Source organism: Kribbella sp. NPDC051587 (assembly GCF_044453945.1).
Lineage (GTDB): Bacteria > Actinomycetota > Actinomycetes > Propionibacteriales > Kribbellaceae > Kribbella.
Map to the genome: position 1 here is coordinate 57,672 of NZ_JBITDE010000015.1, position 115,343 is coordinate 173,014.

At 68.2% G+C, this 115,343-nt stretch carries 94 protein-coding genes and 1 tRNA gene (2 of these 95 cut by a window edge); 60 read left to right on the forward strand and 35 right to left on the reverse strand.

Going from position 1 to position 115,343, the window contains the following annotated elements; genetic code table 11:
• Nucleotides 1-162 carry the 5' portion of a TetR/AcrR family transcriptional regulator gene (locus ACIA49_RS36065; RefSeq protein ID WP_396382744.1) on the reverse strand. 351 nt of this gene lie to the left of the window's left edge, so only the first 162 of its 513 coding nucleotides appear in the window; the start codon lies at nucleotides 160-162; the stop codon falls past the left edge of the window.
• An 81-nt stretch (nucleotides 163-243) separates the two neighbouring features.
• Between ACIA49_RS36065 and ACIA49_RS36070 the strand changes: the two genes are divergently transcribed.
• From ACIA49_RS36070 to ACIA49_RS36085, 4 genes are all read left to right on the forward strand, one after another.
• A complete protein-coding gene (locus ACIA49_RS36070) occupies nucleotides 244-639 on the forward strand; it encodes a nuclear transport factor 2 family protein (RefSeq protein WP_396382745.1) in 396 nt (131 codons plus the stop codon).
• A 34-nt stretch (nucleotides 640-673) separates the two neighbouring features.
• A complete protein-coding gene (locus tag ACIA49_RS36075) occupies nucleotides 674-1,144 on the forward strand; it encodes a GyrI-like domain-containing protein (protein WP_396382746.1) in 471 nt (156 codons plus the stop codon).
• On the forward strand, nucleotides 1,144-2,199 hold the full coding sequence (locus ACIA49_RS36080) for a DUF5937 family protein (protein ID WP_396382748.1): 1,056 nt from the start codon (nucleotides 1,144-1,146) through the stop codon (nucleotides 2,197-2,199). The genes ACIA49_RS36075 and ACIA49_RS36080 overlap by 1 nt, the downstream gene beginning before the upstream one ends.
• A 317-nt stretch (nucleotides 2,200-2,516) precedes the next feature.
• A complete protein-coding gene (locus tag ACIA49_RS36085) occupies nucleotides 2,517-3,065 on the forward strand; it encodes a GrpB family protein (protein ID WP_396382750.1) in 549 nt (182 codons plus the stop codon).
• Here the strand turns inward: ACIA49_RS36085 and ACIA49_RS36090 are convergent.
• The 11 genes from ACIA49_RS36090 to ACIA49_RS36140 all read right to left on the reverse strand — a co-directional run bounded on the left by ACIA49_RS36090 (nucleotide 3,062) and on the right by ACIA49_RS36140 (nucleotide 11,377).
• Nucleotides 3,062-3,418: a VOC family protein gene (locus ACIA49_RS36090; RefSeq protein WP_396382751.1), complete on the reverse strand. Its 357-nt coding sequence runs from the start codon at nucleotides 3,416-3,418 to the stop codon at nucleotides 3,062-3,064. The two genes, ACIA49_RS36085 and ACIA49_RS36090, sit on opposite strands and share 4 nt — an antisense overlap.
• Before the next feature lie 2 nt (nucleotides 3,419-3,420).
• Nucleotides 3,421-3,858 carry an SRPBCC family protein gene (locus ACIA49_RS36095; protein WP_396382753.1) on the reverse strand — a complete coding sequence of 146 codons (438 nt, stop codon included), beginning with the start codon at nucleotides 3,856-3,858 and terminating at the stop codon, nucleotides 3,421-3,423.
• A 2-nt stretch (nucleotides 3,859-3,860) separates the two neighbouring features.
• Nucleotides 3,861-4,181 (reverse strand): ArsR/SmtB family transcription factor, encoded by a 321-nt coding sequence (locus ACIA49_RS36100; protein WP_396382754.1) that lies wholly within the window; start codon nucleotides 4,179-4,181, stop codon nucleotides 3,861-3,863.
• An 84-nt stretch (nucleotides 4,182-4,265) separates the two neighbouring features.
• Nucleotides 4,266-4,538: a hypothetical protein gene (locus tag ACIA49_RS36105; protein ID WP_396382756.1), complete on the reverse strand. Its 273-nt coding sequence runs from the start codon at nucleotides 4,536-4,538 to the stop codon at nucleotides 4,266-4,268.
• A gap of 42 nt (nucleotides 4,539-4,580) precedes the next feature.
• Nucleotides 4,581-5,165 (reverse strand): helix-turn-helix domain-containing protein, encoded by a 585-nt coding sequence (locus ACIA49_RS36110; protein WP_396382757.1) that lies wholly within the window; start codon nucleotides 5,163-5,165, stop codon nucleotides 4,581-4,583.
• 40 nt (nucleotides 5,166-5,205) lie between these two features.
• On the reverse strand, nucleotides 5,206-6,258 hold the full coding sequence (locus tag ACIA49_RS36115) for an FAD-dependent oxidoreductase (protein WP_396382759.1): 1,053 nt from the start codon (nucleotides 6,256-6,258) through the stop codon (nucleotides 5,206-5,208).
• A gap of 58 nt (nucleotides 6,259-6,316) precedes the next feature.
• Complete coding sequence (locus tag ACIA49_RS36120; protein ID WP_396382760.1) at nucleotides 6,317-6,910, reverse strand: hypothetical protein; 594 nt, start codon at nucleotides 6,908-6,910, stop codon at nucleotides 6,317-6,319.
• A gap of 77 nt (nucleotides 6,911-6,987) precedes the next feature.
• Nucleotides 6,988-8,484 carry a precorrin-2 C(20)-methyltransferase gene (locus tag ACIA49_RS36125; protein WP_396382761.1) on the reverse strand — a complete coding sequence of 499 codons (1,497 nt, stop codon included), beginning with the start codon at nucleotides 8,482-8,484 and terminating at the stop codon, nucleotides 6,988-6,990.
• Complete coding sequence (locus tag ACIA49_RS36130; protein WP_396382763.1) at nucleotides 8,481-9,107, reverse strand: precorrin-8X methylmutase; 627 nt, start codon at nucleotides 9,105-9,107, stop codon at nucleotides 8,481-8,483. Before ACIA49_RS36130 ends, ACIA49_RS36125 begins: the two co-directional genes overlap by 4 nt.
• Complete coding sequence (locus ACIA49_RS36135; protein WP_396382765.1) at nucleotides 9,104-10,183, reverse strand: precorrin-3B synthase; 1,080 nt, start codon at nucleotides 10,181-10,183, stop codon at nucleotides 9,104-9,106. The genes ACIA49_RS36130 and ACIA49_RS36135 overlap by 4 nt, the downstream gene beginning before the upstream one ends.
• A 42-nt stretch (nucleotides 10,184-10,225) precedes the next feature.
• Nucleotides 10,226-11,377, reverse strand: coding sequence for an MFS transporter (locus ACIA49_RS36140; protein ID WP_396382767.1), 1,152 nt, complete (start codon nucleotides 11,375-11,377; stop codon nucleotides 10,226-10,228).
• A gap of 119 nt (nucleotides 11,378-11,496) precedes the next feature.
• On the opposite strand from ACIA49_RS36140, the gene ACIA49_RS36145 reads away from it, so the two are divergent.
• The 3 genes from ACIA49_RS36145 to ACIA49_RS36155 all read left to right on the forward strand — a co-directional run bounded on the left by ACIA49_RS36145 (nucleotide 11,497) and on the right by ACIA49_RS36155 (nucleotide 14,412).
• Nucleotides 11,497-11,973 (forward strand): MarR family winged helix-turn-helix transcriptional regulator, encoded by a 477-nt coding sequence (locus ACIA49_RS36145; protein ID WP_396382769.1) that lies wholly within the window; start codon nucleotides 11,497-11,499, stop codon nucleotides 11,971-11,973.
• 9 nt (nucleotides 11,974-11,982) lie between these two features.
• A complete protein-coding gene (cobF, locus tag ACIA49_RS36150; protein ID WP_396382771.1) occupies nucleotides 11,983-12,735 on the forward strand; it encodes a precorrin-6A synthase (deacetylating) in 753 nt (250 codons plus the stop codon).
• Between the two features lie 69 nt (nucleotides 12,736-12,804).
• A complete protein-coding gene (locus ACIA49_RS36155; protein ID WP_396382773.1) occupies nucleotides 12,805-14,412 on the forward strand; it encodes a carboxylesterase/lipase family protein in 1,608 nt (535 codons plus the stop codon).
• On the opposite strand, the gene ACIA49_RS36160 is transcribed toward ACIA49_RS36155, so the two are convergent.
• Both ACIA49_RS36160 and ACIA49_RS36165 read right to left on the reverse strand, forming a co-directional pair.
• On the reverse strand, nucleotides 14,405-15,019 hold the full coding sequence (locus tag ACIA49_RS36160) for a TMEM175 family protein (protein WP_396382774.1): 615 nt from the start codon (nucleotides 15,017-15,019) through the stop codon (nucleotides 14,405-14,407). The genes ACIA49_RS36155 and ACIA49_RS36160 overlap by 8 nt on opposite strands.
• Nucleotides 15,020-15,076: 57 nt before the next feature.
• Nucleotides 15,077-15,613: a hypothetical protein gene (locus tag ACIA49_RS36165; protein ID WP_396382775.1), complete on the reverse strand. Its 537-nt coding sequence runs from the start codon at nucleotides 15,611-15,613 to the stop codon at nucleotides 15,077-15,079.
• Nucleotides 15,614-15,689: 76 nt separating this feature from the next.
• On the opposite strand from ACIA49_RS36165, the gene ACIA49_RS36170 reads away from it, so the two are divergent.
• Nucleotides 15,690-17,243 carry a serine hydrolase domain-containing protein gene (locus tag ACIA49_RS36170; RefSeq protein WP_396382776.1) on the forward strand — a complete coding sequence of 518 codons (1,554 nt, stop codon included), beginning with the start codon at nucleotides 15,690-15,692 and terminating at the stop codon, nucleotides 17,241-17,243.
• Here the strand turns inward: ACIA49_RS36170 and ACIA49_RS36175 are convergent.
• Genes ACIA49_RS36175 through ACIA49_RS36185 form a run of 3 tightly spaced genes read right to left on the reverse strand, consistent with a single transcriptional unit; the run spans nucleotide 17,206 to nucleotide 19,349 of the window.
• Nucleotides 17,206-17,796, reverse strand: a complete 591-nt coding sequence (locus ACIA49_RS36175) for a maleylpyruvate isomerase family mycothiol-dependent enzyme (RefSeq protein WP_396382778.1) — start codon at nucleotides 17,794-17,796, stop codon at nucleotides 17,206-17,208. The genes ACIA49_RS36170 and ACIA49_RS36175 overlap by 38 nt on opposite strands.
• Before the next feature lie 18 nt (nucleotides 17,797-17,814).
• Nucleotides 17,815-19,002: an RNA polymerase sigma factor gene (locus ACIA49_RS36180; RefSeq protein WP_396382780.1), complete on the reverse strand. Its 1,188-nt coding sequence runs from the start codon at nucleotides 19,000-19,002 to the stop codon at nucleotides 17,815-17,817.
• A complete protein-coding gene (locus ACIA49_RS36185; RefSeq protein WP_396382782.1) occupies nucleotides 18,999-19,349 on the reverse strand; it encodes a YciI family protein in 351 nt (116 codons plus the stop codon). Before ACIA49_RS36185 ends, ACIA49_RS36180 begins: the two co-directional genes overlap by 4 nt.
• Nucleotides 19,350-19,415: 66 nt before the next feature.
• Between ACIA49_RS36185 and zwf the strand changes: the two genes are divergently transcribed.
• The gene (gene zwf / locus ACIA49_RS36190; RefSeq protein ID WP_396382783.1) at nucleotides 19,416-20,912 is read left to right on the forward strand and encodes a glucose-6-phosphate dehydrogenase; all 1,497 of its coding nucleotides are present in this window, start codon (nucleotides 19,416-19,418) and stop codon (nucleotides 20,910-20,912) included.
• Here the strand turns inward: zwf and ACIA49_RS36195 are convergent.
• Entirely contained in the window at nucleotides 20,909-21,652 is a 744-nt protein-coding gene (locus ACIA49_RS36195) for an MBL fold metallo-hydrolase (RefSeq protein ID WP_396382785.1), read from the reverse strand. The two genes, zwf and ACIA49_RS36195, sit on opposite strands and share 4 nt — an antisense overlap.
• A 50-nt stretch (nucleotides 21,653-21,702) precedes the next feature.
• Here ACIA49_RS36195 and ligA point away from each other — a divergent pair, with 50 nt between their 5' ends.
• Nucleotides 21,703-23,694 (forward strand): NAD-dependent DNA ligase LigA, encoded by a 1,992-nt coding sequence (gene ligA, locus ACIA49_RS36200; protein ID WP_396382787.1) that lies wholly within the window; start codon nucleotides 21,703-21,705, stop codon nucleotides 23,692-23,694.
• A gap of 98 nt (nucleotides 23,695-23,792) precedes the next feature.
• The gene (locus ACIA49_RS36205; RefSeq protein WP_396382789.1) at nucleotides 23,793-24,653 is read left to right on the forward strand and encodes an SDR family NAD(P)-dependent oxidoreductase; all 861 of its coding nucleotides are present in this window, start codon (nucleotides 23,793-23,795) and stop codon (nucleotides 24,651-24,653) included.
• Nucleotides 24,654-24,921: 268 nt separating this feature from the next.
• Here ACIA49_RS36205 and ACIA49_RS36210 read toward each other — a convergent pair.
• Nucleotides 24,922-24,993, reverse strand: a tRNA-Arg gene (locus ACIA49_RS36210).
• Between the two features lie 78 nt (nucleotides 24,994-25,071).
• On the opposite strand from ACIA49_RS36210, the gene ACIA49_RS36215 reads away from it, so the two are divergent.
• The 12 genes from ACIA49_RS36215 to prmC all read left to right on the forward strand — a co-directional run bounded on the left by ACIA49_RS36215 (nucleotide 25,072) and on the right by prmC (nucleotide 38,209).
• Nucleotides 25,072-25,905 carry a hypothetical protein gene (locus ACIA49_RS36215; RefSeq protein WP_396382791.1) on the forward strand — a complete coding sequence of 278 codons (834 nt, stop codon included), beginning with the start codon at nucleotides 25,072-25,074 and terminating at the stop codon, nucleotides 25,903-25,905.
• 427 nt (nucleotides 25,906-26,332) lie between these two features.
• Nucleotides 26,333-26,521, forward strand: coding sequence for a PspC domain-containing protein (locus tag ACIA49_RS36220; RefSeq protein WP_396382793.1), 189 nt, complete (start codon nucleotides 26,333-26,335; stop codon nucleotides 26,519-26,521).
• 11 nt (nucleotides 26,522-26,532) lie between these two features.
• Nucleotides 26,533-27,045: a hypothetical protein gene (locus ACIA49_RS36225; RefSeq protein ID WP_396382794.1), complete on the forward strand. Its 513-nt coding sequence runs from the start codon at nucleotides 26,533-26,535 to the stop codon at nucleotides 27,043-27,045.
• A 95-nt stretch (nucleotides 27,046-27,140) separates the two neighbouring features.
• Entirely contained in the window at nucleotides 27,141-28,799 is a 1,659-nt protein-coding gene (gene argS, locus ACIA49_RS36230; RefSeq protein WP_396382795.1) for an arginine--tRNA ligase, read from the forward strand.
• On the forward strand, nucleotides 28,796-30,202 hold the full coding sequence (lysA, locus tag ACIA49_RS36235; protein WP_396382796.1) for a diaminopimelate decarboxylase: 1,407 nt from the start codon (nucleotides 28,796-28,798) through the stop codon (nucleotides 30,200-30,202). The genes argS and lysA overlap by 4 nt, the downstream gene beginning before the upstream one ends.
• Nucleotides 30,199-31,491, forward strand: a complete 1,293-nt coding sequence (locus ACIA49_RS36240; RefSeq protein ID WP_396382797.1) for a homoserine dehydrogenase — start codon at nucleotides 30,199-30,201, stop codon at nucleotides 31,489-31,491. The genes lysA and ACIA49_RS36240 overlap by 4 nt, the downstream gene beginning before the upstream one ends.
• A 4-nt stretch (nucleotides 31,492-31,495) precedes the next feature.
• On the forward strand, nucleotides 31,496-32,560 hold the full coding sequence (thrC, locus tag ACIA49_RS36245; protein WP_396382798.1) for a threonine synthase: 1,065 nt from the start codon (nucleotides 31,496-31,498) through the stop codon (nucleotides 32,558-32,560).
• A 1-nt stretch (nucleotide 32,561) separates the two neighbouring features.
• A complete protein-coding gene (gene thrB, locus ACIA49_RS36250; RefSeq protein ID WP_396382799.1) occupies nucleotides 32,562-33,458 on the forward strand; it encodes a homoserine kinase in 897 nt (298 codons plus the stop codon).
• A 324-nt stretch (nucleotides 33,459-33,782) separates the two neighbouring features.
• Nucleotides 33,783-35,843 (forward strand): transcription termination factor Rho, encoded by a 2,061-nt coding sequence (rho, locus tag ACIA49_RS36255; protein WP_396382800.1) that lies wholly within the window; start codon nucleotides 33,783-33,785, stop codon nucleotides 35,841-35,843.
• 111 nt (nucleotides 35,844-35,954) lie between these two features.
• Nucleotides 35,955-36,161 (forward strand): 50S ribosomal protein L31, encoded by a 207-nt coding sequence (gene rpmE / locus ACIA49_RS36260; RefSeq protein ID WP_391547781.1) that lies wholly within the window; start codon nucleotides 35,955-35,957, stop codon nucleotides 36,159-36,161.
• 153 nt (nucleotides 36,162-36,314) lie between these two features.
• On the forward strand, nucleotides 36,315-37,391 hold the full coding sequence (gene prfA / locus ACIA49_RS36265; RefSeq protein ID WP_396382801.1) for a peptide chain release factor 1: 1,077 nt from the start codon (nucleotides 36,315-36,317) through the stop codon (nucleotides 37,389-37,391).
• Nucleotides 37,388-38,209: a peptide chain release factor N(5)-glutamine methyltransferase gene (prmC, locus tag ACIA49_RS36270; RefSeq protein WP_396382802.1), complete on the forward strand. Its 822-nt coding sequence runs from the start codon at nucleotides 37,388-37,390 to the stop codon at nucleotides 38,207-38,209. The genes prfA and prmC overlap by 4 nt, the downstream gene beginning before the upstream one ends.
• An 11-nt stretch (nucleotides 38,210-38,220) precedes the next feature.
• Here prmC and ACIA49_RS36275 read toward each other — a convergent pair whose 3' ends face one another.
• Both ACIA49_RS36275 and ACIA49_RS36280 read right to left on the reverse strand, forming a co-directional pair.
• On the reverse strand, nucleotides 38,221-38,358 hold the full coding sequence (locus ACIA49_RS36275) for a hypothetical protein (RefSeq protein WP_396382803.1): 138 nt from the start codon (nucleotides 38,356-38,358) through the stop codon (nucleotides 38,221-38,223).
• A gap of 76 nt (nucleotides 38,359-38,434) precedes the next feature.
• Complete coding sequence (locus tag ACIA49_RS36280) at nucleotides 38,435-39,196, reverse strand: endonuclease/exonuclease/phosphatase family protein (protein WP_396382804.1); 762 nt, start codon at nucleotides 39,194-39,196, stop codon at nucleotides 38,435-38,437.
• Between the two features lie 124 nt (nucleotides 39,197-39,320).
• Between ACIA49_RS36280 and ACIA49_RS36285 the strand changes: the two genes are divergently transcribed.
• Nucleotides 39,321-41,147, forward strand: a complete 1,827-nt coding sequence (locus ACIA49_RS36285; RefSeq protein ID WP_396382805.1) for an RICIN domain-containing protein — start codon at nucleotides 39,321-39,323, stop codon at nucleotides 41,145-41,147.
• On the opposite strand, the gene ACIA49_RS36290 is transcribed toward ACIA49_RS36285, so the two are convergent.
• Nucleotides 41,144-42,163 carry an adenosine deaminase gene (locus ACIA49_RS36290; protein WP_396382806.1) on the reverse strand — a complete coding sequence of 340 codons (1,020 nt, stop codon included), beginning with the start codon at nucleotides 42,161-42,163 and terminating at the stop codon, nucleotides 41,144-41,146. The two genes, ACIA49_RS36285 and ACIA49_RS36290, sit on opposite strands and share 4 nt — an antisense overlap.
• A gap of 119 nt (nucleotides 42,164-42,282) precedes the next feature.
• On the opposite strand from ACIA49_RS36290, the gene ACIA49_RS36295 reads away from it, so the two are divergent.
• The 16 genes from ACIA49_RS36295 (at nucleotide 42,283) to ACIA49_RS36370 (ending at nucleotide 55,661) form a co-directional block, all read left to right on the forward strand.
• The gene (locus ACIA49_RS36295) at nucleotides 42,283-43,485 is read left to right on the forward strand and encodes an L-threonylcarbamoyladenylate synthase (protein WP_396382807.1); all 1,203 of its coding nucleotides are present in this window, start codon (nucleotides 42,283-42,285) and stop codon (nucleotides 43,483-43,485) included.
• On the forward strand, nucleotides 43,485-44,606 hold the full coding sequence (locus tag ACIA49_RS36300; RefSeq protein WP_396382808.1) for a glycosyltransferase family 4 protein: 1,122 nt from the start codon (nucleotides 43,485-43,487) through the stop codon (nucleotides 44,604-44,606). The genes ACIA49_RS36295 and ACIA49_RS36300 overlap by 1 nt, the downstream gene beginning before the upstream one ends.
• A 108-nt stretch (nucleotides 44,607-44,714) precedes the next feature.
• Nucleotides 44,715-45,089 carry a hypothetical protein gene (locus tag ACIA49_RS36305; RefSeq protein ID WP_396382809.1) on the forward strand — a complete coding sequence of 125 codons (375 nt, stop codon included), beginning with the start codon at nucleotides 44,715-44,717 and terminating at the stop codon, nucleotides 45,087-45,089.
• Between the two features lie 160 nt (nucleotides 45,090-45,249).
• Nucleotides 45,250-45,639, forward strand: coding sequence for a hypothetical protein (locus ACIA49_RS36310; protein ID WP_396382810.1), 390 nt, complete (start codon nucleotides 45,250-45,252; stop codon nucleotides 45,637-45,639).
• Between the two features lie 143 nt (nucleotides 45,640-45,782).
• Complete coding sequence (locus ACIA49_RS36315) at nucleotides 45,783-46,985, forward strand: hypothetical protein (protein WP_396382811.1); 1,203 nt, start codon at nucleotides 45,783-45,785, stop codon at nucleotides 46,983-46,985.
• Nucleotides 46,986-47,185: 200 nt separating this feature from the next.
• On the forward strand, nucleotides 47,186-47,650 hold the full coding sequence (locus tag ACIA49_RS36320; RefSeq protein ID WP_396382812.1) for a hypothetical protein: 465 nt from the start codon (nucleotides 47,186-47,188) through the stop codon (nucleotides 47,648-47,650).
• A 90-nt stretch (nucleotides 47,651-47,740) separates the two neighbouring features.
• Entirely contained in the window at nucleotides 47,741-47,956 is a 216-nt protein-coding gene (locus tag ACIA49_RS36325) for a hypothetical protein (RefSeq protein WP_396382813.1), read from the forward strand.
• A 118-nt stretch (nucleotides 47,957-48,074) separates the two neighbouring features.
• A complete protein-coding gene (atpB, locus tag ACIA49_RS36330; RefSeq protein ID WP_396382814.1) occupies nucleotides 48,075-48,857 on the forward strand; it encodes a F0F1 ATP synthase subunit A in 783 nt (260 codons plus the stop codon).
• 85 nt (nucleotides 48,858-48,942) lie between these two features.
• Nucleotides 48,943-49,179 carry an ATP synthase F0 subunit C gene (atpE, locus tag ACIA49_RS36335; RefSeq protein WP_355468159.1) on the forward strand — a complete coding sequence of 79 codons (237 nt, stop codon included), beginning with the start codon at nucleotides 48,943-48,945 and terminating at the stop codon, nucleotides 49,177-49,179.
• Between the two features lie 29 nt (nucleotides 49,180-49,208).
• Complete coding sequence (locus tag ACIA49_RS36340; RefSeq protein WP_396382815.1) at nucleotides 49,209-49,784, forward strand: F0F1 ATP synthase subunit B; 576 nt, start codon at nucleotides 49,209-49,211, stop codon at nucleotides 49,782-49,784.
• Nucleotides 49,784-50,581 carry a F0F1 ATP synthase subunit delta gene (locus tag ACIA49_RS36345; RefSeq protein ID WP_396382816.1) on the forward strand — a complete coding sequence of 266 codons (798 nt, stop codon included), beginning with the start codon at nucleotides 49,784-49,786 and terminating at the stop codon, nucleotides 50,579-50,581. Before ACIA49_RS36340 ends, ACIA49_RS36345 begins: the two co-directional genes overlap by 1 nt.
• Nucleotides 50,582-50,676: 95 nt before the next feature.
• Entirely contained in the window at nucleotides 50,677-52,314 is a 1,638-nt protein-coding gene (gene atpA, locus ACIA49_RS36350) for a F0F1 ATP synthase subunit alpha (RefSeq protein WP_396382817.1), read from the forward strand.
• Nucleotides 52,315-52,320: 6 nt separating this feature from the next.
• On the forward strand, nucleotides 52,321-53,232 hold the full coding sequence (locus tag ACIA49_RS36355) for a F0F1 ATP synthase subunit gamma (RefSeq protein WP_391547798.1): 912 nt from the start codon (nucleotides 52,321-52,323) through the stop codon (nucleotides 53,230-53,232).
• A 5-nt stretch (nucleotides 53,233-53,237) separates the two neighbouring features.
• Entirely contained in the window at nucleotides 53,238-54,692 is a 1,455-nt protein-coding gene (gene atpD / locus ACIA49_RS36360; protein WP_396382818.1) for a F0F1 ATP synthase subunit beta, read from the forward strand.
• Nucleotides 54,693-54,696: 4 nt separating this feature from the next.
• Nucleotides 54,697-55,101 (forward strand): F0F1 ATP synthase subunit epsilon, encoded by a 405-nt coding sequence (locus tag ACIA49_RS36365; protein ID WP_396382819.1) that lies wholly within the window; start codon nucleotides 54,697-54,699, stop codon nucleotides 55,099-55,101.
• Between the two features lie 128 nt (nucleotides 55,102-55,229).
• Nucleotides 55,230-55,661, forward strand: coding sequence for a DUF2550 domain-containing protein (locus ACIA49_RS36370; RefSeq protein ID WP_396382820.1), 432 nt, complete (start codon nucleotides 55,230-55,232; stop codon nucleotides 55,659-55,661).
• A 3-nt stretch (nucleotides 55,662-55,664) separates the two neighbouring features.
• Here ACIA49_RS36370 and ACIA49_RS36375 read toward each other — a convergent pair whose 3' ends face one another.
• The 6 genes from ACIA49_RS36375 to ACIA49_RS36400 form a co-directional block, all read right to left on the reverse strand.
• Nucleotides 55,665-56,012: a TraR/DksA family transcriptional regulator gene (locus tag ACIA49_RS36375; protein ID WP_396382821.1), complete on the reverse strand. Its 348-nt coding sequence runs from the start codon at nucleotides 56,010-56,012 to the stop codon at nucleotides 55,665-55,667.
• A 35-nt stretch (nucleotides 56,013-56,047) separates the two neighbouring features.
• The gene (locus ACIA49_RS36380) at nucleotides 56,048-57,064 is read right to left on the reverse strand and encodes a hypothetical protein (RefSeq protein ID WP_396382822.1); all 1,017 of its coding nucleotides are present in this window, start codon (nucleotides 57,062-57,064) and stop codon (nucleotides 56,048-56,050) included.
• Nucleotides 57,061-57,765, reverse strand: a complete 705-nt coding sequence (locus ACIA49_RS36385; RefSeq protein WP_396382823.1) for a response regulator transcription factor — start codon at nucleotides 57,763-57,765, stop codon at nucleotides 57,061-57,063. Before ACIA49_RS36385 ends, ACIA49_RS36380 begins: the two co-directional genes overlap by 4 nt.
• A gap of 163 nt (nucleotides 57,766-57,928) precedes the next feature.
• Entirely contained in the window at nucleotides 57,929-58,528 is a 600-nt protein-coding gene (locus tag ACIA49_RS36390) for a response regulator transcription factor (RefSeq protein WP_396382824.1), read from the reverse strand.
• A gap of 24 nt (nucleotides 58,529-58,552) precedes the next feature.
• Complete coding sequence (locus ACIA49_RS36395) at nucleotides 58,553-62,041, reverse strand: BTAD domain-containing putative transcriptional regulator (RefSeq protein WP_396382825.1); 3,489 nt, start codon at nucleotides 62,039-62,041, stop codon at nucleotides 58,553-58,555.
• A complete protein-coding gene (locus ACIA49_RS36400; RefSeq protein WP_396382826.1) occupies nucleotides 62,025-65,060 on the reverse strand; it encodes a BTAD domain-containing putative transcriptional regulator in 3,036 nt (1,011 codons plus the stop codon). Before ACIA49_RS36400 ends, ACIA49_RS36395 begins: the two co-directional genes overlap by 17 nt.
• A gap of 163 nt (nucleotides 65,061-65,223) precedes the next feature.
• Between ACIA49_RS36400 and ACIA49_RS36405 the strand changes: the two genes are divergently transcribed.
• The 17 genes from ACIA49_RS36405 to ACIA49_RS36485 all read left to right on the forward strand — a co-directional run bounded on the left by ACIA49_RS36405 (nucleotide 65,224) and on the right by ACIA49_RS36485 (nucleotide 102,617).
• A complete protein-coding gene (locus ACIA49_RS36405) occupies nucleotides 65,224-65,625 on the forward strand; it encodes a YbaB/EbfC family nucleoid-associated protein (RefSeq protein ID WP_396382827.1) in 402 nt (133 codons plus the stop codon).
• Nucleotides 65,625-66,062 carry a hypothetical protein gene (locus tag ACIA49_RS36410; protein WP_396382828.1) on the forward strand — a complete coding sequence of 146 codons (438 nt, stop codon included), beginning with the start codon at nucleotides 65,625-65,627 and terminating at the stop codon, nucleotides 66,060-66,062. The genes ACIA49_RS36405 and ACIA49_RS36410 overlap by 1 nt, the downstream gene beginning before the upstream one ends.
• Before the next feature lie 3 nt (nucleotides 66,063-66,065).
• Complete coding sequence (locus ACIA49_RS36415) at nucleotides 66,066-79,901, forward strand: hypothetical protein (protein ID WP_396382829.1); 13,836 nt, start codon at nucleotides 66,066-66,068, stop codon at nucleotides 79,899-79,901.
• Nucleotides 79,901-80,446, forward strand: coding sequence for a type VII secretion system-associated protein (locus tag ACIA49_RS36420; RefSeq protein WP_396382830.1), 546 nt, complete (start codon nucleotides 79,901-79,903; stop codon nucleotides 80,444-80,446). The genes ACIA49_RS36415 and ACIA49_RS36420 overlap by 1 nt, the downstream gene beginning before the upstream one ends.
• A 113-nt stretch (nucleotides 80,447-80,559) precedes the next feature.
• Complete coding sequence (locus ACIA49_RS36425) at nucleotides 80,560-80,883, forward strand: WXG100 family type VII secretion target (RefSeq protein WP_396382831.1); 324 nt, start codon at nucleotides 80,560-80,562, stop codon at nucleotides 80,881-80,883.
• 3 nt (nucleotides 80,884-80,886) lie between these two features.
• Nucleotides 80,887-81,189, forward strand: coding sequence for a WXG100 family type VII secretion target (locus ACIA49_RS36430; protein ID WP_396382832.1), 303 nt, complete (start codon nucleotides 80,887-80,889; stop codon nucleotides 81,187-81,189).
• Between the two features lie 14 nt (nucleotides 81,190-81,203).
• A complete protein-coding gene (locus ACIA49_RS36435) occupies nucleotides 81,204-81,800 on the forward strand; it encodes a hypothetical protein (RefSeq protein WP_396382833.1) in 597 nt (198 codons plus the stop codon).
• 45 nt (nucleotides 81,801-81,845) lie between these two features.
• Nucleotides 81,846-84,203: a hypothetical protein gene (locus ACIA49_RS36440; RefSeq protein WP_396382834.1), complete on the forward strand. Its 2,358-nt coding sequence runs from the start codon at nucleotides 81,846-81,848 to the stop codon at nucleotides 84,201-84,203.
• Nucleotides 84,200-88,177 (forward strand): type VII secretion protein EccCa, encoded by a 3,978-nt coding sequence (eccCa, locus tag ACIA49_RS36445; protein ID WP_396382835.1) that lies wholly within the window; start codon nucleotides 84,200-84,202, stop codon nucleotides 88,175-88,177. Before ACIA49_RS36440 ends, eccCa begins: the two co-directional genes overlap by 4 nt.
• Nucleotides 88,174-89,559, forward strand: coding sequence for a type VII secretion integral membrane protein EccD (gene eccD, locus ACIA49_RS36450; protein WP_396382836.1), 1,386 nt, complete (start codon nucleotides 88,174-88,176; stop codon nucleotides 89,557-89,559). The genes eccCa and eccD overlap by 4 nt, the downstream gene beginning before the upstream one ends.
• Before the next feature lie 3 nt (nucleotides 89,560-89,562).
• Nucleotides 89,563-90,915: a type VII secretion protein EccB gene (eccB, locus tag ACIA49_RS36455; protein WP_396382837.1), complete on the forward strand. Its 1,353-nt coding sequence runs from the start codon at nucleotides 89,563-89,565 to the stop codon at nucleotides 90,913-90,915.
• Nucleotides 90,915-93,692, forward strand: coding sequence for a hypothetical protein (locus tag ACIA49_RS36460; RefSeq protein ID WP_396382838.1), 2,778 nt, complete (start codon nucleotides 90,915-90,917; stop codon nucleotides 93,690-93,692). The genes eccB and ACIA49_RS36460 overlap by 1 nt, the downstream gene beginning before the upstream one ends.
• Nucleotides 93,692-96,844 carry a right-handed parallel beta-helix repeat-containing protein gene (locus ACIA49_RS36465; protein WP_396382839.1) on the forward strand — a complete coding sequence of 1,051 codons (3,153 nt, stop codon included), beginning with the start codon at nucleotides 93,692-93,694 and terminating at the stop codon, nucleotides 96,842-96,844. Before ACIA49_RS36460 ends, ACIA49_RS36465 begins: the two co-directional genes overlap by 1 nt.
• Before the next feature lie 157 nt (nucleotides 96,845-97,001).
• A complete protein-coding gene (locus ACIA49_RS36470; RefSeq protein WP_396382840.1) occupies nucleotides 97,002-97,952 on the forward strand; it encodes a methyltransferase domain-containing protein in 951 nt (316 codons plus the stop codon).
• Between the two features lie 56 nt (nucleotides 97,953-98,008).
• Nucleotides 98,009-98,923 (forward strand): hypothetical protein, encoded by a 915-nt coding sequence (locus ACIA49_RS36475; RefSeq protein ID WP_396382841.1) that lies wholly within the window; start codon nucleotides 98,009-98,011, stop codon nucleotides 98,921-98,923.
• A 25-nt stretch (nucleotides 98,924-98,948) separates the two neighbouring features.
• Complete coding sequence (locus ACIA49_RS36480) at nucleotides 98,949-101,447, forward strand: DEAD/DEAH box helicase (RefSeq protein WP_396382842.1); 2,499 nt, start codon at nucleotides 98,949-98,951, stop codon at nucleotides 101,445-101,447.
• A 573-nt stretch (nucleotides 101,448-102,020) separates the two neighbouring features.
• Entirely contained in the window at nucleotides 102,021-102,617 is a 597-nt protein-coding gene (locus tag ACIA49_RS36485; RefSeq protein WP_396382843.1) for an NADAR family protein, read from the forward strand.
• On the opposite strand, the gene fabV is transcribed toward ACIA49_RS36485, so the two are convergent.
• A complete protein-coding gene (fabV, locus tag ACIA49_RS36490; RefSeq protein WP_396382844.1) occupies nucleotides 102,572-103,747 on the reverse strand; it encodes an enoyl-[acyl-carrier-protein] reductase FabV in 1,176 nt (391 codons plus the stop codon). The genes ACIA49_RS36485 and fabV overlap by 46 nt on opposite strands.
• Before the next feature lie 70 nt (nucleotides 103,748-103,817).
• Complete coding sequence (gene murA, locus ACIA49_RS36495; RefSeq protein WP_396382845.1) at nucleotides 103,818-105,104, reverse strand: UDP-N-acetylglucosamine 1-carboxyvinyltransferase; 1,287 nt, start codon at nucleotides 105,102-105,104, stop codon at nucleotides 103,818-103,820.
• 50 nt (nucleotides 105,105-105,154) lie between these two features.
• Here murA and ACIA49_RS36500 point away from each other — a divergent pair, with 50 nt between their 5' ends.
• Complete coding sequence (locus tag ACIA49_RS36500) at nucleotides 105,155-105,739, forward strand: cob(I)yrinic acid a,c-diamide adenosyltransferase (RefSeq protein WP_396382846.1); 585 nt, start codon at nucleotides 105,155-105,157, stop codon at nucleotides 105,737-105,739.
• Here ACIA49_RS36500 and sppA read toward each other — a convergent pair.
• The 5 genes from sppA to ACIA49_RS36525 form a co-directional block, all read right to left on the reverse strand.
• Nucleotides 105,736-107,388: a signal peptide peptidase SppA gene (gene sppA / locus ACIA49_RS36505; protein WP_396382847.1), complete on the reverse strand. Its 1,653-nt coding sequence runs from the start codon at nucleotides 107,386-107,388 to the stop codon at nucleotides 105,736-105,738. The two genes, ACIA49_RS36500 and sppA, sit on opposite strands and share 4 nt — an antisense overlap.
• A gap of 98 nt (nucleotides 107,389-107,486) precedes the next feature.
• Complete coding sequence (locus ACIA49_RS36510; protein WP_396382848.1) at nucleotides 107,487-110,894, reverse strand: S8 family peptidase; 3,408 nt, start codon at nucleotides 110,892-110,894, stop codon at nucleotides 107,487-107,489.
• Between the two features lie 94 nt (nucleotides 110,895-110,988).
• On the reverse strand, nucleotides 110,989-112,095 hold the full coding sequence (locus ACIA49_RS36515) for a CU044_5270 family protein (RefSeq protein WP_396382849.1): 1,107 nt from the start codon (nucleotides 112,093-112,095) through the stop codon (nucleotides 110,989-110,991).
• Entirely contained in the window at nucleotides 112,095-112,721 is a 627-nt protein-coding gene (locus tag ACIA49_RS36520) for an RNA polymerase sigma factor (RefSeq protein WP_396382850.1), read from the reverse strand. Before ACIA49_RS36520 ends, ACIA49_RS36515 begins: the two co-directional genes overlap by 1 nt.
• A gap of 160 nt (nucleotides 112,722-112,881) precedes the next feature.
• On the reverse strand, nucleotides 112,882-113,205 hold the full coding sequence (locus ACIA49_RS36525) for a hypothetical protein (protein WP_396382851.1): 324 nt from the start codon (nucleotides 113,203-113,205) through the stop codon (nucleotides 112,882-112,884).
• Between the two features lie 138 nt (nucleotides 113,206-113,343).
• Between ACIA49_RS36525 and ACIA49_RS36530 the strand changes: the two genes are divergently transcribed.
• A complete protein-coding gene (locus tag ACIA49_RS36530; protein WP_391547817.1) occupies nucleotides 113,344-113,658 on the forward strand; it encodes an STAS domain-containing protein in 315 nt (104 codons plus the stop codon).
• A 92-nt stretch (nucleotides 113,659-113,750) separates the two neighbouring features.
• Nucleotides 113,751-115,343: the 5' portion of a protein meaA gene (locus tag ACIA49_RS36535; protein WP_396382852.1), read on the forward strand. Its footprint extends 393 nt past the window's final position; only the first 1,593 of its 1,986 coding nucleotides appear in the window; it begins with the start codon at nucleotides 113,751-113,753; the stop codon falls past the right edge of the window.

Below are 115,343 nucleotides of genomic sequence, written 5' to 3' on the forward strand. Positions count from 1 at the left end.
GTCGTCCTTGGTCGGGAAGTGCCGGAACACAGTCCCGACCGCCACTCCGGCCTGCTGGGCCACCTGCTCGGTGGTCGCCTTCGGGCCGTGTTCGGCGAACGCCTCGGAGGCCGAGCTCAGGATCGCGGCGCGGTTCCGTGCCGCGTCGGCGCGCAATCCCATTCCGGTCCTCCCTTGAAAGCTGAGTAGGCACTCACTATAGTCCGAGACAACCTGAGTATCCACTCATCTTTGGAGGTTGTGATGGTTGACCTGCGGACGATCATCGAGAGTCTCGGCCAGAGCTGGACCGGTGATCCGGCGGCCATGGACGACCTGCTGGCCGACGACGTGGTGATCGAGTCGCCGTTCGCGGCCGGTGGGGCGGCGCGGTGGGAGGGGCGTGACGAGTGGCTGGCGTTCGCCGTGCCGGCGCGGGCCGGGTTCCCGGTGCGGTTTGACCGATTCACTCCGTTGGCCGTGCACGAGACGGTGGACCCGGAGGTCGCCGTACTGGAGTACGAGCTGGCTGGCGTGCATCCGGGTACCGGCGAGCGAGGCGCTGCCCGGTTTGTCGGCGTACTGCGGGTGCGGGACGGGCAGATCGCCGGCTGGCGTGAGTACCAGAACACTTATGCCATCGTGCAGGCGTTAGGTTGAGGCTGATTGCATAGCCGAGTGGGAGGACTGTGGGATGCCGGAGATCGTGGAACTGGCGGAGCGGCCGTATGTGGCGCTGCGGGGGACCGTGCAGATGGACGGGATCAGTGCGTTCGCGGACCGGCTGCGTCAGGTGATCGGCTGGCTCGCGGCGCGAGAGATCGCACCGAACGGTGCGGCGTTCTTCAAGTACGACGTAGTGGACATGGAAGCCGGTCTGGTGATGGAGATCGGGTTCCCGGTGGACGATCTGCACGCTGGAGAGGGTGAGATCGTCACTGGGGTGCTTCCGGCTGGTCGGTACGCCACTGCGATGTACCACGGTCACCCGGACGGACTGGTGAAGGCCACGGGTGAGCTGCTCGACTGGGGCTCCGCAGAGGGCGTGGAGTGGGACGCTGACGGTGACAAGTGGGCCGCTCGGCTGGAGGTCTACCTGTCTGACCCGCGTGAGGTGCCGGACATGGCGGACTGGGATACCGAGCTGCAGTTCAAGCTCAAGTAGTGCCCACAGTCCTCGCTGGCGTCAGTCGACTCGCTCCGGAGCGCGTGCGGCATGTCGCCTCGCCGTTGATCGAGCTCGGCTGCGCACTCCACGTGCTGGCCGAACCTCGGCATCACAACCGCCTGGAGTGGGCGTCCGACGTACCGCTGCCTGCTGAGTTGCGTTCGGAGTTGTCGCAGTGGACGTGGACTGTGCGTGCAGTGCGGGCACGCTTCTTCGCGACGACTACGTCCACTGGGGTGCCGTCGTGGGCAGATGAGATCGCTGCCCTGCGTGCGCGTTCGCCCGAGTCGCTGGCTGCTGAGCTCGTACGACCGTTGCGGGGTCGGCCGTTGAGTAGTCGCGAGGTCGATCTCGACGCCGTACGGCACTGGTCGCGCAGTCGCGGTCGTGAGGTCGCTGCGCTGGTGGAAGCCTTGCTGGACTCACCAGCTGAGCCGGTACGGCGTTTCCTCGACCTGCTGGATGCTTGTTGGTCCACCTGGTTCCACGAGGTGTGGGAGTCGTCGCGCGATGCGTTAGCCGCCCGTGGACGCCAGGACCGCGACTACGCGGTGCGCGACGGCGTACTGGCGATGCTGCAGTCGTTGGACAGCTCGGTCGCCATCCGCGACGACGACAGCGCCGTGGTGCAGAAGGTCCAGAACAAGCGCATCGACCTGTCGGACCGCTCCCTGCTGCTCGTCCCCAGCAACTACATCGCCCCACACCTCTTCCTCGGTGAGATCCCCGGCGAACCTCTCACTGTCATCTACCCCGCCACCGGCCGCGGCCCAGCGGTCCCCACCGCCCAGCAGGTCCGAGCGCGGCTGGAGGCCCTCGCCGCCCCCGACCGCCTCCAGGTCTGCCGAGCCGTAGCCAGCGAACCCCGTACCGCCGGCGAGATCGCCGCCCTCTGGAACCTCCACCCCACCCAGGTAACCCGCCACCTCAAAGCCCTCACCCGCGCCAACCTGGTCACCGCCGAACGCCAAGGCCGCTTCGTCACCTACCACCTCAACGAAGCCACCCTCCACTCCCTAGGCCCCCACCTCCTCACCCTCATCCTCAGATAACCCCCGCGGCCGACTACGCGAGCTCCTTCGTCGCCCGCTACCCCTCCACGCTCGCGCCGCTCACTAGACCTGCTCGCTACCGCTCGCCCTGACCACGGGCGGCGTGCGGCGAGCGTGGTCGACTCGGTCAGTGCGGTGTACGGAGAGGTCGAACCGGCCGACAGGGGCAGGAGGAGTGGTCATAGGCGTGGAGCCTCAGGTAGTCCGTACCGAAGGACGGGTAGTCGTGCCACTCCGCGTCCTCTACCGGCGCATCCCACCGTGCGCCAGCCCCTGCGGCCGACCACTACCCGTTCTTCCGTACGCTCGTGATCGTCATGGGTGAACATGCGATCCACATCGAGCCGTACGACGCAGACTGGCTGCGGCAGTTCGCCGCGCTGGGGGAGAGGCTTCGGGGTGCGTTGGGGGACGTGGCGCTGCGGATCGACCACATCGGGTCCACGGCGGTTCCGGGGTTGGCGGCCAAGCCGGTGATCGACGTACAGGTGTCTGTGGAGGCGCTGGAGCCGGTGACGCCGTACCGGGAGCCCTTGCAGGGCTTGGGATTCGTCTACCGGGCGGACAACGTGGAGCGCACGAAGCGGTACTTCCGGGAGGCGCCTGGCGCGCATCGTACTCACATCCATGTGCGGAAGGAGGGGAGCTTCTCGCAGCAGTTTCCGTTGTTGTTGCGGGACTTCCTCCGCACACACCCTGAGGCGGTGCTGGAGTACGCGGCGTTGAAGCGGGAGCTCGCTGACAGGTTCCGTGACGACCGGGCGGCGTACGGCGCGGCGAAGGTGCCGTGGTTCTGGGAGGCGATCCAGCGGGCTGATGCGTGGGCGCAGCAGACGGGGTGGGAGCCAGAGCCCAGTGATGCTTAGTACTTCACTCGGAAGTTGCCGACCAGGGTGATCTGGTTGTTGTCGGGGTCGGTGAGGGGGCAGAGCCGGACGCCTTTGTTGGCGTCGATGATCTCTCCGGGGTCGATGCCCAGTTCGCGGATCTCGCGGACGCCCTCGGCGAGGTCTGAGACGGCGAGGTTGAGGAGGCTGTGGCCAGCGCGGGTGGGGTCCTCGGTGACCTGGACCCAGCCGTTGTCGGTGATCTGCCACTCGATGAGGGTGGTCATGGGGTTGTTGTCGGGTTCGCGGCCGAACAGCTTGGTGTACCAGGGCCGGCTGGCTTCGAGAGAGCTCACTGCGACGACTGCCAGGACATGCTCAACGTGCGCCATGTTCAGTGCTCCTTGAACTCGGTAGCGAGGGTGTCGAGCTGTTGGGCGGTGCCCTGCTCGCGCCACTCGGGTTGCTCTTGGCCGGGGAGGTAGATGCCGTGTTCGGTGAGTACCAGCACGGTTTCGGCGCCGTCCGGCTGGAACTCGACGCTGGTGACAGATGTGGTCGACAGCTGTGAGCCGGCACGCAGCGTGGACGTGGTGATGATGCGTTCGTTCAGCACGATCTCGGCGTACCGGGCCTCGTAGGTCAGCGAACGGCCCTCGCCGTCGAACCCCTTGACCACCTCGAGTCCGCCGACGGTGAAGTCCTGCGCGTGCTCCGCGCCCTGTGCCATCCAGCGCCCGCGCGCCGCTGGGGTCGCCCAGGCCTCGAAGACGCGCTCGACCGGTGCCGGGTACCGGCGTTCGAGGGTGAACGTCGAATGCGTGACTGTCATGATCATTTCCCTTCCAGATAGTCGCCGAGCTGATCGAGCTGCCGTTCGCGTTCCGTGCGTTGACCGGACAGCCACCGCTCCGCCGTACGCAGAGCAGTCGATCCGATCCGGCAACTGCGGACGCGGCCGACTTTCTCGGTGACGATGACGCCCGCGTCCTCCAACACCTTCAGGTGCTGCATCACCGCCGGCAGTGACATCGCGAGCGGCGCGGCCAGCTCCTTCACCGGCGCCGGTCCGCGGACCAGCCGTTCCACGATCGCCCGCCGAGACGGGTCGGCGAGTGCATGGAACACCCGATCGAGCTCGCCATGGTTAATCATGTCCTTAACTATTGGCGCAGACCTCGCGAAAGTCAAGTAGTCGGTTAACTGTTTGGGCTGAGCTCGCGACCGTACGACGAGGGCTCAGGCTTGGTCGGCGATCTGCTGCACGTAGTCGACGAGGAACGGATCGTGCTCCTCGAACGGGTAGGCGGTATAGAACGCGTTCACTGCTGCCTGTGCATCGGTGAAGTGGCACCGCGGCCAGAGGGCGATCATGTCGTCATGATCCGGTGCGCGAGCGGCTAGAAGCTTCATGAGGAACACCATGTCCGGCGGCGGAGCGAGAACGGTCAGGTGACTGGTCCGGTAGCGGACTTCGCAGTCGTCCATGTGCAGTCCGGCGGGAGCGAACATGGCGGCCGAGTCATTGAGTCGGTGGCGGCAGTGCGGATGGACTCACGCGGCGTCTCGCCACAGGTCGTGGGCCGCCAGCCAGATATTGCGGGCCGCCAGCTGTGGAGGTGTCTGTGTGCGAGCCCGCTTGACCCGTGCAGGGGTGCCTGGCGTATCCCATGGGGTGGCGGAGGCTGGAACGGCTCGAGTCCAACGGGGCCTGTCGATGCCTGCGTCGTCGGCCAGCTTCTCGGCGATGCCCGCGAGCAGCGAGTCGAACATGGCGTCGCCGGTACGGTGCGGCGGTGACTCGATGGCCGGCCCTGTCAGCTCTTGGTGCTGGGTGAGTTGGTCGATGAAACCTCGCAGGCGCGTCCAGTTGATCTTGCGTGCCGCCGCGTCAGGGACGTGGGCGTCGGCCAGTTCTTCGATCCGTGGCTGCCGCGAACGGGTGGTGTCCTGGAGGGCGACGGTCAAGGTCAGCCCGGCGGCTGCGATCAAACGTCCGAGCATCGTGATGGTCGGGTCCGTCGAGCCGGCTTCGATGCGGGAGACGGTGGAGGTCGGAACGCCTGCTCTGATCGCAAGCGCGCTGCGCGACAGGCCCGCCTCCTCGCGCGCGCGGCGAAGAAGCTCACTGGCATTCACTTTTGTAGCATATATGCAACCCCAGAGTCCGGCAACCGCCTTACCGCGTCTGGGGTTTCAGGAGGTTGCGGAGGGAGCGGGCGGCGGTGAAGCCGGCTCGGTTGGCGCCGATGGTGCTGGCGGAGGGGCCGTAGCCGACCAGGTGGATGTGGGGGTCCAGGGCGGTTCGGGTGCCTTCCATGCGGATGCCGCCGGAGGGCTCGCGCAGGTGTAAGGGGGAGAGGTGGGCCAGGTCGGCGCGGAAGCCGGTGGCCCAGAGGATCGTGTCGATGTGTTGGTGGCGGCCGTCGGGCCAGGTGGGGCCGTCGGGGGTGAGGTTGTCGAACATGGGGAGGCGGGTGTAGACGCCGCGATCCCAGGCGGGCTGTTCTTGGGGGCGGAGGTGCAGTCCGGTGACGCTGACGACGCTGCGGGGTGGGAGGCCGGCGCGGACACGCTCCTCGACCTTGGCGACGACCTGTCGACCCAGTTCGGGGCCGAACTCCTCGCCGGTGTGCCACTCCGGTGGCCGGCGCGTCACCCAGGTGGTGGTGGCGACTTCGGAGATCTCGGCGAGCAGCTGTACGGCGGATGCGCCGCCGCCGACCACCAGCACCTGCTGGCCGGCCAGCTCGGCGGCGCCGCGGTAGTCGGCAGTGTGCAGCTGCCGTCCCTGGAAGGTCTCGATCCCTGGGTACCAAGGGATGAACGGCCGGTTCCACGTGCCAGTGGCGTTCACCAGAGCTGCAGTCCGGTACGTCGACTGGTCGGTCCGCACCTCGAACCCGCCCTCGATCCGCTGCACACTCTCCACCGCCACCGGCCGCACCACCGGCAGCCCGAACCGCTTCTCGTACGACGCGAAGTACGACGGCACGAACTCGTTCGCCCGCTCCGGCCCCACGCTGTCCGGCACTGGCGCACCTGGCAGGTTCGCGATCCCGTGGACGTCGTGCATGGTCAACGAGTCCCACCGGTGCTGCCACGCACCCCCTGGCTCCGGATTGCTGTCCAATACGACGACCTCGTCGTACGGCGTGAATCCCAGCCGCACGAGGTGGTACGCAGCCGACAGCCCTGCCTGGCCGGCGCCGATCACCACTACCTGAAGCACACCACCCACAACGCTGACGCGGCAGCGCATCTTCCCGCCGCCGGGTCAGCGCGACGGTTTACTCCGCCTCGATCAGGCGGTCGATCTTCTCGTGGTAGCGCTGGCCGGCCTTGCCGCCAATGATCGCGGCGAGCAGGGTGACGACGATGACGGCCACGGCCGCGATCACGCCACCTGTGGCGAGGGTTCCGTTGGAGAGGGCCACGTCCGGACGCTGTACGTCGGTCAGCCAGTCGTACTGGCTGTTGAGCAGTGCTCCGGCGCCGGCGGCGAGGACGGCGACCAGCACTGCCACCATCCAGACCCCGAACCCGTTGCGGGCCCCGTCGAAGCGGGCCAGCCGGCCGGCGACGTACCCGCCGCTGTAGAAGGCCACTGCGATCACCACGATCGCCATGACGGCGGCGGTGAGTCCGGCGGCGGCAGGGGAGGCCTCGGCGTCACCGCGGTTGTAGTCCAGGATCTCGGCGGTCAGCATGGCCACTGCGGAGACCGCGGCGGACAGCAGGACCGACATGGCGATCGCGATCAGCCAGCCGAAGAAGGCTGCACCGAACTTGAATCCCCGATAGACCAGTAGGGCCGCGTCAGCGGCCGGTGGGCGATCCGGTGCGACCAGGGGCCGGTCCGGGACGGTCGTCACGTTGCTCATCGTCCGTTCTCCTCACAGGTGAGCTTCTCGCCACCCGTACCCGTACGTGAGCGCCCTAACACTGTCCAGCCACAGATTTAACCTGGATAGCGGCGTGGCGTGAAGACGAGCGGTCCGGCCGGCCGATCGACAGTGCGCGTCTGTGACGAGCCGATGAGGAGCAGGCACCGCATGTCGACAGTCTCCGGGTCCAATGAGCCCAGAGTGGTGACAGTGACTGTCTCCTGACTTCCACCCACGTCACGCCCCACCACTACAGGTGTGTCGGCGGAACGGTGTTCCAGCAGCAGGTCTCGCGTGGCGGCGACCTGCCAGGTGCGGGACTTCGAAGCCGGGTTGTAGATCGCAATCGCGAGATCTGCAGCCGCAGCAGCAGACAACCGCTGTGCGATGACCTCCCACGGCTTGAGCCGGTCAGACAACGACAGCACACAAAAGTCGTGGCCCAACGGCGCACCGACCCGGCTGGCCACGGCCTGCGCCGCAGTCATCCCAGGCAACACCTGTACGGCGATGTCCGCGTACTCCGGTTCCGACGCGACCTCAGTGACCGCACTGGCCATCGCGAACACACCCGGGTCGCCGGACGACACCACAACGACCGCAGATCCCTTTCGGGCAAGGTCCAACGCGAACGCGGCCCGCTCCGACTCCACCCGGTTGTCCGACCCATGCTTGCGTTGCCGCGCGCGGTCCGGCAGCCGGTCGACGTACGGGCTGTAGCCGATCAGGTCGTCCGCTCCGGCGATCGCCGCCCGCACCTCAGGCGTCATCCACTCCGGCCCGGCAGGCCCCAGGCCGACGACCGTCACCGAACCCTCGCGTGCAGTCCGTACGGCCGGCGCACTGAAGCTGTTGTTGATCGGACTGGGCAGCAGGGCCAGCGAAAAATACGGCACCTCGTCCGGATCGACCTCGGACAGGGGAGCGATCCGCTGCGCGTCAGTGGTGGCACGCTCGACGTACCAGGCCTCGTCAGCACGCCCAGCCAGCTCGAAAGCCTCACGTACGTTGCCAAAAGTCCGGCCCAGCTTCATCACCGCAGCAGCGTCCGTGTTCCGCAACCGCTCTGCCAGCACGTCCGGCGGCAGCGTCCCCGGCAGCACCGTGAGCACCTCATCGCGCTCACACAACGGCCGACCCAGTACGGCGGCCGCCGCGCTCACCGACGTCACGCCCGGAACCACCTCACACTGGTACCGGTCAGCCAGCCGCTTGTGCATGTGCATGTAGGACCCGTAGAACAACGGATCCCCTTCAGCCAGTACGACGACATTCCGGCCCGCGTCGAGATGAGCCGCGAGCCGATCGGCGCACTCGGCGTAGAACTCGTCCATGGCGCCCTGATAGCCACCGGGGTGGTCAGTGGTCTCAGTGGTGAGCGGATAGACCAGGTGCTCCTCGAGCTGCCCGTCCCGCAGGTACGGCGCGGCGACCGAGCGCGCGATGCTTCGTCCGTGCCGTGCACTGTGGAACGCGATCACGTCCGCAGCACCGATCAGACGCGCAGCCTTCACCGTGACCAGCTCCGGATCACCCGGCCCGAGTCCTACGCCCCACAGCTGTCCGGTCACTCTTCCTCGCTCGCAATCGCATTCACAGCGGCGGCGGTGATCGCACTGCCACCACGACGCCCCCGCACCACCAGATACTCCAGACCAAGCGTGTTCGCTGCCAGTGCCTCCTTGGACTCGGCAGCTCCGATGAACCCGACCGGAATCCCCAGTACGGCGGCCGGCCGCGGCCCGCCCGCTGCGATCACCTCAAGCAATCGGAACAACGTGGTTGGTGCGTTGCCCACCGCGACGACCGCACCGGCCAAGTGATCGGCCCAGAGGTCCACTGCGGCAGCACTCCGTGTCGTCTGCAGCTGCGCAGCCAGCTCAGGAACACCGGGCGAGCTCAGCGTGCAGATCACCTCGTTGTCAGCCGGCAGCCGCCGCCGCGTGATCCCAGCAGCGACCATCTGGGCGTCACAGAGGATCGGTGCGCCGTTCTGCAGGGCGGTACGCGCGTTCTTGACCACGTTCGGCGACCAGGCCAGGTCAGCGACCAGATCGGTCATGCCGCAGGCGTGGATCATCCGGACGGCGACCTGGGCGACGTCTGCAGGCAGGTGGTCGAGCGCCGCCTCGGACCGGATCGTCGCGAACGACCGCCGGTAGATCTCCGCGCCGTCGCGCACGTACTCGCTCACCACTGCTCCCTCTCTGGAAAATTGGGCACTGCACCATCGACCAGATACCCGTTGCCGACGGCAAGTATGTCGACAAAACCACCTGCCGGTTTCCCGCACCGGCGTTCACACCCGGACCAGTGCACCCGGCGCCCGTCGCGCGTCAGCCCCGGCATGATCCGCCAGGCGTCGCTGCGGACATCGGCCAGCGCCTTCGCACAGCCGGGGCGTCCCGCACACGCTGTCACACCACTCCACACCGAGTCAGGCGTTGTGATCAACCCGACTGCTTCCAGCGGCTCAGTAGCCACCGCAGGAAGCACCACGGATCGCCACGGCGTCACGCGCACCCACTCTGCGACCTCAACGAGCACCGCGGCCTGCTCCTGCGTCAGAGTGCCCAGCGGAACAGTGGCAACGAGGGCTGTTCCATGCTGTCCAGCCTCAATTGGCGCACCGGTCACCGGCAGCTCAGAAGAAGCCTGCAAGCCGAGCTGCTCGAAGATGCGCGTCGCTCCGTCCGCTACCTCGGCGACGCGCCACTCCGCACCCTCCCGCAGCTCCAGGAAGGCTGAGGCCACGGCCAGCATCAGCTCGACCACCTCATCCCAGCCGACGCGCACGCCGTGCGTACCAACGCTCAGCAGCGCCTCACGGGAGTCGATCGCCTGGACCAAGACATCTGCCCCGGAGTCGGCCAGATCGCCGCGCCCGTCGTCCAGTGCGAACAGGAACCGTCCAGGTAACTCAGCCAACGCCGGATCGGCGCACAGGCCCCGGTCCACCGCGGCCGCGAGCGGCAGCACGTCGTACCGGCCGTCGAGACCGGACAGTGGAGAGACGAGGATGTTGCGGACGCGCTCGTGCGTCAGCGAGGGGAGGAGGCCGGCGCCGTACAGGCGGTTCGATAGCTCTTGCGGCCCGTCTGGTCGCAGAGCGCGGATCTGAAGATTGCCGCGGGAGGTGAGCTCCAGGCGACCGTCGCCGAGGTCCAGCGACGCGGAACGCAGGACGTCGAGCTGGGTGACGCTCAGCAACCCACCGGGCACGCGGATCCGGGCCAGGCCGCCGTCAGCTGCCTGGTGCACTGCCAGCACACCTGGGCACCTGTCCGCTGAAGTCCTCACCACACCGCGATGCTACGTGGCGGACGCCTGTGTCCTGGACCACGTCACGACTCCCACGGTCAGAGCCACGCAGACGCCGCCCGCGACCATCGTGGCGGAGACCGACCAGGTGTCCACGATCAGGCCGCCCAGCAGCGCCCCAAGGGACAGCACTGCCTGGAACGATGAGGTGAACAACACAGTCGCCGCCTCCCGCGCCTGCGGAGCCGCAGCGGCGAACATGCTCATCGTGCAGACCGGTACGCCGCCGTACCCGAGTCCCCAGACGATCAGCAGTGTCGCGGCTCCCGGCGTTGTGTGGCCCAAGAGCGGTAGCAGCAGCATCGCAACAGCCATCAGCCCAGCACACGTGGCGAAGGTCAGCCGTAGGTTGCGGGCGGCCGCCGTACCGGCGATGAGGTTTCCGGCCAGCCCGGCACCGCCGTACACGAGCAGAAGCAGGCTGATCCGGTCTGAGTGCAGGAACGGCGTCACGTAGGTGTACGCGGCGAAATGGCCGGTCACGACCAGGCAGGTGGCTAGGAGCGCTCGCTTGCTGCGTCGGAGAGCGCCACGCACAACGGACAGTCGGGTGACCTGCAGGGGTGGCAGCGGCGGGACGGTTACGGCGAGGGCGACCATCACCAGAAGCGACAGGCCGCCGAGGGCAGCGAACGAGGCACGCCACCCGAGCAGCTCGCCTAGGAAGGTCCCACCCGGTACGCCGAGCACTGTGCCGAGTGGAACCGCCGAAAAGATCACCGCGGTCGCGCGGGCTGTCCACCGCTCGGGAACGAGCCGTCTGGCCAGTCCGGCGCCGATGGACCAGAAACCGCCGATGGTCAGGCCGACGAGGAGGCGGGCGAGCAGTTCGAGCCCGTACGACGGTGCGGCGGCCGCCAGGAACCCTGCGACGGCGAGCAGCCCCATCAGCGAGCACAGCATCAGCCGGCGATCCAGACGCGCCGTCGCCACTGTGATGACCGGTGCGGCGACAGCGGCGACCAGGCCGGGCGTCGTCATCAGCAAGCCGGTCCGGCCAGCAGTCAGGCCGAAGTCGGCGCCGATCGGCGTGAGCAGACCGACCGGCAGGATCTCGGTGGTGACGATGGTGAAGATGCCCAAGGTCACCGCGGCCACTCCAAGCCGATGCGTGGTCTGCGTTCGCGTCATCGCTAGTGTCATGATCTCAACTCAACCCGTCGAGCAGGAGACGGGCTGGCGGCTTTGCGACGCGCAGATGGACGTCGTATTTCCGCTACCAACAAGGACTGTCGGGCCACCTCGACGCCTAGACTCGAAGCATGGCCAGCACCCGAACCGTTCCCGACCTCACCAGCTATCTGAAGCGCGCCGGTCATGTGCTGGAGACGCAGCTGCACGCGGCGCTGGGCGAGATCGGGCTGACGACCCGCATGCAGTGCGTATTGAGCCACGCGCTGGAGGGGGAGCGGACGCAGATCCAGCTCGCCGAGCTGGCCTACCTGGACAAGACCACGATGGTGGTCACGGTCGACGCCCTCGAGCAGGCCGGGTACGCCGAGCGCAAGGCGTCGGCCACCGACCGCCGGACCAGGATCATCGCGGTCACCGAGGCCGGCGCGAAGATCGCGCATGAGAGCCAGGCGATCGTGGACCGCGTCCACCGCGAGACCCTGGCCGCGCTGACCGCCGAAGAGCGGGCGCCGTTCGTGGCGGCGCTCGAAACCCTGCTGAACGATCGCCTCGCGACCCCGGTCGACGCACAGCCCGTCCGCCGTGCAAGGGAGCGGACGAACTAGTCTGCCCGCATGCAGATCGTGGTCATCGGTATCGGGGCGGGCGATCCGGAGCAGCTCACCCTGCAGGCAGTGGCGGCGCTGAACCGGGTCGACGTGTTCTTCGTGCTGGACAAGGGTGATGTGAAGCAGGAGCTGGTCGATCTGCGCACGGAGATCCTGCAGCGGCATGCGACCGGCAAGGAGTACCAGGTCGTCGTCGGCCGGGATCCCGAGCGGGACCGGTCCAGTACGGCGTACGTCGAGGCTGTCGACGACTGGCGACGCCGCCGGGCCGATGTCTGCGCCGAGCTGATCGCAGCGAACCTCGGTGCGGACCAGGTGGGCGCCTTCCTGGTCTGGGGCGACCCGTCGCTCTACGACAGCACGCTGGCGATCCTTGACGACATCCTGGACCGCGGTGAGCTCTCCTTCGACATCGAGGTGATCCCCGGCATCAGCAGCGTCTCCACACTGGCCGCCCGGCACCGCGTTCCGCTCAACCAGGTGGGACGTCCGGTGCAGATCACCACTGGTCGGCGGCTGGCCAAGGAGTGGCCGGAGGGTGTGGACGACGTCGTGGTCATGCTTGACGCCCACACTGCCTTCACCGCACACCTCGATCAGGACGCCACCATCTACTGGGGTGCTTACCTCGGTACGCCGGACGAGCTGCTGATCGCGGGTCCCGTCCGGGAGGTGGCCGCGGAGATCGAGAAGGTGCGTGCCGAGGCGCGGGAGCGCAAGGGCTGGATCATGGACACCTACCTGTTGCGCCGCCCCTAGACCAAAGGTGGTGGTGCTCTGAACCTCCGGCGGAAGCGGTAGGCGACCGGTCCGGCGGAGGGTGTCGGTATGACGAAGAAACTCTTGGCATTGCTGACCGCGGCGCTCGTGCCGGTGGCAGGTGCAGCCGTCCTCAGTGCTGCCGCACCAAGCGAAGCTGCCACCGATAACGCGGCATCGAGGACAGGCGTTCAGCCCGACGTCGTCCGCACCGACTCTGGACGGGTGCAGAGCAAGACAGTTGGACAGGCGCGTGTCTTCGACGGGATCCCGTACGCCGCGCCCCCGGTCGGCGCGCTGCGCTGGAAAGCACCACAGCCGGTGCAGCCGTGGACCGGTGTCCGTGAATCGAAGCTAGGCAATCCGTGTCCGCAGCAAGCCAACTCTGAGGTCCCAAAGGGCTCTACTGCTGAGGACTGCCTCTATCTGAACGTCACCACGCCCACAGCTCCGGCCAGGAAGCCACGAGCAGTCATGGTGTGGATTCCGGGCGGCGGCTTCTTCGAGGGCGCCGGCAACAGCTATGAGGCCTCAAAGCTCGCCGCGCGTGGTGACGTGGTCGTTGTGACGGTCAACTACCGGCTGGGCATCTATGGATTCTTCGGCTACCCGGGTCTGCCTGGCTCCGGCACGTTCGGGCTGCAGGACCAGCAGGCCGCCCTGCGTTGGGTACAGCGCAACGCGCGTGCCTTCGGTGGTGACCCGCGCAACGTGACTGTCGCAGGGGAGTCCGCCGGTGGCATGAGCGTGTGTGCGCAGCTCACCTCGCCGACCTCGACCGGCCTGTTCAGCAAGGCGATCATGCAGAGCGGCTCGTGCAACTTCAACTGGGGTGACAACAGCCAATACCCCGGCCAGGCGGCGGACTCGCCCTGGCATCCAATCCGCGATGTCCAGGCGAACGGCAAGGAGTGGGGCGCCGAGAAGCTCCCTGACCTGCACTGCAAGCCCGGCCAGTCCGCCGTCGACTGCCTGCGGACGATCGATTCCGACGTACTGATCGACGACATGTTCCAGTTCACCCAGCTCGGGTACGGCGGGAGCGCCGTACTGCCGTTGAGTCCAGCCAAGGCGTTGCAGGCCGGGCTGTTCCACCGAGTGCCGATCATCTCCGGCAACAACCACGACGAGGCCGCTGCGTGGTTGTCGGCCTTCGGGGAGATCAAGGACTACCCGAAGCTCGTGACCGCCATGGTCGGAGCGAAGAAGGCTCCCAAGGTCCTGCGCGAGTACCCACTGAGCAGCTACGAATCGCCGGCTGCTGCGTGGTCCGCAGTCACCACCGACCGGATCTGGTCGTGCACACAGGTCAGCAGCGGTCAGCAGGCCGCTCGCAAGGTGCCCGTCTACGCCTATGAGTTCGCTGACAAGCACTCACCGCTCGCTGCGCCCGGACTGGGTGCCGCACACGCCGCCGAGCTGGTGTACCTCTTCCGCCCGGGTGGGATCGACTTCCCACTGACAGCCACCCAGCAGACGCTGTCGAACCAGATGATCGACTACTGGACGGCGTTCGTCCGCACTGGCAACCCGAACGGACCTGGCCGCCCGGCCTGGTCCCCGACCGGCCAGCACGAGGTCAAGGGACTCTCACTGGCTCCGACGGACCAAACCGGCATCCACCCGGTCAACCTGAGCACCGAACACCACTGCGCCTTCTGGGCCGGCCTCAGCTAGAGCGCTTGCGCACCAGGTCGATTCCGCGCATCAGGAACGGCGAGAGCAGCAGAAGCAGCAGCGCGTAGAAGCGGACACCCGGAACGAACGCCGCCAGAACGAAGGCGAGCAGGGTCAGCCCGGTCAGCACGAAGGAGTTGGTGAGCTCCCGACTGGTGACCGGGTCGTTCGGGTTCTCGATCTCGGGGTGTCCCTTGATCATCCAGGTGAGCGCGGTCTGGCTGGTGCTGAGGGCAAGGATCGTCCCGCTGTAGAAGCCGGCGGTGAACTGTGAGCTCTCGAAGCTACCGACGATCTCGGTCGGGAACGGCAGGATCACGATGAACAGGAGCCAGAGCATGTTGAGCCGCATCATGCCGGATGTGTAGGCACGGACGTGCTCGAAGACCTGGTGGTGGCCCAGCCAGAAGTTCCCGATCACCGCGAAGCTCAGCAGGAACGAGTAGATCTCCGGCTTGTGGTCGGTGATGACCTGCAGGGCGGTGTGGTCCTCGGCCTTGTATTCGGCGACCACCTCGACCAGCGGAAGGATCAGCAGGGTCAGCGCGATCGCCACAACGGCGTCGGTGAACAGGATCAACCGATCCGGATTCCTCGTCTTACTCACGCGGCACAGAGTACTGATGCCTTCCCCGCCCCACCGGGCCCGGTCGACCAGTCCCGGTCAGGTGTCCGGCAGCGAGACCGTCGACAACGTGATGCGGTCCTTGCCGGGGGCGGCGCGCAGGTAGGGCTCCACCAGGGCCTGCAACCCCCGGCGGAGGGTGTCCAGGTCGTCGCTGTCGACGTACAGCGACACCTGGTTGTAGCCGAACTGGTCGCGCCGGCTGTCGAGGTGCCCGTGCTCCACGATCCGGTCGTAGTCGGCGGTCAGCTGGGTGAGCATCAGCAGCAGGGCGCGCCGGTGCTGGTCCGGCGTCATCGCGCGGGCCTCGTCCTCCTCGATGTGCGCGACATCCGTGGACTGGTCGACGGTCAGGGTGCGCTCGACGGCGCCCCGGATCCGGCGCTCCCGGACCACCGTCAGCACCCCGCCGTCGATCAGCGCCGCGACGTGCCGGTAGAGCGTCGTCGCCGCGACGTCGGGCAGGTCGTGCCTGAGGTCGGTGGTGGTGACCTCCCGGCCCAGCACCCGCTGGATGATCCGCCACCGGATCGGGTGCAGCAGCAGGTCGGCGAGCGGCGTTGAGGGTTCGGTCATGGTCTACCCCTATTGATTCCAAGTGTGGAAATAATATCGTTAGTGGTTCCAATTGCCTTCGACCGAGGAGACTGCCGTGTCGCAAAGCTCAGGAATCTCGCGGCGTACCGTCCTGGCTACCGCAGCCGCCGCTGTACCCATCAGCGCACTGGCAACCACAACCGCCACCGCCACGCCTACCGCTACCAAGCCGACCCGTACGACGCCCGCCGCGGTCGGCCGGCTGTTCGACAAGATCGAGGCCGGGATGGCCAAGTACGCGATCCCTGGCGTCGGCCTGGGCGTTTGGTACCGCGGTCACGAGTATGTCCGCGGTTTCGGCGTGACGAACGTCGACAGCCCGTCGCCGGTCACCGGCGACACCGTCTTCCGCATCGGCTCCACCACGAAGACCTTCACCGCGACCGTCATCATGCAGCTGGTCGAGCGTGGCCTCGTGCACCTGGACGCACCGGTGCGGCGCTACCTGCCCAACTTCGCCACCGCTGACCCGACGGTCGGACCGCGTGTCACTGTCCGGCAGCTGCTGAACCACTCCGCCGGCTGGCGGGGCGACACGTTCGTCGACACTGGCGACGGCGACGACGCACTGGCCCGGTACGTCGCTGCGCTGTCCACGGCGCCGCAGTTGACCCCACTGGGCAAGGTCTTCTCGTACAACAACGCAGCGATCGGTGTGGCCGGGCGAATCGTCGAGGCGGTCACCGGGAAGCCGTACGAGACCGCTGCGCGGCAGATGCTGATCGACCCGCTCGGTCTGGCGCACAGCCGGTACTTCCGTAGCGAACTGGGCGGATTCAGCGTTGCCGCACCGCACAACATCGTCAACGGGAAGGCGGTCTACGAGCCGGCGTTCGAGGCGATGCCGCGCAGTCTGCACTCGTTCGGCGGTCTCATCTCCAGCGCACACGACCAGTTGCGCTATGCGCGCTTCCAGCTCGGCCACCACGGGTTCCCGCGGCTGCTGGGCGACCGGACGCGTGTAGCGATGCAGTCCAACCCAGGACCGGGCGGCACGCTGTTCGTCGAGCTGGACGGCGTCGGCGTCGGCTGGATGCTGCGGCCGACCGCTGAGGGCGTGAAGGTGGTTCAGCACGGTGGCGACTGGTCCGGTCAGCACTCCGGCTTCCTGATGGTGCCGAAGCGCGACTTCGCCCTCACTGTGCTCACGAACTCGGAGAGCGGTCCCGCGTTGACCGCGGAGCTGTTCGCCGACGACTGGGCGCTGGCCGAGCTGGCCGGCGTACACAACCTGCCCGCCGTACTGCGTCCGCTCACGCCGAAGCAGTTGGCGCCGTACGAGGGCACGTACACAGCTACCCAGGTCGGCCTTGACGGGGTGGAGAGCTCGTTCGGCATCGACCTGACGGCCGACAAGGGCCAGCTGCTCGGATCCGCCGACGGGCAGCCTGCACTCCGTTTCGGCTTCTACCGTCATGACTACGTGCTGTCGCTCGGCCTGGACGGCACGCCCGACTACACCCGCGCCAACTTCGTCCCCGGTCCGGACGGCAAGCCCGCCTTCCTCCGGTACGGCGGCCGCCTGTTCCGCAAGCAGACGGCAGCCACCCGCAGCGCCGGAGGTCGTCAGCTCAAGAGCCTCGCCGAACTGACGACTCCCGCCCGCTGACCAACAGCAGCAGGTCCTGAGCGGTGCCGGTGACCACCTCACCGGCACCGTAGGACCAGTCCAGGTCCGTAGCGCGCAGCTCGGTCTCAGACAGGTCCACCCCGAAGTACTTGAGGTGCTTGGGACCCAGCCCACCCAGAACTACACGCAGCCGATCCAGCGGCACGCGGCGATCGATGCCCAGCGCAACGGTCATGTCGAGCCCGTGGATCACGTCATGGGACAAGGCGCCTTCGTAGCCACCGCCCGGCGGCTGCCAGGGGTGGTGGATGTTCTCCTGCAGACAGCTGAGCAGCTCGGCATTGCTCAAGGCTGCAGTGTCGGCACGCGCCGCACGTTCCGAGAACCGGTTGAAACGGCCACCTGCCTTCGCAATCCCCAGCAGCACGCGGGGAGTGGAGTACCGGTACGCCATGGTGATGTGAGCAACCACTTCACGCACTCGCCAGCCCGCGCACAGACTCGGCTTGTCCCAGTCGTCTGCGTTCAATCCACTCAGCATCTCGGCCAGATCGGTGCGCTCCGCGGCCACGAGGTCTCGAATCTCCGTCATACCCCACCGACGAACACCTCAGCTCCGGACAGACACCTCGGCCAATCGTTTCTGCAGGTACTTCCGGTCGGCGTCCGTCGTGGCCAACTCGATTGCCTCCGTGTAGGCGGCGACAGCCTCGGTACGGCGGTTGAGCCGGCGGAGGAAGTCCGCCCGAGCCGCCGGGAGCAGGTGGTAACCGGCCAACGAGCCAGCTGCCAGTTGGTCAACCAGTGCAAGGCCGACGCCCGGTCCGTCCGCCATGCCCAGCGCGACGGCGCGGTTGAGCGCGACGACCGGCGTCTGGGGGAGCTGCCCGTAAAGCGCGGCGATCTGTGGCCAGTCCGTGTCGGCTGCGGTCCGGGCGATCGCATGACACGCGGCGATAGCGGCCTGCACCTGGTAGGGGCCAGGCATGCGCCGTTGGAGAGTACGGTCGAGCAGCTCCTCCGCCTCGGTGATCAGCTCGCAGTTCCAGCGCGTCCGGTCCTGCTCGTCCAGAGTGATGAGGACACCGTCGGGGGAGAGGCGTGTCTCGCGGCGAGAGTCGTGGAAGAGCATCAGGGCAAGCAGTCCGGCGGCCTCTGGCTCTTCTGGCATCAGCTCGACGAGCAGTCTGGCCAGCCGGATGCCCTCCTGGCTCAGAGTGCTGCGGCTGACATCGGAGTACCCCTCGTTGAAGAGCAGATAGAGCACCGCGAGTACGGCGGGAGTCCGCTCCGGCAGCAGATGCGCCGGTGGGACGCGGTACGGGATTCCGGCGTACTGGATCTTCTGCTTGGCCCGGGTGAGCCGCTTCGACATGGTGGTCTCGCCGACCAGGAACGCCCGCGCGATCTCCGCCGTACTGAGTCCGGCGAGCGTCCGCAACGTCAACGCGACCCGCGCCTCCATCGCCAGCGCCGGGTGGCAGCAGGTGAACATCAACCGCAGCCGATCGTCCGGTACGTCGTACGCGGGAGGAGGCTCATGAGTCATCGCAGCGACCTCCTGAAGCTTGGCGGCACCCACCGCCTCGCGGCGGAGCCAGTCGATCGCGCGGTTGCGCGCAGTGGTCGTCAGCCAGGCACCTGGCTTGTTCGGTACGCCGTCGCGCGGCCAGCGCTCGAGAGCCGCAGCGCACGCTTCCTGCGCGCACTCCTCGGCCAGCTCCCAGTCACCGGTCATCCGGATCAGCGTGGCGACCACCTGGCCCCACTCCGCCCGGAAGACGTCGGCGTACGTCACAGCACCGGGCGGATCTCGATCGTTCCGTAGCTCGCGGCCGGGTGCTTGGCGGCGATCTCGATCGCCTCGTCCAGGTCCGCGCAGTCGATCAGCACGAAGCCACCGATCTGCTCCTTGGTCTCCGCGAACGGGCCGTCGGTGAGCAGCAGCTCCTTGTCGCGGACCCGCACCGTGGTGGCCTCGGACGGCGGCCGCAGCCCGGCACCTCCGGTGACGACGCCCCGGGCCTCCATCTCCTCCGACCAGCCACCACAGCCCTCGTTGGCATGCGCCTCGGCCTCCGCGCCGCCGGCGATCATCAGCAGGTACTTCACAGCCGTCCTCCAACTCGTCGCTGTGTCGTTCATTTGGGCAACCGAACAGTTCACCGACGAACGCCCGGATCGGAAACAGACACGACCTACACTGCGACTATGCCTGACCGTACTCAGACCATCGCGTACCCGGCGCCCGGATCGCGGCCGTCTCGACGGGACGAGGAGCCGCTGGCACCTCATGTCATCGTGCTGTTCGGTGCCACCGGTGACCTGGCCAAGCGCAAGCTGCTGCCGGGTCTGGCGTATCTGCAGCAGTCCCGGTTCGCGCCGGACGTCCGGATCATCGGGTCGGCCACCGAGGACCTGACCGTGGACGAGTTCCGCGAGCGCGCCCGGCAGGCGGTGGAGACGTACGGGACCCACAAGATGAGTGACGAGGAGTGGGCGCAGTTCGCCGGCCGCCTCGACTACGTGCCGGTTTCAGCCGGTCCGGGACCGCTGGCCGACGCCGTACGGGCTGCTGAGGAGCTGCTAGGTGCGGACACCCGCCGCCTGCACTACCTGTCGGTGCCGCCGAAGGCCGCCCAGGCTGTGATCGCCATGCTCCGCGACGCCGGACTGGTCGACCGGGCCCGGGTGGTGATGGAGAAGCCGTTCGGCGACGACCTGGCCAGCGCCATCAAGCTGAACGACTTCGTCCACGAGACCTTCGACGAGTCGCAGGTGTTCCGGATCGACCACTTCCTGGGCAAGGAGGCGGCGCTGAACATTCTCGCCTTCCGGTTCGCCAACGGCCTGTTCGAGCCGATCTGGAACCGCAACCACATCGACCACGTGCAGATCGACATCCCCGAGGAGCTCGGGCTCGACCAGCGGGCCACCTTCTACGAGCCGACCGGCGCGTTCAAGGACATGGTCGTCACGCACCTGATGCAGGTGATGTCGTTCGTCGCGATGGAGCCGCCGACCGCCCTGGAGCCGCGGGCGATCTCGGAGGAGAAGAACAAGGTCTTCCGGTCGATGCTGCCGATCCAGGCGACCGACGTGGTCCGCGGTCAGTACTCCGGGTACCGCAACGAGGAGGGGGTCGCGCCGGACTCCGACACCGAGACGTTCATCGCGCTGAAGGTCGAGGTCGACAACTGGCGCTGGGCCGGGGTGCCGTTCTTCCTGCGCACCGGCAAGCGGATGGCGCAGGGACAGCGGATCATCTCGATCGCCTTCAAGGAGGCGCCGAAGACGATGTTCCCGACCGGCTTCGGAACCGAGGGCCCGGACCACCTGACCTTCGACCTGGCCGACTCGTCCCGGGTCTCGCTGTCGTTCTACGGCAAGCGGCCCGGGCCGGGGATGCGGCTGGAGAAGCTGTCGATGCAGTTCTCCACGCAGGAGACCAAGAGCGCCGGCGACGTACTGGAGGCCTACGAGCGGCTGATCCTGGACGCCATGCGCGGCGACCACACGCTGTTCACCACCGCCGAAGGCATCGAGTCACTGTGGGAGCGGTCGGCACACCTGCTGGACGACCCGCCGCCGGTCAAGACCTACCAGCCCGGCACGTGGGGCCCGAACGCCATTCACCAGCTGATCGCGCCCCGCGCCTGGCGGCTGCCGTTCGAGCGCGAGTGGCGCGAGAACAAGCCCAAACCCTAAGCGTGTACGGCGGCCACTGCCTCGCGGATCGGACCGCGGTGCAGTCCGCCGTGACCGGGCAGCACCACGTCGGCGTCCAGGTCCACGAGCGGCTTCAGCGCGGTCAGTAGATCTGTCGGGTCGCCGTGCTGGAACAGCGGCGGGATCAGCTGTGGGCCGACGGCCGACACGATCTTGTGCCCGGTGACCAGCGCGTCTCCGGTGATCACTGCGCCCGCCGACGGCACGTAGTACGCCGAATGGCCCGCAGTGTGACCGTGAGTCGGCACAGGGACTGGCTGGCCGGGCAGGTCGAGTGCGCCGTCCGACGGGAAGGCCTGCACGTGCGGAGCCGCCACGTCCTGCAGGGCGCGGTTGCGGATGATCCCCACGGCCCACGGCAGCACCCGCGGCCGCCACAGATTGGCAACGAGCTTGGCCGGAGTGAGCTGGTCGAGGTAGTCCCGATGCGCATGGCCCACTTCAGCGGCATCGGCGTACGTCGGAGTGCCGTACCGGCTGTGGAACGGGTTCACCGCGCCCACGTGGTCGGCGTGCGCGTGGGTCAGCAGGATGGCCCGCACGTCCTCGGGCTGCCGGCCGATGGCTCTGATCGAGGCCTCCACCGCGTCGATGTCTCCCGGATACCCGCCGTCGATCAGCGTCAGGTCGGTCCCGTCACGCAGTAGCACCCAGTTGACCAGAGAGCCCTGCACAAAGAAGACGTCGTCCGCTGCTTCCACCAAACCGCTGTATTTCACGGAAGAGATGGTACGGGGATTGTCCCCGGCGCCAGGTAACGTCCGGTGCCGTGAACGTCGATGAACGCATTCAGGAGCTCGCGGCCCGGATCGTGGAGCTGCGCGACAGCTACTACCAGGGCTCGCCGGTGGTCGCCGACGCGGAGTACGACGCGGTCGAGGACGAGCTGCGCACCCTGATCGCCGCGAACCCGGAGCTGACGCCGGACCCGAACCCGCTGGACCAGGTGGGCGCTCCGGCCGTGCTGCACGCCCCGATCCGGCACTCGCGCCCGATGCTGTCGCTGGAGAAGGCGACCAAGCCCGAGCAGGTCGAGGCGTTCTTCAGCCGGTTCCCGGGACAACCGGTAGTGGTGATGCCCAAGCTCGACGGGCTCTCGCTGGCGCTGGTCTACGAGGACGGCAGGTTCGCCCGGGCGATCACCCGCGGCGACGGGACCACCGGTGACGACGTGACACCGCTGGTGCGCGCGCTGGCGGACGGCGTACCGCATCAGCTCGATGCGCCCGGCCGCGTCGAGGTGCGGGGTGAAGCGGTGATGCTGCGGTCGACGTTCGCGGCGTACAACGAGGCGCACCCGGACAAGCCGCTGATCAACCCGCGCAACGCTGCGGCCGGCACCCTCCGGGCGAAGGACCCCGCCACCGTGTCCGAGCGACGGCTGCAGTTTCTCGCGTTCGACTTGCAGACCGACCCGGACAGTACCGAGGCCGATCTCGAGCGTGGGCTCAAGACACTCGGCTTCACCGCCGCCGACATGAAGCACTGCACGGACGCCGCGTCGGCGCAGGAGGTGATCACCGGGATCGAGCAGCACCGCAACGCATTGGATTACGACCTGGACGGCGCCGTACTGCGGCTTGCCGATCGCGACGCGTATGCCGCGGCCGGGACGCGCTCGAGCTCGCCGCGCGGTGCGCTCGCGTTCAAGTTCGCGGCCGAGGAGAAGACCACGATCCTGCTCGAGGTCCGCTGGGACGTCGGCAAGACCGGCAAGATCGCGCCGGTCGCCTGGCTCGAGCCGGTCTTCGTCGGCGGTACGACGGTCACCCGCGCCACGCTGGCCAACCAGGAGGTGATCAAGGCCCGCGGGATCAAGATCGGCGACACTGTCCTGGTCCGGCGAGCCGGGGACGTGATCCCGTTCGTGGCCGGCGTGCTCGACGAATCCCGCCGTACCGGGGCTGAGATCGACATCGTCCCGCCGACCAGCTGCCCGTCCTGTGACGAGCCGTTGACCGAGCAGGGCAACAGCCGCGAACTCTTCTGCACCAACGTCGCCTGCCCTGCGCAGACCGTCCGCCGCCTGATCCACTGGGCGTCCCGCGCGGCCGCCGACATCGACGCGATCGGCGGTGTCTGGATCGAGCGCCTGGCCGAAGCCGGCGACCTGGAGAACCCCTCGGACTTCTACGGCCTGACGAAGGAACGGCTGCTCGAGTTCGACCGCGTCGGCGAGGTCTCCGCCACCCGCATGGTCGACTCCATCGAAGCCAGCAAGCAGGTCGGCCTCCGCCGCGCCATGATCGGCCTGGCCATCCCGATGGCCTCCGAAGGTACCGCGGCGCGCCTGTGCCGAGCCGGATTCCCTTCCCTCGAAGCGGTCATCGAGGCCGGCGAAGAAGGCCTGGTCGCCGTCGACGACATCGGCCCCAAGGTCGCCGCATCCTTGATCGAGCACCTCAACCGCCTGCAGCCCGAACTCGAACGCCTCCGCGCCGCCGGCGTCTCCCTCGACGTCCGGGAAGAAGACCTCCCACCCGTAGTCGCCGCCGGCGCACCCCTGGCAGGCAAGACAGTCGTCGTCACCGGCTCCATCTCCGACCCCCGCACCGGCGAAAAAGTCGCCCGCCCCGCCTTCCAACGCCTCTGCGAACGAGCAGGCGCCACCATCGCCTCCTCCGTCTCCGCCAGCACCGACTACCTCATCACCGGCGCCGACGTAGGCGCCGCCAAGATCACCAAAGCCGAAAAACTGGAGGTAGAGGTCGTCGACCAGTCTGAGATCTGGAAGCAACTCCTCGACGCCGGTGTGGCCTAAGCCTTAGAGCTCGACGCCCCTCCTCTAGACACCTCTCAACCGGCTGTGAGGTCGTTCACAAGTCGTCACAGCCGAGCGGTGCGCGGGGTCTCGTGGGCATGAGCGAAAAGAGCGAGAACAACAGCAAGGTTTGGTTCGTCACCGGCTCGTCGCGTGGCCTCGGCCGCACCTTCGTCGAGGCCGCTCTGTCCCGGGGCGACAGGGTGGCCGCAACGGCCCGGAGCACCGAGAGCTTCGACGACCTGATCGCCGTGTACGGCGACGCGGTGCTTCCGCTCGCGATGGATGTGACCGACAAGGAAGCAGTCTTCGCGAGCGTGCAGCAGGCCCACGCGCACTTCGGCCGTCTCGACGTCATCGTGAACAACGCCGGCTACGCCCAGATCGGCGCGATCGAGGAGCTGTCCGAGCAGGACCTTCGCGACCAACTGGAGACCAATGTCTTCGGCGCGGTGTGGGTGATCCAGGCCGCGCTGCCGCACCTGCGTGGGCAAGGCTCGGGGCACATCATCCAGCTCTCCTCGGCGGCCGGGCTGATCGCCTCACCACTCGGCGGCGCCTACCACGCGTCCAAATGGGCCCTCGAAGGCCTGAACGAAGCCCTCGCGGGTGAGGTCGCCGAGTTCGGCGTCAAAGTGACGATCATCGAGCCAGGCGGCTTCGCCACCAGGAAGGGCAAGAACCCGGATCCCCTCAACAACGGCCACCTGGCTGCGACCAACCCGGTGTACGACGGTCTGCGCCACCGCCTCGGTGCGCTCGCCGGAAAGCAGCCCGCCGGTGACCCCGAGGCCGCGGCCCAGGCCCTGCTCAAGATCGTCGACTCCGACGCCCCGCCCCTGCGCATCCTGTTCGGTCAAGGCTTCTACCCCATGATCCAGCAGGCCTACACCGACCGCCTCAAAACCTGGGCCGACTGGCAAACCCTCTCCGCCCAAGCCCAAGGAACCCACCCATAACCCCCAGCCACCCCAGCGGCCACCCAACCGCCAACCTCAGCCACCGCACCAGCCACCCGACCGCCGACCTCAGCCACCGCCAGGGGGCAAGGGGCAAAGCCCCAAACCACAGCCGGCCCCAGCCAGGCACCTGATCCCCAGCCACCGCAGCGGGGGGTCCGGGGGGCGCAGCCCCCTCCGGGGCGGGGTCTGGGGGCTCCGCCCCCAGAAAGCACAAAAGCGATTCATAGTCAGCGCCCTCCGCTGACATGAATCGCCCAGAATCGCGCGCCCCCGGCAGGATTCGAACCTGCGCACCCGCCTCCGGAGGGCGGTGCTCTATCCCCTGAGCTACGGGGGCTCAGGAACGAGGTGAACATTAGCAGCATGTTCATGCCATCTCCGAATTGGGGCTCGCGGTGTGGGGTAGAACTCGGCCATGCGCAAACTGGGGATCGCTCTCGTGGTCATGATGGTTGCCGTGATGTGGCCGGCACAGGCTCATGCTGTTGATGGCTGGCGGCTGGTGGGGTCGGACAACGCCCGTCCGTTGGATGAAGGTCAGGGACTCGCCACGGTGACGCGTGGCGGTACGACGCAGTACCGGTACACCGGGAGTGCGACGATCCCGCTCGATCTGTTGGTGGGCGGGTGGAACCACGTCGGTGACCCGGGTTCGGCACAGGGCTGGTACGTCGAGCCGTACCAGCGGGACGACCGGGGCGGGAAGCTGTTCCGGGTGCAGTCGCCGACGGGTGTGTGGTCGAACTACAAGCACGCACTGGAGTCCTGGGAGGCGACGAACAACAGTTGGTCGGCGGTCTCGCCGGACACGCGATGGATGGTGAACGGTGAGTGGGGCACGATGGACCGCCTGCTCGTCTTCCCGATGCCGGGGGTCGGTGCCACCAACCCGGCCCAGAACCTCCCGCTGGCGTCCCGGATCAACCTCGATCACCAGGTGCGCGACGTACAGGGCTGTGACTTCGTGACGGCCACGCGACTGCTCTGCTCGTCCGACGACCCGGCCGGAACCCTCTTCGGTACGACGAAGCCGCTGCTGCAGGTGGACCTGGACGCACCGGTCGGCTCCGCCGACGTGACCGGCCACGTGACGTCGCTGGGCCAGCTGCCGCTGAAGAGCGGGTGCACCGGGAACTTCGAGGTCGAGGGCATCGACTACTTCGAGCAGGACGGCACGCTACGCGTCATCGTGCTGTCCCCGAGCATCTGCATCACCACCGACAGCAAGACCTACCGCTTCCAGCGGTAGATCTTGTCGGGCACAGTCGGCGAAGGTGAGAAGCGAGCCGTCGACTGTGCCCAGCTTGCCGTCAGCACGCAGGCGGACCGCCATCACCCAGTAACTGCGCGCGGCCGTGTGATTCACGCTCGGCGCGTACCGCTCGAGTGCCTGGCAAACGAGTTAGTGGGTGATGCAGGTCCACCCCGCCGCCGACCCAGAGCGCTCCGTCGCTGTGCTGGACGCCGGTCGTCGGGCGACGTTGAGCACGGTTCAACCGTTTCGGCGGTCGCGATGTGGTTGGTGGGTGCACAAGGTCGCGGGGTGGGTGCTTCGCCGGGGCGGCAGTACGGGGTGACCCTGACGGGACCCTGGAAGAGCGGTGCGGCGGGATCGGACCGGGTACTGGCGGCGTCATAGTGGTTGTAAGCCCCACCACGAAAGGACGTCGGTACTCATGGCTAGCTCTCTGGTACGCCCGTCGAACGGTCGCTGGATCGGCGGTGTTTGCGCCGGACTGGCCCGCAGGTTCGGCATGTCGGCCAACACGATGCGGTTGATCTTCGTGGTCAGCTGTCTGCTGCCCGGTCCGCAGTTCCTGATCTACATCGCCCTCTGGATCATGGTGCCGGCGGAGAAGTACTAACCTGGCTCTCCATGAGAGCAGGTGTGAAGACAGCCGCTCTGCTCTTGCTGAGCATCGCTGCGGCCGGTTGCGGGGTCAGCCCCGCCAAACCGGCCGCAGCCGAACTCCGCACCACCGCCCCACCCTGGGAGGCCCCGCGTGACGCGGTCTCCTACATCGACAAGGCCGGCTTCGAGCGCCTCCCCCTCGACTTCTCCGGCCCGGCGCCGTACACCCTGCGCCTGAAGATCACCCTCGACGGTCAGCCGGTCCAGATCCCCGCCGGCATCGGCGTCGACCGCGTCCGCGCCGAACAGGCCGCCGTCCACACCCACACCACCGACGGCCTCATCTACGTCGAGGCCAAAACCACCTCCGAGCACCCCACCCTCGCCCAGTTCTTCACCCTCTGGGGCCTCAAGTACGACGAAAAATGCCTCGCCGACGCCTGCCGTCACCTCAAAATCACCGTCGATGGGCAACCGGCGCCGTGGGACGTCCCGTTCAGCGGTGGCGCCAAGATCACGGTGAGTGTCGATCGCTGACCGGGGCGGTGGGGTGGGGAAGGGATCAGCACAGCTCGTACCGGGCTGTGGATGGTGGTTCCGGGGAATGGACGGTTCGCCATTAGGCTGGGGCGGTGACTCCGGAACAGCTCGCTGAGAAGATCCTGCAGGCCCTGACCGCGCTCGCTGCCGACGGCGCTATCGCCGTCGAGGGCGGGCTGCCGCGCGAGCTGAAGGTCGAGCGACCCAAGAACCCCGAGCACGGGGACTACGCGACGAACGTGGCGATGCAGCTGGGCAAGCGGGCGGGGATGAACCCGCGGGCGTTCGCCGAGCTGCTGGCGGCCAAGTTGACCGACGACGAGGCGATCACCGAGGTGTCGATCGCGGGTCCGGGCTTCCTCAACGTCCGGGTGGCGGCCGATGCCCAGGGCAAGATCGCGCAGTCGATCGTGGACGCGGGCCCGGCGTACGGGTCGAGCAACACGTTGCAGGGGTTGGCGGTGAACCTGGAGTTCATCTCGGCCAACCCGACCGGTCCGCTGCACCTGGGGCACACCCGGTGGGCGGCGGTCGGTGACGCGCTGGCGCGGGTGCTGATCGCCGCCGGGGCGAAGGTGACGCGCGAGTTCTACGTGAACGATCGCGGCAACCAGATGGACAAGTTCGGCGCGAGCCTGATGGCCGCGGCCAACGGGCAGCCGATCCCGGAGGACGGTTACCACGGTGAGTACATCGGGGAGCTGGCCCAGCGGATCGTCGCCGAGGTGCCCGGGATCACCGAGCTGCCGGAGGCCGAGCAGTCGGTCGCGTTCCGCGAGGCGGGGTACGAGCGGCAGCTGAAGGAGCAGCAGGATCAGCTGGAGCACTTCCGGACCAAGTTCGACGTGTGGATGTCGGAGCGCAGCCTGCACGAGCAGGACGGTGTCGGCCACGCGATCGAGAAGCTGCGTGAGCAGGGTCACCTCTATGAGGCCGACGACGCGCTCTGGATGCGGACGACGGACTTCACCGACGACAAGGACCGGGTGCTGATCCGGACCAACGGTGAGCCGACGTACTTCGCGTCCGACGCGGCGTACTACGTGAACAAGCGCGAGCGCGGCTTCGAGGTCTGCATCTACCTGCTCGGCGCCGACCACCACGGCTACGTGAACCGGCTGAAGGCGATCGCCGCCTGCGCCGGTGACGACCCCGAGCACAACATCGAGATCCTGATCGGCCAGCTGGTGAAGATCCTCAAGGGTGGCGAGGAGATGCGGCTGTCCAAGCGGGCCGGCACCATCGTCACGCTGGCCGAGTTGGTCGAGGAGGGCGGCGTCGACCCGCTGCGCTACACGCTCTGCCGTTACCCGGTCGACTCGCCGCTGACGCTGGACATCGAGGAGATGACCAAGCAGGTCAGCGAGAACCCGGTCTACTACGTGCAGTACGCGCACGCCCGGCTGGCCTCGATCCTGCGCAACGCCGACGAGCTCGGCATCAAGCTGGACGAGTTCGAGCCCGGCCTGCTCAGCCACGAGCGCGAGGGCGACCTGCTCCGTGCGCTGGCCGAGTTCCCGCGGATCGTGGCGACGTCGGCCGAGCTGCGCGAGCCGCACCGGGTCGCGCGCTACCTCGAGGACACCGCCTCGGCGTTCCACAAGTTCTACGACAGCTGCCGGGTCCTGCCCCGCGGCGACGAGGAGGTGGAGCCGGTGCACAAGGCTCGCCTGACCCTGGTGTCCGCGACCCGGACCGTGCTCGCCAACGGGCTCGACCTGCTCGGCGTCTCCGCCCCGGAGCGGATGTGAGGGCCCACGAGGCGGGCGCCCTGCACGCCCAGGCCGGCCACCGCGCGCCGCCCTGGCTGAGCGCCCCGCGCGACGTCAACGATCTGGTTCCGCAGCTGTGGTCCTCCACCGCGAAGAAGACCGCCGAGGGATCCCTGGTCGTCGGCGGCGTCGATGTCCGCGACCTGGTTGCCGAGCACGGCAGCCCGGCGTACGTGCTGGACGAGGACGACTTCCGCAGCCGCGCCCGCGCGTTCAAGAACGCGTTCAAGGACTTCGACGTGTACTACGCCGGCAAGGCCTTCCTCAGTACGACGATTGTCCGCTGGGTGATGGAGGAGGGGCTCAACCTCGACGTCTGCAGCGGCGGTGAACTCGCCGTGGCGCTCCGCGCCGGTGCGGACCCGAAGCGGCTGGGATTCCACGGCAACAACAAGTCCGAGGCCGAGCTCACTCGTGCGCTGGATGCCGGGGTCGGCCGGATCATCGCCGACTCCCTCTACGAGATCGACCGGCTGATCGAGCTGGCCCGTGAGCGCAACGTCGTCGCGCCGGTGATGGTCCGGGTCACCGCCGGCGTCGAGGCGCACACCCATGAGTACATCGCGACTGCGCACGAAGACCAGAAGTTCGGCTTCTCGATCACCTCCGGCGCCGCCTTCGAAGCCGTTGCCCGGGTCAACGAAGCGCCCGAGCTGGAGCTGCTCGGCCTGCACTCGCACATCGGCTCGCAGATCTTCGACTCGTCCGGGTTCGAGGTCGCCGCGAAGCGCGTGATCGCCTTGCACGCAAGGGTTTCCGAGGAGCTCGGCGTGGACATGCCGGAGCTCGACCTCGGTGGTGGTTTCGGCATCGCCTACACCACCCAGGACGACCCGTCCGACCCCGCGCAGCTGGCCACCGAGATGGGCAAGATCGTCGAGCACGAGTGCCGCGCGTTCTCCGTCGACGTCCCGAAGGTCTCGATCGAGCCCGGCCGCGCGATCGTCGGCCCGGCGATGTGCACGGTCTACTCGGTCGGCACGGTCAAGGAGGTCGAGCTCGACAACAACGCGGCCCGCACCTACGTGTCGGTCGACGGCGGGATGAGCGACAACATCCGCGCCGCCCTGTACGACGCCGACTACTCCTGCACGCTCGCCAACCGGTACTCCGACACCACGCCGACCCTGGCCCGCGTCGTCGGCAAGCACTGCGAGTCCGGCGACATCGTGGTCAAGGACGAGTTCCTGCCGTCCGACGTCGGCCCCGGCGACCTGATCGCCGTACCGGGGACCGGTGCCTACTGCAGGTCGATGGCCAGCAACTACAACCACGTACCGCGCCCTCCGGTGATCGCGGTCAAGGACGGTCGGACGCGCATCGTCGTACGGCGGGAGACCGAGGACGACCTGCTGCTTCTGGACATGGGGATCGAAGGATGAGCGACAAAGCGCTGAAGGTGGGCCTGCTCGGTTGTGGTGTGGTCGGTACCGAGGTGGTGCGGATCCTGACCGAGCAGGCGGATCACTTGGCGGCCCGCGTCGGCGCCCGGCTGGAGATCGCCGGCATCGCGGTACGGCGGGCCGGGCGCGAGCGCGACATCGCGGTCGACCCGTCCCTGATCACGACCGACGCGCAGGCGCTGGTCTCCCGTGGTGACCTGGATCTCGTGATCGAGGTGATCGGCGGCCTCGAGCCTGCCCGCACCCTGATCCTGACGGCGCTGGAGAACGGTGCCTCGGTCGTCACGGCGAACAAGGCGCTGCTGGCCGAGGACGGCCCGACGCTGTTCGCCGCCGCGGAGAAGTACGAGCGCGACCTGTACTTCGAGGCCGCCGTGGCCGGGGCGATCCCGATCCTGCGGCCGCTGCGCGAGTCGCTGGCCGGTGACGACGTGACCCGGGTGATGGGCATCGTCAACGGCACCACGAACTTCATCCTGGACAAGATGGACTCCACCGGCGCCGGGTTCGACGAGGCGCTCGAGGAGGCCCAGGCCCTCGGGTACGCCGAGGCCGACCCGACCGCCGACATCGAGGGCTTCGACGCGGCCGCGAAGGCGGCGCTGCTGGCGAGTTTGGCCTTCCACACCAGGGTTTCGATCGCCGACGTGCATCGCGAGGGCATCACCGAGGTGACCGCGACCGACATCGCCTCGGCCCGGGAGATGGGCTGCGTGGTGAAGTCGCTGGCGATCTGCGAGCTGGACGAGGCGACCGACTCGGTCAGCGCCCGGGTGTACCCGGCGATGATCCCGCTCACCCATCCGTTGGCCAGTGTTCGCGATGCGTACAACGCCGTTTTCGTGGAATCCAAAGCGGCCGGCCAGCTGATGTTCTATGGTCGTGGTGCCGGCGGTGCCCCGACGGCCAGCGCTGTCCTCGGGGATCTTGTCTCCGCCGCGCGCAACCGGCTCAAGGGCGTGCCGGGGGTCGGCGAGTCGTCGTACACCCAGCGGGCCGTCCGTCCGGTGGGTGACGCGGTGACCCGCTACCACGTGTCCCTGGACGTGGCCGACAAGGCCGGTGTCCTCGCGGCAGTGGCCCAGGCCTTCGCGGAGCACGACGTGTCGATCCAGACCGTTCGCCAAGAGGGCCGGGGCAGTGACGCCGAGCTGGTCGTCGTCACGCACCGCGCGACCGACGCCGCGTTGTCCGCGACCGTGGAGGCCCTGCGCGACATGGACATCGTTCGTGAAGTCAGCAGTGTCATGCGAGTTGAAGGCGAGTAAAACAATGGCCCACCAGTGGCGAGGCGTGATCGAGGAATACCGCGACCGGCTTCCGGTCTCGACGGACACTCCCGTGGTCACGCTCGGCGAGGGCGGTACGCCGCTGGTGGCCGCGCAGTGGCTGAGCGAGCAGACCGGGTGTGAGATCTGGCTGAAGGTCGAGGGGAACAACCCGACCGGCTCGTTCAAGGACCGCGGGATGACGGTGGCGATCTCGCTGGCCGCGCAGGCCGGTGACAAGGCGGTCGTCTGCGCGTCGACCGGCAACACCTCGGCCTCGGCCGCGGCGTACGCCGTCCGTGCGGGGATGCTGCCGCTCGTGCTGATCCCGGCCGGCCGGATCGCCAAGGGCAAGCTGGCCCAGGCCGTCGTGCACGGCGCGAAGCTGGTCTCGATCGACGGCAGCTTCGACGACTGCCTGCGGATCGTTCGCGAGCTCGGCAAGCACTACCCGGTCGCCTTGGTGAACTCGGTGAACCCGGTCCGCCTCGAGGGCCAGAAGACCGCGGCGTTCGAGGTCTGCGACGCGCTCGGCGACGCCCCAGACCTGCATCTGCTGCCGGTGGGCAACGCGGGCAACATCGCGGCCTACTGGAAGGGTTACCAGGAGTACGCGAAGGACAAGCTGGCCACGAAGAAGCCGCAGATGTGGGGTTTCCAGGCCGAGGGCGCGGCGCCGATCGTGCGCGGCGCGATCGTAGAGAAGCCGGACACCGTGGCAACAGCGATCCGGGTCGGCAACCCGGCGTCCTGGACGCTGGCCGAGGCTGCCCGCGACGAGTCCGGTGGTCGGATCGAGATGCTCACCGACGACCAGATCCTCAAGGCCCAGGGTGAGTTGGCGGCCAACGAGGGTGTCTTCGTCGAGCCTGCCTCTGCGGCCGGGGTGGCTGGTCTGCTGCACGCGAAGGCGCAGGGCTGGCTGCCCGGCGGCTCCACCGTCGTGATCACGGTCACCGGCCACGGCCTCAAGGACATCGACACCGCCCTGGACCACGCTCGCGTTAACGAGAGCCCGGTCACACCCGCGGACACCGACGCGGTCGCACGCGTGGCCGGTCTGGTCTGAGATGGGCGAGAACGGTCGGCCGTGTGACCAGGTTCGGGTTCGGGTCCCGGCGACGAGCGCGAACCTCGGCCCCGGCTTCGACGCCTTCGGCCTCGCCCTGAGCCTGTACGACGAGTTGGTCGTCACCCCGGGCGGTTCCGGGGTGACCGTCCAGGTGACCGGGTGCGGCGCGGACGACGTACCGCTCGACGAGTCCCACCTGGTCGTCCGGTCGATCCGGGCCGGGCTCGAAGCACTCGGCGTACCGGTGCCCGGGTTCACGCTGCGATGCGAGAACCGGATTCCGCACGGCCGCGGGCTGGGGTCGTCGTCCGCGGCGATCGTCGGCGGGCTGGCCGCGGCGTTCGGGCTGGCCGGTGAGCCGGTGGATCGGGAGCGGCTGCTCCGCTTGGCCAACGAGATCGAGGGCCATCCGGACAACGTGGCTGCCGCCGTGTACGGCGGATTCACCGTTGCCTGGCTCGATGGTGAGGACGGACGGGCAGTTCGGCTGGACCCTGCGGACAGTCTTGGCGCGGTCGTCTACGTCCCGGCGAACCGCGTGCTGACGAAAGAAGCGCGCGGGTTGCTGCCGGGCGTCGTACCGCATGGTGATGCCGCGGCGAATGCCGGGAAGGCTGCCCTGCTGGTCGTCGCGTTGACGCAGCGGCCCGAGTTGCTGCTGACCGCGACCGAGGACCGGCTGCATCAGGAGTTCCGGGAACCGGCGATGCCGGAGAGCCTGGCGCTGGTGCACAAGCTGCGGGGGAGTGGGCTCGCGGCGACCGTCAGCGGGGCCGGTCCGACGGTCATCGTCCTCGGCGGTACGGCGTGCCCACCGCCTCCGGACGGCTGGGAACGGCACGACCTGCGGATCGATCCAGTCGGCGTACAGGTCTGGTCGATGGAGGCCGGGTGAGGCTAGGAATAGCCGGGAACTGACACGCGTTGTATCCCCTGAGTCAGCCGGACGACCCCTCGGGGTGCTAGTCTCGACTCACCCGATCCCCTCCAGGTGATCGGTGAACTCTCGTCACGATCCGGGCTGTGCTCCCGGCACGCTGTGTTGTGTGGCGACCCCCCTGTGAACGTGATCTTGCGCCGCCTGCGCCGGGGATGTCCGGGGGGACTCAGATCAGAGCGAGAGTCTCTTGAACCCCACGTGCCACTTCGTTCGGCCGTGGGCGCTGAAACGGTCGATGGTGCTGTCGCACCTCGACGATCCGTGTGGGAAGGACCTCACGTGACAGAAACTGTTGAAGCCGCCAGCTCCGACGCCGGTACGACGCGTCGGCGCAAGGCTGGTGGCGGCCTCGAAGGCATGCTGCTCCCCGAGCTCAAGCAGCTCGCCGGGACGCTCGGCATCAAGGGCACCGGCGCACTGCGCAAGGGCCAGCTGATCGAGGCGATCAAGGCCGCCCAGCCGGGCGGCTCCGCGGGTGGTTCCACCGGCGGATCCCGGGCGAAGGCTACCCAGCCGACCCTGGACGAGGCGTCCGAGGCGCCTGCGGCGAAGGCCCCGGTGAAGCGTGAGGGCGGCAGCCGTCGCTCCCGTGCCGCCGCTGCGGCCACCGCCGAAGAGACTCCGGCGGTCGAGGCGCCGAAGACGGCAGCCCGCCAGCCGGTGCAGGAGGCGGCTCCGGTCGTCGACAGCGCTCCGGCCGAGGCCCCCGCCGTACCGGCTGCCGCGCCGAACGGCGCCGAGCAGTCCACCGAGCGTGAGCAGAACCGCGACGGCCGCGACCGCAACCGCGACGGCCGCAACCGCGAGAACCGCGACGGCAACCGGGACAACCAGGGCCGCGAGAACCAGGCCCGGGAGAACCAGAACCGGGACGGCAACCGCGAGAACGGCCGCGAGCGGACCAACGACCGCGACCGCAACAACCAGAACCGCGACGGCAACCGGGACAACCAGTCCCGCGAGCAGAACCGTGAGTCCGGCCGCGACAACCGGCAGCAGGACCAGGCCGGCGAGGAGGGCGACGGCCGTCGCCGCCGTCGCCGCGGCCGCGACCGGGACCGCAACCGCGACGGCCAGCCGGTCACGTCCGGGCGCGACTCGGGCCGTGACACCGGGCGCGACTCGACCCGCAACCGTGGTCGTGGCGAGCGGTTCGACCCGGAGCCGACGATCAGCGAGGACGACGTGCTCGTCCCGGCCGCCGGCATCCTCGACGTGCTGGACAACTACGCCTTCGTCCGGACCAGCGGCTACCTGCCCGGCCCGAACGACGTGTACGTCGCGCTGTCGATGGTCAAGCGCTACGGCCTGCGCAAGGGTGACGCGATCACCGGTGCGGTGAAGCAGCCGCAGGAGGGTGAGCGCAAGGAGAAGTTCAACCCGCTGGTCCGGATCGACACCGTGAACGGGTCGGACCCGGAGGTCGCCAAGCAGCGGCAGGACTTCAACAAGCTCACCCCGCTGTACGCGACCGAGCGGCTCCGCCTGGAGACCGAGCCGGGCGTGCTCACGACCCGGATCGTCGACATCGTCAGCCCGATCGGCAAGGGCCAGCGCGGCCTGATCGTCTCGCCGCCCAAGGCCGGTAAGACGATGGTGCTGCAGGCGCTGGCGAACGCGATCACCACGAACAACCCTGAGGTTCACCTCATGGTCGTGCTCGTCGACGAGCGGCCCGAAGAGGTCACCGACATGCAGCGCACGGTCAAGGGTGAGGTCATCGCCTCCACCTTCGACCGCCCGGCCGACGACCACACCACGGTCGCCGAGCTCGCCATCGAGCGCGCCAAGCGGCTGGTCGAGCTCGGCCACGACGTGGTCGTGCTGCTCGACTCGATCACCCGGCTCGGCCGCGCGTACAACATCGCGGCCCCGGCCAGCGGCCGGATCCTGTCCGGTGGCGTCGACTCCTCGGCGCTCTACCCGCCGAAGCGGTTCTTCGGCGCGGCGCGCAACATCGAGGACGGCGGCTCGCTGACCATCCTCGCCACCGCGCTGATCGAGACCGGCTCGAAGATGGACGAGGTGATCTTCGAGGAGTTCAAGGGCACCGGCAACATGGAGCTCCGGCTGCGCCGCGAGTTCGCCGACCGGCGGATCTTCCCGGCCATCGACGTCGTCGCCTCCGGCACCCGCCGCGAGGAGCTGCTGATGTCGAAGGAGGAGACCCAGGTCGTCTGGAAGCTCCGCCGGGTGCTGTCCGCGCTCGACGGCCAGGCCGCCCTGGAGCTGCTGATCGGCAAGCTCAAGGAGAGCAAGTCGAACATCGAGTTCCTGATGCAGGTCAACAAGACCACCCCGTCCACGGGGAGCACGCACAGCACCACCAACGGCGACTGATTTTTGCCCCGATTACCGGTTTGCCGCCTCCGGGTGGCAAACTGGTTCGTCGGTTCCGGTTCACGTTCACGCCGTGGACGACCCGGAGCACCTGATTCCTAGGAGACTGTCTTGAAGAGCGACATCCACCCGACGTACGTGGACACCACGGTGACCTGCACCTGTGGCGCATCGTTCACCACGCGCTCCACCGCCGAGAGCGGTTCGATCCGCGCCGACGTGTGCTCGCAGTGCCACCCGTTCTACACCGGCAAGCAGAAGATCCTCGACACCGGTGGTCGGGTCGCGCGCTTCGAGAAGCGCTACGCCAAGAAGTAGTTACGAAACCTCTGGGCGAGGTGTGCCTGCGGAAAACGCAGGCCACCTCGCTTTCGCGTGTTGTGCGGCTTCGCCGCGAGCGGGGGCTTCGCCACCCGCACCCCCTTTGCGCGGGGCTAGTGTTGTTTCGTTGTGAGAGGAGGAGTGCGGCCCATGTTCGAAGCGGTTCAGTCGCTCAAGGCGGAGTACGCCGAGCTGGAACGGCAGATGTCCGACCCGGAGCTGCACTCCGACCAGGCCAACGCCCGGCGGGTCGGGAAGCGGTACGCCGGCCTGGCCCCCGTCGTACGGACGTATGACGAGTGGTTGCAGACCGCGGACGACATCGAGGCGGCCAAGGAGCTCGCGGCCGAGGACCCGGCGTTCGCCGAGGAGGCCGTGAAGCTGTCGGCCCGGCGGCACGAGCTGGCCGAGAAGCTGCAGATGCTGCTGGTGCCGCGCGATCCGAGCGACGACAAGGACGCGATCCTCGAGATCAAGGCCGGTGAGGGCGGCGACGAGTCGGCGCTGTTCGCCGGGGACCTGCTGAAGATGTACCTGAAGTACGCCGAGACGCAGAACTGGAAGACCGAGATCATCGACGCGGCCGACTCCGACCTGGGCGGGTACAAGTCGATCACGGTCGCCGTGAAGGCGAAGGGCACGCCGGAGCCGGGCGAAGCGCCGTACGCGAAGCTGAAGTTCGAAGGCGGCGTGCACCGCGTGCAGCGGGTGCCGGTGACCGAGTCGCAGGGCCGGATCCACACGTCCGCGGCCGGTGTCCTGGTGCTGCCCGAGGCCGAGGACGTCGACGTCGAGATCGACCAGAACGACCTGCGGATCGATGTGTTCCGCTCGTCCGGTCCTGGTGGGCAGAGCGTGAACACGACCGACTCCGCCGTCCGGATCACGCACTTGCCGACCGGCATCGTGGTATCGATGCAGAACGAGAAGTCCCAGCTGCAGAACCGCGAGCAGGCGATGCGCGTACTGCGCTCCCGGCTGCTGGCCGCGGCGCAGGAGGCTGCCGACCAGGAGGCGTCCGACGCCCGCCGGCTGCAGATCCGGACCGTCGACCGGTCGGAGCGCGTCCGCACCTACAACTTCCCGGAGAACCGGTTCTCCGACCACCGGGTGGGCTACAAGGCGCACAACCTCGACCAGGTGCTGGGCGGCGACCTGGCACCGGTCATCCAGGCGCTGACCGACGCAGACCTGACCGCACGCCTCGAGGCCGTCGACTCCAAGTGAAGGCTCTGATCGCCGAGGCCGCGGACCAGCTCCGCGCGGCCGGGGTCGCGTCGCCCGAATACGACGCGGCCGAGCTGCTCGCCTTCGTCACCGGCTCCACTCGCCTGCATCTCCGAGAGCCTTCTGAGGCCGAGCGTCGTACGTACGCCGAGCTGGTGGCTCGGCGGGCCGCTCGCGAACCGCTCCAGCACCTCACCGGTACGGCGGCCTTCCGCTACCGCGAGCTGGTCGTGGGGCCTGGCGTCTTCGTCCCGCGGCCCGAGACCGAGGTGATGGTCGGCTGGATCCTGGACCGGATCGCCGACGTGAAGTCCCCGCTGGTGGTCGACCTCTGCTCAGGCTCTGGCGCGATCGCCGGTGCCGTGGCGACCGAGCGCCCGGACGCCGTCGTACATGCCGTAGAGCTGTCTGCGGAGGCCTGCATGTGGGCACGCCGCAACCTGGCCGGTACCGGCGCCACGCTCCACGAGGGCGACATCGACGGCTGCCTGCCTGAGCTGGACGGTCTGGTGGACGCGGTTATCAGCAATCCGCCGTACATCCCGCTGACGGCCTGGGAGTCGGTCACCGCGGAGGTCCGCGACCACGACCCGGCGCTGGCGCTCTGGTCGGGTGACGACGGTCTGGACGAGATCAAGGTGGTCGGCGTGACGGCGGCCCGGCTCCTGAAGCCCGGCGGCTGGTTCGCGTGTGAGCACGCCGACGTCCAGGGCGAATCCGCTCCTGCCGTCTTCGCCGCGACCGGAAACTTCACCGAGGTCCGCGACCAGCTGGACCTGGCCGGCCGCAACAGATTCGCGACCGGCCGCAGGGTCTAGAGGGGCGTTGGCTAGATCAGGGCGTTCGATCCGAACGCCGCTGCTGCGAGTACCAGCAGGACCCCCGCGAGCACCAGCTCGGCGCGAGATCCCTTCACCATCCAGAAAGCCCGGAACCGGTCGACGGCGTCGTACAAACCACTGGTCATCACACACTGCTTTCGCACTGGGGCGGTGGGCGACTGTCTTGCACCCGCAGAGGCATGTAACCCCTCGTTGTTCGCGCTAAACCTCCTCGATCCAGCACGACACCGGAAAGTGATCCGCGCCACGCAGGGCGGAGACCTCGACGGTGGTGACCGGTACGTCGGAACCGGCGAAGATGCGGTCGATCGACCGCCCGTCGGGCGTGGTCGCCGGCGGCGGATCCGGGAACGTGTCGACCAGCCCGAGCGGAGCGAGCAGCTCACCCGGGTTCCGCATGTTGAGATCACCGCCGAGCACGAGACGCCGTACGCCGCGCTTGTCGAGCTCCTGCTTGAGGTACGCCGCCGTCGCGCGCCCGAACTCCAGCCCGGCGCCCTCGGTGTAGCTGTACGGCGTGCCTGCCTCGTCCCGCGCCATGTGGACCGGGCAGAGCTGGCCGCCGACGAGGTCGAGCCCACCGGTGCGGACGGCGAGGAACCCCTTCGGATGCGGTTCCAGCAGCTCGCCGGTCTTCCAGTGCAGGAAGGGGAACGGTGGGTTCGGGAGGTCGATCCGGCCGAGGTCGGTCAGCGGGTACGCCGACGCGATGCCGACGCCCAGCCGTCGTACGCCGGGGATGTGGGCGGGGGAGAAGGCGTGCTTGAGGCGGTAGGGGAGTTCGGGGGTGAGGCGGTCCAGTTGGTCGCCGTCGGGGTCCAGTTCGGTGATGACGACCACATCGGGGCGTTGGGCGGCCAGCGTCCGCGCGAAGTCGGCGGTGCGGTCGGCGTCGACGTACCGGCCGGTGGCGTCCACGAAGCGGCCGCCGGCGACGTTGGCGAGGCTCAGCCTTGTGATCACGGTCGAAAGTCTCGCTCTCGGCGGGGTCTTGGCGCAGGATGGCGCGGGATCGTGTTCGGTTCGTCGCCCACTGCCGGTAGCCCGCCGGCAGTCGGACCGGGCGTGAGTGAGGAGCGAATCACCGATGTCCGTCCTGTCCAAACTGGGGGTTGTGGCCGCGACGGTCGCGTTGGCGATCAGTACGCCGCTGTTGGCTCCGGCGCAGGCTGCGCCACCTGGTCCGAAACCGAAGACCGAGGCTGAGCTGTGTGCGGGGATGCAGCGGCTGGTGCTGTCCGGCACCGACCAGTGCACGCGCGGGCCTGAGGTGCTGCCTAACGCCGATCTGAGCGAGAAGGCGCAGCCGCTGCCCAAGGCGGTTGCTGACGCCACTATGGCTGCCAACGCGATCGTCTGTGACGGTAACGGCGTTGCTGGCAAGCGAGTGCAGGTCCTGTACGCACGGGAGTCGCAGCAGGCGAGCCGGTTGCAGCTGTTCCTGCCGTCGTTCCGTGCGTGGTCTCACGAGATCGACGCGGCCTACAACGACAGTGCGTTCCAGACTGGCGCCAGCCGGCACGTGCGGTTCGTCACCGACGCGGTGTCGGGCGGCTGCCAGATCAACGTCAAGGAAGCCGTCGTACCGACCGGTGGCCTCGAGACCTGGGACTCGATGGTCACCGCCCTGCAGAACCTGGGCTACAAGGACAGCACCCGCAAGTACCTGGTGTACGCCGACGCCCAGAAGGTGTGCGGCGTCGGGACCCTGTACGGCGACGACCGGCCGGGCCTGGACAACGCGAACAACAACAACACCGGCTACGCCCGCGTGGACGCGTCAGCGAACTGCTGGGGCTTCAACGCGGCTGCCCACGAGCTCGGCCACAACCTGGGCGCCGTACAGTCGTCTGCCCCGCACTACAACGGGCACTGCAACGACGAGTACGACCTGATGTGTTACGGCTCGGATACCCGCGTGGTGTGTGCCGACAAGGACAACGACCGGCTGCTGGACTGCAACAAGGACGACTACTTCAACACCAACCCGCCGGCCGGCAGCTACCTTGCCACGCACTGGAACCTCGCCAACAGCGACTGGCTGATCAAGAGCGCCACTCCGGACCCGCGACCCGGCCCACGCCACGGACAGGCCTACGAGTTCGTCAGCCCGTCCACTGGCGAGGCGATCGACATCGTGAACGGTTCCGTGGACAACCTGGCCTACCTGAGCCACCGGCCGCGCAGCGGAGCGACCAGCCAGCAGTGGCGGTTCCTCTACGAGACCGGCTGGCAGCTGCAGAACGTCAACAGCGGCAAGTGTGCAGACAGTGCCTTCAGCGGTACGACGCCGGGCACGAAGGTGCTGCAGTACTCGTGCAACGGCCAGGACGGCATGCGCTGGACGCTGTACCCACTCGGTGGTGACGTCTACAGCATCATCAACACACTGAGCGGTCTGGCCATGACAGACGCGGGTCCGCACCCGGCCGCGCTTGAGCAGCAGCCGTTCACCGGTGCGGCCTCGCAGCAGTTCCAGCTCAGGCCGGTGAACCTGCCCAACGGCACGTACCACGTCCGCAGTGAGCTCGGTAAGGACCTGGACGTCATCAACTGCACCGGTACCGACATCCGGATGTGGGACCGCGTGGCCGGCAGCCCCTGCCAGCGCTGGCAGGTCACAGCAGTCAACGGCAACATCTACAAGATCATCGACAGCAACACCGGCAACGCGGTCGAGGTCAGTGGCTGTGTGACCACGGATGCCAAGCCTGTGCAGCTCGCACCCAGCTCCGCCAACACCTGTCAGCAGTGGCGACTCAGCGCGCTCTCCAACGGTGCCTGGCAGGTCCTGGGCGTCGGCAGCGGCAAGTCACTCGACGTTGCGGGCTGCAGCCCGGCAGCAGGCGCCGACGTGATCATCTGGCCGTTCCACGGCGGCGCCTGCCAGCGCTGGTACTTCGACCCGGCCTAACCGTTCGAAGCGACGTACGCGTCGATCTCCGCCGTCAGAGTGTCCTTCACCGAGTCCTCGGCGAAGGACACCTGTACGGCGGTCTTGGCGAGCTCGCCGACCCCTGCGCTGTCCAAGCCGAGCAGGTCCGCCGCGACGGCGTACTCGTTGGTGAGGGTGGTGCCGAACATCGGCGGGTCGTCGGAGTTGATCGTGACGACCAGTCCGGCCTCGACCATCGCCTTGATCGGGTGCACGTCGTACGACGCGACCGCCTGCGTGGCGAGGTTGGAGGTCGGGCTCACCTCGAGCGGGATCCGGTGCTCACCCAGGTAGTCGACCAGGGCCGGGTCCTGGGTGGCCGACGTACCGTGGCCGATCCGCTCGGCCCGCAGTACCCGCAGGGCGTCCCAGATCGTCTCCGGGCCGGTCGTCTCACCCGCGTGCGGCAGGCTGTGCAGCCCGGCGGCGATGGCCTGGTCGAAGTACGGCTTGAACTGCGGCCGCGGTACGCCGATCTCCGGGCCACCGAGGCCGAAGCCGATCAACCCGTCCGGCCGGACCTTGGTCGCGATCCGCAGCGTCTCCTCGGCCGCCGGCAGCCCCGACTCACCGGGGATGTCGAAGATCCAGCGCAGGGTGACGCCGAGCTCCTTCTCCGCCGCGGTCCGGGCGTCCTCGATCGCCTCGCAGAACGCCTCGGCGGCCATCCCGCGCTTCACCGACGAGTACGGCGTGACGGTGAGCTCGGAGTACCGGATGTTCTGGCCGGCCATCTCACGGGCGATCTCGTAGGTCAGCAGCCGGACGTCTTCCGGCGTCGTGATCAGGTCCACGACGGACAGGTAGATCTCGATGAAGTGCGCGAAGTCGGTGAAGCGGAAGTAGCCGACCAGCGCGGCCGCATCGGCCGGGACCGGCGATCCGGGATGCCGGGCGGCGAGCTCGGCGACGATCCGCGGCGAGGCGGAACCGACGTGGTGGACATGCAGTTCGGCCTTCGGCAGCCCTTCGAGGAACTCACGCGTCACAGTCATGCCGGGGATCCTAGGGAGTTTGGGCCGGGCTCGCTGGAAACTTGACATTTTGCTGTCAGGTTTGCCTGCGATGTGGGCCGGTTTAGGCGGACAGGTGCGTGAGTGGCACGATTCGGTGCGTGAGTGAGCGCTTCGATTTCACGGGTGACGAACTGGCCCCGGCGTACCGCGCGGCCGTGGATGCCATCGAGGCCGGCGACCTGGTCGTCCTGCCGACCGACACCGTCTACGGCCTGGCCGCGGACGCCTTCAAATCCGACGCCGTCCAGCGCCTGCTGGACGCCAAGGGCCGCGGCCGCGACATGCCGCCGCCGGTGCTGATCTCGGTGGTCGAGTCGCTGGACGCGCTCGCCACCGACGTCCCCGACGCGGGCCGCAAGCTGTGCGAGAAGTTCTGGCCCGGCCCGCTGACCGTGATCTGCCACGCGCAGGGCTCGCTGATGTGGGACCTGGGCGAGACCCAGGGCACCGTCGCGCTCCGCGTCCCGGACCACGAGAACACCCGCGAACTGCTGTCGCGCACCGGCCCGCTGGCGGTCAGCTCCGCCAACAAGAGCGGCCAGCCCGCGGCCCTCGACGTCTACGACGCCGAGGAGCAGCTGGCCGACTCGGTCGCCGTCTACCTCGACGGCGGCGAAGTCAGCGGCGGCCAGCCCTCCACCATCGTCGACATCACCACCGACGTCCCGCGCGTAGTCCGCCTAGGAGCCCTCTCCCTGGCCCAACTCCGCGAAGTAGTCCCCGAAATCACCGCCGAAGACACCCCCGCCGACAAGGCGCCCGTCGACGCCACGGGGGAGGGAGCGCCCACCGACCTCGCAGACAACCCGGCCGACCCCACGCCGACGGACTCTGCCCTCCCCACCGACACCCCGACCGCATCCGCCACCTCCGACGACACGCCGGTGGAGCCAGCGGACGGGAAGCCGACCGGAGCGGTTGCTGGTGAGGCGGCGGACGAGGCTCCGGCGGTCGAAGCATCCGCCGTACCGGCCGTGGACGAGAAGCCGGTGGACGAGGCGCCCGTCGTACCGGCTGTGGACGAGACGCCGGTGGGGGAGGGGACGCCTGCCGAGCCTGTCGCCAATGAGGGACCGGTGGAGCCAGCGGACGGGAAGCCGACCGGAGCGGTTGCTGGTGCGAAGCCGGTTGACGAGACTCCGGCGGTCGACACATCCGCCGTACCGGCCGTGGACGAGAGGCTCACGGACGAGGCGCTCGGCGTACCGGCTGGGGACGAGAAGCCAACCGAAACGGTGGCCGGGGCGTCCAAGCAGGACGAGAAGAAGCCTGCCGATCCTGATGTGAGGCCTGCGGACTAGTGCGCGAGTACCTGCTGGTCCTGTTCGTGGCGATGGCCACGACCTTCCTGCTGACCGGCGTGGCCCGGAAGATCGCGCTGCGGTACGGCGCGGTGGCCAAGGTCCGGGCCCGTGACGTCCACAAGGTCCCGATCCCGTACTTCGGCGGTGTCTCCATCCTCGGCGGCCTGATCGCCGCCTTCGCGGTCGCCTCCAGCCTCCCGTTCCTCGGCGACAGCCTGCAGGTCGCGCACGACGGCCGCGCGATCCTGATCGGCGGTGCGGTCATCTGCGCCGTCGGCGTGATCGACGACCTCTACGAACTCGACGCGATCACCAAACTCGCCGGCGAGGTCCTCGCCGTCGGCGTGATGGTTGTCCAGGGCATCCAGTTGTACTGGCTCCCGCTCCCGGGCGGCGTCGTCTCCCCGTCGGCCGCCCTGCTCGCCGTCCTGACCGCGGGCATCCTGCTCGTCTCCTGCAACGCGGTGAACTTCGTCGACGGCCTCGACGGCCTGGCCGCGGGCGTCACCGCGATCGGCGCGCTCGCGTTCTTCACCTACTCCTACCTGCTGAACGTCGAGCAGGACCTCGACCGCGCCACCACCTCGACCCTGATCACAGTCGCCCTGGCCGGCGCCTGCCTCGGCTTCCTGCCGCACAACTTCTTCCCCGCAAGGGTTTTCATGGGTGACTCCGGCGCCCTCCTGATCGGTTTGATGCTGGCGGCATCGACCATCAGCCTCACCGGCCAGATGGACCCGTACGCCGTCCCCTACGAGGTCGGCGGCTCCAGCCTCCTCCCCGCACTCCTCCCACTGGTCCTCCCGATAGCGGTCCTCGCCATCCCCGCCCTCGACCTCACGATGGCCTACGTCCGCCGTACCAAAGCCGGCCGCTCACCCTTCGCCGCCGACAAGCTCCACCTCCACCACCGCCTCATGCAACGCGGCCACTCCCACCGCCGAGCCGTCCTCCTCATGTACCTCTGGACCACCCTCATCGCCTTCGGCGTAGTAGTCCTCGGCCTGGTCCTCACCTGGTGGACCGCCCTCATCGTCCTCACCATCGCCGTCATCGCCGTACTCCTCACCACCGGCCTCCCCCGCCGCCGCGCCGCCAAGCCCCTCGCCAAGGTCTGATCACTGCCAGTTGTGGCAATCGCACGCGTTGTACGGGTTTGTACCTGTCTGGTTCATGCGTTCGCTTGACAGGGTCGTGCCGTTCCCTCCAACGGAAAGGTGAGACTCATGAAGCGAGTACTGGTACGGGCGGTCGCGGCGGCGGCGCTTGGTGCGGCGGCGGTCGGGGGTGTGTCGGCGGCAGCCTTCGGTACGGCGGATTCGGCGCAGGCGTGTGGATTCTCGGTGACTCCGCCGGACTCCAACTCACTTGAGGTGTGGGTGAGCGGTTCCCGGCGCGGGTGCACCGACACGGTGCGAATGACCCTCGAACTCAGAAAGAGCGGTGTCCTCGATCGTCCGGTGGCAACGGCGACCAGGACCGGCGTCAATTTCGATCTGACCGCCCGCGGCCGCTGTGCACAGGCCGGCCCTGGCGAATACTACGGCGTACTGAAGACCGGCGCCCGGACAATTCAGGGCCCAAAGCAGCTCGAATGCTGACCTAGCAGCAATTCAATACTGCATCAGTTGCCTGTTCCTGCAATTCTCGGTGCCATTGCACATTGTGGCAATCGTGCGCTTTGTATGAGTTTGTACCTGTCCGGTTCGTGCGCTTTCTTGAAACGATCATTTCGTTCCCATCCAACGAAAGGTGAGTTTCATGAACCGAGTACTGGTACGGGCCATCGCGGCGACAGCCATCGGCGCGGCGGCGGTCGGAGGCGTATCGGTGGCGGCCTCTGCGGCCACGGATTCCGTGCAGGCCTGCGCGAAGTACGTCGCACCCCCGGACTCCCAGGTCAACGGCTATGTCTGGGTCAGTGGTAGCCGGCGTGGATGTACCGACACCCGCAGGCTGAGTGTCGAGCTGTACCGGAGCTACTGGGGTGTCGACCCGCTCATCAAGAACAGCAGTGCCACCGGCGTCAACTTCGAGGTAACGGCGAAGAGCACGTGCTCCGAGGCCGGTGGGCATGGCGAGTTCTACGGCAAGGCCGCCACCTCCGGTGGCGGCGGAACGACGCAGGGAGCCAAGAACAACGAGTGCTGATGCACGCGCTGTTCTGAATGACACCGTACGGCGTCCGGGAGTTGTCCCCTGTCCAATTCCCGGGCGTGGTACGGCCTATTCTCCTGCAATTCCGTCCGGCGGTTCGGCGCGTTGCATGGTGCCGCCAATGACGAAGGATCGATATGTCCCGATTTCGCTTGTCCCGGCTGAGTGTTCCGTTGCTGGTGCTGGCTGTCGCGCTGCCCACCGCGGTGCTCACCGGCCGCAGGATGCTCGATTGGCGCTACGCGACCTGGGCCGAGACGACTCGGCTGATGGCTGCGACGCTGACCGTCGTGCTGCCCGTGGTAACGCTTGCAGTGCTTGTCTACGTCGCGCGCCGAAAGGTGGCGGGGGATTCGCCGGCGCGAGTCGTGCGAACCGCGATGGCAGCCGCGCTGGGCGGATGGCTGCTAGGCCTCGTCCCGCTGCTGAGCTGGTCGCTCCGTACGGCGGGGGACTCGCCTTCCGTGCTTCTCGCGATCGGGCCGGCCGTGTGGGTCGTCGCGATCGCCACGGTGATTGCCGTTGCGGTCCTGTCGTTCCGGCCGGCTGTGGTCCTGGCGATGGCCGGGCTCGGCTGGGTTGTCGTCATCGGCGCGGTGCGGATGGTCGGCGACGATTCCCGCTGGCTCCGGATCCCGCCGTTCGCCGGAATGTCCGAACAACCGTCCGGCCAAGCCGGCTGGAATCCCTGGCTCGCTGTTGTGCGACTGCTGGTCGCCGTGGCGATCGGAGCGGCCGCGCTGGTGTGGCTGCGCGCAGACCGCTCTCGCCGTACGTCGGTTGCCTGGGCACTCGCCGGTGTGGTGGTTGCGGCGCTCGCCGTCCCGGTGCAGGCGGTCGTGGTGGCGACCCCACGGGTTGTTTGTCAGGACGGACGTGTCCAGGTCTGCTTGCTGACTGAGCACGGTCCTGATCTTCCGCAGGTTCACGCTCAGGTCGAGCGGGTAGCCGCTGCGGCCGGAGCTGAGCTCTTTCCCTTCACGCTGGCGAGTGAGGTGGTGGCGAACGGACCGACCTCGATCCAGTTGGCGGTCGGCACCAGCAGCAAAGGCTCGAACACGATGGATGTGGCGGGTCAGTTGGCTGCTTCGATTGCTCGGATCGACCGGTGTGCGCCGGTTGAGGACGGGCCGGCCGATCCGGCGTACCGGCTGGTGGCCTTCTGGTTCGTGGAGCAGGCGGGGGTGCCGGCGGGCGATTTCGTGGTGGATCCGGGGCTCAGTGGCCGGTTGGCGAGCTGGCGGAAGCATCCGGTGGAGACCACGGCGGCGTTGCGGGCACTGAGCGGGCGGCTGGACAGTTGTGGACTGACGATGGAGGCCCTGAAGGACGTTGTCTGAGTCCAGGTGGGGACCAGACCACTGGGGTATGTGGGCTACCGATAAGGTGTGGTTGTACAGCGGCAGGGGACTCGTTTTGCTGACCGTGCAGACTTTGTGCTAGTTTTCACAAGCACCAGCAAAGAACTTTGACACCCCTGACCCCGCCCACCCGACGATCTGGCCGCGAGACCAGGTCGCCCGCAGGACGGAACCACCAGATGGCTTCCTCGGCCCACCCCCCGAAAGTCGCCGGCCAAGTCACTCGGCACCCGGCGCTGGCAATGCTGCGCGGCGCATTGGTCGCGGCGCTCGTTGTCGGTCTCAACGCGGCCGCCGTGTCGGCCGTCGCTGCCGGCCTCAAGGGTCTGTGGGGCGCGCTGCTCGGGTTGCTGATGGTCATCGTCTTCTCCGGTCTCGGGCTGTTCGCGCTGCACCTCTCCCGGCACACCTCACCGCAGATGCAGCTGGCGATGGCGATGGCGTCGTACACCGGCCGGATCGCGATCTTCGGCGGTCTGCTGGCCCTGGCGATCAGCTCGGACAGCCTTGCCAAGCACGTGAATCTGACCGTGCTCGGCATCGTCGCGATGGTGGTCGTGCTGGGCTGGATGGCCGGCGAGATGTGGGCCTGGTCGCGGCTGCGGGTGCCGATCTACGACCTCGACAACGAGGTGAACCCATGACCACTGCCAGTAACGATGTCTGCGTTGTGACAGAGGTCGCGGGTGCCGATGTGACCCGGCGTGTCGCGGGCTGGTACCTTTCGGGTGCCAATGAGCGAGCACAAGGATCCGAAGCCATCACCCCGCAATTCGGGCGACGGCTGGCGGGTCCTGTCCTACTTGATCGGCGGTGTCCTGGTCTACGGGGGCATCGGCTTCGGGCTGGATCGCTTGTTCGGCACCCAGTTCTTGGTTCTGGTGGGCATCGTGCTCGGTGCCGGGCTCACCATCCTGCTGTTGAACTACCGGTTCGGGTCGCGGTCCTGATCCCTTCGGGGAACGGTCCGATCCGCACCGGGTCTGACGTTGTTGACCGCCATGCCCTGAGCCGCCCTGCCCTTTGCTACAAGGCGTCCGACTTGAGCACGACGCGAGAGGAGACCCGGTGATCACCGGCGTTCCGACCGAGTTCACCCCGCCCGGTCCACAGAGCTTCGACACCCCACCGATCATCGAAGGCGTGGACTGGTTCACCAAGCCCGTCCTGGTGGCCGCGCTGACCGTTGTCGTCATCATCTGGTTCTTCTGGGGTGCGTCCCGCAAGGCTGCGGTGGTGCCGAGCAAGCTGCAGTTCGCCGGCGAGCTGGGCTACAACTTCGTCCGCAACTCGATCGCGCGCGACGCGATCGGCAGCCAGGACTACATGAAGTTCGTGCCGTACCTGTGCGGCCTGTTCTTCTTCATCCTGCTGAACAACGTTGCCGCCAGCATCCCGCTGTTCCAGTTCCCGACCTTCAGCCACATCGGCTGGGCGTACGTGGCCGCGATCATGAGCTGGGTCATCTACAACGCGGTCGGCATCAAGAAGAAGGGCCTCTGGGGCTACTTCAAGCACCAGACGATGCCCGTCGGCGTCCCCGGCTGGCTGATGCCGCTGATGATCCCGATCGAGTTCATCTCGAACATCCTGGTCCGGCCGGTCTCGCTGAGCCTGCGGTTGTTCGCCAACATGTTCGCCGGTCACATCCTGCTGCTCGTGTTCGTCCTCGGCGGCGAGTACATGGTGTTCGAGTCCGGCAGCATCGCCCTCGGCGGCGTCGGCATCATCACCTTCCTGATGGGCCTCGCGATCGCCGGGCTGGAGCTGTTCGTCCAGTGCATCCAGGCCTACATCTTCGTGGTCCTGACCGCGCAGTACATCGGCACCGCACTCGCCGACGAGCACTGATCCGCAGTACCCGCACCACCCACAGACCCGTAGTAAACGGAAACCCGGATAGCCCCTATCCGTACTGAAAGGAAACACCGGAACCATGGTTTCTCGACTGGCCCTTGAGATGGGCGGAAACATCGCGGTCCTCGGTTACGGCCTTGCGGCGATCGGCCCGGGCGTCGGCGTCGGCCTGATCTTCGCGGCCGTCATCAACGGCACCGCGCGTCAGCCGGAGGCTCAGAACAAGCTGCAGTCGATCGCGTGGATCGGCTTCGGCGTCACCGAGGTCCTCGCGATCATCGGTATCGCCCTGGCGTTCGTGTTCCAGAAGGCCTGACCCACACCCCTGACTGACAGGATCACGACATGTTGACGTTGGTGCTACCGCTGGCTGAAGCAGCGGGCGAGGAAACCCCTAGCCCGTTGATGCCGCACACCGCCGAGATCATCTTCGGTTTCGTCTTCCTGATCCTGCTGGCCATCGCCTTCGCCAAGGTCGTCGTTCCGAAGTTCGAGAAGGCGTACGCCGATCGGACCGCGGCGATCGAAGGCGGGATGAACGAGGCCAAGCAGGCCCAGGCCGAGGCGAAGGCGGCTTTGGAGAAGTACAACGCGCAGCTGGCCGAGGCCCGCTCGGAGGCTGCGAAGATCCGTGAGGACGCGCGTGAGCAGGGTGCGCAGATCATCGCGGAGATGCGCGAGCAGGCGAACGTCGAGGCCGAGCGGATCGTGACGCACGCGCGGACCCAGATCGACGCCGAGCGGACGCAGGCGGTCGCTTCGTTGCGCACCGAGGTCGGGACGATGGCGACCACGCTGGCCGGCCGCATCGTCGGGGAGTCGCTGGAGGACGAGGCCCGGCAGCGCCGGACCGTCGAGCGCTTCCTGTCCGAGCTCGAGGCATCGGAGTCGGCGCGCGCGGCCGTCGGAACGGACGGCTGATGCGCGGGGCATCGAACCAGTCGCTCGCCAAGGCCCAGGAGGCCCTGGCGAGTGGTGCGGTCGCGGAGGGGCTGGGCGCCGAGTTGTTCTCGGTGGCACGGCTGCTGGACGGCACCGGTGCACTGCGCCGCGCGCTGACCGACCCCGCCCGTTCGCAGGACCAGCGGGTGTCGCTCGTCCAGCAGTTGTTCGGCGGCAAGATCTCCGCCCAGGCGCAGGAGATCCTGACCATCGCCGTGGCCGGTCGCTGGGTCAGCGGCCGGGACCTCGGCAACGCGCTGGACGAGCTGAGCGTCGAGGCCGAGGTGGCCTACGCCGACAGCAACCGCAAGCTGGACGACGTCGAGGACGAGCTGTTCCGGCTGGAGCGGATCGTCGTGGCCGAGCGGGGCCTGAGCGACAAGCTCAGCGACCGCAACATCCCGGTCGCCGCCCGGCAGGAGCTGCTGGCCGGACTGCTGCGGGGCAAGGCCGACCCGGTCACGGTACGGCTCGCCGAGCGGGCCGTCGACGGCCGTGGACGCAGCTTCGCCGCGTCCCTGCGGTCCTACCAGGTCGCGGCCGCGGCCCGGCGCAGCGCCAGCATCGCAACGGTCCGGGTCGCCACCGACCTGTCCGAGGCGGAGCGCACGCGCCTGGCGCAGGCGCTCGGACGCCAGTACGGCCGGGACATCCAGCTGAACGTGATCGTCGACCCGAAGGTGATCGGCGGCGTGCGGGTGGACATCGGTGACGAAGTGATCGACGCAACCATCGCGGCCAGGCTCGACGAGGCGCAACGGCGCATCGCGGGCTGATCGCCCCCCTTAACGACACAACAGCGGCGCTAAGGGCGGCAAACCTCTTAGAGCCACAACAGGCCAGCAAGGGTCAAGGAAGCAGGAAACACGAAATGGCTGAGCTCACGATCAGGCCGGAGGAGATCCGGGACGCCCTGGATCGGTTCGTCACCGACTACCAGCCGGCCGAAGCGGCCCGCGAAGAGGTCGGCACTGTTATCGACGCCGGTGACGGCATCGCGCACGTCGAGGGCCTGCCCTCGGCGATGACCAACGAGCTGCTCGAGTTCGAGGACGGCACCAAGGGCATCGCGCTGAACCTCGATGTCCGCGACATCGGTGTCGCCGTACTCGGTGAGTTCGGCGGTATCGAGGAGGGCCAGCAGGTCCGTCGTACCGGTCAGGTCCTGTCCGTGCCGGTCGGCGACGGCTACCTCGGTCGTGTCGTCGACCCGCTGGGCGCCCCGATCGACGGCCTCGGCGAGATCGACGGCATCGACGGCACCCGGGCCCTGGAGCTCCAGGCCGCCGGCGTGATGGACCGCCAGGAGGTCCGCGAGCCGCTGCAGACCGGCATCAAGGCGATCGACGGCATGATCCCCGTCGGCCGTGGCCAGCGCCAGCTGATCATCGGCGACCGCAAGACCGGTAAGACGGCGATCGCGGTCGACACGATCATCAACCAGAAGGCCAACTGGGAGTCCGGCGACCCGAAGAAGCAGGTTCGCTGCATCTACGTCGCCATCGGCCAGAAGGGCTCGACGATCGCCTCCGTGCGCGGCGCGCTCGAAGAGGCCGGCGCGATGGAGTACACCACCATCGTCGCCTCCCCGGCGTCCGACCCGGCCGGCTACAAGTACGTCGCTCCCTACACCGGCTCGGCCATCGGCCAGCACTGGATGTACCAGGGCAAGCACGTCCTGATCGTGTTCGACGACCTGAGCAAGCAGGCCGAGGCCTACCGCTCGATGTCGCTGCTGCTGCGCCGCCCGCCGGGCCGTGAGGCCTACCCGGGTGACGTCTTCTACCTGCACAGCCGGCTGCTCGAGCGCTGTGCGAAGCTGAGCGACGAGCTCGGCGCGGGGTCGATGACGGGCCTGCCGGTCATCGAGACCAAGGCCAACGACGTCTCGGCCTTCATCCCGACCAACGTCATCTCGATCACCGACGGCCAGATCTTCCTGCAGTCGGACCTGTTCAACGCCAACATCCGCCCGGCCATCGACGTCGGTATCTCGGTGTCTCGAGTCGGCGGCGCCGCGCAGGTCAAGGCGATGAAGAAGGTTTCCGGAACGCTGAAGCTGGACCTCGCACAGTTCCGCGCGATGGAGGCGTTCGCGATGTTCGCCTCCGACCTCGACGCCACCTCGCGCCGTCAGCTGGACCGTGGCCAGCGGCTGGTCGAGCTGCTCCGGCAGCCGCAGTACTCTCCGTACGCGGTCGAGGACCAGGTCGTCTCGATCTGGGCCGGTACCACGGGCAAGTTCGACGACGTACCGGTCGCCGACGTGCTCCGCTTCGAGCGCGAGTTCCTCGAGTACCTGCGGCGCGACAGCAAGGTGCTCGACGGCATCCGTGAGTCGAACCTCTTCGAGGACGACGCCCAGCAGGCCGTCACCGACGCGCTGGCCGCGTTCAAGCCGACCTTCCAGACCTCCGACGGGCAGCTGCTCGTGGGTCGCGAGGAGACCGAGGCGATGGCCGAAGAGGACGTCGAGCAGGAGCAGATCGTCCGGCAGAAGCGGGGCTGATCGTCCATGCCGGCAACCCAACGCGAGCTGAAGGATCGTCGTGACTCGGTCACGACGATCAAGAAGCTCACCCGTGCGATGGAGCTCATCGCGGCGTCCCGGATCGTCAAGGCGCAGCAACGCGCCCAGGCGGCCGGTCCGTACGCGCGTGAGCTCACCCGTGCCGTGTCGGCGGTGGCCACGTTCTCGAACGTCGACCACCCGCTGACCACGGAGAAGCCGAACCCGAAGCGTGCCGCGGTGCTGTTGATCACCTCGGACCGCGGCCAGGCCGGCGCCTACTCGTCCTCGGTCATCCGCGAGGGCGAGCGGCTGAACCAGATGCTCCGCGAGGACGACAAAGAGATCGTGCCGTACCTCAGCGGCCGCAAGGGGATCGCGTACTTCACCTTCCGGCAGCGCGAGGTCGCGCAGTCGTGGAGCGGCGATTCCGACGCGCCGTCGTTCGCCCGCGCCCGGGAGATCGCCGACGCCCTGATCGAGTCCTTCCTGACCCCGACCGAGGAGGGCGGCGTGGACGAGATCCACATCGTCTTCACCCGGTTCGTGTCGATGCTGACGCAGAAGCCGGACGTCATCCGGTTGCTGCCGCTGGAGGTCGTCGAGGGCGAAGAGGCTCCGGCCGCGGACGACGTACTGCCGCTGTACGAGTTCGAGCCGTCCGCCGAGGACGTGCTCGACGGGTTGCTGCCCAAGTACGTCGCCAGCCGGATCCACTACTGCATGCTGCAGGCGGCGGCCTCCGAGCTGGCCAGCCGGCAGCGCGCGATGAAGTCGGCCACCGACAACGCGCAGGATCTGATCGAACGACTGACCCGCGAGTACAACCAGGTGCGGCAGTCGGCCATTACCCAGGAAATCAGCGAGATCGTCGGTGGCGCCAACGCGCTGGCTGACGCCAACGCCGGGAGCGAGTGAGAGAGATGACAGCGACGGTTACCGAGAAAGACAACAACGGCACGGCCGGTGCCGTGGGCCGGGTTGCCCGGGTCATCGGCCCGGTCGTCGACATCGAGTTCCCCGCGGACGCGATGCCGGAGATGTACAACGCCCTCGAGGTGGACATCACGCTGGCCGAGGTCACCACGACGATCACCCTCGAGGTTGCGCTGCACGTCGGCGACAACATCGTCCGGGCGATCTCGATGAAGCCCACCGACGGTCTGGTCCGGGGCGCCGAGGTGCGCGACACCGGTGCCGCGATCTCCGTCCCGGTCGGCGACGTCACCAAGGGCCGGGTGTGGTCCGTGACCGGCAAGTGCCTGAACCAGGACGAGTCCGAGTTCGAGATCACCGAGCGCTGGCCGATCCACCGCAAGGCGCCGGCCTTCGACCAGCTCGAGTCGAAGACCGAGATGCTCGAGACCGGTATCAAGGTGCTCGACCTGCTCACCCCGTACGTCCAGGGCGGCAAGATCGGCCTGTTCGGCGGTGCGGGTGTCGGCAAGACCGTCATGATCCAGGAGATGATCTACCGGATCGCCCACAACTTCGGTGGTACGTCGGTCTTCGCGGGTGTCGGTGAGCGGACCCGTGAGGGCAACGACCTGATCCACGAGATGGAAGACGCGGGCGTGTTCAAGGACACCGCGCTCGTCTTCGGCCAGATGGACGAGCCGCCGGGCACGCGTCTTCGCGTCGCGCTGTCGGCCCTCACGATGGCGGAGTACTTCCGCGACGTGAAGGAGCAGGACGTGCTGCTCTTCATCGACAACATCTTCCGCTTCACGCAGGCCGGTTCCGAGGTCTCCACGCTGCTCGGCCGGATGCCGTCGGCCGTTGGTTACCAGCCGAACCTGGCCGACGAGATGGGCGTTCTGCAGGAGCGGATCACCTCGACGCGTGGTCACTCGATCACCTCGATGCAGGCGATCTACGTGCCCGCCGACGACTACACCGACCCGGCGCCGGCCACCACGTTCGCGCACCTGGACGCGACCACCGAGCTGTCGCGAGTGATCGCGTCGCGTGGTCTGTACCCGGCCGTCGACCCGCTGACCTCCACGTCGCGGATCCTCGACCCGCAGTACATCGGCCAGGAGCACTACGACGTGGCCGTCCGGGTGAAGCAGATCCTGCAGAAGAACAAGGAACTGCAGGACATCATCGCCATCCTCGGTGTCGACGAGCTCTCCGAAGAGGACAAGATCACCGTCGCGCGGGCGCGCCGGATCGAGCAGTTCCTCTCGCAGAACACCTACATGGCGGAGAAGTTCACCAACACGCCGGGTTCGACGGTGCCGCTGAAGGACACCATCGAGTCGTTCAAGAAGATCGCGGACGGCGAGTGCGACCACATCGCCGAGCAGGCCTTCTTCAACGTCGGTTCGCTCGACGACGTCGAGCGGCGTTGGGCCGAGCTCCAGAAGGAGCTCTGACCTGATGGCCGACGACACCGGCAAGCACCTCGAGGTTGCGCTGGTCGCAGCCGAGCGGGTGGTCTGGGAGGGGCAGGCGACGATCGTCATCGCCCGCACCACCGACGGCGACGTCGGCATCCTCCCGGGGCACGCCCCGTTGCTGGGTCTGCTGCAGGGTGGCACCGTCCAGGTGCGGACCGTCGACGGGGAGTTCCTCGTCGCGGCCGCCCCGGACGGCTTCATCTCGGTGGCGAACGACCGGGTCTCGATCCTGGCCGAGAACGCCGAGCTGGGTCACGACATCGACCTGGAGGACGCTCGTCGCGAGCTCGAGCAGGCGCTCGCGACCGGTACCGCCAGCGAGGCCGACGCCGACGAGGTCCGGGCCGCGGAGGCCCGGGTCCGGGCTGCCGAAACAGCATCCTGAAGTTCCGCGGGTGGGGTGGGGCCGATCACGGCTCCACCCCACCTGTCATAATCGAAGAACGTCACTGACAGTACGGGTTCTCCGGCGGTGCCGGGACGCACGGGCACCGGAAATGGGGTCGGCAGGGTATGGGAACAGTCCTCGATGTCGTCGGGGTCTGTTTGGCTGCCGCCGTACTGTTCGTCATCGCTTTCGCGTGCCGCCGTCGCTGGTTGACCAGGGAGGGCGGCACGTTCGATTGCAGCCTGCAGTTGGCCGAGAAGGACCACGGCCGCGGCTGGGCCCTCGGCCTGGCCCGGTACGTCGGTGACGACCTGCAGTGGTTCCGCGTCTTCAGCCTCGCCTGGTGGCCCAAGCTCACCGTCAACCGCCGCCAGCTCGAAGGCATCAAGACCCGCCGCCCGATGGGCAACGAGCCCCTCGTCACGTACGCCGGTCACGTCATCGTCGACGCCGAGCTCCGTGACCGCACCGTCCACTTCGCGATGACCGAAGAAGCCCTCACCGGCGTCCTCGCCTGGATGGAATCGGCACCCCCCAGCACCCAGACCTACCTCTGACCCCTAGCTGGCGCACCTGATGCAGGTGCGCGCCGCCGGGCGTGCGAGCAGCCGCTCCGGGGAGATCGACGCGCCGCAGCGTTCGCACCGCCCGTAGGTACCGGCATCCAGCCGCTCTAGAGCCGCCTCCACATCAACCAGGTGCGCAGCGGCGGAGGCGAGCAGTGAGCTGGTCTGAGAGCGCTCGAAGGCGATGGTGGCACCCTCAGGATCATGCTCGTCGTCAGTGGCCGTGAGGCGACTGGCCTCGACGATCGTGCTGACGTTGTGCGTCAGCGACCCGATCAGCTCGCGGGTACGCTCGCGGTCCGCCACGAGGAGCCCGCGGACTTCGGTCAGGTCAGCTGTCACCCGTCCAGCCTCTCACCCAGCTCAACACCCGCGATCTAGAAGGCGCAGGTGTACAGGCTGGTGCCTGTGCTGGGCAGGAGGCGGGGGAGGGGGTAGAGGCCTACGGCGGCGAAGGTGAGGCCGGCGTCGTGGGCGATGGCGCGGGCTTCGGTGAGGATGCGTTCTTCTGCGGGGTCTTCGACCATGAGGGCCAGGCGGTGCGGGTGGCCGTGCAGGTCGGGGCTCCCGGCGCGCAGCGACTCCACTGAGTAGGCCAGGTGCACCAACTCGGGGTAGGTGCTGACTGTGCGCACCGAGGCGGTGGCTGCCCACGCGGCGTCTTCACGGGCCAGGATCTTCAGCGCATCGGTCGGGGTGCGACCAGGAGTGCGTCCGTGGGCGGTGTCGGCCAGGCCGGTCAGGGCGCGGATGAACTGGGCGTTCAGCCCGACAGACCGGCTGCGTTCGTAGAGGAGACGCCGTACCATCGCTGCTCGCTCGTGGACGACGGTCTGCCACTGGGCCCACTCGTGGTTGTCGAGCCGTGGCCGGCCGCGGTCGTCGAGCTGGGACAGCAGGTAGTGCAGCGGCGGCAGGTCCCAGTGGAGCACGGGTTGCCTGAGTTTCGACGTACGGCGGAACGCTCCGGCCAGCCCCGCGGTCGCGGCGCTGATGGTGGTCTCGTACGTCGACAACCGGGTGACGGCCGGTCCCTGCACGGAGAGCTTGGGGGAGCCACCGAGGGAGAGCCCCGAGAACAGTGCGATCTCAGTGAAGCTCTGGTCGCGGATCCACGGCAGCCCACTGCTGTGAACCCAGTGCTGTGTTCCCGTGCCGTCGTCGACACAGAGGTACCAGCCACTGTCGTCCGACACCGCGGCCGGTTCGAGCACGAACCCACGGACGTCTAGGGCGTCGAACAGCGTCGTGAGCTGGGCGCGGGCCAGGCGCACCGACCTGGTGTCCGGAGCCCGGTGCAGGGTGTAGCGCGGTGTCAGCGGCACGGTGGGCTCGGTCGAGACGCCGGCCAGGTCCTGCCAGCTGATCGGTTGGGACATGATCGCCGTGCTCATCCGGCCTCCTCGGTGACCTGGAAGCCGTTGTCGACGTCCGAGATCACTCCGGTGCGCCAAGCGAAGGCGACCGCGTGTGCGCGGTTGTTGAGCCGATGCCGCCGCATCAGCTGCTGGAGCACGTTCTTCACCGTGCGCTCGGAGTACTCGAGCTTGGCCGCGATCTCCTCCGTGCTGTCGCCCTCGGCCAGCAGCCGCAGGATGTCACGCTCTCGAGCGGACAGCCCGGACATCGTCAGCCCGTTGGGCTCCAGCACATCGCGCTGTACCCGCTCGAACTGCGCCAGCAGGTTCCCCTGGAGCCGCCTGGGCAGGTAGGCCTCACCCCGTCCGACCCCGAGCACCGTCTGCACCAGCTTCTCGCCACTGGTCCGGTTCCGCTGCAGTACGGCGGCGACGCCGTACTGCAGGACCGAGAGTCCGTCGAGCCGGAACTGGTCGCCGACGACGACACAGCGCGGTGGCAGTTCGAGGCGGGAGGCGGCCCGGGCCTTGCTCACGAAGGCGAGTGCGCGGTCGGTGATCGACTCCCCGATCACCACCAGTACGGCAGCCCGCTCGGGGCCGTCCTCGGTGAGAACGGTCAGCCGGTTGTCGGCGCGCAGCAGATCGTCGGCTCCGCGGGCGGAGACCGGATCGGAGGCGTGCACCGCGACCGTCGTCGTCATCGACGACCGCCGCCGGTCCAAAAACGAGTCCATGATTAGTGCCTCCTCAAGAAACGTTCGGCACCTTTATCGGCGCCCCAGACGCCCGCTGGCGGCGTTGTCGTCGTCGCGAGATGCTCCGCATCGCTCTCCTCCTCCGCCTTGCCAGCGAACGACTGGACCACCGCTAAAGGCACCAACGCTCCTTGAGGAGGCACTAGATGACTCCCGTCCGCAGGGCGTAGGAGACGGCGTGCGCGCGGTTGCGCAGCCGGATGCGGGTCGTGAAGGCGTAGATGATGTTCTTGATCGTGCGCTCGGAGTACCCGAGCTCGTGGCCGATCTGCTGCGTGTCCAGGCCGTCGGCCATCAGCCGGAGGACGTCGACCTCACGGATCGACAGTCCGGACGCGCTGTCGCCGTGGCGGTCGCGCACCTCACGCTGCAGCCGCTGGATCTGATCCACCGGATCGCTCTTGGCGCTCGCCGCCGCGATGACGGCGCGGAGCAGCTCGTCCTCGTCGGCCGCCTCCCGGGACACGATCGCGGCGACCCGGCACGTCAGCGCCGGCAGCAGTTGTGCCTCGTCGATCTCGCCGACGATCAGCACGATCGGCGCCCGAACAGTGTCCGCCGCCGCGCGCAGCAACTGCAGTGCCTCACCGGCCAGCCGCTCGACCGCGACGATCACGACATCGACCGGTACGCCGTCGGCGGTGTTCACCACGGCGATCTGCGGCAGCGGCCGCAGCACCACCTTGACGCCGGTCAGCGTGAAGGGGTCGGTCGCGTAGACGGAGACCCGGATCGGCTGCATACCTGCATCATTCGCGGGTCCGCTTCATGAACTCTCTAGGCGATCCGCGACCTGTTCGCGCGAGGTCGTCCCGAGCTTGCCGAGCAGCCGGGCGACGTGGGCCTGCACGGTCCGGTGCGGCATCCCGAGCTGCTCGGCGATCGCGAGGTTGGAGTGGCCGGCCGCCACCCGGCGCGCGATGTCGGCCTCCAGCGCGGAGAGCGTCCGCCGCGGTGTCAACGGGTCGCGGTAGACGCCGTACCCGGCCAGCCGGCGCATGGCGCGTTCGAGATCCCAGTTCGCCGACAGGTCGACGTACCGGCTGGTGCACTCGGCGAATGCTTGCCGGGCTGCCTCGCGATCACCGTTGTGTGCAAGCAGTACGGCGGCATCCTCCAGTGCGGTGGCGTGTTCGACGACCCGACCACACTGGCGGTAGTGCTCGGCGGCAGCGAGGACAGGGACCGGGTCCTGGCCTGCGAGTCCCTGGCACCACTGGTACGCCGCGGCGGCCCGTGCTGCCGGCTGCTCCCGCGCCGCCTCCGCCGCGCAGAGCACCAGAGCACGCCGTACGTCGTCGGCCGCGCCCACGTCGAGAGCGAGCCTGACGACCATCGGCAGCCACTGGTGCCGCAGCATCAGAGGTGCGTAGGCCGGGTCGAGCAACGGCTGCAGTACGGAGAGCGCTCGCGCACCTGCACCCCTCTGCTCGTGCATCTGCGCTCGCGCGACCAGCAGGAAGTCGACGTTCTCCCGCTCCTCATCGGTGGCCGGTACCTGGTCGCCGATCGCGTCGAGGATGCCTGCGACGCGCAGCCGGTCGCCACGCCGCCCGGTGATGTACGCCGCGACGCCGTGCAGGAGGAGCATCGCCGCCGGGGCCTCGCGCCGGCCGGGCAGGGTGATCGCCGTGGTCTTCTCGAAGAGGGCATCGAGCTCGGCGAGAGCCTCGGTCCACCGGCCGGTCCAGTAGTAGTGCACAGCGGCGGGAAGCTGGAGCTCGTTGCCGATCGAACGGGCGGTTGCGAGCTTCCGGGCGCTGCTCAAGGTGTCGTCGGCCGCGGCCATCCGGTCCAGGTTCTGCAGGGTGAACAGGCGGTTGTCCAGCAGGTCCAGCCGTAGCTCGACGAGGTGGTCGGCGTCGCCGACGACGGCGATCGCCGCGTCGATCTCGCGCAGTGCCGTTGCGTGATCGCGCCGGATACAGGCGATCCGCCACAGCGTCTGCCGGGCGTGTGCGGTCAGGTAGCGCCCACCACCCGCGGCCAGCGCCTGCTGCGCAATCGCCTCGGCAGCGTCGAGATCGTCGAGGCGCCCACTGGTGAAGTTCGCCAGTACGTAGCGGTGCCGTTGCCGCCACTCCTCCGGTACGTCGGGATCGTCCACACTGCTCGCGAGGACCTGTGCGGCGCCTTCGGCGTCACCGGCGCGATACCGCAGTACGGCGAGGAGCTGCTGCAACTCAGCGATGTTGGACGGGTCCTTGGCGAGGTCCAGCGCAGCCTGCACCTCGGCGACCGGCTTCTGGTCCAAGCGGAAGAGTACCCGCGCCAGAGTCACCGCCAGCGTCTCGTTGCCGGGCCGCACCGCCAGCGCCTTCGACAGCAGGTCCGCGGCGAGTACAGGTGCGCGATTGGCGACCTCAGTGCTGTTGTCGATCAGCCACTGCACCGCCCACTCATCAGGTGTCCCAGCAGCCGCTAGCTGCTCGGCCACTCGTGCTGCTGAGGCCCCCACTGCTGCCAGTCCCTCAGCCACGCGCCGGTGTCGTCCGGCGCGTTCTGCTACCGGGACGTCATCGAGGAAGACCTTCACCAGCAGGGGATACAGGAAGCTCAGGTGGGTCTTGTTGTCGATGAGCGCGGTGGAGGCGACGGCCTCCTCGAAGACCTCGACCAGCTCCGACGGCTGGCGTCCGAGGACCGCGGCGGCCTCGGTGACCGTGAACTCGGGACCGAGCAAGGCCATCCATTGCAGCAACTCGCGCGTCGCGGGCGAGAGGAAGTCGCCGATCCGGCGCGCGGTCAGTTCCAGTACGTCGGCCTCCGTAGCCCCCACATGACCGTCCACCAGATCCGGCGTACCGGTGCTGGTGTCCAGAGTGTCGGTCCGGATTGCCAGCCGGACGAACTCGATGATGCCGTGCGGATCTCCGTTCGTGGCCGCCACAGCCTCCCGTAGCCGGGGACCCGGCTCGGCCCCGAGCATTCGCCGTACCAGCTCGACCCGGTCCTCGATGCCGAGCGGTGGCAGCTCTGCCACCAGACCGCCCGCGGCGGCGATCGTCCGACGCAATCGCGCGAGTTCTGCAGTGCGCGGTACCGGCCGGGCGGCTGCGATCAGCAGCAACGGGTTGTGCTGGGACGCTATGACCAGCCGCTGCCACATCAGCACGCTGGCCTCGTCTGCCACCTGCAGATTGTCCGCCACCAGTACCAGCGGCCCTTGTGAGCAGAGCTCCTCCACCCGCGCAACCAGCTGCTCAGTCGTGGCGGCGTGGCCTCCCAGACAGTCGACGATCAGCTGCAACGGCTCGGCCCCCGCTGCCGCCTCTGCCCAGCCGATCGGACAGTCCACGTCGGCGAGTGCCTGGAAGAGCAGTTCGGACTTGCCGATCGCCAGCGCCTCGATCCAGGCCGCTCCTCCCTTGCCTGCTTGGAGATTGCCGAGCAGCTCGCGTAACTGTCCCAGTTCGCGGTCCCTACCGACGTACAGGACCTGCTCCTTCTGCTCCAGCCGGCGGGCGACCCAGGTGGGGAGGACCCGCAGAGGTGCTGAGCGGCTGAGCTCGGGGTCCTGCGCGAGGATGCGCGCGTGCAACTGCTGGAGCTCGGGGCCTGGCTCGGTGCCCAGCTCCTCGATCAGCTGAGTCCGCGCGTCCCGGAAGACCTTCAGAGCGGCCGCATGCTGACCAGCTCGGGCCAGCGCGAGCATCTGCAGCTCGCGGAACCGTTCACGCAACGGATACTGCTGAGCCAGTGCGCCAAGCTCAGCAGCAAGCCACGCATCGGCACCGAGTTCGAGGAGCGCCTCAGCTCGCAACTCGTGAGCTGCCAGCCGCAGCTCACTCAGCCTGATGCGCTCCTGCTCGGCATAGGGCCCCGGTACGCCGGACAGCGCGTCGCCGTTCCACAGCTGCAGTGCCTCTCCCAGTACGGCGACCCGCTGCGTGCAGTCGGTCTCGCTCCGGGCCTGGTTGACCAGCTGCACGAATCGGAGGGCGTCGACGCGCTCGGGCCTGATCCCCAGGCTGTAGCCGTTCGGCCTCCTGGCCAACAGCTCACGCTCCGGGCCGAGTGCTTGCCGCAGTCCGGAGACGTACGTATGCAGGTTGCCCGTTGCGCTCGCTGGTGGCTGCGATCCCCAGACGGCAGCCACCAGCTCGTCCTGCGTCACCAGACCGCCGGCATTCAAGGCCAGCAAGGCGAACACTGCACGTTGACGGGTCGGCCCGAGCTTCAGACCGCTGCCGCCTCGTGCTGCGGACACCGGCCCCAGCAGACTGACACTCAGCTCGTCACCGCTGGTCGGCATGGCCGCACTCCGATCCAGCACTGGTCAGCGCCTGCATCCGCGTCCGGAGCCGCCAGATGTCGCTGACCGCACCGATCGTGCGATACCGCCGTACGGCGTCGTCGAGCGCCCGGTCTGCTTCCTCAGCTCGGCCCTGCTTGGACAGGAGGCACGCGTGGTCCGCAGCGGCGTGGCTGGCCAGCAACGTGAGCCCTTCAGCATTGCGCAACTGAACGGCGGCCGCGTGTACCCGGTCTGCATCTGCCTCGATCAGGCCGAGGCAGTACTCGCGCACTGCCTCCTGATCAGGTGACAGGTGCTCAGAAGGCAGTGAAACAAGGAGGTTTCGGACCCGCTCGACCTGAGCAGTACTGCCACCCCACAAGGCGAGAGCGATCACACGCGGCAGCCACCGTGACCACAGAGTCAGTCCGCTCACGGCGGGCCACAGCAGGTCGGTCGCCTGCTCCAGCTGCCCTGACCACTCCGCCCGCATCGACTGCGTCATCAGCAGCACCTGGTGTGAGTCGCCGTACCGGGCGTAGGTGTCGGCCGCGAGCTGCTCGTGCTCGGCAGCGGCGTCCCAGTCACCACGGTGCGCATCTATGAGAGCGACGCTGCCATGGCTGAACCCAGCACTGTCCGGCGACAGGTACGACGGCCGTGAGACGTCGCTGGTGAGCAGCACCTCCGCCTCGGCCACTGTGCCCCGCCAGTTCCCGGCCCAGTAGTGCTGGCCGGACAGCAGCCGGTGCAGGTCACCAGGCATCGCCCGGTACGGCGCCATCCGCCAGACCGCGTCCGCGTCGAGGAGGTCCGGCGTACCGATCTCGGCAGCTGTCTCGTCGTCGAGGAACTGGAAGCCGGCAATGACTGGGGCTCCGGACCGCGGTCGGACGTCGCCCCAAGCGAGTGCCTGGGTGAGGTGCCACGCCCGCGGTTCGTCGGCCAGTCGCTCGAGCAGCCGTTGGTGCCGGCTCAGCCACAGCTCGCGGACCTGCTCGTCGTTCAGTGCCTCGGTGACTTGTTCCAAGGCTTCCTCGATGCGGCCGAGCCGGTGGTTCACGTACGCGAGCACCCAACGCATCTCGGCGGACAGATCAGGCTCACTCGTCCGCGCCAGTACGGCGGACGCTTCGGGCCGCGGGTCCCAGCCCTGCCAGAACAGCAGCCTGGCCAGCATGGCGGTCAGCTGAGTGTCGGGGCGCGCCGAGCCGGAGCGCAGCAGGTCGATCGCGATCCCCGGCCGCTCGGCCGCCACCGTGCCGATGTGTACCTGAACCCAGTCCTGGGCCCAGGGCGCCACGGCCGGCAGCGCCGCGGCCAGCTGCTCTGCAACCCGTACGGCGTCCGCCCCGGAGCGGGCCAGCTTCTCGGCGTACTCGTGGTGCAGTGCGACGCGCATCGCCTGTGGAGCGTGTTCGTACAACGCGGTCCGCACTACCGGCTGTTGGAAGCAGACAGTCTCTCCGCTGGCTGTGAGCACACCGAACTGCTGCGCCTCTTCGATCAGCTGGTCCGCGTTCGGTCCGTCGAGTTCCGCCTTGCTAAAGGTCGTTCCGAGCAGCGCGGCACGTTGCAACAGGGCGCGAGTGGGTTCGGACAGGGATGACAGCTGATCGTTGAGCCAGGCTGTCAGCTCGCGGGACGGACACCGCTCCTTTCCCGGCCCGGCAAGGTCGGTGGCGATCGCGCGAAGGTAGCCCGGGTGCCCGGCACCCGCCCCGACCGCTTGACGGTGCTGGATCGACAGGGGCTCGCCCAGTTGCCGCGCAGCCAGCAGGACTGCGTCGTCCGCAGTGAGCGGTCCGAGTCCGATGACAAGGCCACTGTGGACTTTGCCCTGCATGGGTCGGCAGGCGGCGATGAGCAGGAGCGGGAGTTGGTCGGTCAGCTCACCGAGTCGGTGCCAGACCCGGACCGGCAACTCGTCCGCCCACTGAAAGTTGTCAGCGACAACGATCAGCGGACCCTGCGCGCAGAGCCGGGTCACACTGGCTACTGCCTGCTCTGGGGTGAGGGTCTCGGACACGGTCGCGTTGAGGAGCCGCGTCGGGGTCTCCCGGTCCACCTCGTCGGCTGCTGCCCAGAGCAGCTTGGCAGTGTTGTCGTGCAGCGCCTCAGCGAGCAGCGACGTCTTGCCGATCCCTGGCGCACCCTCGATCCACACCATGCCACCACGTCCGGCGAGTACGCCGTCCACCGCCGTACGCAACAGCTTCAGCTCGGCCTCCCTGCCGACGAACAGCTCCGGACGACGGATCGGTGTGGGGAGGCTGCGGAGCAGCTGCTCGTGCAGTCTGCGCAGCTCCGGACCAGGGTCGATGCCGGAGAGCTCCCCGAGGGTCGCTGCCGTCGTCTCGTAGACCGCCAGTGCCTCGGCGGTCCGGCCGCTGTCGTGCAGGGCACGCATCAACAGCGCGGGTAGCTTCTCACGCAACGGATGCTCGCGGCAGAGCACGGTCAGCTCGCCGACCAGTTCGTCGTACCGGCTGAGTTCTAAGAGGAGCTCCGCCCGGTCCTCCACGGCAGTGAGCCGGAGCTCGGTCAAGCGGACCCGCTGGGTCTGTGCGTAAGGTCCGGGCACACCTGCGAGCGGCTCACCTCTGTACAGCGCGAGTGCTGCATCGAGCTCTGCCAAAGCTCCCGGTACGTCGCCCGCCGCTCGGCGCTGCGCCGCGGACGACCGCCGTACGTCGAACTCGTGGACGTCGACGTGATCGCGGCCGAGCCGCAGTGTGTAGCCCGGCCCGGTCGACGCGAGCACTCCAGCACCGGAGCGCGGCGCCAGCTCGGGATCGATGATGCGGCGAAGGCCGGAAACGTAGGTGTAGATGCTGCCGTTCGCACTCGCCGGCGGCGCCTCGCCCCAGACAGCGTCGATCAGCTCGTGGCGGGACACCGGGTGCCCGGCGGACAGCGCCAGTACGGCGAGCACCGCGCGCCGGTGTGCCGAACCAAGCTCCAGCTCGTCCTCGCCGCGCCAGGCCCGGACGGGTCCGAGGACCCGGATCCGCAGGTCGGTCTCCACGTCAGCCATCCTGTCCCATCGGTGGATCTGATGTCGTCCTGCCCAAGATGCTTCGGTCCGGCGCTTTGGTTGAGAGCGAGTTGGTGAAATCGGGCAGCCGCGATGTCTGCTCGGGCAGGCTTGGGACCGATCCCGGGTCCGGCCCGGTGGTCCGGTGGCAGCATCGCTGACCATGGCGGCTCAGCAATCGGACGAGATCGGGTTCCTCGAGGAGCAGTACCGCGCGCAGTTCGCCGCGCTGCACGAGACCCAGCGCAGGCTGCGTGAGATCTCCTGTACGGCGAGCGCGCCGCGGCAGACCGTGGTCGTGACGGCCGGACACGGCGGTGTCGTCCAGGAGATCAAGTTCCCGAACGGCGCGTACAAGCGGATGACGCCGATCGAGCTGGCGAGCGCCGTACTGAAGACCATCGCCGACGCGCAGCAACAGGCGACCCGGGCCGCCGCCGACGTGATGGCGCCCTCGCTGCCGCCCGGCGTCGATGCCCAGAAGCTGTTCGCGGGCGAGGTCGACATCACCACGCTGATGTCGCGGGAACCCCCGAGCGCGGCGAGTCGTGAGGACGGTGCCTGATGCCCAAGAAACCCGGTGGTGGCAACGAGAACGGCGGCGGGAACGGCGCCACCGGTGGCAGCGGAGGTTCGTCCGGTGGCGGCTCGGGCGCGTCCGGAGGCAGCCACGACGAGGTCTCGGTCTACAGCACCGGCCTGCGCCTCTCCAGCCGGTCGTTCGACAACCTCAGCCACTCCTTCAAGAGCGCTGCCGCGCACGGCATGGACCTGACGAAGTACCGGCCGCTCGTCGACGGTTCGACCGACGAGAGCTGGACGAACTTCGAACCCGGCTACGTCAACGGCGGGACGACGTACGCCAACGCGATCACGCTGATGTCCACCGCCGTCGGCCAGCTCGCCGAAAGCCTGGTCCAGTTCGCCGCCTTCTGTGAGCAGGTCGAGCAGAACAACCTCTCGATCGGTCAGCACGCCTTCGAGGTCAAGGAACAGTCCTGACCGGTGGACATCACGTTCGACCCTGACTTCGACTGGCTCTGGGTCCTGATCGCAGGCCAGAAGGCGCCCCGGGTCGACGTCGCGGCGACACGTCAGCTGGCCCAGAGCTGGACCGAGAGCGGCGGCCGGCTCGCCGGGCTGGGCAACGAACTCCAGGCGCTCGCCGGCGCCGTCGAGCGCTCCGTCGGCGGCAAGGTCGGCCGCGTCTTCCGCGAACGCGTGAACGCGCTCGCCCAGACCCTGCCGGACCTGCACGCGCTGGCAGGGCAGCAGTCGCAGTCGCTGATGAAGCTCGCGCTCGATGTGGAGCAAGGCCTCTACTCGATGATCATCGAGATCGCGTTCTTCGCGGATTCGATCGTCTGGGCGCTGTCGAACCCGTTCACCGCGCCGCTGGTCCCCGGCTTCATCACCGCCGCCCGGCTCTCGATCGCGCGGATCCTGGCGAAGCTGCACTGGGCCATCCGGCTGCTGGTCGAAGCCCTCGAGGAAGGCATCGAGGAGGTCATCCAGGGCGCGATGGCGCAGATCCTGCAGATCATCGAAGGCAACCGCACCTGGGAGACCTGGGACACCCGGAGCACCATCATCGAGTTCGTCGCCGGTGCCGCGGCCGGCGGCCTGATGAGCGGGATGCACCAAGCAGGCAAGAAGTTCGTCCCCAAGTTCGAGAACACGATCGTCTTCCACGGCCTCACCGAAGGCACCGCCGAAACCATCGTCGGCGCCGGCGCGGCCGGCATCCTCGGCGGTTCCTTCGACGACCTCTGGACCGGTGGCGTCGGCGGTTTCTTCCAAGGCGCCGCCGAGAAGAAGGCCCACAACCTGGGCCACCAACTGGACAAACACCTCAACCCCCAACCCCCCAACCCCCTCAACAAACCCACCCCCAACACCCCCCGAGGCAACCCACCTACCAACCTCCCACCCGGCGGCGACCCGAGTGGTGGCCCGAACGGTACGACGGGCGGCGGCTCAGGCGGTGGCCCAAACGGTGCACCCGGCGGCAACCCAGGTGGTGCGCCTGGCGGCGGCCCGAACGGTGCGCCGGGCGGTAACCCAGGTGGCGGTCCAGGTGGTGCGCCAGGTGGTAACCCACGCGGTGGTCCAAACGGTTCGCCGGGTGGCAATCCGGGTGGTGCGCCAGGCGGCAACCCGCGCGGTGGTCCAAACGGTTCGCCGGGCGGTAACCCCGGTGGTGCGCCGGGTGGTAACCCGGGCGGTAACCCCAGCGGCGGTCCCAACGGTTCGAACCCTCCGCAGAATCCCCAGCCACGCCCCGACCCCCATCCCGAGCCCGAGCCTGGGCCGGAGCCTGGACTCGAGCCTGGGCCTGGATCCGAGCCGGAGCCTGGACTCGAGCCGGAGCCGGAGCCGGAGCCTGGACCCGAGCTCGAACCCGAACCCGAGCCTGGATCCGAACCCGAGCCTGGACTCGAGCCGGAGCCTGAACCCGAACCCGAACCCGAACCCGAGCCGGAGCCGGAGCCGGAGCCTGGACCCGAGCCCGAACCCGAATCTGGGCCCGAGCCGGAGCCGGGACTCGAGCCTGGACTCGAGCCTGGACTCGAGCCTGGACTCGAGCCTGGACTCGAGCCTGGACCCGAGCCTGGACTCGAGCCTGAACTCGAGCCGGAGCCGGAGCCCGAGCCTGGACCCGAGCCCGAGCCCGAACCCGAATCTGGGCCCGAGCCGGAGCCGGGACTCCAGCCGGGGCTGGGGGTCGAGCCGGGGCCGGGGGGCGAGGCGGGTTTGCAGGTGTTGCCTGGGGGCCAGTTGCACGGTGGACCGGAGCGGCTGGGCGGCCTTGCGCAGTCCGGTGCGTTCGGCAACCAGGGGCAGTTGCTGGGCGGGCCGCGGGGCGACTTCACCGGGGACTTGTTGACCAGCGGTCCATCTCCGCAAGGCTCCGTCCCCAGGGGCCTCGCCCCGGACGGGTCAGCCGTGCAGAGACTGCAGGGCGGTCCCGCCACGCAGCCCCCGTCCCCGCCGGGTCTGTTGACCACGCGGGGTCCCTCCACGACACCAGGACCGTCCATCAAACCGGGCCCGTCTACTGGGTACGGCGGTTCCACGATGCGTGGGGCGGGGGTACGGCGTACTGAGTCCGGCCCGGCGGACCAGGGGATGTCGACGGATGAGCCCGTCGTACCGCCGGCGTTTTCCGTTAGGCCTGCACGACAAAAGCAGATGCAGGTGGGTCCGGCGGCTCGGCCGAGTCCTGATCCCGACGAAGACGTGTACGGCGAGCCGCACGGGTATGAGCGGCGTGAGCTGGAGAGGGTTGAGCCGCAGCAGCGTGGGCTCAATCGGGTGGTGCCGGGGCGTGATGAGATCCGGTCGGCCTTCGAGGTACGGCGGGCGGTCACGGTCGATGACCGAGGTGAGCGGGTGGAGACCGCTGAGCTGACGGTGTACGTCGACCTCGACCCCGACGGCCACTTCACGCAGGAGGAGCGCGCCGAGGAGCTCACCAAGGCCCAGCGGGCGGTCGACACGTACCTCAACCGCCCGAACCTGCGCACGGGTGGCGGCGTCCTGCTGCGGTTCCGGATCCTCCCAGCGAGCCCGGACACCAGGACCCATCACAAGGTCAACCTGCACGACGGTCCGGACCAGGAGATCAACCAGACCAACTGGCGGCGCGGCCAGTTCCCCGTGCAGACAGCGCACGAGGTTGGCCATATGTTCGGCCTGACCGAGGAGTACGCCGGTCAGCTTGAGGTCGACGGCACGTTGATGGGCCGCCACACGGAGATCGGGCCGGACGGCGAGCTGCGCCCGATGGCCGTGATCCGTACCCCACCACGCGTCGGCCAAGTCGCAGGTCTGTTCATCGACGGACCTCCTACGGACAGCCGGGTGACCGGCCCCCTCAAACCCGGTACGCGGCCGCCCCGCGCCCCGGGTCCTTCGCTGCGGAATGTCAGCGAGGACACCGACCTTCCCGTCGTACGGCGCCCGCCCGTGCCGCGTGGACAGGTCGAGCCGGCGACCCTGGTTGTGCAGACGACGCTCGACCAGAACTCGGACAACGACGCGCAACTGTGGGCTATCGCGGACGTGATCGCCCGCGAGCTGCAGAACCCGCCGGGAGAGGTCGAGGTCCGGATCCGGATCGCGCCGGAACTGAACGAGCATGCCCCGGCGATGCTGGCCAGGATCGAGGGGGCGTTCGACGACGGGCTGCGCCGGCTGGGCCTGGACCCGGGCGTCGTACGGCCGAATGTCCAGGCGTCGGACACGCTCGCGGACCCGACGCCTGATCAGACACAGATCCTGTCGATCGAGGTGTTCCGCTCGGCTCCGCATCCGCTGGACGAGGACCCGGACGCACCGGTGGCCCACGCGCCCACGCCGGAGCCGGACGCTGCGCCCGAGGTGTCACCGCAACCGGATCCGGTCCCGTCGCTGCAGGTCGCGCCGGTGGAGCTGCCGCGGACCGATGTGGCCGTGGCGCCGACGCGGTTCGAACCACATGGGTGGGACTGGCCGGTCGGTGTGAAGCAGGTGAATTTCAGCAGAGGTGACCAGCCACAGCTGGTACCCGACAGCCAGGCCGAGCTGGCAGAGTTCGCCGACTTGTTCGCGCGGAACGTCGCACTCCTGCTGGGGCACAACCAGGAGCTGCCGGACCTGCGGCTGGAGGCTACGCGCGGCTGGGGAGCACCGCCCGTCACCCTGATGATGGACCAGGTCGTGGAACACCTGGAGCGCGCACTCGAGGAGCACGGCGTCGATCTGCAGGGGCGGCGACTGCCCGTCACTCGTGTCGAGTACGACAACCACAGCAGGGTCCTGTCACCAGCGGTGACGCTCAGCATGCACAGTACGACGTACTCGAGCCTCCCCGCCTTGCAGGCGGCCCGCCGGCTGGAGCTGCCCTTCGTGGCGAGGCGGCCCTTCCTGCCGGTCGCGTTGGAACCACGACTCGAGGCCATCGCGACAGGGCTGGTGCAGCGGGTTCTGCACGATCCGACTGCCCCCGTGCAGTTGCAGCTCGACGTCCGCAGCAACGCCGGTCTGAGCCCAGGCCGGATCCAGCAGGTGCAGACTCTCATCGAGGGCGCCGTCCGCAGGGCGCTCCCCGCGGATTCGAACCTCACTGTCGACGACATCATCACCAACCACGTCGTACTGCGGGTATCCGAGGTTTTTGAAGCGCCGCAGGTGCTGCTGATCGAGCTCACCGGCCCGCAGCACCCCCTGGACGAGGCACACCACCCGGGGTCGCGATCCGTCTCCTGGGAGTCCGGCCAACCAGGGGCCGCACCGACCCTGGACCCACCCCCGCGATCGACCTTCTGGTTCCACACCCTCAACCAGGACGAGAACCTGGGCATCGGCGACGACCGCGACACCCTGGTCGCCCTCGGCCGCCACCTGGGCCGCACCCTCGCAAGCCTCGACCCGAACACCACCCTGTCCCCGCTCAAGATCAAGATCATCACCCCGAAGGTCTTCACCCCAGCCGTCAAAGCGCGAACCCAGAACTACCTGCGCAGCATCCTCTCCGAAGGACTGCGCCTGGAGGGCATCAACCCCAACCGCGTCCCCATCACCTGGAACGTCTGGGGCCGCACCCCATTCACCCCCCTCGACGGCGTAGCCCTCATCACCCTCCCCACCCCACCACCCGCCACCGGCCCGTTAACCCGACCCCCTGTCGACCACCAACCTCCGCCGGCGTCCAACCCGCCTCGCCCCAGTGCGACGACCATCAACCCCCTAGCCCACCCGCCCCACTCCAGTACGACGACCATCGACCCCCTCGCGCGTCCCGCCGTCGGCCAGCCGCCGGTGTCCAACCCACCTCACCCCGGTACGACGACCGTCGACCCGCTTGCCCGTCCCACGGCCGACCAGCCGCCGGTGTCCAACCCACCTCACCCCGGTACGACGTCCATCGACCCCCTCGCCCGTCCCACCACCCGACCCGTCGCCGGCCCGCGCCCGGACCCCTACTCGCCCGAGGCGGAGTCCGACGACGACCCCATGCTCTGGGGAAGCCCGGTCGACGGCCCTCACGACCCGGCCCCCTCCACCCCAGCCCCACATCCCCACTCCACCCCCGACCCCAACCTCGCCCCCGAACCCGGCTCCCACCTCGACCCGGACGCCAGCTCCCACCTCGACCCGGACCCCAGCTCCCACCTCGACCCGGACCCCAGCTCCCACCTCGACCCGGACCCCAGATCCGACTCCGAGGACGAGTCCATGCGTTCGGGAAGCCCGATCGCCGGTCCCCAAGGGATGGACCCCTTCGCTCCCGACCCCAACGTCGCCCCCGGTTCAGAGTCCGACTCCGATTCCGACGTGGACCTCGGGCCTCAACGCAGCGGGGTCGAGTTGTCCGAGCTCATGGATCTGGACGCGATCGAGTGGCTCGACCACCTAGAGGTCGATCCGTTCGCCGACGGCGAGCCCGGTGACGTGGAGACGGGGCTGGGCGAGGAGACGGGGCCGCGCCAGGGGAGGCAGGAGCCGGAGTCGGAAGGGGAGGACGACGTACCGGGGGAGCTCGAGTGGCTGTACGACGACCCGTTGGCGGGGATCGACTTCGACGCGCCGTTGGGCGGGCCGTCGTTCCTTCCGTCGCCGGCGGGTGGGGTGTTCGATCCGTCGCGGCCGGCGTTGGATTCGGCGGGACAAGCCGGGATCGACCGGGTGGCTCGGGAAGTGGCTGGGCTGGTGGGGCAGGGGCAGACGGACGTGGAGGTCGTGGTGCGGCTGCACGGGCCGGCGAACGACGGGCACCAGGTGATGGGGCGCACGATTCTGGTCGGGCTGCGGGTGGCGATCGATCGTGAGCTGGAGTTGGCCGGGTCGTCGTTGCGGTCCGGGGATCTGAACGTGCAGGTGACGCCGGACATCCGCGAGGATGCCGCGCCGGCCGACCACGGCAGGTGGGAGTTGCGCTACCGGATGCCACAAGCGGTGACCATGGACGCCGACGTCGTACCGCTGACGGAGCTGGTCGGGCCGGATGTTTCGGAGACGCAGCACGTCATTCTGAAAGATGCCGACGGCAACGTTCGTGGCGTCTTCTTCCCCGGCGCCGACCACGAGGTCCCGATCGTGCAGCGAGCGTTCCAGCAGCGGACGTTCGAGCCCGGTGACTTCGCGGTCCTGGTACACGGCAACGACCAGGGCCTCAACGTACGACGGGCAGCGGACGGCAAGGTGGTCCGCCTGTCGGAGACCGCCGTGCTGCAGATGCTCTCGACCGCGAACCTTCCGGGCTGGCAGCAGAAGCTGAACCTGCTCTGGCTGAGCTGCTGGGTGGCCGATCCCAACTTGGGAGATCGCCTCGGCCGGATCGCGAATCTCCTGCAGGCACAGGGTTTCCAAGGTCCCGTCACGGGCCCGACCACCCAAGTAGACGTCGTCGAGGACGGAACTCTCAGACTCCCGAAGGACGGCCAGTTCGTCACCATCGGACCGGACGGACACCGCACCACCCACGGCGGTGAGGGCCAGAGCGGGATCGACCTGCAATGGGTCACGCTCCAGCCCGGCGATATCGAGATGACCGACCGGCCCGTCACGTTCCCCAAGACACATCGCGCCGGCGGCGGTACGGCGTTTGTCTCGGACACTGCGATCAACCAGGGCTGGCCGGAGCAGCTGTACCGTCAGCTCGCGCTGCAGTCGTGGGACGATCCCACGCCGTACTTCGTCCTGATGGAGACCAGCGCCGTCGACGTCCCCACGATGGCCGCGGCGATCCGGTCGAGTGCTGAGTTCCAGGCATTGGATCGGCAGACAACGATTCACGTTGTCGCCATGGATGCCCAGGGCAACGGCGTACAGACGGTGAAGGAGCTCGCCGCCGCGCTGCGGGGGCCGGACGACCCCTATCGACGCGTCACTGTGCTGACCACCGACCAGGACCTGGCGACCACTGCGCTCACACCGCATGACGAGGATTTCACCCTCGTCGCCGAGTCCCGGACGCAGGACATCGTCGCTCCACGGCTCGATCGTTCCGATGGAACCGTGCACGGATTCGACCTGTCGGGCAACGAATGGGCCGACGACCCCGATGTCATCGCGCGGACCGAGCACTCGGACCGGATCGTTGAGGTGCGCGAGGAGATGGGTCGCCGTGGCTCGCCGCACCCGTCGCCCGCGTCCACACGGCTCGACCCGGGCCGGACACGTCCGCTCCGGCTGTATCTGGAGACCTCGGACCCGGGCCGCTTCCTGGTCCGGACCGTCGAGCTCGCCCCGCCGATCGAGCTGACCCCGCCCCAGCTGGCCGCCCATCTTGCCGGAAACCCGCAGTTCCGGGAGGCGGCCGGAGGCGCGGTCCGTCCGCCGCTCGTGGTGATGACCAAATCCGACCAGGCGGCCGACGCGCTGGCGCTGAATCGCGAGCTACGCAACGAGTTGGCAAGGATCACTGGTGGCGAGTGGGAGATGCACAGCTCGGCCGGTGAGTTCCTGCAGCATCACAACGGCATGGTGGTCGCGGCGGAGACCAACCTCGACGAGCACCTGTCGCTGCCTGCCAATGCGGTGCAGACGTTCATGTCCGGATCCGTCATCGGCTTCCCCACTGCCGCCGAGTTCGGCTGGACACAGAACGACCTACAGCAGTTCGCAAACAACATCGCAGGTACCGGTGGACCTCTGTTCGTCATCCTGCCGGGCCGCGGTGGCAGCGGTGGACTGGTCACCCAGCACAACGGCATCGCCTCCGAGATCGACGGCGACTGGCTGGGCGAGCAGCTCAGCACGCACCCCGCGATCCAGCAGGACCGGCCGATCGTGATCGTCAGCCCGCACTCAGGTGACCGCAACCGGTTCGGCGGCTTCGGGTTCGACGTCGCGACCTCGCTGCACAACAACGGCCTGTACCCCAAGGTGTTGGCACTCCAAGGCGACACGGACCTCAGCACCATCGACGACCCCACCCGGTACGTCGATGTGTCCGGGCTGCGCGCCGGTGACCTCGAGACGGCCGTGATTCGCGGCGGTGAGGGTGAGCCACGGGTCCTGCTGATGCGATCGCCCGGTGACGATCAGGCGCTCGCGACACTCACCGAGTGGGCTGAGAACACCACCGATGAACAGATCAGCACGGTCGAGCTCGATGACGGTACGGCGGTGGCCACGCCCTGGAGCGATGACGACGAGCCGCCGGTGATCGTCGTACTGCGGCGTGAGCAAGGGGGATACCTCGTGCAGACCAACGCCGGGCCGCGAGTGGTGTCGGCGCAGGAGGCGATCGACGTACTGCGTGATGATTCAGACCTGCGCGACCTGCTCGGCAACCGTCCCGAGGACGGGTCGCCGGCGGTGGTCTGGGTGTCGATCAACGGGCCGCACCTCGACCCCGAAGTGCTTGCAACGGGTCTCGCCTCGGGCGGCTACCACCGCAACTCGTCGTGGACGACCGGACCGCTGCGCTTCGAGCCCGACGGCCGGCTGGTCTCCGGATCGCAGCAGTTCGGTCACCGGCCGGCCGGTGACCCTGATCCGAACGGGTTCCTGGCTTATCCGAAGGTGGACAGCAAGCAGGAGGTTCGCGGGCAGATCTTCCCGTCGAAGCCGTTCGACCTGGTGGACGACGCCGCGGTGATGGCGCTGGCGGAGGATGTCGACAGCCGGTTCCACCTTTCGCTGGATCCGCTGCCGAACGTGGAGTCCGTGGACCTCGAGGAGATGACCGGACAGGTTGTTCTGAGCGAGGCCGGTGCGCTTCCGGTCTGGGCGGTCGGCGCCCACGCCGGTCCGGAGGGAATCGGTGTTGCGCTGGCCACCGGTCATCCGCACGAGCGGGGCGACCTCATCCGCATCACCGGGCCGAGCAGCAACGCGGCGATCGTCAACAGCCCGCACCTGCGCCAGACCCACCCGAACGGAGTCGCCGGGGTCGCACTGGCACTCGAGATGTGCAACATGAACGTCGAGTCGAACGGACCCGGTACGGCGACCCAGGGGTACTCGATCGTCCAAGCCAGCCAGGGTAATCCGGCCCGTTGGCAGTTCGCGAAGACGCTCGCGGCGACGACCCGGCTCGTGCTCACTCCGCAGGCCGGCATGGTCTACATGCTCGCCGACCGCGGGAAGTTCGTGCCTGCGGTCGCACCCGGTACGACGTCGGCCGAGCCAATCCCGCTGAAGGACCTGACGGCCGACCAGGACACCAAACTCACGCTGACCTTCGGCCCGGCCGGCTCGAACCTCGCTGTCGAGCAGCGGTCAGAGCTCGCCGAGCACGTCCGCGGCTTCATCCGGGCTGTCGCTTGGCGTCAGCATCGCCTGCCGCGCGAGGAGTGGGCGGCCGGCCTGCCGAAGTTGACGATCACCGGTGGTGGGACGAGCCAGGCGCCACGCGAACCGCGGGGTGGCCCACTGCGTGCGGTCGCGCGGACGACGACTGTCGAGCAGCGGGTGCGCGCGATGATGGTGCGGGAGGCCAAGATCCTGGCCGAGCGCGACCTGCCGGTCGACCTCACCGTTGTCCCGCCGGTCGTTCAGGTGCCGGACCAGCACACGCACTACGGCCTGGGCCCGCACGAGGTGAGCGTCGCGGTGACGATGTCGTCCCGCCCGGACGATGCGAAGGCCGTTGCCGACGTCAACCTTCCCGCGATCCGGCAGCTGTTCCGCAAGGGTCCCGGACCGGCAGTCGGCGCCGCCTTCAGTGGTCCCGCGGATTTGCAGATCCGCAGCACCACGCCGCCGCCTCCGGTTGCCCTCCAGCATCCGGAGGGCGACTACTTCCTCACCGCTGACGGTGTTGTCGACGCACGCGGTACGGCGGTTCTGGACGCGCATGTCGAGGTGTCGGAGGGCCGAATCGACGTGGCCGAGGGTCGGCGCGGCTTCGGCTTCGGACCCGACGGCGAACTGCTCGACCGCCGGTACGAGCTCGACGGACAGTGGGTCGTTCTCCCGGTGGGCGGCAATGGTCACGTCATCGGCGACCCGTCGTACGACGTACAGGCCGCGCCCGACGGCGGATTCCGGGTCACCGGGCCGGACGGCCGGACCCAGCGGTTCGACGACGACGGCTTCTTGGTTGCTGAGGGCATCCAATTGACCGGCACCGGGGGGCTGGTCAGTCATGGGTTCGCCGAGACCGATGGTCAAGGCGGACTCACGCTGGTCGACGTGCACGGGACGCCGATGCCGAACCGGCGGACGACGGTGTCGCCGGACGGTGAGATCCGGATCGTCGAGGGCCGTCGCGAGGTCGACTGGTTCGGGCCTGACGGATCGCACCGCGCGACCGGCGTCAGGGTCGCGGATCCCGACCACCAAGGTGCGGTCTACCGGCGCAACAACACGCTGGTCGACGACACGGGCCAACAGCTCCCTGGGACGGTCACACCGGTCGACGGCGGCTTCCAAGTCACCGAGGCGAACGGGGTCGGGCGCCGGTTCAACGACGCGGGCCAGTACGTCGAACGGTGGATCCCACTCGGGGGTCCCCAGAGTCAGACCTTCCTGGTCGACGGCGTCGGCGACCCCAGACTGGAGCCGACACAGCCGGACGCCACGATCGAGTGGCTGCCCGACGGCGGCGTCCGCATCGTTGCCAACAACAACTTCCACCGGTACGCCGACGACGGCCGACTGCAGTCCACCGGCCACGGCATGCCGTGGGCCGACGAGCCGGGCTACCTGGAGATCCCCGCCCCGGACGCCGACGAGGACATCCGCGCAACCGGTCCCCAACGAGTCGGCAACGACTTCGAAACTCCAGTCGAAGGCCGCACCGTAACCATCGAGCCGCGCGACGACAACCACCCGCCGGCCGCCGGGCAGACGGTGACGACCGAGCCCGGGGGTGAGATTCGGGTGACGCGGCCTGGTGGATACGACGTGTTCGGGGTCGACGGGAGTGTGCATCGGGAGGTCAGCCGGCTTGCCGGTCAGGGCGGTCAGTTTGTCCGTACGCCGGAGGGGGTGGTCTGGAACGGGACCGTGCCGCACCGGATCACCACTACCGACGACGGCGGCGTACGGGTCGAGTTCGGCCATCCGCGTGCCGGTGAGTACCACGTGTACGCACGCACCGGGAAGCTGGTGGAGCAAGGGCTTCCGATCGCCATGGACGGGCAGCCGACCGAGTTCCGGTTCGTGGTGAATCACGCTGCTAACACCTGGCAGCGGGTCAGCACGGCCGACGGCACTCCGGCGACTGGTCTGTTCGACCGCGGCACGGTGGACCCGGCCGGGACGGCGAACGGGCGGATCGTGCTGAAGAGCAAGCCCGGCACCACGAGCGTCGACGTCTTCGAGCGGCGACTCCTGCCTGGCGGTGAGACGCTCGACACCGTTCGCCGGACCGGTGACGGGTTCGACCGATTCAACCGGCGGACGACCTGGACGACGTACGACGCAGCAACCGGAGACGTCACCAACCGGGGCCAACGGCACTTCAGCAGTAGCGGAGTGTCGTGGCACGACATCGACCATGCCGGGCAGACGGTTCGCGCCTACGAGCAAGGACTGAGCGGTCAGGTCCTGGCGCTCAAGAACGTGGGCACCTGGACCTGGTACCGGTACGACGCTTCCGGCGGGCAGGTCGCCTCCGGTCGTCGTCAGCCGGAGTCCTTCGGCAACGGCTGGGTCGACCGTGTCGAAACCGGCCCGGGCATCACCGAGGTGGCTCAGCAGAAGTGGGGGAGCTGGCATGGTCCCGGTCGTGCTCGGAAGTACCAGGAGTTCGTGCTCACGCCAGGAACGCCGTACCCAGGCCGCCCGGGCACGTACGACATCCGGGCGCCACAGCTCAACTCGCCCGGCAAGGAGGAGATGCTGCCCGGTGGCGCGAGGCTGATCACGAGCCGGGCCGGCGAGCAACGGCCCCCGGTCGTCTGGCGGAACCTCGCGGGCGGCCATCCGCCGCCGCGGGGCAGTCTCGGATCCATTGCCTCCGACAACCGTTGGCAGGTCTGGCGCTGGCAGACCACTGGTCCGAACGCGGACAGTGGCAGCCGGTTCATGGGCGCCGATCTGATCACCAAGGTCGATGTCGATGCCGACGGCAACTTCGTGCGGATGACGATGAAGCTGCACAACGGCACTGAGCTCAAGGTCGGCGACTACGTCGTGGCCCCGGTCCGTCCGCATCCCAACCCCGACGCGCTGCCGTGGAAGGCCGGACCGGAGAGCGGCTGGCGGGTCCCCATCGGCGACAGCAACTGGCAAGACGTCGTCTGGGCCGGCGGCCGGTGGCAGGTCGTCCGCGAGAGCCGGCCGGACGGCGTACGGGAGTTCCTCAGGCCCACCGACCCCAACGTCTGGGTCGACCGCAACTTCCACGGTGAGCTGACCGGCAGGTCGGACCGCACCCCGACCCCGAACCGGTACGTCGTCGCCTCCGGCAAATCCGACTCACCGAACTGGACGTGGCACGAGACCGGACCGGGTGGCGCCGGCGGCAAGCGCGTGCACTTCCGCGGCTTCCGCGACGAACAGCAAGGTTTCAACGGCGAACGCCTGAGCTGGGACAACTCGTTCCGCGACTTCGATGCCGACGGCAACTTGGTCCTCGAGCGCCGCTACCTCGACGGCGGCCGGTACGTCGAGGCCCGGCCGCGGCTGGGTGGTTGGCACAGCTTGGAGTTCGACCAGTCGGGGCAACGCGTCGAAGGCGCCGAACCGCTCGATCGACTCTGGTCCACCGGCAACGGGAACTGGGGCCCCTGGCGCCCAGGCGCGGTCTACAGCCGCGACCAGGTGCCGGCAACCGATGAGCGGGGTCCGCAGGTTCTCCGGGAGACCCCGGAGCATGTCGGCGGCGGCCAGCTGCGGATCCGCCAGTACCTCCAGATCGACGGGGTCACGGACTTCAACCAGTGGCAGGAGTTCGACCAGGGGATCGTCGTCAGGCAGCGGGTGCGAAACGGGGACAACTACCTGGAGACCGACGGCTGGCGTGGTCAGTTCAACCTGTTCGACGCCGACCAGCTGGTGATCGCCCAGCGCGGTCAGGACGGGCTGGTCTTCGAGCGTCACGACGGGCAGCTGGAGCTGACTGGCAGCGAGTTCGAGTACCGGGGTCCGCTCACGCAGCTCCGCGGTTGGGCGCGGCCGATCCGCGCCGAGCAGCGAGCGCCGTGGTCCTCGGAGACGATCGCCGGTCCGAGCGGTGCGCGGGAGGCGCAGTACGTGCCGGGCTGGCGGGTCGCGACGGAGAAGGCACTGCTGGAGTTCGGTCAGGACTTCGCCCTCGAGCTGACCGCCTACCTGACGGCGTACGGAATCACGGCGGGTGCCCAGCAGCGCGCCTTCACCGGCGAGGACGCGGCGAAGGCGGCGCTCAATGCCGCGATCGGATCGTCGGTCAAGGTCGCCGCGGGCGTGGTCCTCGAATCCAAACTCGGCGGCGCCCTGCGCGACCTGAAGTACGGCTTGGCCAGCCTCGATCGGGCCAGGCCCCGGACGGCGGTCCCGCAGGACCGGAACTGGGTGAACGACTGGGCCGGCGCCGAGTTCCCGACGCGCTGGCGGTCGGGGGTCTTCGACTTCGCCTTCGGGGTCACCGTCGGCACCCTCGGTGGGTTCGCGAACGGCACCGTGAACGCGGCGGTCTTCGGCATCACCGATGCCGTCGGCAACAAGATTCACCTGACCGGCCTGGCGGCGCTCGGTGAGGGCGGTCTGGGGGCCCTGTCGGCACTGACCTCGGGCGTCGGCAGCGCCCTGGCCCGCAACCTGACGGTGGGGCTGGCCGGCGGCCGGCTGATCCACCGGCAGGGATTCGGCGAGTTCTTCGAGCAGATCCCGTTCCGGATCTTCGAGAAGACGATCAGCGGCCTCTACCTGCTGCCGAAGTTCCGCACCAACCTCCACCCGACGACCGAAGGACGATGATGACAGCGACACCCATCGAGGACTGGTTCCTGCTGGTCGACCCGTCGTGGACGCCGGCCACCGCGGACGCCGTACCGCCGGTCGAAGTGGTGGTCGGCCTGTGGCCGCTCGAGGAGGAGGGCCGGCTCGGCCAGTTCCGGACCAACCCCGACTACCTCCCGCTCGGCCCCGACTCACCGTCGGACCCGCTGGACGCCGTACTGCGGCTTGTCCTGGCCGAGCGTGTGGGCGCCGAGCACATCCAGCTGATGCTGCGCGACACGTTCTTCGACATCGCGACGTACGACGATGCCCGGCCGCTGCTCACGCTGTCGCCGGACGGGGTGCGGTGCGTGGTCGTGGCCACCGGCGAGGTGCACCGGCAACGCGTCAACGCACCCGCGTGGCGGCGGATCGACCTGGACGATCTCGTGGTCCTGCTGGCCGACGAGGTGGATGTGCTGTTCAACCCGTCGGCACCAGCGTCGATCCGGCTGAGCGGTGACTTCATCCGCGAGACCCTGTTGCTGGACGACGACCAGGCGACGGAGCTGCTACGGGGGTAAGTCAGGGCATCCGGCGTGGGTGGATGGGCAGAGAGCGTGCAGATCTCTGGCTGGCGGCCGCCCCCGGATGCTGGGATGTGTCCCGGAACCCAATCAGGTAAGGGAGATGTCCCATGGCAGTGTCCACAACCACCCCGGGCATGGCGCAGGCCGCCGGCCACCTGGCGACCACCCAGGGCGTGGCGACGAACGGCCTGAACAATGTCAACGGTGAGCTGGCCGAGCTGAAGGCCACCTGGACCGGCGACGCGTCGGCCGCCTTCGACAACTCGATGAAGGCGTGGCAGGACGACTGCCAGATGATCATCAACAAGCTGCGGGAGATGCAGGAGGTCCTGCACGGCAACCGCAAGATCATCACCCAGGGCGAGCAGCAGAACACCCAGACCGCGGGACAGATCCCGACCGGCCCCGGCATCTTCGTCCCGAAGGGATAACCCATGGCCACCTATTCGTTCAACCCGACCAAGGCCGACCGCACCCGCGACGTGATGGGCATCGTCACCAAGCAGCTGATGGACGAGCTCGAGACGATGAACACCAACGTGCTCAAGGTGATGCAGGACTGGACCGGCGACGCCCGGATGCAGTACGACATCGCCAAGCAGCAGTGGGACCAGGCGGCGCAGCGGATGCCGGCCAGCCTGAACGCGGCCGAGGTCGCCCTCCGGGACATCACCAACGGCTACCTGCAGATCGAGCACAGCGGCGTCAACGCCTGGGGCGGGTACAGCGTCAAGTGAGGGGCTGAGGACCGATGGACGGGAACGGCAACGGCGAGGTCAGCCAGGACGACAAGGACAAGGTCGCGAAGGCCGGCAAGGACGAGGAGGAGCACAACTCCCACACCATCGACCACCCGCCTCCCTGGACGGGAGGCGAGCCGCTGCCCGAGGGCAACTGGAACGGTCCGCCGGGTGAGTACTTCACCGGCCGGATCAAGCTGCCGCCGGTCCCCAAGCACGACGGGAAGTCCGGTGTCCCGGTCCAGGTCAGCACCGAGGCCCTGAAGCTGTACGCCGGGAACCTGCGGGAGCTGATCAAGCCGCTGAAGGAGCTGCTGACCGATCTGGGGACGGTCGAGCTGAGGCCGGGCTCGTTCTTCGACGCGAACGCCCTCACTGTCCGGGTGGTCGGCGACACCGCGAAACCCGGGCTGGTGGGGACGACGGTGAAGTTCATCAACGACGCCATCTCGGCCGTCACCGTGGTCGCTGACCAGCTGGAGAGCCTCGCCGGCGCCTACACGACCGCCGAGGAGCTGAACGCGGCCACCGGCAAGGACGTCACGGACTACATCGAGAACGCGAAGACGTTCATCACCAAGGCCCTCGGGACCGGCACCCCCGGCTGATCCCGCACTGTCCCATCCGCTCCGCTCACCCGAAGGTTTCGCAGCATGGCCGACGCGCCCACAGACCCCGGACCCGGCACCAAGCAGCAGGGCGACGGTTCGGTGATTGCCACCGGCAGCGGCGGGGACAAGGCCGACTACGGGACCCGGGACTGGAAATGGATCATGGCCGTCATCACCGGCAGCGCCGCGATGAATGCCAAGGACCTGGAGGAATTCCAGACGAACCAGACGACCCGGTCGGACCCGCAGTCGTTGTGGAACGGGGCGGCGACCCTGCGCAAGACCAAGGAGTGGCTGGCCGCGATCGGCCGCAACATCGACGATCAGACCAAGGCACTGGTCGGCGAGGACGGGCCCTGGAAGGGTGAGGCGGCCGAGTCCTTCGCGGCGCTGGCGCGCAAACTCGGCAACGGGTTCACCGCCCACGCGGTCCAGATCGACGGTGGTGCGGAGCGGTTGCAGCCGGCGCCGGAGAATCTGTGGAAGGCCGGCAGCTCCCTGGCCTGGGCGATCAAGCAGGTCTACGACATCGACAACTTCTACGCAGGAGTCGCGGTGGACATGGCGAACTCGATGAAGCCGCCGGACACCGACATCATCATGAAGGACCCTGACGGCGACCGGGTCCACGTCGGCAGGTACCCGGCCGTCGCGGACGCGATGACCACCGCCATGCGGGAGGTCCTGGTCACGCTCGCCAAGGAGTACGCGAGCCAGCCGTACAACATCGAGCTGGTGATCCTCCCTGCGCCCGGACCGAAGCCGAAACCGAAACCGAAGGGGCCGGGCGGAGGCGGCGACGGGGACGACAAGTACGAGGCCCTCGCCCGCGGCATGCTGATCCCGAAGGAGCAGGCCGCGCACGGTCCGGACTACCAGTGGAAAGAACCACCGGAGTACAAGGCGCCGAAGTACGAACCGCCACCCAAGTTCGACCCGGACGCCTACAACGCGCCGAAGTTCGAGGCACCGAAGTACGACAAGGCGAACTACGACCCGAACGACTTCAAGGCACCGCCGTACGAGCCGCCGGCCTACGACCCGGACAAGTTCAAGGCACCGCCGTACCAGCCGCCGGCCTACGACCCGGACAAGTTCAAGGCACCGCCGATCCAGGGGCCGGCGTTCGACCCGAACCAGTTCAAGACACCGGAGTACAAGGCCCCGAAGTATCAGCCGCCGCCGAAGTTCGACCCGAAGGACTACGAGCCGCCCAAGTACAACCCGCCCAAGTACAACCAGAAGGCGTTCGACCCGCCGGAGTACAAGCCGGGGCAGATCCCGCCGTTCCATCCCGGCCAGGTGCCGCCGTACAAGCCTGGCCAGAACGGGCCGGGCGGTGGTGGGTCGAAGTTCCCTGGTGGGGTGAACAACAAGGGGATCGACAAGCCGAATCCCCAGGACTGGAAGGCGGGGAGCGGTTCGAACGGCTCCAATGGCTCTGGCCAGAACGGTTCCGGGCAAGGAGGTTCCGGGCAGGGCATGGGCGGGATGCCGATGATGCCGCCGATGTCGCCGTCGAACACCAAGGAGGGCGCCGAGCGTTCGGACGCCTCCGGGCTGCTGAACGGCATCGACGTGCCCTGGAAGGGCGTCGAGCCACCTGGTGTCGGCGATCCCAACCCGGTCAACGGCACCGCGGGCGGTTCCGGCCAAGGACAGGGCCAAGGTCTCGGCGGGATGCCGATGATGCCGCCGATGTCGCCGGCCAACACCAAAGAAGGCGCTGAGCGCTCCGACGCCTCCGGCCTGCTCGGCGACTCCGAACAGTGGGAGGGCCTGGACCTCGAAGGCGTCGGCGACCCGATCGCCGAAGCCACTGCGGAGAGCACACCCGAGGAGTGGGCAGCCCCGGCGGCCGAGCCCGTCCACGAGCAGGCGGTGTTGCCCGTCGTACCGATGCTTCCTGCTGTTCCGGTCCGCGAGAAGAAGCAGCCGGAGCGGTCCGAAGCCTCTGCTTTGCTGAGGCAGGAGCCGCCTGAGGATCGGGTGGCGGTCGTGGCCTCGGCGGACGGCGAGGAGGACTTCAGCGCGTGGGAGGTCGCGGGCGGCGGCCTGAGCTGGCTCAGCTCCACCCCTTCGACAGAAGAAGAACCTCCGCCGGCCTGGGGACATTCGGCCGGCCGCAGCACCGGCGTCCGTCCTGCCGAAACGACCGGTACACCGGCTGTCGCTATCGCCGGTCTGATTCCGCCATGGATTCCGCCGGAGAAGACACTGAGCAGCAGTGGTGTGGAGTTCGACCAGGAGGAGTTGGAGGCGCGACGGCGTGCGGCCTTGAAGGAAACCGAGGCGGAGCAAGAGGACGAGGAGCAGGAGCGGACGGCGGCTGACCTGTTGCGGCAACAGACCTCGGCCTGGGCGGTCGAACAGCCGAAGGCGCCGGGCGTGATCGAGTGAGCACGGTCACGATCAAGCGCGGGCCGCGGCGGTCGGGGCCGCCGATGCCGGAGGGCTCGGAGGAGTTGCAAGAGCCGCCGGTGATGCCGGAGCCCGCGACCCACGACTTCCAGTCGGTGTTGATGTTCGTTCCGATGATCGTCGGCCCGATCGGGATGATCCTGATCTTCTCGTCGATCGGGTCCGGCGGTGCCTCGCCGTTCATCCTGATCATCTCCGGCACGATGGCGATCGGCATGGTCGCGATGGCGATCGGCCAGCTGTTCCGCACCGCGGGCGAACGCAAGCGCAAGCTGAACTCCGAGCGGCGCGACTACCTGCGCTACATCGACCAGTTGCGCCGGCGGGCCCGCGACACCAGCAACGAGCAGCGCGCCGCGGTGGTCTGGAACAACCCCGACCCGTCGTGGCTGTGGTCGATCGCGGGCGGTCCGCGGTTGTGGGAGCGGCGGGGGAGTCACGAGGACTTCGCCCGGGTCCGGATCGGGCTCGGTACCCAGAAGGCGGCGATGGAGTTCTTGCCTCCGTCAACGATGCCGATCGAGGACCTCGAGCCGCTGTCGTCGATCTCGCTGCGCCGGTTCAGCGAGACGTACCGGACGGTGAACGGCATCCCGATCGCGCTCGGCCTGCGCAGCTTCACCAGCGTCGAGTACGCCGGTGACGCGCGGGCCGCCGTGTCGTTGCTGCGGGCAATGATCGGTCAGCTGGTCACCTTCCAGGTGCCCGACGAGCTGCGGATCGCCGTACTGACGACACCGGAGAACCGGTCGGAGTGGGACTGGGTGAAGTGGTTGCCGCACACCGCGCATCCCACCTTGCGCGACGCGGCCGGCGAGCTCCGGATGCTGACCTGCGACCACGAAGAACTGATCGACCTGCTCGGTCCGGAGGTGACTGATCGTGGGGAGCACGACAAGAGCGTGTTGCCTGGTGTCGCCGAGCCGTTCGTCGTGGTCATCGCGCATCTGGCCAGGATCCCCGAGAGCTCGCCGCTGCGCGGTCCTGGGCTGCGCAACGTCGTCCTGCTTGATGCGACTGGCGCCGTACCGGGTGGTGAGAAGGTCGTCCGGCTCACCTGCACCGACGATCAAGTCAGCTACCCGACGGGTGACGAGACGGGCAGCGCGGTGCGCGATCAGCTCGGGCTCGCCGAGGCGGACACGCTCGCGCGGCTGATCGCGCCGAAGCGGACCAGCGGGACGGTCGATGTCGTCGACCAGCCGTTCGAGAACGACTTCGAGCTGACCACGTTGCTCGGGATCAAGGATGCCTACACGTTCGACGTGAATGCGCAATGGCGGCAGAAGCTGCCGCAGCGCGCCCGCCTGCAGGTCCCCATCGGTGTGACCGAGGACGGTGAGGTCATCGAGATCGACCTGAAGGAGTCGGCGCAGGGCGGGATGGGGCCGCACGGCATGCTGATCGGCGCGACCGGGTCGGGCAAGAGCGAGCTGCTGCGCACGCTCGTCTGCAGCCTCGCGGTCACGCACTCCTCGGAGATCCTGAACTTCGTCCTGGTCGACTTCAAGGGCGGCGCGACGTTCATCGGGATGGAGAAACTCCCGCATACGTCGGCGGTGATCACCAACCTGGCCGACGAACTGCCGCTGGTCGACCGGATGCAGGATTCGCTGAACGGCGAGATGACGCGGCGCCAGGAGATCCTCCGCGAGAGCGGCTACTCGTCGCTGTTCGAGTACGAGAAGGCTCGGCTGTCTGGCGGCCAGCTGCCGCCGTTGCCGACTCTGCTGGTGATCGTCGACGAGTTCTCGGAGCTGCTGGGCAGCAAGCCCGAGTTCATGGAGCTGTTTGTCAGCATCGGCCGGCTGGGCCGGAGCCTGGGTGTGCATCTGCTGCTGGCCTCGCAGCGGCTCGACGAGGGCCGGATCCATCGCGTCGAGGGGCACCTGTCCTATCGCATCGCGCTGCGGACGTTCTCCTCGATGGAGTCCCGCAGTGTGATCGGCGTCGCGGATGCCTACGAGCTGCCGTCGGGACCGGGCAACGGCTACCTCAAGATCGACACGACGAACCTGACCCGCTTCAAGGGCGCCTACGTCTCGGGGCCGTGCCTGACGGCGGCCCCGGACGGCAGCGTCCTCAGTACGGCGGATCTCCCGGCCGGCGAGATCGTGCCGTTCTACACGCAGCCGAACCCGTCGATGCACCAGATCCTGCCGCTGGAGATGACTCCGAAGCCGGCCGAGGAGAAGCCGGTCGCCGAGGATGCGCCGAGTGTCGCCGAGGTACTGATCGGCCGGTTGACCGGCGCGGGCCCGTCGGCTCGCCAGGTGTGGCTGCCGCCGTTGTCGGCGTCGCCGAGCCTCGACTCGCTGCTGCCGAGCGTGGTGCCGCATCCCGAGCTGGGCATGAGCGTTGACGACCCGGCAACGCGCGGTCGGCTACGGGTTCCGGTCGGTCTCGTCGATCTTCCGTACGACCAGGTGCGGGAACTGCTGGTCGCCGACCTGTCCGGTTCCGATGGTCACGTCGGCATCGTCGGCGCTCCGATGTCCGGCAAGTCTGCTTTGCTGCGCACGCTGATTCTCGGCCTCGCCGTCACGCATACGCCGGAGGAGGTGCAGTTCTACGGGCTGGACTTCGGTGGCGGCGGCATCATGTCGATCAGTGGGCTGCCGCACGTCGGTTCGGTGGCGACTCGCATGGAGCGCGACCGCGTCGTACGGACACTGGAAGAAGTCATCCAGGTGATGGAGCTGCGCGAGGAAGCCTTTGCCCGGCACGGCTTCGAGTCGATGGCCGACTATCGCGTCGCGCGCCGGGAAGGTCGCGTCCAGGACGCGCACGGCGAGGTCTTCCTGATCGTCGACGGCTGGTTCACGCTGCGCCAGGACTTCGGTGACCTCGAGACCAAGCTGACGGAGATCGCGGCCCGCGGGCTGTCGTTCGGCATCCACCTGATCGTGTCGTCGAGCCGGTGGTCGGAGATCCGGCCGTGGCTGCGCGACGTACTGGGGACTCGGTTCGAGCTGCGGCTGGGTGACTCGATGGAGTCAGAGGTGCAGGGCCGCAAGGCGGCCACCGTTCCGAACCAGCCCGGTCGCGGTCTGACCAGCTCCGGTTATCACTTCCTCGCTGCGCTTCCGCGGCTGGACGGTTCGTCGGAGACCGAGGACCTGGCGGTGGCGACCAAGTCGTTCGTCGAGGAGGTCCGCACGTTCTGGACCGGCCGCAGCGCGCCGGGTGTCCGGCTGCTGCCGACCCGGCTGCCGATGGCCGACCTGCCGAAGCCGGAGAACAACGGACTGCGGATCAGCCTGGGCCTGGACGAGCAGCGGCTCAACCCGGTCTGGCATGACTTCAACGCCATCCCGCATCTGTTCGTGCTGGGTGATGCGGAGACCGGCAAGACGAACGCGCTCCGGCTGATCCTGCGCTCGATCGTGAACGGGTTCGCACCGGGTGATGCCAAGGTGCTGATCGCGGATGCGCGTCGCGACCTGGACGGCGTACTGCCTCCCGAGTACAGCGTCGGGCACGTGGTCAGTTCGGACGCGTTGACCGAGCTCGCGACCCAGGCAGCCGTGTCGATGCATGAGCGCGTGCCTGGGCCGGACATCTCGTCGGCGCAGTTGCGTCGGCGGGACTGGTGGGAGGGACCGCAGCTGTTCGTGGTGGTTGACGACTACGAGTTGCTGGCGGCTTCGGGCATGGGGACGCCACTGGAGATCCTGCTGCCGCTGCTGGCCCAGGGCGCCAATATCGGCTTCCACCTGATCGTCGCGCGCAGCAGTGCCAACGCGATGCGCGGAATGATGGATCCGGTCCTCCGCCGGTTGTGGGAGCTCGGCTCGCCCGCCTTGCTGTTCTCGTACCCCAAGGAAGAGGGCAAGTTCCTCGGCGAGGCCCCGCCGCGCACTCTGCCACCCGGCCGCGCCCAGCTCGTTACCCGGCGCGGCATCCAGTTGATCCAGACCGGCTTGGTCGCTGTCAGGAACGAGGGCCCGTGAGTACGCCTGAGCTGTGCCGCATCGTCGTACTGGGGCCGAGTGGTCGCGCCGACCTCGCCGTACCGGTCTCGACGCCGGTGACGGCGTTGCTGCCGACGCTGGTCCGGCAGATGGTGCGAGACCAGAAGGGTGAGGAGTACGGCGCCTGGGTGCTGCAGCGGCTGGGTGAGCAGCCCTTCGACGCGAACGGTACGCCGGAGACGCTGGACTGGCTCGACGGTGAGGAGCTGTACCTCGCCCGGGCCGAGGACCCGTTGCCGGAGCTGGACTTCGACGATGTCGCCGAGGGGATGGCGATCGCGGTCAACCGGCAGGGCAACCGCTGGAACGAGACGGTGAACCGCCAGCTCTTCCTGAGCCTCGCTGCAGCTGTGCTTATAGCCATCGGCGTCGTGCTGGCCGAAGGCACGGGCCGTGCGGCCGGTGCGGTCACCTCAGGCGCTCTCGCGCTAGTCCTGTGTGTGTCGGCCGTGCTGATCGCGCAGCGGTTGGCGGACCGGTCGCTGGCAGCCATTATCGGTACGGCGGGCTGCTGGTATGCCGGACTGTCGGCGCTGATCGCCGCATCCGCTGGCGGTGTGCGCTCGCTGGCGCCGACCGCAGTACTGCTCGGTGGAGTCCTGCTGGCGGTGTTTGCGGTGGTGCTGCTCGCTGTCCAGCGGCTGGCGGTGGCTGAGTTGCCGATCCTGCCGTTCGGTACTTCTGCTGTGCTGGGGATCGCTGCGATCCTTGCGGTCTGGCTGCACCTCGGCCTGGGGCAGAGCAGTTCGCAAACGGCAACAGTGGTGATGTGCGTGTTTCTGATCCTGCTGCTGTTCGCACCGCGGCTGGCGACGCGTGCTGCTCGGCTCCGCGGCCCGCAGCTGCCGCGCAACGCCGACGAGATGACTGTGGACATCGAACCGATGCCTGCGGCTCAGGTCGTCGAGCAAACCGCCAACGCCGACCGCTACCTCAGTGTGCTCGCCATCGGTGCCTCAGTGGTCTGTGCGGTTGCCTTCGGCTACCAGTTGGCCGCACCTGGCTGGCTCGAGTACACGATCGCCGGACTGGTCGCGGGACTTGTGCTGCTGCGCTCACGGGAGTTTCTGAACATCAGCCAGCGGCTGGCGCTCGCACTGGCCGGCACGTGGGGCGCCGTACTGCTTGCGATGCGGCTGTTGGCCGGAGTAGGCGACCTGGGCCGAGTGCTCGGCGTACTGGGGTTGCTGTTGGCTGCGCTGATGCTCGTGCTGGCCGCACGGCGTCCGGCGCCGCGTCGGATGCTTCCGATCTGGCCGCACCTGGGTGACGTGCTGGAGAACCTGTCCTGCATCGCATTGGTGCCGTGTATCGCGCACATGCTCGGGCTGTTCGCGTGGGCCCGTGGACTGGCCGGGTAGCGGATGCAGACCAAGAAGGACCGGGTCCACGCGTACCAGACGCTCGTCGGGCGGATGGGCGCTGCACTGCTGCTGGGCGACACGAACTACGGCGAGGTGCCGGCCCGGCGCGCGCTGTTCGGACTGATCTTCGGTGTGGTGTTCGCGCTGTTCATCGGGGTGGCCGTCTGGGTTTATGGACTGATCAACCCCGGCGGCAACGTGGCGTGGAAGCAACCGGGAGTGGTCATCGTGGAGAAGGAGAGCGGTGCCCGGTTCGTCTACCGGGACGGCGTCCTGGTCCCGGTGCGCAACCAGGCGTCCGCGATGCTGCTGCAAGGGGCCGGGGCCAAGGTGAAGTCGGTCTCGCGGTCCTCGCTGAAGGACGTGGAGCGGGCACGGGGGATCGGGATCGAGAACGCGCCTGATCCGTTGCCGGCGGCAAATGCATTGGTGACTACGCCGTGGCTGCTGTGTCTGCCTGCGACGGGCGGCGTCGTCGTACCGGGGTCTGGACTGATGAGCATGAACGCCAATCCGGACGCTTCGAGTACTCGGCTGAGTGAGAGCGAGTACTTCTGGGTCGCGTCGCCTCGTGGTGAGCAGTACGTCGTACTGCAGGGTGTGAAGCTTCATCTGGACGGGCCGGCGGTGGCTGTTGCGCTTGGGCTCGGTACGGCGAAGCCGCCGACCGCTCCGGATGCGTGGCTCGCCGCATTGCCTGACGGTCCATCAGTTGCCCCGGCTGTGATCCCTGGGAACGGGACCGCCTCGGTCGGCGGCACGTCGTACCCGATCGGCACTGTCTTCCAGCAGGGCTCGAACTTCGTCGTACTGCGGCGGGACGGGCTGGCCGCGGTGTCGCGGACCGAGGCGTCGCTGCTGCAGGTCGCTCACGGCAGAGGTGCTGTCGCGATCGATGCGGCTGCGCTGGCTGCTGCACCGCGTTCTGCTGATGACTCGCTGACCAAGCGGCTCCCAGACCTGCTCTCGATGAGGTCGACGCCGACTGGGCAGCGGGCGTTCTGTCTGCGGCAGGAGCCGCAAGGAGCGGCTGTGATCAGCCAGGCGGTCACTACTGAGCGCAGGTTCGCGTGGTTTGGGATGAGCGCTGAGATCGGGCCCTACCTCAAGCAGGGCACTGGACTGCTCGCCGCCTCGGTCCCGGCGCCGACGGCCAAGGGCGCCAAACCGGACCGGTACCTGATCACCGATCAGGGCCTCAAGTTCCGGCTGTACGACGACGCCGCGATCAGCGCCCTCGGGTACGGCGGTGTGGTGCCGCAGCCGGTCGCCGCATCGGTGCTGGCCGCAATGCCGGAGGGGCCGGTCCTGAGCCGGGCCGCCGTGGGTGTGTTCGAGAAGGGACAGGGCTGATGAGGCTGTTGACCAAGGTGCATGATCTGGGCGCCGACCTGAGCATGGGTGGCCCGATGACCGGCAGCCCGATCGGCAATGCCTACGTCGTCCACCCGCGTGACCGGCTCCGCGACGAGATCCGGGACTTCGCTCTGGGGCTGGCCGCGGACCCTGAGCACGAGCTGGTGGTGGTCGACCTGCCGGCGGACAGCTCGATCCCGGTCTGGGAGTCGGCGGCCAGTCTGCTGCCAGGTCGCCGCCGCGGCATGCGGCTGGTGATCGGTGGGCGGTCCCGCGAGACGCTCGCTCTCGCCAGCCAGTGGCTGTCCGATCGGCTCAACCGAATGATCGTCGCACCCGATGGCGCGGTCCTGCCGGGGGTCGGTGGCTCGGTGTTCGTCGATGCCGGGTGGCTGCGCTTCCGGCCGGGGCGGACGCCGGAGCATTCGGGGAAGAGGTTCCCACGGCCGGTCTGGGAGAAGGCGTCGGCGCGGGTCGAGAGTGTGCCGACCACTGCGAGCAGTCTCACCGAGCCCCTGCCGTGCGGCGTCTGGCTGCGCCCGCGCGGTCCGGAGAGTGCTGTGCAGCCGTACCGCCAGTGGCTGGTCGAGACGCTGCCTTGCCAACCGGACGTGTACACGGTGGTGCTCGGATGTCCCGGCGGACCGTCGGTGACGTTGGACGACATCAAGCAGTTCTGGACCCGGCTGCCGGAGGAGCTGCGGTCGAAGCTGCGGCTGGTGAAGTTCGGTCCGATCGCACCGTCGTCCAACCGGATCGCCTACGGCCAGCTGATCGCAGACTCCGTCGGAGCCCAAATCATTTGCTACACGGGCGTTCCCGTCGGCTCCCGTCACCAGCCCGACGTCCGCCTCCTCCGCAAAGACGGCACCCTAGGCTGGAAAACCTCCCTCCAAGCCATGCGCTACACCCCCTCCATCCCCGGCGAAGTCCCCTTGCCTCCGACCCCCGCCACCTACCACCAACCGCTCTCCGGACTGCAAGAGCTAGCCCCAGCCGTCTACACCTACGCCGAAGACTCCGTCCTAGAGGTAGTCCAGTCCGGTCTGTGGCTCCGCCCACCCACAGTCGTCCCACGCGCTGTGGCAGTCCGAGCCCTCCAACCAGACGGCGCCCGCCACCTGGTGCTCGTAGGCGACGGCAACACCCAAGCCCCACCCCGCCTCCAACACCTGGCCACCACCCTCCTAGACCACCTGGACCCCGCCACCCGAGCCCTAACCACCCTCACCCCCGCCGAATCAGCAACCCCCGACCGCATAGAACTAACCGGCCCAGCCCCAGCCACCCTCACCCCTGCCGAGCCGGCGACCCTTGACCGCGCAGAACCAACCGACCCAGCCCAAGCCACCCTCACCCCTGCGGAGTCGGCGACTCCTGACCGGATAGAACTAACGGGCCCAGCCCCAGCCGCCTTCACGACCTCGCCCTCAGCTGGCCTCACAACCCCACCCCCGGGCGCCTTCACGACCCCAGCCCCAACTGCCTTCAGCACCCCACCCTCAGCCGGCCTCACCACCCCACCCCCGGGCGCCCTCACGCCCCCACCCTCAGCCGGCGTCAGCACCCCACCCTCTGCCGCCTTCACCACCCCAGCCCCAGCTGCCTTCAGCACCCCACCCCCGGGCGCCCTCACCACCTCATCCCCGGGCACCCCCGGCCCCGGTGTCGGGCCAGATCAGGTGGTGATGGCTCCGGCGACTGATCCGTCACTCGCGCTGGATGCGGTACCGCTCCGGCTGGAGTCCGCTCCGCCTGAGGTCCCGTCGGTTCTCACTCCGTCTGCTCCGGCACCCGCCGGCACCGCGCCCGCCGCCACCCCTCCCGCCGTCACCACACCCGCCGACGCGGCAACCGTCGTACCGGCACCAGCCGACGCGGCAACCGTCGGACCGGCCGGGCCGGGGCTGGCGACCGTCGTGCCGGCGCGTGCTGCGGCGGGGTTGCAGCCGACGCCGGAGGTGGCTGCGGCGGCGTTGGTACCGAAGCGGGGGTTGGATGAGGAGCGGGCGTGGTTGCGCCGGACGTTGGCGCGTGAGTACGCCGCGGTGGCCAACTCGGTCACGCGGGTGCTGTCGGAGCACCCCGGCTTCCAGGGCGCGCTGGAACGCTCGTCCGGGGGTGTACTGACCGACGCGGTCGCCATCCGCCTCTACCTCTCCGGTGAGGGCGACCACCTGGACCAGTTGTTGCGCTCAGCAACAGTCGGTCCACACGTCCCCTTCGCCCGCTGTGTCGTCTCGGGACTGAGCAGACTGCCCTCCCACCGCGGTGCGGCCGTGTACTCGACCTCGGTCGCACCCGAGGAGTGGCAGCTCTACCGCAGCCGCAAGCTCTTCACCGAGTGGGGTTTCGTCAACGCCCTCAGCGCCCCCTGCGCGACCCAGCAGCACGAACACGACGTGGACGTCGCAGTGTGGTCGATGACCGCCCGCCGGATGAAGCTGCTCGAACTCGACGAGCACCCGATCACCGACCGCGTCCTGTTCGTCCCTGGCACCAGCTTCAAAGTACTGGACCTCACCGAGCCAGCCGACGGACAACGCGGCCAGATCCTCCTACGTGAGCTCGCTGCTGGTGAGATCGACGCGTCCGGTCGCGTGGACAGCAACCGCGCCTCACTCGACGATCTCGCGCTCAAGTCCCTCCGGCGCTGCCTGGAGACCTGGGCGGGAGCCAAAGGAGAGCACCGCGTCCCACCAACAGCCGCCTCTCGCTTCGGCTTGCTGCCCGGTCTGGTGCGCGCCACACCCGCGTCGCAGAAGGAGAACTGATGAGCCGGCAGCTCCTGCTGGTCTCCGCCGACAGCCCTGGCGCGCACGCGACGATCAGCGCCGCACTCCGCGAGGCCGGTGACGGCGCGACCATCAAGGTCATGCCCGGTCGCTACGAGGAGAACCTCCTGGTGTCCCGGATGGTGACCATCACCGCTGAGGAGGGACCGGGCACGGTAGAGGTGATCGCCCGCACCGGCAGCGTGGTCGTCGTCACCGCAGACGCCGCTCAGCTCTCCGGTCTCGTCCTCACCTGTACCGACGAGAGCCTTGCAGCGGTCGACATCCGGCACGGCGAAGCAGCGCTGGACGACTGTCGAGTGGCGGGCGCTGCGTGGGCCGCCGTACTGGCGCGCGGCCAGGGCTGCGTCGTACTGCGTGGCTGTGCCGTCACCACTACCGGTGGAGCCGGCCTGGTAGTGACCTCGCCGATGCCAAGCCTGATTGAGGATTCTCAGATCACTGAGGTTTCGTCGTCCGGTGTGGTCGTGGCTGAGGAGGGCTCGCTGGTTCTCCGTCGCGTGACCGTGCGGAAGCCGGGCGGCAACGGCATCTGCGTGAGCGGTCGCAGTACGGCGGTCATCGAGGACTGTGAGGTCGTCGCGGCGGGGAAACCTGCGGTGGTGATCGAGCAGGAGGCGAGTGCGGAGATCCGCGACGTCACGGTCAGCGAAAGCACCGGTCTGGATCTCTACCTGTGCAGCACAGGCGATGTGGTCATCTCCGACTCGTCGTTCAGCGGTGCGGGTACACAGGCGGTGCACATTGCTGGAGGTGCTGCCCCACGGCTACGTGGTTGCCGGTTCGCGTCAGCCGGTCGCAACGCGGTCTACGTGACCGGTGGCTCGGCACCGCAGTTCGATGACTGCCGGGTGGTGGACAGCCCGATCGGTGTGCAGGTCGACGGGGAGTCCCGGCCGGTGTTCGCCAGGCTCCACGTCGAGGGAGCGGCACAGGGCGCCGTACTGGTTCAGGGCAAGTCACGGTTGGCCCTGTCCGACTCGGTCATCGACGCGGGTGATGCGGTTGGGCTGATGCTCGCTGACGATGCACGGGCCGAGGTGACTGACCTTCGGGTGAGTGGCTCGGCAGCGCGTCTGATCACGGTCGTGGCTGGTGCACATGGTGAGTTCACCTCCACTCTGTTGCGTGGTGGAGGTGTGTGGGCTGAGAGCGCGACGCTGACGATTCAGGACAGTGAGGTGGTCAGCCCGGCCGCGGATGGGATTGGCGTGGGCGCGGGCGGCGTTGTACAGGCTGTCCGGTGCCGGGTGCGCTCAGCACAGCGCCATGGCGTGCATCTGCTCAGCGGAGCCCGTGGTGAGGTACGGGGCTGCGAGATCACCGACTGCTTGGGCGACGGCGTCCTGGTCGACACCGACGACGCGACTGTCACCGACTGCACGATCACCGGTAGCGGCGACCGCCCGGTCCGTGGTGAGCCCGAGCCTGTGCAGGCTCGGGCGGTCTCCACTGACCCGTCGTCGATCGGCGATGCGATGGGGGCTGCGCTGGAGGGACCGCTGGCGGAGCTCGATACGTTGATCGGTCTTGATGGTGTGAAGCATGAAGTACTCGGGTTGATCAACCTGATCAAGATGACTCAACTTCGGCAAGAGATGGGCCTGCCGATGCCGCCGATGAGCCGGCACCTCGTCTTCGCCGGACCACCCGGCACCGGCAAGACAACCGTCGCCCGCCTGTACGGCGCTGTGCTGGCTGAGCTCGGCATCCTGGCGCGCGGCCACATGATCGAGGTCGCCCGCGCCGACCTGGTTGCTCAGTACATCGGCGCGACCGCGATCAAGACAGCCGAGGTGGTGAACAGCGCGATGGGCGGCGTGCTGTTCATCGACGAGGCGTACTCGCTGGCCAGCCAGTCCGGTGGCACCGGTCCGGACTTCGGGCTGGAGGCGATCGAGACGTTGATGAAGATGATGGAGGACCATCGCGACGATCTCGTGGTGATCGTCGCGGGCTACTCCGAGCTGATGGAGCAGTTCCTCGAATCGAACCCCGGTCTGAAGTCCCGGTTCTCGCGCACGATCGAGTTCCCGAACTACAGCGTCGAGGAGCTCGTCACGATCGCCACGAACCTGTGCAACAAGCACTACTACGAGCTGACCGACGATGCGGTCGACGCGCTCACCGACTACTTCGAACGCGTGCCGAAGAACGACACCTTTGGCAACGGCCGGGTCGCCCGCAAACTGTTCGAGGCCATGGTGAACAACCAGGCCTCGCGACTCGCGCTCGAGCCGCCGTCGAAGGACACCGAGCTCAGCAGGCTGACCGGCAAGGATCTGGCGAGTGAACTGGCCGCACTGGGTGAGGTGGCGCCGCGCGCGGCTGCACCGGATGCAGACACCGACCCGGTGGCCGCCGTACAGGCAACGCTGGGCTGGCAACGGCTTGCAGCACTCAACGGTCTGGAGGGCGTGCGGGACGCGGCGGGTCGCCGGCTGATCGAGCTGTGTGGGTTCAAGAAGGGCCTGGGCAAGCAGGCGAACCTCATCCTGTCCGGGCGCCGCGGACTCGGCCGCACAGCTGTCGCAACCCACTACGCACAGACTCTGGCCGAGCTCCGCCTGGTGCCCAGCGGCCACCTGACCCACCGGTCGATCGGCCACGACCTCTGCCCGCGCTGGCCCGGCCAAGCCGCCAGCCTGGTGGCCGCCGCCTTCGAGGACGCGAACGGCGGAGTCCTCCTGCTGGACGCTGACGGCGAGTGGCTCTCTGACCTGCCTGAGGTCCGCACCGAACTCTTGGACGCTCTAACTGACGCCATACAACGCAATCCGGCCGGTCCGGTCGTTCTGCTCTCCGGCGACCTCACCTCGCTGCACCGCCTCCCCAACACCTTTGGCGAGTGTTTCGCCGACCGCTGGGAGTTCAGCGAGTACACCGTGGACCAGCTGACCGCACTCGCCGTACAGCAGCTCGCCCGCCGGGGCCACCGCGTCCCAGACGATGTGGCCGCAGCCCTGCGAGACCTACTCGCCGTAGGCCAGCCCACCGCGTGGGACGCCCACCGCCTCGCGCACCAGTTGGCCACGACTGCAGCCTCACCCACGCTGGCGGCCGCCGACCTGCAGGCGATCACTCGCTCGCTCCGGCCGGCCCGGCACGAGGGCCTCACCTCGGTCGGCTGAAAACCGGTGGACACGGATGTGACGATGCAAGGCATGTACGCGTTTTTCTTTCCGGCGGCCTGACCGGCCGCCGGTTCGGTTGAGGCCTTTGGCCCGAGAGCCGGTGATGCGGGACTGACCAGCTGGTCGCTCCCGATTGCTCACCGGGAGAAAACGCATGCCCTTGGTGCTTGTGCGCACTGTGTCGGGGTTGGAAGGTCTGGCGGCTGAGGAGATCGCTGCCGGAGGACATCGAGTGGTCGATGTGTCGAAGAGACAGTTGATCATCGAGGCCTCGGACGAGCTGCTGGGTAGGCCGCCGCGGTTGGCGGATGACGTGTTCCTGGTCCGGGACGCCGTACCGGATCCGGGGCGGACGAAGGACGGACTGCGGTCAGTGTCGTTGACAGCACAGGCGCTGGGGCCGTTTGCGGTGTCGGCGTCGTTCGTCGGCGAGCGGAACTTCAATCGGTACGACGTTGAGGATCACGTGGGCGCGGTCTTGGGCGGTGAGTACCATTCACGCCGTGATGGGGCTCGTCCGCCGGCTCAGCGATCCGAGTGGCGGGTGGTGCTCGACGGGAAGACGATGTGGATCGGAGTGCGCCCGTACGACGTACCGCTGCACCGCCGCGCGTGGAGACAGCGAACCGTCGTCGGCAGCCTGCATCCGCCGGTGGCCGCGGCCATGGCGCGGCTGGCCCGTATTGAGCCGGGCATGCGAGTGCTGGACCCGTTCTGCGGTGCCGGAACCCTGCTGGTGGAAGCACACGCGCTAGAGCCGGCAGCGTCGTACCGAGGGATCGACCGGCGGGCTGAGGCGGTTGCGGCCGCGCGGGCGAACTCGGCCGCCGTACAGGTGCAGCTGGGAGATGCGGCGCGAGTGAGTGGTCCGGTGCACCGCATCGTCACGAATCCACCCTGGGGCGTGCGACTCGCGGTGGGCGACCTCACGCCGTACTGGCGGGCCTGGCGACGGGTGCTGGCACCGGACGGAGTGGTGGTCGCGTTGCTCAGCCAGGAGCAGGCCGCACTGCTGGAAACGAGCTGGACGGTGCAGGCGGCGTACGACCTCAGTGTGGCTGGGCGACATCCGCGGATCGTTGTGCTGACGCCGCAACGCATTTAGGTTGCAGCGTGCTGTGACCGACGTCACCATGGGACGCAAGGTCAAGGGGGAGTCGGATGAGCACGTCCGGTGAGGGCAAGACACTGATTCAATCCGTCGATCCGAGGCGGCTGGCCGGCTCGGCGATCGTGGGCACGCTCACGTTGGAGGCGATCCTGCTGTTCTCGGCGGGCGCCACCAACGCGTTCACGGCTCGGCAGGTGCCCAGCCACGTGTTGGCGGTGATCGTGGGAACGCTCGGAGGTTGGATCTTCGAGCTGTTCCGCCAGCTGCTCACTGCCACGTCGAACTCGCTCAACGAGCTGGGCCGGCTCAACGCGAGCCTCGGCGCGTTGACCGAGCGCATCGACTATCAGGAGACCGCCCTGGGCATGCTGACCAGCTGCCCGCGCCACAACGACGCACTGTCCAAGCTGATCCGCTCCTCGATGAGCGACAACTTCCGGAACATCCCGTACGTCGGTCCGGCCGCGTACCTCGGCTATCTGCGCAGTGCGATCGAGCACTCGGACGGGTACGAGGGGATCCAGCGGAACACGCTGCGCTGGTACAAGGACGAGCGCGGGGCGACGGCGTACCTGATGGAGCTGAAGAGCAAGCGGATGAAGTTCAAGACGCGGCTGTTCGTGATCGACGACGACCAGGCCGAGCAGATGGAGAGCGATCTGGCCGACGAGGAGCTGCTGGCGTACTACTGGGAGCACACCGGTGACGTGGCCAGCTACTGGATCACCGTCTCGGACTACCGGCGCAACTACCCCTCGCTGATCATTCCGCGCGACTTCGCCCTCTACGACAAGACGCTGCTGATCACGTACGACGAGGGCAAGCAGATCCTCGGCTTCGACGTACTGGATCCGGGGCATTCGCCGCAGGGGCAGATCTTCCGCACGCTGTACGAGCTGACCCGGCACGAGGACGCCGCCTTCCGCCGCGTTCCGTCCCTTCCGGAGCGCCGCCTGAGCGCTTGAGGGGCGTGAGGGACAATGGTCGGTGATGACGCTGACCGAGAAGTTGCCGGAGACCGCTGAGCCCGACGCGCTGTACGACGCGTTCGCCACCTGGGTGGGGGAGCAGGGGATCTCGCTGTACCCGGCGCAGGAGGAGGCGGTCATCGAGGTGATGACCGGATCGAACGTGATCCTGTCCACCCCGACCGGGTCCGGCAAGAGCCTGGTGGCGACCGGTGCGCACTTCGCGGCGCTCGCCCACGGCGTGCGGACCTTCTACACCGCGCCGATCAAGGCGCTGGTCTCGGAGAAGTTCTTCGCGCTGTGCGACATCTTCGGCGCGGACAAGGTCGGCATGCTGACCGGTGACGCCTCGGTGAACGCGGGCGCCCCGATCATCTGCTGTACGGCGGAGGTCCTGGCCAACGTCGCGTTGCGTGAAGGAGCCGCGGCCGACGTCGGCCAGGTGGTGATGGACGAGTTCCATTTCTACTCCGAGCCCGACCGCGGCTGGGCCTGGCAGGTGCCGTTGCTGGAGCTGCCCAACGCCCAGTTCGTGCTGATGTCGGCGACGCTCGGCGATGTCGAACGGTTCAAGATCGACCTGTCCCGCCGTACCGGCAAGCCGACCGCGATCATCTCGTCCGGCGAACGCCCGGTCCCGCTGGTCTACAAGTACGTCACCACGCCGTTGCACGAGACGCTGCAAGAGCTCCTGGTGACCAACCAGGCGCCCGTGTACGTCGTGCACTTCACGCAGGCGTCGGCGCTGGAACGCGCGCAGGCGCTGACCAGCATCAACGTCTGTACGAAGGAAGAGAAGGACAAGATCAAGGAGCTGATCGGGCATTTCCGCTTCAGCTCCGGCTTCGGCAGGACACTGCAGCGGTTGATCATGCACGGGATCGGCGTCCACCACGCCGGCATGCTTCCGAAGTACCGGCGGTTGGTCGAGCAGCTCGCACAGGCCGGCTTGCTGAAGGTCATCTGCGGTACTGACACGCTCGGCGTCGGCATCAACGTCCCGATCCGGACGGTGCTGCTGACCGCGTTGAGCAAGTACGACGGTCGCCGGCAGCGCATCCTCAAGGCGCGTGAGTTCCACCAGATCGCGGGCCGCGCGGGTCGGGCGGGATACGACACCTCCGGCACCGTCGTCGTACAGGCGCCGGATCATGTCGTGGAGAACGTCCGGCTGATGGCGAAGGCCGGTGACGATCCGAAGAAGCAGCGGCGCGTCCAGCGCAAGAAGCCGCCGGAGGGTTTCGTCACCTGGGGCGAGGACACCTTCGACCGGCTCGTCGTCGCCGAACCCGAACCGCTGCAGTCGCGGATGCGGGTCAACCACGCCATGCTCCTGAACGTGATCGCCCGCGACGGTGACGCGTTCGCGAGCATGCGGCACCTGCTGCAGGACAACCACGAGGACGCGAGGTCGCAGCGACACCTGATCCGCCGCGCGATCCAGATCTACCGCACGCTGCTGACCGCCGGTGTGGTCGAGCGGCTCCCGGAGCCCGACGAGTTCGGTCGCTACCTGCGACTGACCGTCGATCTGCAGAAGGACTTCTCGCTCAACCAGCCGCTGTCGACCTTCGCGCTGGCCGCACTCGACCTGCTGGATCCCGAGGATCCGTTGTATGCCTTGGATGTGGTGTCCGTGGTCGAGGCGACGCTCGAGGACCCGCGCGCGATCCTGATGGCGCAGCTGCACCACGCCAAGGGCGAGGCGGTGCAGGGGATGAAGGCCGACGGCATCGAGTACGACGAGCGGATGGAACTGCTCGAGGAGATCAGCTGGCCGAAGCCGCTCGAAGAGTTGCTCGAGGCAACTTTGGACATCTACCGCCAGACCCACCCCTGGATCGCCGAGGCCGGCCTGTCGCCGAAGTCCGTGATCCGGGACATGTTCGAGCGGGCGATGACGTTCGGCGAATACATCCAGTACTACGGTCTCGCGCGCTCCGAAGGGATCGTCCTGCGCTACCTCAGCGACGCCTACAAGGCGCTGCGCCAGACCGTCCCGCCGGACAAGACGAACGAAGACCTCACCGACCTGATCGAATGGCTCGGCGAAGTCGTCCGCCAGACCGACTCCAGCCTCCTCGACGAATGGGAAGAACTCACCAACCCCGTCACCGCCGAGGTCGAGGTCACCCCCCAGGGCCCGCGCCGCATCACCCTCAACACCCGCGCCTTCCGGGTCCTCGTCCGCAACGCCATGTTCCGCCGCGTCGAACTCGTAGCCCGCCACCGCTGGGCCGAACTGGGCCAACTCGACACCGACTCCGGCTGGGACGCCGCCCGCTGGGCCGAAGCCGGTACGGCGTACTACGCCGAACACGAGGTCCTGAACACCGGCCCGGCCGCCCGCGGTCCGGCCCTCTTCATGGTCGAAGAACACCCCGGCTACTGGGAAGTCCAGCAGATCATCGACGACCCCGAAGGCAACCACGACTGGCGCATCAGCGCCTCCGTAGACCTCGCCGCCTCCGACGAAGCCGCCGACCTCTCCCTGGAAATGGTCTCCTTCAAACCCCTCTAACAACGTCCGAACGCCCGCACACGGCCCCTCCGCCCCTTCGGACGTTACGCACGCTGTTGGGTTAACGTCCGAATGATTGGAGTGCGTGGTCGGCGTGTTTTCGGACGTTGGCTCGGCTGGATGCGGTCGGGTCGCTTTGCGGATGTCTGCTGCCTACGGTTCCGCGAAGCTGTGGCTGGGGCCGACTCGGCCGCCGGGGGCGGTCGACTGAAGCCTGCGGGTGGCGGTGGTCTGTGGCTGAGGTGGATGGTGCGGTCGGCGACCGCGGTTCCCGTTGCTTGTAGTGAACGGGCTGTGGCTGAGGTCGTGGTGCGGTCGTCGGTTAGGTGACGGTCGCGGGGGCTGGGGTGTTTTGCCTGTCGATTCAGGTCAGTTTCGTTCCCCGTCCACCGTCCACCCATGCGGCCGCAGTTGGCGAGCGGGGGGTCGGACAGGTTGTTTCTTGTTCAACCCCACCGGCAGCCGTGCGCACCCCCGACAGCACCCGCCGACGGGAGGGTGGGGGTGGAGGTTCGCTGGGTGGTTGGGGAAATGGGGTCGCGTGGTGGGGTGCTGGGCCGAATACTGCTGTGCATGGGTGATGGGGTGCACAGTCCGCGGAGTGTTGCGGAACTGCTCGACGGGATCGCGCGAGGTCGGCGGTACCGCTATGTGACGTTCTGGGGGCACCGCCCTCGTCGGCCCGGAGCCGTTGACGCGAGTTGCTTCAGCCAGTGGTTTCCTGCGGCGTTCACTGTGGACGACGTCCGCTATCCGACTGCTGAGCATTGGATGATGGCCGGCAAGGCACGGCTGTTCGGTGACGACGCGGCGCTCGAGGCAGTGCGTGGGGCGCGGAGCGCCGGAGCTGCCAAGGCTGCCGGCCGGGCTGTGCGCAATTTCGATGAGGAGACCTGGCGGCAGCACCGGATGGAGCTGGTGGTGGACGGTTCGATCCACAAGTTCAGCGCCCATCCGGAGCTGCGTGACTATCTCCTGGGAACCGGTTCCCGCGTCCTGGTCGAGGCCAGCCCGGTCGATCGCGTCTGGGGCATCGGCCTGGCGGCGAACGACGAGGCGGCGTCGGTCCCGGCTCGGTGGCGGGGGAGCAACCTGCTGGGGTTTGCGTTGATGGGGGCTCGGGATTACTTGGTGGGCCAGGGGACGTCTACTTCTACTTCGGCTTCGTAGTCGATGCCGGGGACGTCGAAGCCGTAGAGCTTGCGGATTTCGGCGTGGAACCACTCGTGGTCGGCGAGGGTGGCGATGGTTTCGGGGGTGACGGACTGCCAGGCGGCGTGGACGGCGGACTGGGTTTCGGGGGTCAGTTCCCAGCGGTCCAGGCGGATGCGGTTGTCTTCGTCGAGGTCCAGGGGAGTGGCGCCGGTGAGTTGGGACCAGAGGCTGACGGACTGCTCGATGGGGGTCTGCATGGCGTCGCCGAGGGTTTTGTGCAGGAGGCTGGTGTAGAGGCCGATGCCGGGGATGGCGGAGGAGGCCTGGGTGACGGCGGCGCCGTTGACCGAGGTGTAGGCGGTGACGCCGTTCTTGGCCAGGGTCAGGGCGGTCTGTTCGAGGTCGGCCTTGGCGGCGCCGATCGAGCCCTGGCGGTAGATGGCGCCGGTGATGTCGGAGCCGATGTAGGTGAGGGCGACGGTGCGGAAGCCCTCGTTCAGGAGGTCGCGCTCCTGCAGGGCGGTGATCCAGCGGGACCAGTCCTCACCGCCCATCACCTTCACGGTCTGGGCGAGGTCGTCATCCGACGCCGGATCGACGGTGACCTCGGTCAGCTGCGGCTCGGCGCCGTCGTACGCGAGGGACTTGGTGGTGTACGGCTCGCCGATCGTCTTCAGTGCGGACTGGTAGGTCTCGCCGGTGCGCGGGTCGGTACGGCGTGGGGCGGCGACGCTGTAGATCAGGTGGTCGATGCCGCCGAACCGCTCGGCGATCTGGTCGAGGACCTCGGTCTTCGTGGTGTCGGCGAAGGCGTCGGCGTTCACGAAGCTGAAGTCGCGACCGAGCTCGGCCGCCAGCGCGGCGGTCTCGGCCGTCCGGTACCAACCAGCTGTCGCCGTACGACGGGCGGTCGCGTCCTTCTCGAACGCGATCCCGATCCCGTCGACGCCGAACTGCGCCAGCCCGGCGATCGTCGTGGCCAGCCCGTAGCCCGAACTGGACCCGATCACCAACGCGACCCGGCGTTGCGCCGGACGAGGCTCGACGGCGGCGGCCAGGTCTCTGACCACCTGGACACATCCGGCCGGATGCGAGTCCAGGAACAGGAAACCACGGCCTACTGGCTTGACCACGCGCTCACTCATGCCAGGACCCTAACCCGCCGATCGGCGTTACCGGCCAGGAGTTCCGCAAGAGTGCCGGGAAAATGCCGGCTCAGTTCCAGTACACGTCCGCGTCGTCGGGCTCGACCGTGACATCGGCGCCGAGGCGGCGCAGGTTGCCGGCGAAGTCGGTGTAGCCGCGGTGCACGTGGTGCGCGGCCGAGACCAGCGTCTCGCCCTCGGCCGCGAGGCCGGCCAGCACGAGTGCGGCGCCGGCGCGGATGTCCGACGCGACGACCGGTGCCCCGGACAGCCGCGGTACGCCGCGGACCACCGCGTGGTGACCGTCGGTCTGGATCTGGGCGCCGAGCCGGGTGAGCTCCTGGGCGAACGTGAACCGGCCCTCGAACAGATTCTCGGTCACCATCGCCGCGCCGTCACTCAGCGCATTCATCGCGATGACGAAGGCCTGCAGGTCGGTCGCGAAACCGGGATACGGCAGCGTGACCACGTCGACCGGCTTCGGCCGGTCGTCCATCCGGACCCGGAAGCCCGGGTTCAGGACCTCGATCTGCGCACCGGCCTTGTGCAGCTTGTCCAGCGGCAACTCGAGGTGCTCAGCGTGACCGTTCGTGATGGTGATGTCGCCCTTGGTGATCGCTGCGGCGAAGGCCCAGCTTCCACTGACGATCCGGTCCGGTACGACGACGTGCTCGACCGGCTTGAGCAGCCCGCTGACCCCGGTGATCTCGATCCGCGGTGACCCGGCTCCGTCGATCTGTGCGCCCATCGACACCAGCAGCGCCGCGATGTCCTGGATCTCCGGCTCACGCGCGGCGTTCTCGATCACCGTCGTACCGCGGGCCAGCACCGCCGCCATCATGATCGTCTCGGTCGCCCCGACGCTCGGGAAGTCCAGCCAGACCTCGGCGCCGTGCAGCCCCTGCGGAGCCTCGGCGATCACGAAACCGTGCTCGATGTGCACCTTCGCGCCCATCGCCTCCAGGCCGGCCACGTGCATGTTCAGCCCGCGCGAGCCGATGTTGTCCCCACCTGGCAGCGCGACCTCTGCACGGCCGCAGCGGCCCAGCAGCGGGCCCAGCACCGAGATGGAGGCCCGGAGCTTGCGCACCAGGTCGTAGTCGCACTGGTAGCCGATCTCGGCCGGTACGGCGATGGTCGCGACCCCGGCGTCCGCATCCACGGTGACCGAGCAGCCCAGGGTGTCCAGCAGTTGCGCCATGAACGTGACGTCGAGGATGCCCGGCACCTGCCGCAGCGTCGTCGTCCCCTCCGCCAGCAATGCCGCCGCCATCAGCTTGAGCACGCTGTTCTTCGCCCCAGCTACCTCCACAGCTCCCTCGAGCCGTGCCTCACCCGCGATCCGAAACCGTTCCACTGGTCGACTGTAGCGTTTAGACGGAGCGGGCTTTGCGTAGAGTCCCTGCCATGGCTGTGAACTTGACGCGGATCTACACCCGCACCGGTGACGCAGGCGAGACCCGCCTGGGCGACAACTCGACCACCTCGAAGACGGATCCGCGACTGGCGGCGTACGGCGACGTGGACGAAGCGAACTCGGCGATCGGGGTCGCCATCGCGGCCGGACACCTGAACAGCACCCTGGTGTTGCTGTTGACCAGGATCCAGAACGACCTGTTCGACGTCGGTGCGGACCTGTGCAACCCGATCACGCCGAACCCGGCCTACGAGCCGCTGCGGATCACGCAGGAGTACATCGACCGCCTCGAGGGCTGGTGCGACGAGTACAACGGCCGCCTCACCAAGCTGCGCTCGTTCATTCTGCCTGGTGGCGCAGTGGGCGCCGCGCACCTGAACGTGGCCCGCACGGTGGTCCGCCGGGCCGAGCGCACCGCGTGGTCCGCGGTCGAGCAGCACGGCCCGACCGTGAACCTGCTGGCCATCACCTACCTGAACCGGCTGTCGGACCTGCTGTTCATCCTCGGCCGGGTCGCCAACCTGTCGTCGGGTGGCGACGTCCTCTGGGTGCCCGGTGGGGAGCGGACCTCTTAAGCGAGCTGCCAGTTGAGCGGCATCCGGAGCAGTCCGGCCGGTGGGAGCCCCAGCGCGCTGTAGACCCCACTGGCCAGGCCGTCCAGCGTCAACGGCTGTGCTGTGACGGCCAGATCGTCCGTAGTGGTCGGTGCACGTAGCTGATCGAGCAGGTTGCGGTGCGGCACGGTAGCGACCCGGATGTTGTCGCGGTCGAGCCCCGCACGGCTGCAGGCCAGCGTGAGTGCGTGCTGGAAGCCGCCTAGCTCATCGACCAGCTTGCGGTCGAACGCGTCCGCCCCGGTCCACACCCGGCCGCGCGCCAGCGCCTCTAGCTGCGCCTCCGGCAGTCCGCGGTCCAGGGCGGCTTTAGCGACGAAGTCCTGGTAGATCCGGTCGAGCGTCTCCTCCAACCGGTCCCACTGGTCGTCGCTGAACTCCTCCTGGGCGGAGTACATGCGTGCGTTCTCGCCCTCGGACACGGCCTGCTGCGAGATCCCGATCCGAGCCAGAGCATCCCGTACGACGCCCTTACCGGTCAGCACGCCGATCGACCCGGTGATCGTGCCCGGCTGCGCGACGATCACGTCAGCCGGCATGGCGACGAAGTACCCACCAGATGCCGCGACACTGCCCATCGAGGCGATCACCGGCTTCCCAGTGGACCGCAGCCGCAGTACCTCGTTGCGGATCGCGTCAGAGGCGACGTACGAGCCACCTGGGCTGTCGATGCGCAGTACGACGGCCTTGACCTTGTCGTTGTCCGCAACTGCACGCAGAGCTGCGCCAACCGTGTCAGAGCCGGACCCTGGTCCGCCCAGCGGGCTGTTCGCGTTCCGGCCGACCGTGATGCCGCCCGAGACGCGCACTACCGCGACCAGCGGCTTCTCCGGCCAGGGGAGTCGGCGCTGCAGCTCAGCCAGTGTGCGCGGCCCACGCCGTACATAGCGCTCGGCCAGCAGCCGCTCGGTCTCGCCGAGCGTCTTCTCCAGCTCGTCGTACACATCCGACCGGTAGCCGAGCCGATCGACCAGTCCGGCGTCCAGTGCAGCCTGGGCATGCAGTGGCGCGCTGTCGACCAGCTCACGCACCCGTTCCGGCGACAGCCGGCGCCGTACGGCGATTCCGTCGACGATCTGCTCGTAGACCGACTCAGCGAGCCGCGCGGCCATCTCACGGCCCGGACCGGTCATCTGCTTCTCGGTGAAGGTGTCTGCGGCGGTCTTGTACTCACGCCGCTTCCCGAACTGCGGAATCACGCCGGCCTTGTCGAGCGCACCGCGGACGAACACCGCCTGCATGGTGACGCCGGTGATCCCCACGTCACCCGACGGCTGCACCCAGATCTCGTCGAACGCCGTGGCGAGGTAGTAGGGCACCGTGCCGCCGCCGGCCTCACCGAACGACTCGGTCCACGCGACCGCGGGTTTCCCCGACGTACGGAAGTCAGCCAATGCGTCCCGCAGGTCCTGCACCTGGGATAGCGTCAGGCGCGCACCACCCAGATGTGCCACCAGCCCGGCGACAGACTCGTCCCGCGCCGCCTTGCGTAGCGCTGCGACCAGTTCACGCAGTGTCGGCAGGTGCCGCGCACGGAACGCTGCCACCGGTGAGGCGGGCGGCGTCTCGAGAACACCTCGGGTCAGATCCAGCTCCAGCAAAAGGCCCATACCTCGACCCTAGACCGGGCTCACAAGCAACGCCTGGCCCTGCGACGCGGACCTGGCGGCTCACGGCCCCTCAACCGTGAGCCGCCAGGAGTTCTGGGCTACTTGACCTCGTACGCCCGGGTGATCGTCTGATCGACGGAGTTGCCGGCTGCGTCCCGCGCCTGAGCCCGGAGCGTGACGAAGCCGGACATCTGGTCGACGGCCGCCTTCCAGACGGCCGCACCGGTACGTCGTACCGGCACTGGCTGCCAGGTCTTGCCGTCGTCGAAGGACGCCGACAACTGCAGGCTGACGATCGGCCGCACCGGCGCCTTGAACGCCGTCTGCACAGTCACCGGGAACTCGAACGGCCCTTGTGGTGCACGGTTCCGCTCATCCAGCTCCGGTGTGTACCGCACGTTCAGCAACGGCAGTGCGGTGTCCACACCGTCCGGAGTGCGCTGGGACCGGAACGTCCAGCGCGAGGAGATCTCCGGTGACAGCTTGGTCCAGTTGTCCGCCCGCTTCGTCACCTTGGTCAGCTGGTACGTCGCCGCCGACTCCGGTACGGCGAACGTCTGGATCGCGAGTGAATCGGATGCACCGATCTCCGTGCCGTTGCGGATCAGCGTGGTGTGCTCCGACGCTAGTCCCGCATCTCCCAGCCGGTTGGGCGTCCCGTCGGCGAAGGACGGCACGTAGACGCTGACGCTGTCGCCGTCCCGTGAGACCCACGGCAGTGCGTCGCGGCCGGGGTTACCGATCCGTGGGTCGGGCAGGCTCGGCCCGAACACGCCACGCTGCCAGTCGACCTTCGTGGTGCGCCCGGCCGGGTAGGCCTTCGCTTCGGAGTCGAGCAGCGTCAGGTACTCGTAGCCGTTCTCCGGCGTGTAGCGGTAGACCTCGTTACTGAAGGACCACAGCACATTCTTCGCCGAGTAGTACTCGGCGCGGTGGAACGGCAGGTTCATCCCGATCGCCGGTGTGAAGACGAAGGCCGGGACCGCGTGACCACTCGGGTCGCGCTGTGGCAGAGAGGCGAAGCTGTAGTTGTCGGCCCGGTAGCCGGGCTCTCCGGCGTACGACGCGTCCAGGTGCGCGTAGTCACGCGGATCGGTGACGACTGACGGGTTGGCCGGGATTTGCCCGGGCCAGACAGCGGAGTCGTGGTAGAAGTACGGGCTGTCCAGGTACAGCTCGCCTCCAGGGTCCTGCCCGTCTGGCATGCCCGCCCAGGCCACGTGGGCGAACGCCGTGTACTTGCTCGGCGCGTGGGTCCGGTTCGGGACGACGTACATGACGGGGGTGAAGCTCGCCGTACCACCGTTGGCGACACCGACACCGCTCGAATAAGTCGTGCCGTCGATGAGAGTGCGCGCAGCACCGACACCACCGGTCGCTGCGGTCGCATCCGTCACCGGCGCCCGTACGGCGATCTGCCGCGCCTTGCTGCCGTCGAGAGTGATCGGACCGGCCGCACCGAGTACTAGGTCGGGTTCGGTGAAGTAGGTGACCTCGCCGAAGCCAGCACCCTCGTCGTTGATCTTCGCCGTGTAGCCGTCGACGATGTAGTGGCCCGCTGGGAGCTTCACCGAGTCGCCTGCCGCCACCGAGGAGGCGATCAGCTTGTTCACGTCGACCAGGTAGGTCCCGGAGACATGGGTGTCGTCGTTGACCGCCGGTGCGCCGGTGTGGTCGTACACCACCACCTTGTGGTCGTAGGTGGTGACCTCCTTGCCCACACTGACTGTGGTGCGGACCGTCTTGCCGTTGCTGCTGGCAACCAGCCAGGCGGCGTACGCACCCTCGGCCTCCGGACCAGAGGTGTTGGCTGTGACCTCAACGGTCGCACTGCCGTGTGCGGGGACCAGGAGGGAAGAGGCGCTGAGCTTGAAGAGCTTGGCGCCGTTGAGCTTGAGTGCGAGCCGCACGGGCTGCGGACTGCTGTTGGAGTAGGTCACCGGCTTGGTGACTGGCTTGTCGTCGTTGTGCGGCGCCGGCTGCAGTCCCAGGTTCAGACTGCTCGGCATCGCGAGCACTGGTTGCTTGAGCGCGGCTGCGACGTCCACGCGTCCTGCACCCTGCGTGTAGATGCCCTGGTCCTTCAGCCCGAGTGAAGAGCCCATCAGGGCCGCCTTCAGCTGCGGTGCCTTCCAGTCCGGGTGCGCCTGCGCCAGCAGCGCGGCAGCACCAGTCACGTGTGGCGCAGCCATTGAGGTGCCCGACAGTTCGGCGTACGACGCGTTGATCGCGAACGGGTCCAGGGGAGTGTTCGCAGCGCGCGCAGCAACGATCCGGCTGCCAGGCGCGGAGATGTCCGGCTTGACCGACAGGTCGCCGAGACGCGGTCCCTGACTGGAGAACTCGCTGTGGCCGTCGGACTTGGTCACCGACGCAACCGCCAATGCGGAGTCGGCCGCAGCCGGTTCGGACACCGTCGACGCAGCACCGAAGTTGCCGGCCGAGACGACGAACAGCGTGCCAGTACTAGCGGTCAGCCGGTTGAGCGTCTCGGACAGGATGTCCGTGCCGTCGGACGGACCGCCACCGATGCTCATGTTCACCACACGCGCGCCGGACGAAGCGGCCCACTCCATGCCGGCGATGATGGCCGACGTCTCGCAGTTGCGGTTGCTGCAGACCTTGCCGATCATCAGATCCGCATCAGGTGCCACGCCGCGGTACTTGCCGCCTGACGCGGCGCCCGTACCGGCCACCGTCGACGCAGTGTGCGTACCGTGCCCGACCACATCGACCACGTCGTCGCTGGTGAAGCCCTTGGTCGCGATCACGCGGCCCTTGAGGTCCGGGTGCGTGGCGTCGTACCCGCTGTCGAGTACGGCGACCTTCACGCCCTTGCCGGTCAGTCCGGCCTTCCACGCCGCCGGTGCGCCGATCTGCGGCACACTGCGGTCCAGGTTCGGCGTCACTCCGCCGTCCAGCCAGACCTTCTTCACAGTGCCGGCCAGTCCGGTACGGCGCTTGGCCTGCGGACTGTTGAGCCAGCTCCACCACAGGTCTGTGGCCTGAGCGCGTTCCTGCCCGATCGCGACGGCGTCGATGATCGGCAGCTCCCGCTTCACCTGCGTGCCCTCTGGCAAGGCGGAGCGGACGGCGCGCGCCGCACCGTCGTACTGGATGAGTAGCGGGAGCCTGGGCGACGACTTGTCATCCAGACCGAGTTCGCCGAGCAGAGCGATGTCGAACAGGCGTGGGTCGACCACTCCGGCGTTGACGAGCGGCATGGCGTCCAGCGGGACCACCAGCTGTTGTTTGCCCAAGGCAAGCTTGTGGAACGCCATCCGGTCCCGGCCGGGACCAGGGCGGACGTCGACGGGCACGACACCCGTGCTGGTCTGCCGGGCGATCACCTTGTCGCCGGTCACCAGCGTGAAGGTCAAGGGAGCGTTGTAGAGAGCCGCTGGGGACCGCTCAGCCCCAACAGCGGGTGGGACGGTCGCAGCCAGTACGACGAGTGCCGTGGCCGCTGCGGTGGCCAGTACTTTTCGGGGACGGAATCTGGGCAAGAGGTTCACCTCGGTGGGAAGGGCGATTTCCGGGCAGGGTGAAGCGCGGTCACGGCTCAGACAGAGCCGTGACCGGAGGGGTCTCAGGGGTGGGTCAGCGACGAGCGGTGGAGGGCGGGGTGGGGTCGTCGTTGGTCCAGCCGGACTCGAGCGCGATGTCCGCGCCCTTGTTCGGGCCGAACATCTGCGAGGCCAGCAGGCGGCCGTGCACCGGGTCGATGATGTAGTCGAGCCGGCCACCGCTGTACAGCGTCGGGTTGGCGCCCGGCTTGAGCCGGCCGAAGTCGGTCTTCAGCGAGATCTTGGTGCCGGTGCGGCCCAGCGGGTCCTTGACGTTCTGCTCGATGGTCACCCCGGGGATCATCGACAGCACCCGCAGTACGGCGCCGCGCAGCTTCGGCGGTGACGGTGCCTCGAACAGCAACCGGCCGGCCGCGGAGTAGGCGGTGAAGTTCATCGCCTCCGCGTTCGCCGGGTCGGCGCCCTGGGCGAGGATCGCGCGCAGCTTCACCGGATCGGTGGGCAGGGCGGCGATCTGCTGCGCGCTGAGCGGCTTCTCACCGCTCAGGTAGTAGCCGACCGGAACGTTCTCGAAGGACATCTTGTTGACCACCGGCTTGGTCCCGGTCGTGGTGATGGGGTCCGCCAGCTCACTCTGGTTCCAGGACGTCGGCGAACCCTGCGCACGCCACTTGGCCTCGTCGCCAGGGGTGGCCGGCTTGTAGCCGAGCTCGACCCAGCCGTACCAGGACTCGACGCCAGGCTTCATCGGCATCCACCGCTCGTCGATGCTCTCCCGCTTCAGCGTGTACTTCGGGTTGCCGACCCGAGTACCGGTGTCGATGTGCAGGGTGCGGACCCGGTAGTACTTGCCGGACACCTTCTCGTCGGCCTCCTGCTGGACGGCCGCAGCGATCAGCACCTCACTGGCGCTGGCCAGACGTGGCGGCGTCAGCGTTGCCGGCGCCACCCCGACGTCCCCAGAGCTGGGGCCCTGCAACAGCGGTACGCCAAGAGCGACCACTGTGACCACCGCAGTGGTGGCGGTGACCGCACCACCGATCCAGGCCAGTCTGGTGCGACTGCGGTGCTTCTCCTCGTGGATAAGCGCCTGCAGCTTCCGGCGGGCGGCAACCGACGCCTCGGTGCTGGGTCCGTCCTGTTCGGGGAAGGCATTGCGGATCGACTTGAGCTCGTTCATCAGGAGTCAGCTCCTGTCGGATCGGTGGGGCCGAGAGATTCGCGGATGACGCGCCGCGCTCGGGACAGTCGCGAGCAGACCGTGCCGTACGCGATTCCGAGGGCTGCGGCGACTTCGTCGTACGTGAGCTGACCTAGTGCGACCAGTAGCAGGACCTCACGGTCCTTGGCGGAGACCTTGGCCAGTGCGGCCGCTAGCTCGCGGCTGACGCCCTGTGCGGTCACCTGTGCTGCCACGCGTTCCTCGTGACCACTGGTCGGTTCCGGGAGCGGCAGCTTGCTGGTGGCCCGCCAGGCGCGTACCTCGTTGCGGCGGTGCCGCCGGATCAGATTGGTCGCGATGCCGTACAGCCAGGCCCGGACCACGCCGTTGCGGCTGTTGAACCGCTCCCGCTGCCGGAACGCGATCAGAAACGTCTCCGCGGCCAGGTCGTCGGCCAGGTCACTGCCGAGCCGCCGGGCGACGTACGAGTGCACCTGCCCGAAGTACTGGTCGAAGATGTGCGTGAACCGCTCCGGCTCCCGCACCGACGCCTCGAGCACCAGACTGTCCTCGTCCACCGAGCTGCGGGCAGACTGCACCCGGCCGGGGAACGCGATGGCCGCCAAGGCCACGTCGGGCGTCATCGAACTCCTCACATCTGCTGGGTCGCCGATCGGCTCGCCCTGTTCTTGCCCGATGTCCCCAGACCCCTTCTCGTGACCCCCGTCACACAGCAGCCCGGAGCTGGGCATGCCGGCGGGTAGACGCGCGAGGAGGTCCACTGGATGACAGCAGCGGACAGAATCAGTGCGTGTCGAGCAGTCCGCGCGCAGCGGCCTCGTCCTTGGGCCAGACGTAGACGGTCCACCCGTCCTTCGTCCGGGCCGTCGTGGCCTTGATGCCGAAGTCCTTGAGCTTCGAGACGGTGATCCGGGCCTCGTTGTGGCTGTGCACGGTCCGGACGTCGGTCAGCAGCCCGAACGAGTCCCGCTCGGCCGGGCGGTCGTCGACGCGCCGGACCAGGGAGCCGCGCCTGGCCTTGGAGAAGGCCCAGCGGCAGAGCAGCACCATCAGCCCGGCGAACGCTATGGCGACCACGGGGAAGAGGAAGTACCGCTCGGCGAACACATACCCCATTCTGCTCCGAAACAGAATCTCGTGCGGTCTTGGCAACCATCCGTGTCTGCATGGAGTCTTTACGGACACACGACGCTGTGCACAGCGGCCGATCACTCGGGGGCCGCCGGACGAGCGGAGGGCACGGACATGCACGCACCGACCCATGACAACGTCATACATCTGACCGGCATCCTGGACGTCCGCACTGTGGGCGACGTCCGCCAGACTCTCAACCACCTCATCGACACCTCCCACGGCGACGTCATAGTCGACCTGGAAGAGGTCGATGCCGTCGACGCGACCGGTCTGGGTCTGCTGGTGGCGACCCACCGCCGTACCCAACTCCTCGGCCGGCAACTGGTCCTCTGGCACCCGCTCCCGTCCGTGGTGCGGATCCTGGCGGTCACCCGCCTGCACCGCATCCTGCACGTGGAGCGGACCCCCCTTCCGATGACCGCGTAATGTGATGCTGTATGGCCTTGTGACGTAGGCCCCTGGTGACACGAGTCACGAGAGGGCGACTCACAAGGTCACACAGTCCTACTCTCGGGTACATGGCGACTGGCGAGCGGGACCGGCCGTGGGTGATGCGGACCTACGCGGGGCACTCCTCCGCGGCCGAGTCGAACGCGTTGTTCCGGCGGAACCTGGACAAGGGGCAGACCGGACTGTCGGTCGCGTTCGACCTGCCGACCCAGACCGGGTACGACGCCGATCACCCGCTGGCCAAGGGTGAGGTCGGCAAGGTCGGCGTACCGGTGGCGCACCTGGGTGACGTCCGGGCGCTGTTCGATCAGATCCCGCTGGCGCAGATGAACACGTCGATGACGATCAACGCGCCGGCCATGTGGTTGCTGGCGCTCTACCAGGTCGCTGCGCAGGAGCAGGGGGCGTTGCCGTCCGAGCTGACCGGTACGACGCAGAACGACATCGTCAAGGAGTACCTGTCCCGCGGCACCTACGCCTTCCCGCCGGACGCCTCGCTGCGCCTCACCACTGACCTCATCGCCTACACGGTGGCGAACGTCCCGAAGTGGAACCCGATCAACATCTGCAGCTACCACCTGCAGGAGGCCGGGGCCACTCCAGTGCAGGAGCTCGCCTTCGCGCTCAGTACGGCGATCGCCGTACTGGACCGGGTTCGAGACGGCGGTCAGGTGGAGCCGGAGCAGTTCGGTGACGTGGTGCAGCGCATCTCCTTCTTCGTGAACTCCGGGGTGCGGTTCATCGAGGAGATGTGCAAGATGCGCGCGTTCGTGCGCCTCTGGGACGAACTGACGCTGGAGCGGTACGGCGTGACTGACGCCAAGGCCAGGCGGTTGCGGTACGGCGTCCAGGTGAACTCACTCGGCCTGACCGAGGCGCAGCCCGAGAACAACGTGCAGCGGATTGTGCTGGAGATGCTCGGCGTGACGCTCTCCAAGAACGCCCGGGCCCGCGCAGTGCAGCTGCCGGCGTGGAACGAGGCCCTCGGCCTCCCGCGGCCGTGGGACCAGCAGTGGTCGCTCCGCATGCAGCAGGTGCTCGCGTACGAGTCAGACCTGCTCGAGTACGACGACATCTTCGACGGCTCGCATGTCATCGCAGCGAAGGTGGACGAGCTGGTCGCCGGGGCGCGTGACGAGATCGACCGCGTGCAGGCGATGGGCGGTGCGGTCGTAGCCGTCGAGAGCGGCTACCTGAAGAGCGCTCTGGTCGGCTCACACGCGGAGCGCTGGCAGCGGATCGAGTCCGGTGAGCAGGTCGTCGTTGGTGTCAACAAGTTCGAGAACACCGAGCCGTCGCCGCTGACGGCTGACCTGGACACGGCGATCCAGACTGTCGACCCGGCTGCCGAACAGGCCGCTCTGAACTCACTGCGCGAGTGGCGGGCGCAGCGCGATCAGAAAGCGGTCGAGACCGCTCTGGCCAAGCTGCGTGAGACTGCGAAGGGCACCGGCAACCTGATGCCCGCAACGCTGGAGTGCGTCCGGGCCGGCGTGACGACGGGGGAGTGGTCCGGCGTACTGCGGGAGATGTTCGGCGAGTACCGCGCACCCACTGGTGTGTCGGGATCAGTGGGAGTGTCTGCGGGTGGCGAGGCGATCGCCGCAGTGCGGGAGAAGGTCACTGAGACCTCTGACGAGCTGGGTGGCCGGCTGCGGTTC

Coding starts and splice junctions, on each gene's coding strand:
- ACIA49_RS36070 (WP_396382745.1), top strand. CDS start 244: ATGGTTGACCTGCGGACGATCATCGAGAGTCTCGGCCAGAGCTGGACC.
- ACIA49_RS36075 (WP_396382746.1), top strand. CDS start 674: ATGCCGGAGATCGTGGAACTGGCGGAGCGGCCGTATGTGGCGCTGCGG.
- ACIA49_RS36085 (WP_396382750.1), top strand. CDS start 2,517: ATGGGTGAACATGCGATCCACATCGAGCCGTACGACGCAGACTGGCTG.
- ACIA49_RS36090 (WP_396382751.1), bottom strand. CDS start 3,418: ATGGCGCACGTTGAGCATGTCCTGGCAGTCGTCGCAGTGAGCTCTCTC.
- ACIA49_RS36095 (WP_396382753.1), bottom strand. CDS start 3,858: ATGACAGTCACGCATTCGACGTTCACCCTCGAACGCCGGTACCCGGCA.
- ACIA49_RS36100 (WP_396382754.1), bottom strand. CDS start 4,181: ATGATTAACCATGGCGAGCTCGATCGGGTGTTCCATGCACTCGCCGAC.
- ACIA49_RS36105 (WP_396382756.1), bottom strand. CDS start 4,538: ATGTTCGCTCCCGCCGGACTGCACATGGACGACTGCGAAGTCCGCTAC.
- ACIA49_RS36120 (WP_396382760.1), bottom strand. CDS start 6,910: ATGAGCAACGTGACGACCGTCCCGGACCGGCCCCTGGTCGCACCGGAT.
- ACIA49_RS36140 (WP_396382767.1), bottom strand. CDS start 11,377: ATGACACTAGCGATGACGCGAACGCAGACCACGCATCGGCTTGGAGTG.
- ACIA49_RS36145 (WP_396382769.1), top strand. CDS start 11,497: ATGGCCAGCACCCGAACCGTTCCCGACCTCACCAGCTATCTGAAGCGC.
- cobF (WP_396382771.1), top strand. CDS start 11,983: ATGCAGATCGTGGTCATCGGTATCGGGGCGGGCGATCCGGAGCAGCTC.
- ACIA49_RS36155 (WP_396382773.1), top strand. CDS start 12,805: ATGACGAAGAAACTCTTGGCATTGCTGACCGCGGCGCTCGTGCCGGTG.
- ACIA49_RS36165 (WP_396382775.1), bottom strand. CDS start 15,613: ATGACCGAACCCTCAACGCCGCTCGCCGACCTGCTGCTGCACCCGATC.
- ACIA49_RS36175 (WP_396382778.1), bottom strand. CDS start 17,796: ATGACGGAGATTCGAGACCTCGTGGCCGCGGAGCGCACCGATCTGGCC.
- ACIA49_RS36185 (WP_396382782.1), bottom strand. CDS start 19,349: ATGAACGACACAGCGACGAGTTGGAGGACGGCTGTGAAGTACCTGCTG.
- zwf (WP_396382783.1), top strand. CDS start 19,416: ATGCCTGACCGTACTCAGACCATCGCGTACCCGGCGCCCGGATCGCGG.
- ACIA49_RS36205 (WP_396382789.1), top strand. CDS start 23,793: ATGAGCGAAAAGAGCGAGAACAACAGCAAGGTTTGGTTCGTCACCGGC.
- ACIA49_RS36215 (WP_396382791.1), top strand. CDS start 25,072: ATGCGCAAACTGGGGATCGCTCTCGTGGTCATGATGGTTGCCGTGATG.
- ACIA49_RS36220 (WP_396382793.1), top strand. CDS start 26,333: ATGGCTAGCTCTCTGGTACGCCCGTCGAACGGTCGCTGGATCGGCGGT.
- ACIA49_RS36225 (WP_396382794.1), top strand. CDS start 26,533: ATGAGAGCAGGTGTGAAGACAGCCGCTCTGCTCTTGCTGAGCATCGCT.
- ACIA49_RS36240 (WP_396382797.1), top strand. CDS start 30,199: ATGAGCGACAAAGCGCTGAAGGTGGGCCTGCTCGGTTGTGGTGTGGTC.
- thrC (WP_396382798.1), top strand. CDS start 31,496: ATGGCCCACCAGTGGCGAGGCGTGATCGAGGAATACCGCGACCGGCTT.
- thrB (WP_396382799.1), top strand. CDS start 32,562: ATGGGCGAGAACGGTCGGCCGTGTGACCAGGTTCGGGTTCGGGTCCCG.
- prfA (WP_396382801.1), top strand. CDS start 36,315: ATGTTCGAAGCGGTTCAGTCGCTCAAGGCGGAGTACGCCGAGCTGGAA.
- ACIA49_RS36275 (WP_396382803.1), bottom strand. CDS start 38,358: ATGACCAGTGGTTTGTACGACGCCGTCGACCGGTTCCGGGCTTTCTGG.
- ACIA49_RS36285 (WP_396382805.1), top strand. CDS start 39,321: ATGTCCGTCCTGTCCAAACTGGGGGTTGTGGCCGCGACGGTCGCGTTG.
- ACIA49_RS36290 (WP_396382806.1), bottom strand. CDS start 42,163: ATGACTGTGACGCGTGAGTTCCTCGAAGGGCTGCCGAAGGCCGAACTG.
- ACIA49_RS36305 (WP_396382809.1), top strand. CDS start 44,715: ATGAAGCGAGTACTGGTACGGGCGGTCGCGGCGGCGGCGCTTGGTGCG.
- ACIA49_RS36310 (WP_396382810.1), top strand. CDS start 45,250: ATGAACCGAGTACTGGTACGGGCCATCGCGGCGACAGCCATCGGCGCG.
- ACIA49_RS36315 (WP_396382811.1), top strand. CDS start 45,783: ATGTCCCGATTTCGCTTGTCCCGGCTGAGTGTTCCGTTGCTGGTGCTG.
- ACIA49_RS36320 (WP_396382812.1), top strand. CDS start 47,186: ATGGCTTCCTCGGCCCACCCCCCGAAAGTCGCCGGCCAAGTCACTCGG.
- ACIA49_RS36325 (WP_396382813.1), top strand. CDS start 47,741: ATGAGCGAGCACAAGGATCCGAAGCCATCACCCCGCAATTCGGGCGAC.
- atpE (WP_355468159.1), top strand. CDS start 48,943: ATGGTTTCTCGACTGGCCCTTGAGATGGGCGGAAACATCGCGGTCCTC.
- ACIA49_RS36340 (WP_396382815.1), top strand. CDS start 49,209: ATGTTGACGTTGGTGCTACCGCTGGCTGAAGCAGCGGGCGAGGAAACC.
- ACIA49_RS36345 (WP_396382816.1), top strand. CDS start 49,784: ATGCGCGGGGCATCGAACCAGTCGCTCGCCAAGGCCCAGGAGGCCCTG.
- atpA (WP_396382817.1), top strand. CDS start 50,677: ATGGCTGAGCTCACGATCAGGCCGGAGGAGATCCGGGACGCCCTGGAT.
- ACIA49_RS36355 (WP_391547798.1), top strand. CDS start 52,321: ATGCCGGCAACCCAACGCGAGCTGAAGGATCGTCGTGACTCGGTCACG.
- atpD (WP_396382818.1), top strand. CDS start 53,238: ATGACAGCGACGGTTACCGAGAAAGACAACAACGGCACGGCCGGTGCC.
- ACIA49_RS36365 (WP_396382819.1), top strand. CDS start 54,697: ATGGCCGACGACACCGGCAAGCACCTCGAGGTTGCGCTGGTCGCAGCC.
- ACIA49_RS36370 (WP_396382820.1), top strand. CDS start 55,230: ATGGGAACAGTCCTCGATGTCGTCGGGGTCTGTTTGGCTGCCGCCGTA.
- ACIA49_RS36380 (WP_396382822.1), bottom strand. CDS start 57,064: ATGAGCACGGCGATCATGTCCCAACCGATCAGCTGGCAGGACCTGGCC.
- ACIA49_RS36385 (WP_396382823.1), bottom strand. CDS start 57,765: ATGGACTCGTTTTTGGACCGGCGGCGGTCGTCGATGACGACGACGGTC.
- ACIA49_RS36390 (WP_396382824.1), bottom strand. CDS start 58,528: ATGCAGCCGATCCGGGTCTCCGTCTACGCGACCGACCCCTTCACGCTG.
- ACIA49_RS36395 (WP_396382825.1), bottom strand. CDS start 62,041: ATGCCGACCAGCGGTGACGAGCTGAGTGTCAGTCTGCTGGGGCCGGTG.
- ACIA49_RS36400 (WP_396382826.1), bottom strand. CDS start 65,060: ATGGCTGACGTGGAGACCGACCTGCGGATCCGGGTCCTCGGACCCGTC.
- ACIA49_RS36405 (WP_396382827.1), top strand. CDS start 65,224: ATGGCGGCTCAGCAATCGGACGAGATCGGGTTCCTCGAGGAGCAGTAC.
- ACIA49_RS36410 (WP_396382828.1), top strand. CDS start 65,625: ATGCCCAAGAAACCCGGTGGTGGCAACGAGAACGGCGGCGGGAACGGC.
- ACIA49_RS36420 (WP_396382830.1), top strand. CDS start 79,901: ATGACAGCGACACCCATCGAGGACTGGTTCCTGCTGGTCGACCCGTCG.
- ACIA49_RS36425 (WP_396382831.1), top strand. CDS start 80,560: ATGGCAGTGTCCACAACCACCCCGGGCATGGCGCAGGCCGCCGGCCAC.
- ACIA49_RS36430 (WP_396382832.1), top strand. CDS start 80,887: ATGGCCACCTATTCGTTCAACCCGACCAAGGCCGACCGCACCCGCGAC.
- ACIA49_RS36435 (WP_396382833.1), top strand. CDS start 81,204: ATGGACGGGAACGGCAACGGCGAGGTCAGCCAGGACGACAAGGACAAG.
- ACIA49_RS36440 (WP_396382834.1), top strand. CDS start 81,846: ATGGCCGACGCGCCCACAGACCCCGGACCCGGCACCAAGCAGCAGGGC.
- eccB (WP_396382837.1), top strand. CDS start 89,563: ATGCAGACCAAGAAGGACCGGGTCCACGCGTACCAGACGCTCGTCGGG.
- ACIA49_RS36460 (WP_396382838.1), top strand. CDS start 90,915: ATGAGGCTGTTGACCAAGGTGCATGATCTGGGCGCCGACCTGAGCATG.
- ACIA49_RS36465 (WP_396382839.1), top strand. CDS start 93,692: ATGAGCCGGCAGCTCCTGCTGGTCTCCGCCGACAGCCCTGGCGCGCAC.
- ACIA49_RS36470 (WP_396382840.1), top strand. CDS start 97,002: ATGCCCTTGGTGCTTGTGCGCACTGTGTCGGGGTTGGAAGGTCTGGCG.
- ACIA49_RS36475 (WP_396382841.1), top strand. CDS start 98,009: ATGAGCACGTCCGGTGAGGGCAAGACACTGATTCAATCCGTCGATCCG.
- ACIA49_RS36480 (WP_396382842.1), top strand. CDS start 98,949: ATGACGCTGACCGAGAAGTTGCCGGAGACCGCTGAGCCCGACGCGCTG.
- ACIA49_RS36485 (WP_396382843.1), top strand. CDS start 102,021: ATGGGTGATGGGGTGCACAGTCCGCGGAGTGTTGCGGAACTGCTCGAC.
- fabV (WP_396382844.1), bottom strand. CDS start 103,747: ATGAGTGAGCGCGTGGTCAAGCCAGTAGGCCGTGGTTTCCTGTTCCTG.
- ACIA49_RS36500 (WP_396382846.1), top strand. CDS start 105,155: ATGGCTGTGAACTTGACGCGGATCTACACCCGCACCGGTGACGCAGGC.
- sppA (WP_396382847.1), bottom strand. CDS start 107,388: ATGGGCCTTTTGCTGGAGCTGGATCTGACCCGAGGTGTTCTCGAGACG.
- ACIA49_RS36515 (WP_396382849.1), bottom strand. CDS start 112,095: ATGAACGAGCTCAAGTCGATCCGCAATGCCTTCCCCGAACAGGACGGA.
- ACIA49_RS36520 (WP_396382850.1), bottom strand. CDS start 112,721: ATGACGCCCGACGTGGCCTTGGCGGCCATCGCGTTCCCCGGCCGGGTG.
- ACIA49_RS36530 (WP_391547817.1), top strand. CDS start 113,344: ATGCACGCACCGACCCATGACAACGTCATACATCTGACCGGCATCCTG.